Source organism: Kitasatospora sp. NPDC057738 (assembly GCF_042798815.1).
Lineage (GTDB): Bacteria > Actinomycetota > Actinomycetes > Streptomycetales > Streptomycetaceae > Kitasatospora > Kitasatospora lactacystinica.
This window is the reverse complement of record NZ_JBHVJT010000005.1, coordinates 1829-117171: the sequence shown is the minus strand read 5'-3', so window position 1 is coordinate 117171 and position 115343 is coordinate 1829. Positions and strand designations below refer to the sequence as shown.

The 115343-nt window shown below is 74.7% G+C and carries 87 protein-coding genes and 1 riboswitch (1 of these 88 cut by a window edge); of the genes, 59 read left to right on the top strand and 28 right to left on the bottom strand.

What is annotated here, in order from left to right; all coding sequences use genetic code 11:
• Positions 1 to 254, top strand: the 3' end of a protein-coding gene (locus ACFVGO_RS04460; protein ID WP_359898317.1) for an ABC transporter ATP-binding protein. Its footprint begins 598 nt before the window's first position; the window shows 254 of its 852 coding nt (coding positions 599-852); its start codon lies off the left edge, out of view; its stop codon occupies positions 252 to 254.
• Positions 255 to 311: 57 nt separating this feature from the next.
• Here ACFVGO_RS04460 and ACFVGO_RS04455 read toward each other — a convergent pair whose 3' ends face one another.
• Together ACFVGO_RS04455 and ACFVGO_RS04450 are read right to left on the bottom strand one after the other, a co-directional pair.
• Positions 312 to 875 carry a YbaK/EbsC family protein gene (locus ACFVGO_RS04455; RefSeq protein WP_359898316.1) on the bottom strand — a complete coding sequence of 188 codons (564 nt, stop codon included), beginning with the start codon at positions 873 to 875 and terminating at the stop codon, positions 312 to 314.
• A 36-nt stretch (positions 876 to 911) separates the two neighbouring features.
• Positions 912 to 1760, bottom strand: coding sequence for a universal stress protein (locus ACFVGO_RS04450; protein WP_380630835.1), 849 nt, complete (start codon positions 1758 to 1760; stop codon positions 912 to 914).
• A 210-nt stretch (positions 1761 to 1970) separates the two neighbouring features.
• On the opposite strand from ACFVGO_RS04450, the gene ACFVGO_RS04445 reads away from it, so the two are divergent.
• The 9 genes from ACFVGO_RS04445 to ACFVGO_RS04405 all read left to right on the top strand — a co-directional run bounded on the left by ACFVGO_RS04445 (position 1971) and on the right by ACFVGO_RS04405 (position 11526).
• Positions 1971 to 3248 (top strand): ABC transporter substrate-binding protein, encoded by a 1278-nt coding sequence (locus ACFVGO_RS04445; protein WP_380350784.1) that lies wholly within the window; start codon positions 1971 to 1973, stop codon positions 3246 to 3248.
• The gene (locus ACFVGO_RS04440; protein WP_359898313.1) at positions 3245 to 4177 is read left to right on the top strand and encodes a sugar ABC transporter permease; all 933 of its coding nucleotides are present in this window, start codon (positions 3245 to 3247) and stop codon (positions 4175 to 4177) included. Before ACFVGO_RS04445 ends, ACFVGO_RS04440 begins: the two co-directional genes overlap by 4 nt.
• Complete coding sequence (locus tag ACFVGO_RS04435) at positions 4174 to 5007, top strand: carbohydrate ABC transporter permease (RefSeq protein ID WP_359898312.1); 834 nt, start codon at positions 4174 to 4176, stop codon at positions 5005 to 5007. The genes ACFVGO_RS04440 and ACFVGO_RS04435 overlap by 4 nt, the downstream gene beginning before the upstream one ends.
• A 99-nt stretch (positions 5008 to 5106) precedes the next feature.
• Positions 5107 to 6315: a sn-glycerol-3-phosphate ABC transporter ATP-binding protein UgpC gene (locus ACFVGO_RS04430; RefSeq protein WP_359898311.1), complete on the top strand. Its 1209-nt coding sequence runs from the start codon at positions 5107 to 5109 to the stop codon at positions 6313 to 6315.
• Positions 6316 to 6398: 83 nt separating this feature from the next.
• On the top strand, positions 6399 to 8090 hold the full coding sequence (locus tag ACFVGO_RS04425) for a multicopper oxidase family protein (RefSeq protein WP_380630834.1): 1692 nt from the start codon (positions 6399 to 6401) through the stop codon (positions 8088 to 8090).
• 333 nt (positions 8091 to 8423) lie between these two features.
• On the top strand, positions 8424 to 9359 hold the full coding sequence (locus ACFVGO_RS04420; protein ID WP_380630833.1) for a SigB/SigF/SigG family RNA polymerase sigma factor: 936 nt from the start codon (positions 8424 to 8426) through the stop codon (positions 9357 to 9359).
• A 180-nt stretch (positions 9360 to 9539) separates the two neighbouring features.
• A complete protein-coding gene (locus ACFVGO_RS04415) occupies positions 9540 to 9860 on the top strand; it encodes a hypothetical protein (RefSeq protein ID WP_380630832.1) in 321 nt (106 codons plus the stop codon).
• 142 nt (positions 9861 to 10002) lie between these two features.
• Complete coding sequence (locus ACFVGO_RS04410; RefSeq protein ID WP_359898307.1) at positions 10003 to 10914, top strand: DUF5133 domain-containing protein; 912 nt, start codon at positions 10003 to 10005, stop codon at positions 10912 to 10914.
• A 171-nt stretch (positions 10915 to 11085) separates the two neighbouring features.
• Entirely contained in the window at positions 11086 to 11526 is a 441-nt protein-coding gene (locus ACFVGO_RS04405) for an SRPBCC family protein (RefSeq protein WP_359898306.1), read from the top strand.
• A gap of 72 nt (positions 11527 to 11598) precedes the next feature.
• Here ACFVGO_RS04405 and ACFVGO_RS04400 read toward each other — a convergent pair whose 3' ends face one another.
• Positions 11599 to 12009, bottom strand: coding sequence for a hypothetical protein (locus tag ACFVGO_RS04400; protein ID WP_380630831.1), 411 nt, complete (start codon positions 12007 to 12009; stop codon positions 11599 to 11601).
• A 471-nt stretch (positions 12010 to 12480) separates the two neighbouring features.
• Between ACFVGO_RS04400 and ACFVGO_RS04395 the strand changes: the two genes are divergently transcribed.
• The 11 genes from ACFVGO_RS04395 (at position 12481) to ACFVGO_RS04345 (ending at position 23326) form a co-directional block, all read left to right on the top strand.
• A complete protein-coding gene (locus ACFVGO_RS04395; protein ID WP_380630830.1) occupies positions 12481 to 13068 on the top strand; it encodes a restriction endonuclease in 588 nt (195 codons plus the stop codon).
• Positions 13069 to 13188: 120 nt separating this feature from the next.
• Complete coding sequence (locus ACFVGO_RS04390; RefSeq protein ID WP_380350796.1) at positions 13189 to 13728, top strand: hypothetical protein; 540 nt, start codon at positions 13189 to 13191, stop codon at positions 13726 to 13728.
• 516 nt (positions 13729 to 14244) lie between these two features.
• Entirely contained in the window at positions 14245 to 14511 is a 267-nt protein-coding gene (locus tag ACFVGO_RS04385) for a hypothetical protein (protein WP_380630829.1), read from the top strand.
• Positions 14508 to 15920: a sensor histidine kinase gene (locus ACFVGO_RS04380; protein ID WP_359898301.1), complete on the top strand. Its 1413-nt coding sequence runs from the start codon at positions 14508 to 14510 to the stop codon at positions 15918 to 15920. Before ACFVGO_RS04385 ends, ACFVGO_RS04380 begins: the two co-directional genes overlap by 4 nt.
• The gene (locus tag ACFVGO_RS04375; RefSeq protein ID WP_359898300.1) at positions 15884 to 16540 is read left to right on the top strand and encodes a response regulator transcription factor; all 657 of its coding nucleotides are present in this window, start codon (positions 15884 to 15886) and stop codon (positions 16538 to 16540) included. Before ACFVGO_RS04380 ends, ACFVGO_RS04375 begins: the two co-directional genes overlap by 37 nt.
• A gap of 429 nt (positions 16541 to 16969) precedes the next feature.
• On the top strand, positions 16970 to 17239 hold the full coding sequence (locus ACFVGO_RS04370; RefSeq protein ID WP_359898299.1) for a hypothetical protein: 270 nt from the start codon (positions 16970 to 16972) through the stop codon (positions 17237 to 17239).
• Entirely contained in the window at positions 17232 to 17849 is a 618-nt protein-coding gene (locus tag ACFVGO_RS04365; RefSeq protein WP_359898298.1) for a DUF6879 family protein, read from the top strand. Before ACFVGO_RS04370 ends, ACFVGO_RS04365 begins: the two co-directional genes overlap by 8 nt.
• Positions 17850 to 17861: 12 nt before the next feature.
• Positions 17862 to 20297: an ATP-binding protein gene (locus tag ACFVGO_RS04360; protein WP_380630827.1), complete on the top strand. Its 2436-nt coding sequence runs from the start codon at positions 17862 to 17864 to the stop codon at positions 20295 to 20297.
• A 322-nt stretch (positions 20298 to 20619) separates the two neighbouring features.
• Positions 20620 to 21441: a lipase family protein gene (locus ACFVGO_RS04355; protein WP_380630826.1), complete on the top strand. Its 822-nt coding sequence runs from the start codon at positions 20620 to 20622 to the stop codon at positions 21439 to 21441.
• 182 nt (positions 21442 to 21623) lie between these two features.
• Complete coding sequence (locus ACFVGO_RS04350; protein WP_359898295.1) at positions 21624 to 22424, top strand: metal-dependent hydrolase; 801 nt, start codon at positions 21624 to 21626, stop codon at positions 22422 to 22424.
• Positions 22425 to 22552: 128 nt separating this feature from the next.
• Positions 22553 to 23326: an SDR family NAD(P)-dependent oxidoreductase gene (locus ACFVGO_RS04345; RefSeq protein ID WP_380630825.1), complete on the top strand. Its 774-nt coding sequence runs from the start codon at positions 22553 to 22555 to the stop codon at positions 23324 to 23326.
• Between the two features lie 48 nt (positions 23327 to 23374).
• Here the strand turns inward: ACFVGO_RS04345 and ACFVGO_RS04340 are convergent, their stop codons facing one another.
• Complete coding sequence (locus ACFVGO_RS04340; protein ID WP_359898342.1) at positions 23375 to 23995, bottom strand: TetR/AcrR family transcriptional regulator; 621 nt, start codon at positions 23993 to 23995, stop codon at positions 23375 to 23377.
• A 207-nt stretch (positions 23996 to 24202) separates the two neighbouring features.
• Here ACFVGO_RS04340 and ACFVGO_RS04335 point away from each other — a divergent pair, with 207 nt between their 5' ends.
• Together ACFVGO_RS04335 and ACFVGO_RS04330 are read left to right on the top strand one after the other, a co-directional pair.
• Positions 24203 to 25672, top strand: coding sequence for an MFS transporter (locus tag ACFVGO_RS04335; protein ID WP_359898293.1), 1470 nt, complete (start codon positions 24203 to 24205; stop codon positions 25670 to 25672).
• Positions 25669 to 26073, top strand: a complete 405-nt coding sequence (locus ACFVGO_RS04330; RefSeq protein ID WP_380630824.1) for a cupin — start codon at positions 25669 to 25671, stop codon at positions 26071 to 26073. The genes ACFVGO_RS04335 and ACFVGO_RS04330 overlap by 4 nt, the downstream gene beginning before the upstream one ends.
• A gap of 87 nt (positions 26074 to 26160) precedes the next feature.
• On the opposite strand, the gene ACFVGO_RS04325 is transcribed toward ACFVGO_RS04330, so the two are convergent.
• On the bottom strand, positions 26161 to 26928 hold the full coding sequence (locus tag ACFVGO_RS04325) for an alpha/beta fold hydrolase (protein ID WP_380630823.1): 768 nt from the start codon (positions 26926 to 26928) through the stop codon (positions 26161 to 26163).
• Positions 26929 to 27324: 396 nt separating this feature from the next.
• On the opposite strand from ACFVGO_RS04325, the gene ACFVGO_RS04320 reads away from it, so the two are divergent.
• A complete protein-coding gene (locus ACFVGO_RS04320; protein WP_359898341.1) occupies positions 27325 to 27801 on the top strand; it encodes a hypothetical protein in 477 nt (158 codons plus the stop codon).
• Positions 27802 to 27887: 86 nt separating this feature from the next.
• Here the strand turns inward: ACFVGO_RS04320 and ACFVGO_RS04315 are convergent, their stop codons facing one another.
• The 5 genes from ACFVGO_RS04315 to ACFVGO_RS04295 all read right to left on the bottom strand — a co-directional run bounded on the left by ACFVGO_RS04315 (position 27888) and on the right by ACFVGO_RS04295 (position 39058).
• A complete protein-coding gene (locus ACFVGO_RS04315) occupies positions 27888 to 31196 on the bottom strand; it encodes an SdrD B-like domain-containing protein (protein WP_380630822.1) in 3309 nt (1102 codons plus the stop codon).
• A gap of 232 nt (positions 31197 to 31428) precedes the next feature.
• Entirely contained in the window at positions 31429 to 31983 is a 555-nt protein-coding gene (locus ACFVGO_RS04310) for a hypothetical protein (RefSeq protein WP_380630821.1), read from the bottom strand.
• 147 nt (positions 31984 to 32130) lie between these two features.
• Positions 32131 to 38250 (bottom strand): DNRLRE domain-containing protein, encoded by a 6120-nt coding sequence (locus ACFVGO_RS04305; RefSeq protein ID WP_380630820.1) that lies wholly within the window; start codon positions 38248 to 38250, stop codon positions 32131 to 32133.
• 301 nt (positions 38251 to 38551) lie between these two features.
• Positions 38552 to 38806 (bottom strand): hypothetical protein, encoded by a 255-nt coding sequence (locus ACFVGO_RS04300; RefSeq protein WP_359898287.1) that lies wholly within the window; start codon positions 38804 to 38806, stop codon positions 38552 to 38554.
• 15 nt (positions 38807 to 38821) lie between these two features.
• Positions 38822 to 39058 carry a hypothetical protein gene (locus tag ACFVGO_RS04295; protein WP_359898286.1) on the bottom strand — a complete coding sequence of 79 codons (237 nt, stop codon included), beginning with the start codon at positions 39056 to 39058 and terminating at the stop codon, positions 38822 to 38824.
• 334 nt (positions 39059 to 39392) lie between these two features.
• Between ACFVGO_RS04295 and ACFVGO_RS04290 the strand changes: the two genes are divergently transcribed.
• Positions 39393 to 40379, top strand: coding sequence for a LuxR C-terminal-related transcriptional regulator (locus ACFVGO_RS04290; RefSeq protein ID WP_359898285.1), 987 nt, complete (start codon positions 39393 to 39395; stop codon positions 40377 to 40379).
• A gap of 281 nt (positions 40380 to 40660) precedes the next feature.
• Positions 40661 to 41476 (top strand): hypothetical protein, encoded by an 816-nt coding sequence (locus ACFVGO_RS04285; protein WP_380630819.1) that lies wholly within the window; start codon positions 40661 to 40663, stop codon positions 41474 to 41476.
• Positions 41477 to 41595: 119 nt separating this feature from the next.
• On the opposite strand, the gene ACFVGO_RS04280 is transcribed toward ACFVGO_RS04285, so the two are convergent.
• From ACFVGO_RS04280 to ACFVGO_RS04265, 4 genes are all read right to left on the bottom strand, one after another.
• A complete protein-coding gene (locus ACFVGO_RS04280) occupies positions 41596 to 42837 on the bottom strand; it encodes an MFS transporter (RefSeq protein ID WP_380630818.1) in 1242 nt (413 codons plus the stop codon).
• Between the two features lie 64 nt (positions 42838 to 42901).
• Positions 42902 to 43906, bottom strand: a complete 1005-nt coding sequence (locus ACFVGO_RS04275) for a HEAT repeat domain-containing protein (RefSeq protein WP_380630817.1) — start codon at positions 43904 to 43906, stop codon at positions 42902 to 42904.
• A 3-nt stretch (positions 43907 to 43909) separates the two neighbouring features.
• Entirely contained in the window at positions 43910 to 44581 is a 672-nt protein-coding gene (locus tag ACFVGO_RS04270) for a HEAT repeat domain-containing protein (RefSeq protein WP_380350822.1), read from the bottom strand.
• Between the two features lie 89 nt (positions 44582 to 44670).
• Positions 44671 to 45066, bottom strand: a complete 396-nt coding sequence (locus tag ACFVGO_RS04265) for an SHOCT domain-containing protein (RefSeq protein ID WP_359898280.1) — start codon at positions 45064 to 45066, stop codon at positions 44671 to 44673.
• Positions 45067 to 45373: 307 nt separating this feature from the next.
• Between ACFVGO_RS04265 and ACFVGO_RS04260 the strand changes: the two genes are divergently transcribed.
• A complete protein-coding gene (locus tag ACFVGO_RS04260) occupies positions 45374 to 46237 on the top strand; it encodes a hypothetical protein (protein ID WP_359898279.1) in 864 nt (287 codons plus the stop codon).
• 33 nt (positions 46238 to 46270) lie between these two features.
• On the opposite strand, the gene ACFVGO_RS04255 is transcribed toward ACFVGO_RS04260, so the two are convergent.
• Together ACFVGO_RS04255 and ACFVGO_RS04250 are read right to left on the bottom strand one after the other, a co-directional pair.
• Positions 46271 to 48994, bottom strand: a complete 2724-nt coding sequence (locus tag ACFVGO_RS04255; protein WP_380630815.1) for a LuxR C-terminal-related transcriptional regulator — start codon at positions 48992 to 48994, stop codon at positions 46271 to 46273.
• A 147-nt stretch (positions 48995 to 49141) separates the two neighbouring features.
• Positions 49142 to 50032 (bottom strand): YhjD/YihY/BrkB family envelope integrity protein, encoded by an 891-nt coding sequence (locus ACFVGO_RS04250; RefSeq protein WP_359898277.1) that lies wholly within the window; start codon positions 50030 to 50032, stop codon positions 49142 to 49144.
• A 317-nt stretch (positions 50033 to 50349) separates the two neighbouring features.
• On the opposite strand from ACFVGO_RS04250, the gene ACFVGO_RS04245 reads away from it, so the two are divergent.
• A complete protein-coding gene (locus ACFVGO_RS04245) occupies positions 50350 to 51975 on the top strand; it encodes an MFS transporter (RefSeq protein WP_359898276.1) in 1626 nt (541 codons plus the stop codon).
• A gap of 78 nt (positions 51976 to 52053) precedes the next feature.
• Here ACFVGO_RS04245 and ACFVGO_RS04240 read toward each other — a convergent pair whose 3' ends face one another.
• Both ACFVGO_RS04240 and ACFVGO_RS04235 read right to left on the bottom strand, forming a co-directional pair.
• Positions 52054 to 53460 (bottom strand): DUF2252 domain-containing protein, encoded by a 1407-nt coding sequence (locus ACFVGO_RS04240; protein ID WP_380630814.1) that lies wholly within the window; start codon positions 53458 to 53460, stop codon positions 52054 to 52056.
• Positions 53457 to 53810, bottom strand: a complete 354-nt coding sequence (locus ACFVGO_RS04235; protein WP_359898274.1) for a hypothetical protein — start codon at positions 53808 to 53810, stop codon at positions 53457 to 53459. Before ACFVGO_RS04235 ends, ACFVGO_RS04240 begins: the two co-directional genes overlap by 4 nt.
• A 182-nt stretch (positions 53811 to 53992) precedes the next feature.
• Here ACFVGO_RS04235 and ACFVGO_RS04230 point away from each other — a divergent pair, with 182 nt between their 5' ends.
• The gene (locus ACFVGO_RS04230; protein WP_359898273.1) at positions 53993 to 54514 is read left to right on the top strand and encodes a hypothetical protein; all 522 of its coding nucleotides are present in this window, start codon (positions 53993 to 53995) and stop codon (positions 54512 to 54514) included.
• 61 nt (positions 54515 to 54575) lie between these two features.
• On the opposite strand, the gene ACFVGO_RS04225 is transcribed toward ACFVGO_RS04230, so the two are convergent.
• Positions 54576 to 54875: an SHOCT domain-containing protein gene (locus ACFVGO_RS04225; RefSeq protein WP_359898272.1), complete on the bottom strand. Its 300-nt coding sequence runs from the start codon at positions 54873 to 54875 to the stop codon at positions 54576 to 54578.
• Between the two features lie 55 nt (positions 54876 to 54930).
• Positions 54931 to 55422 (bottom strand): DUF6325 family protein, encoded by a 492-nt coding sequence (locus ACFVGO_RS04220; protein WP_380350829.1) that lies wholly within the window; start codon positions 55420 to 55422, stop codon positions 54931 to 54933.
• 396 nt (positions 55423 to 55818) lie between these two features.
• On the opposite strand from ACFVGO_RS04220, the gene ACFVGO_RS04215 reads away from it, so the two are divergent.
• From ACFVGO_RS04215 to ACFVGO_RS04130, 18 genes are all read left to right on the top strand, one after another.
• Complete coding sequence (locus ACFVGO_RS04215; protein WP_380630813.1) at positions 55819 to 57126, top strand: hypothetical protein; 1308 nt, start codon at positions 55819 to 55821, stop codon at positions 57124 to 57126.
• A gap of 153 nt (positions 57127 to 57279) precedes the next feature.
• Positions 57280 to 57714 (top strand): hypothetical protein, encoded by a 435-nt coding sequence (locus ACFVGO_RS04210; protein WP_359898269.1) that lies wholly within the window; start codon positions 57280 to 57282, stop codon positions 57712 to 57714.
• Between the two features lie 398 nt (positions 57715 to 58112).
• Complete coding sequence (locus ACFVGO_RS04205; protein WP_359898268.1) at positions 58113 to 59387, top strand: helix-turn-helix domain-containing protein; 1275 nt, start codon at positions 58113 to 58115, stop codon at positions 59385 to 59387.
• A gap of 164 nt (positions 59388 to 59551) precedes the next feature.
• The gene (locus tag ACFVGO_RS04200; protein ID WP_359898267.1) at positions 59552 to 59995 is read left to right on the top strand and encodes a cobalamin-dependent protein; all 444 of its coding nucleotides are present in this window, start codon (positions 59552 to 59554) and stop codon (positions 59993 to 59995) included.
• 41 nt (positions 59996 to 60036) lie between these two features.
• Positions 60037 to 61368: a methylaspartate mutase gene (locus tag ACFVGO_RS04195; protein WP_380350832.1), complete on the top strand. Its 1332-nt coding sequence runs from the start codon at positions 60037 to 60039 to the stop codon at positions 61366 to 61368.
• A 162-nt stretch (positions 61369 to 61530) separates the two neighbouring features.
• Positions 61531 to 62523 (top strand): asparagine synthetase A, encoded by a 993-nt coding sequence (locus ACFVGO_RS04190; RefSeq protein WP_359898265.1) that lies wholly within the window; start codon positions 61531 to 61533, stop codon positions 62521 to 62523.
• Positions 62524 to 62573: 50 nt separating this feature from the next.
• Entirely contained in the window at positions 62574 to 63818 is a 1245-nt protein-coding gene (locus ACFVGO_RS04185; RefSeq protein WP_359898340.1) for a glutamate synthase-related protein, read from the top strand.
• A 144-nt stretch (positions 63819 to 63962) separates the two neighbouring features.
• Positions 63963 to 68702, top strand: a complete 4740-nt coding sequence (locus ACFVGO_RS04180) for an amino acid adenylation domain-containing protein (protein WP_380630812.1) — start codon at positions 63963 to 63965, stop codon at positions 68700 to 68702.
• 32 nt (positions 68703 to 68734) lie between these two features.
• The gene (locus ACFVGO_RS04175) at positions 68735 to 73186 is read left to right on the top strand and encodes an amino acid adenylation domain-containing protein (protein ID WP_380630811.1); all 4452 of its coding nucleotides are present in this window, start codon (positions 68735 to 68737) and stop codon (positions 73184 to 73186) included.
• Between the two features lie 9 nt (positions 73187 to 73195).
• Positions 73196 to 74950, top strand: coding sequence for a non-ribosomal peptide synthetase (locus tag ACFVGO_RS04170; RefSeq protein ID WP_380630810.1), 1755 nt, complete (start codon positions 73196 to 73198; stop codon positions 74948 to 74950).
• On the top strand, positions 74947 to 75726 hold the full coding sequence (locus ACFVGO_RS04165) for a thioesterase domain-containing protein (protein WP_359898261.1): 780 nt from the start codon (positions 74947 to 74949) through the stop codon (positions 75724 to 75726). The genes ACFVGO_RS04170 and ACFVGO_RS04165 overlap by 4 nt, the downstream gene beginning before the upstream one ends.
• Positions 75726 to 76910, top strand: coding sequence for a cytochrome P450 (locus ACFVGO_RS04160; protein ID WP_359898260.1), 1185 nt, complete (start codon positions 75726 to 75728; stop codon positions 76908 to 76910). Before ACFVGO_RS04165 ends, ACFVGO_RS04160 begins: the two co-directional genes overlap by 1 nt.
• 109 nt (positions 76911 to 77019) lie before the next feature.
• On the top strand, positions 77020 to 77232 hold the full coding sequence (locus tag ACFVGO_RS04155) for an MbtH family protein (RefSeq protein ID WP_189922088.1): 213 nt from the start codon (positions 77020 to 77022) through the stop codon (positions 77230 to 77232).
• Positions 77233 to 77240: 8 nt separating this feature from the next.
• Positions 77241 to 78236, top strand: a complete 996-nt coding sequence (locus ACFVGO_RS04150; RefSeq protein WP_359898259.1) for a TauD/TfdA family dioxygenase — start codon at positions 77241 to 77243, stop codon at positions 78234 to 78236.
• A gap of 66 nt (positions 78237 to 78302) precedes the next feature.
• Positions 78303 to 91643 (top strand): amino acid adenylation domain-containing protein, encoded by a 13341-nt coding sequence (locus ACFVGO_RS04145; protein WP_380630809.1) that lies wholly within the window; start codon positions 78303 to 78305, stop codon positions 91641 to 91643.
• 6 nt (positions 91644 to 91649) lie between these two features.
• Positions 91650 to 92945, top strand: coding sequence for an MFS transporter (locus tag ACFVGO_RS04140; protein ID WP_380356334.1), 1296 nt, complete (start codon positions 91650 to 91652; stop codon positions 92943 to 92945).
• Between the two features lie 69 nt (positions 92946 to 93014).
• Positions 93015 to 93863, top strand: coding sequence for a dimethylargininase (gene ddaH, locus ACFVGO_RS04135; protein WP_380630808.1), 849 nt, complete (start codon positions 93015 to 93017; stop codon positions 93861 to 93863).
• Positions 93864 to 94008: 145 nt separating this feature from the next.
• A complete protein-coding gene (locus ACFVGO_RS04130; RefSeq protein WP_380356328.1) occupies positions 94009 to 94242 on the top strand; it encodes a hypothetical protein in 234 nt (77 codons plus the stop codon).
• 31 nt (positions 94243 to 94273) lie between these two features.
• Here the strand turns inward: ACFVGO_RS04130 and ACFVGO_RS04125 are convergent, their stop codons facing one another.
• Positions 94274 to 97525 (bottom strand): BTAD domain-containing putative transcriptional regulator, encoded by a 3252-nt coding sequence (locus ACFVGO_RS04125; protein ID WP_380630807.1) that lies wholly within the window; start codon positions 97523 to 97525, stop codon positions 94274 to 94276.
• A gap of 260 nt (positions 97526 to 97785) precedes the next feature.
• On the opposite strand from ACFVGO_RS04125, the gene ACFVGO_RS04120 reads away from it, so the two are divergent.
• Together ACFVGO_RS04120 and ACFVGO_RS04115 are read left to right on the top strand one after the other, a co-directional pair.
• Positions 97786 to 98859 carry a hypothetical protein gene (locus tag ACFVGO_RS04120; RefSeq protein WP_359911380.1) on the top strand — a complete coding sequence of 358 codons (1074 nt, stop codon included), beginning with the start codon at positions 97786 to 97788 and terminating at the stop codon, positions 98857 to 98859.
• Positions 98860 to 98958: 99 nt separating this feature from the next.
• A riboswitch (SAM riboswitch) is annotated at positions 98959 to 99101 on the top strand.
• A 200-nt stretch (positions 99102 to 99301) separates the two neighbouring features.
• Complete coding sequence (locus ACFVGO_RS04115) at positions 99302 to 100015, top strand: IclR family transcriptional regulator (protein ID WP_359911426.1); 714 nt, start codon at positions 99302 to 99304, stop codon at positions 100013 to 100015.
• Between the two features lie 42 nt (positions 100016 to 100057).
• On the opposite strand, the gene ACFVGO_RS04110 is transcribed toward ACFVGO_RS04115, so the two are convergent.
• Complete coding sequence (locus ACFVGO_RS04110) at positions 100058 to 101311, bottom strand: threonine/serine exporter family protein (RefSeq protein WP_380630806.1); 1254 nt, start codon at positions 101309 to 101311, stop codon at positions 100058 to 100060.
• 94 nt (positions 101312 to 101405) lie between these two features.
• Positions 101406 to 102356: an NADP-dependent oxidoreductase gene (locus tag ACFVGO_RS04105; RefSeq protein ID WP_380630805.1), complete on the bottom strand. Its 951-nt coding sequence runs from the start codon at positions 102354 to 102356 to the stop codon at positions 101406 to 101408.
• 181 nt (positions 102357 to 102537) lie between these two features.
• Here ACFVGO_RS04105 and ACFVGO_RS04100 point away from each other — a divergent pair, with 181 nt between their 5' ends.
• Positions 102538 to 103488 (top strand): GlxA family transcriptional regulator, encoded by a 951-nt coding sequence (locus ACFVGO_RS04100; protein WP_380630852.1) that lies wholly within the window; start codon positions 102538 to 102540, stop codon positions 103486 to 103488.
• Positions 103489 to 103625: 137 nt separating this feature from the next.
• Positions 103626 to 104096: a DIP1984 family protein gene (locus ACFVGO_RS04095; protein WP_359911388.1), complete on the top strand. Its 471-nt coding sequence runs from the start codon at positions 103626 to 103628 to the stop codon at positions 104094 to 104096.
• Between the two features lie 286 nt (positions 104097 to 104382).
• Here the strand turns inward: ACFVGO_RS04095 and ACFVGO_RS04090 are convergent, their stop codons facing one another.
• Entirely contained in the window at positions 104383 to 104961 is a 579-nt protein-coding gene (locus tag ACFVGO_RS04090; RefSeq protein ID WP_380630804.1) for a hypothetical protein, read from the bottom strand.
• Between the two features lie 66 nt (positions 104962 to 105027).
• Between ACFVGO_RS04090 and ACFVGO_RS04085 the strand changes: the two genes are divergently transcribed.
• Positions 105028 to 105171 carry a hypothetical protein gene (locus ACFVGO_RS04085; RefSeq protein WP_380356310.1) on the top strand — a complete coding sequence of 48 codons (144 nt, stop codon included), beginning with the start codon at positions 105028 to 105030 and terminating at the stop codon, positions 105169 to 105171.
• A gap of 67 nt (positions 105172 to 105238) precedes the next feature.
• Here ACFVGO_RS04085 and ACFVGO_RS04080 read toward each other — a convergent pair whose 3' ends face one another.
• Positions 105239 to 105781 carry an RICIN domain-containing protein gene (locus ACFVGO_RS04080; protein WP_359911393.1) on the bottom strand — a complete coding sequence of 181 codons (543 nt, stop codon included), beginning with the start codon at positions 105779 to 105781 and terminating at the stop codon, positions 105239 to 105241.
• 285 nt (positions 105782 to 106066) lie between these two features.
• Here ACFVGO_RS04080 and ACFVGO_RS04075 point away from each other — a divergent pair, with 285 nt between their 5' ends.
• Both ACFVGO_RS04075 and ACFVGO_RS04070 read left to right on the top strand, forming a co-directional pair.
• Positions 106067 to 107065, top strand: a complete 999-nt coding sequence (locus ACFVGO_RS04075; protein ID WP_359911396.1) for a winged helix-turn-helix domain-containing protein — start codon at positions 106067 to 106069, stop codon at positions 107063 to 107065.
• Positions 107066 to 107163: 98 nt separating this feature from the next.
• The gene (locus ACFVGO_RS04070) at positions 107164 to 107670 is read left to right on the top strand and encodes a hypothetical protein (protein ID WP_380630803.1); all 507 of its coding nucleotides are present in this window, start codon (positions 107164 to 107166) and stop codon (positions 107668 to 107670) included.
• Between the two features lie 80 nt (positions 107671 to 107750).
• Here ACFVGO_RS04070 and ACFVGO_RS04065 read toward each other — a convergent pair whose 3' ends face one another.
• Complete coding sequence (locus tag ACFVGO_RS04065) at positions 107751 to 108782, bottom strand: HEAT repeat domain-containing protein (protein WP_380630802.1); 1032 nt, start codon at positions 108780 to 108782, stop codon at positions 107751 to 107753.
• Positions 108783 to 109034: 252 nt separating this feature from the next.
• Between ACFVGO_RS04065 and ACFVGO_RS04060 the strand changes: the two genes are divergently transcribed.
• The 3 genes from ACFVGO_RS04060 (at position 109035) to ACFVGO_RS04050 (ending at position 111831) form a co-directional block, all read left to right on the top strand.
• Complete coding sequence (locus tag ACFVGO_RS04060) at positions 109035 to 109580, top strand: GNAT family N-acetyltransferase (RefSeq protein ID WP_380630801.1); 546 nt, start codon at positions 109035 to 109037, stop codon at positions 109578 to 109580.
• A 130-nt stretch (positions 109581 to 109710) separates the two neighbouring features.
• Positions 109711 to 110253, top strand: coding sequence for a GNAT family N-acetyltransferase (locus tag ACFVGO_RS04055; RefSeq protein WP_359911408.1), 543 nt, complete (start codon positions 109711 to 109713; stop codon positions 110251 to 110253).
• Between the two features lie 78 nt (positions 110254 to 110331).
• Complete coding sequence (locus ACFVGO_RS04050) at positions 110332 to 111831, top strand: glycoside hydrolase (protein ID WP_380630800.1); 1500 nt, start codon at positions 110332 to 110334, stop codon at positions 111829 to 111831.
• Positions 111832 to 111941: 110 nt separating this feature from the next.
• Here the strand turns inward: ACFVGO_RS04050 and ACFVGO_RS04045 are convergent, their stop codons facing one another.
• Both ACFVGO_RS04045 and ACFVGO_RS04040 read right to left on the bottom strand, forming a co-directional pair.
• Complete coding sequence (locus ACFVGO_RS04045) at positions 111942 to 112283, bottom strand: hypothetical protein (protein ID WP_359911414.1); 342 nt, start codon at positions 112281 to 112283, stop codon at positions 111942 to 111944.
• 148 nt (positions 112284 to 112431) lie between these two features.
• The gene (locus ACFVGO_RS04040) at positions 112432 to 112737 is read right to left on the bottom strand and encodes a hypothetical protein (RefSeq protein ID WP_359911417.1); all 306 of its coding nucleotides are present in this window, start codon (positions 112735 to 112737) and stop codon (positions 112432 to 112434) included.
• A 188-nt stretch (positions 112738 to 112925) separates the two neighbouring features.
• On the opposite strand from ACFVGO_RS04040, the gene ACFVGO_RS04035 reads away from it, so the two are divergent.
• Positions 112926 to 113357, top strand: coding sequence for a hypothetical protein (locus tag ACFVGO_RS04035; protein WP_380356343.1), 432 nt, complete (start codon positions 112926 to 112928; stop codon positions 113355 to 113357).
• 506 nt (positions 113358 to 113863) lie between these two features.
• Positions 113864 to 115093 (top strand): alpha/beta hydrolase family protein, encoded by a 1230-nt coding sequence (locus tag ACFVGO_RS04030; RefSeq protein WP_380630799.1) that lies wholly within the window; start codon positions 113864 to 113866, stop codon positions 115091 to 115093.
• The last annotated feature ends 250 nt before the right edge of the window (positions 115094 to 115343 follow it).

Here is a 115343-nt window from a genome sequence, read left to right as displayed (position 1 = left end):
TGGTGCGCGGCCTGACGACCGGGCGCGGCCGCACCGTCGTCCTCGTCCTGCACGACCTCAGCACCGCCTGCCGCTACGCCGACCACATGGTGGCCATGCGCGACGGCGAGGTGGCCGCCCAGGGCGCGCCGCGCGACATCGTCACCCCGGAGCTGGTGCGCGAGCTGTACGGGGTGGAGAGCGTGATCCTCACCGACCCGGTGCACGGCACCCCGGTGGTCTGCCCGGTCGGTCTCGCCCCCCGGACCCGCTGACCCCGGGCCCGCCGGCTCCGGCCCCGCCGGCCCCGGGCCCGGGCGCTGCCGGGCCGGTCAGCCGGCCAGACCCGGCAGCACCCGGGCGCCCGGCAGCTTCGCCAGCGCCCACCCGGGCAGGATGAGCTTGCCCCGCCGCCGCCCGCTGCCGACCAGCACGTACGGGGCCGCGGCCACCGCCTCGTCGATCAGCAGCGGCCAGTCGCCGGGCAGGCCGACGGGGGTGATCCCGCCGTACTCCATGCCGGTCAGCTCGACCGCGGTGTCCATCGGCGCGAAGGACGCCTTGCGCGCCCCCAGGTGGGTGCGCACCGCCCTGTTCACGTCCACCCGGGTGGTGGCCAGGGCCAGGCACGCGGCCAGGGTCACCTCCCCGGCGCGCTTGGCGGCCACCACCACACAGTTCGCCGAGAGCTCCGGCGGGGTGTCGTAGGCCGCGCAGAACACGGCGGTGTCCGCCTTCAGCGGATCGCTGTCCACGTAGAGCACCGAGGCGGCGGCCTCCTGGTCGTCCCAGTTCTTCAGCGCGTCGGCGACGGGCGCGGCGAGCTCCGCGCCGGCCTCCAGCGCGGCCACGGCGGAGGCGAAGTTCCCGAAGGGCGGGCGTACGGACTCACTCATGGCACCGGACTGTAGCGCGCCCGGGCCGGCTCCCGGTCAGCCGTACGGGACGACCGCGACCGGGCAGTGCACGTGGTGGATCGCGGCGTGCGCCACCGGGCCGAGGTGGTGGTGGCGCAGCGGCATCCGCCGGACGCGGCGGCCGACGACCAGCAGCCGGGCCGTCGCGGCGGCGTCCACCAGGTCGACGGCGGGCTTGCCGCGGATCAGGTCGGTGGTCACCGTCACCTCCGGGTGCCGGGCCCGCCAGGGGTCCAGGGCCCCGTCGAGCCCGCTGCGCTCGACGGCGGAGACCTCGCCCTCCAGGCCACCGATCGCCCCGTAGGACATGTACTCGCTGCCGGCCGGCGGGGACCAGACGTGGAGGACGCGCAGCGGCGCCGAGCGCAGGGCAGCGGCCTCGAAGGCGAAGGCCAGCACCTCGTCCGCCGGGTGCGCCAGGTCCAGGCCGACCGTCACCGGTCCGTCCGGTTCGTCCCCGCCGGCCCGGACCAGCACCACCGGGCAGTCCGCCCGGCGCAGCACCTCCTGGCTCACCGAACCGACCAGGAAGCCGCGCAGGGTGCCCAGCCCGCGCGAGCCGAGCACCAGCAGGGCGGCCCCGTGCGCGGCCGCCTCCAGCGCCTCGACGGGATCGGCGGCCACCGAGGTGGCGGCGACCTCCACCGTCGGCGCGAGGGTGCGCAACTCGCTCTCCCGTTCGGCGAGTTGTGCCAGCGCGGGGTGGTCGCCGGGTCTGCTCCCGGGGGCGATCTGCTTCGGCCGGGGCCAGGCCTGGAGGACGTCCAGGCGCAGGCCGCGGCGCTGCGCCTCGCGGGCGGCCCAGGCGGCGGCGGCCAGGCTCTCGGGTGAGCCGTCGAATCCGACGACGACGGGTCCGGTCACGGCGTGCTCCTCGGTTCCGGTGCGGTCCCAGCCTCCGGAGGTTTCGGTGCGGCCAGTATCCGTGCCGACCCGGACCGGCGCCTCCCGGGAGCCCGGGGCCCGGTTCCGCCGTCCGGCTGGTCGCCCGGCCCGGCGGCCCGGCAGGCCGGGGCGGGCCGGGGGAGCCCGGCTAGGGTCGGCCGGACCGGTCCGTCCCAGCGCGGGAGAACGATGCCGAGGGTCCCCACGTTCCGCTCGCGGTGGGCGAGCGCCGCCGCCGGACTGGCCGTGCTCGCCTCCGCCCTGGTGGGCTGCGGGGGTGGCGGGAGCGGCGGCCCGGTCACCCTGAACTGGTACAACTTCCCGGACGACTCGGGCGCCCTCCAGCAGGCCGCCGACCGCTGCGGGCAGCAGTCCGGCGGCCGCTACACGATCCGCTACAACAAGCTGCCCCGCGGCGCCGACGGCCAGCGCCAGCAGCTGGTGCGCCGGATGGCGGCGCACGACACCGAGGTGGACGTCCTGGGCCTGGACGTCACCTGGCCCGCCGAGTTCGCCGAGGCCGGCTGGATCCGCGAGTGGACCGGGGAGATGCGCGCGCGGGCCACCGCCGACACCCTCGACGCGGCCGTGCGGACCGCGACCTGGCGGGACCGGCTGTACGCCGTGCCGTACAACTCCAACACCCAGCTGCTCTGGTACCGCGACGACCTGGTGCCGACCCCGCCCGGGACCTGGGCGGAGATGCTCTCCCGGGCGCAGCAGCTGGCCGCCGAGGGCAAGCCGCACTTCGTGGAGATCCAGGGCGCCCAGTACGAGGGGCTGACGGTCTGGTTCAACACGCTGGTCACCAGCGCGGGCGGCACGATCCTCACCCCCGACGCGCAGGCGCCCTCGCTCGGGGCGCCCGCCGTCACGGCCGCCGGGGTGATGCACGACCTGGCGACGTCGGTGGCCGCCGACCCCTCGCTGCCGAACCAGATGGAGGACCAGAACCGGCTCGCGATGGAGTCCGGGACGGCCGCCTTCGAACTCAACTACCCCTTCGTCTACCCCTCGATGAAGGCCAACCGGCCGGAGCTGTTCCCGCACTTCCGCTGGGCCCCGTACCCCGCGGTGAGCGCCGACCGCCCCGCCAGCGTGACCATCGGCGGGATCGACCTCGCGGTGGGCGCGTACAGCCGGCACCCCGACCTCGCCGCCGAGGCCACCCTCTGCCTGCGCGACCGGGACAACCAGCTCACCAACGCGCTGAAGGGCGGCCTGCCGCCCTCGCTGCGCAGCCTGTACGAGACGGCCGAGCTCACCGCCAGCTACCCGTTCGCCGCCGACGTGCTGGCCGCCCTCGACTCCGCCAGCGTGCGCCCGCAGACCCCGGCCTACCAGAACGTCTCCATCGCCATCTCGCACACCCTCTCCCCGCCCGCCGGCATCCACCCGGAGAAGGACGTGGCCGACCTCCGCGGGCAGATCCAGGACGCCCTCGGCTCGAAGGGGCTGATCCCGTGACACCGTCCACCGAGACCGCCGCCGCGGCCGCACCGCAACCGGCCGGGCCCTCGCGCGGGGCCCGCCAGGAACGCCGGCTGGGCCTGCTGCTGTGCGCCCCCGCGGTGATCGTGATGCTCGGCGTCACCGCCTACCCGATCGGCTACGCCGTCTACCTGTCCCTGCAGCGCTACGACCTGCGCTTCCCCGAGCAGGCGCACTGGATCGGGCTCGCCAACTACGGCGCGGTGCTGACCTCGCCGTTCTGGTGGCAGGCGCTCGGCGTCACGGTGCTGATCACCGTGGTGTCGGTGGCGGTCGAGCTGGTGCTCGGCCTGGCGCTCGCGCTGGTGATGCACCGGACGCTCTTCGGGCGCGGCACGGTGCGCACCGCGGTGCTGGTGCCGTACGGGATCGTCACCGTGGTGGCGGCCTACTCCTGGCAGTACGCCTGGACCCCGGGCACCGGCTACCTGGCCGCCCTGCTGCCGGAGGGCAGCGCCCCGCTGACGGAGCAGTGGCCGGCCGTCGGTCTGATCATCCTCGCGGAGGTGTGGAAGACCACCCCGTTCATGGCGCTGCTGCTGCTCGCCGGCCTGGCCCTCGTCCCGGACGAGACGGTCCGGGCGGCGATGGTCGACGGCGCGAGCTTCGGGCAGCGGCTGCGACTGGTGATCCTGCCGCTGATGAAGCCGGCGATCCTGGTCGCCCTGCTCTTCCGCACCCTGGACGCCTTCCGGATCTTCGACAACATCTACGTGCTGACCGGCGGTTCCAACGGCACCGGCTCGGTGTCGATCCTCGGTTACGACAACCTCTTCACCGCGCTCAACCTGGGCATCGGCTCGGCGATCTCGGTGCTGATCTTCGTCTGCGTGGCCCTCATCGCGCTGGTCTTCGTCAAGCTGTTCGGCGCGGCCGCGCCCGGCGCGGAACCGGAGCACCGATGAGCGGCCGGCACACCCGGACCCTGACCGGCTGGGGCATCGCCAACCTGGTGGTCGTGCTCTACGCGCTCTTCCCGGTGTGGTGGATCGTGGCGCTCTCCTTCAAGGAGCCGAGCACCCTCTCCGACGGCGCCTTCGTGCCCCGCCAGTGGACCCTGGCCAACTACCGCGGCATCTTCCAGACCTCCGAGTTCACCCGCGCCCTGATCAACTCGATCGGCATCGCGGTGATCGCCACCACCATCGCCGTCGTGCTCGGCACCATGGCCGCGTACGCGGTGGCCCGGCTGCGCTTCCCCGGCAAGCGGCTGCTCATCGGGGTGTCGCTGCTGATCGCGATGTTCCCGCCGATCTCGCTGGTGTCGCCGCTGTTCGACATCGAGCGGGCACTCGGGCTGTTCGACACCTGGGCCGGGCTGATCATCCCGTACATGACCTTCTCGCTGCCGCTGGCGATCTACACGCTCTCGGCGTTCTTCCGGGAGATCCCCTGGGACCTGGAGAAGGCGGCCAAGGTGGACGGCGCCACGCCGTGGCAGGCGTTCCGGCTGGTCATCGCGCCGCTGGCGGCACCCGGCGTGTTCACCACCGGCATCCTGGTCTTCATCTTCTGCTGGAACGACTTCCTGTTCGCGATCTCGCTGACCTCCACCACCTCGGCCCGGACGGTTCCGGCGGCGATCGCCTTCTTCACCGGGAGCTCCCAGTTCGAGCAGCCGACCGGCTCGATCGCGGCCGCCGCCGTGATCATCACGATCCCGATCGTGGTCTTCGTGCTGCTGTTCCAGCGCCGCATCGTCGCCGGGCTCACCGCCGGCGCGGTCAAGGGCTGAGACCCCCATCGAGTTTGCGCATCCAGTTCCCGCATCGAGTCCCTTTGTCGAGTTCCCGAGGTTGAGCCCGCCCCACCCGGCGGACCAGGAAGGCGGATCGTGGCCGAGATCGTCCTCGACGGCATCACCAAGCGCTACCCGGACGGCGCCCTCGCCGTCCGCGACGTCGACCTCACCATCGCCGACGGCGAGTTCGTGATCCTGGTCGGCCCCTCCGGCTGCGGCAAGTCCACCACGCTCAACATGATCGCCGGGCTGGAGGACATCACCGAGGGCACCCTGAGGATCGCCGGGGAGGTGGTCAACGACCGCGCGCCCAAGGACCGGGACATCGCGATGGTCTTCCAGAGCTACGCCCTCTACCCGCACATGAGCGTGCGCGACAACATGGGCTTCGCGCTGCGCCTGGCCAAGGTCGACAAGCCGACCATCGCCGCCAAGGTCGAGGAGGCCGCCCGCATCCTGGACCTCACCCGGCACCTCGACCGCAAGCCCGCCAACCTCTCCGGCGGGCAGCGCCAGCGGGTCGCGATGGGCCGGGCGATCGTCCGCGACCCCAAGGTCTTCCTGATGGACGAGCCGCTGTCCAACCTGGACGCCAAGCTCCGGGTGCAGATGCGCACCCAGATCGCCGCCCTCCAGCGCCGGCTGGGCACCACCACCGTCTACGTCACCCACGACCAGGTCGAGGCGATGACGCTCGGCGACCGGGTGGTGGTGATGCGTTCCGGGGTCGTCCAGCAGGTCGGCTCGCCGCAGCAGCTGTACGACGAGCCGGTGAACCTCTTCGTCGCCGGGTTCATCGGCTCGCCCGGGATGAACTTCCTCGGCGCCGCGCTGGAGCGGGGCGTCCTGCGCACCTCGCTGGGCGACCTGCCGCTGGACGACCGCACCCGGCGCGCCCTGGAGCGCGCGGACGCGCCGCGCGAACTGATCGTCGGCATCCGCCCCGAGGACTTCGAGGACGCCGCCCTGGCCGAGGGGCACACCGGAGGGGTCACCGTCACCGTGACCGTCGAGGTCCGGGAGTCGGTCGGCTCGGACGTCTACGTCCACTTCGCGGAGGCGGGCGGACCGGCGGCGACCGAGGGCCTCGCCGGCCTCGGTGGACTTGCCGAACTGGCCGAACTCGCCGCCGACTCGGGCCGGGCCGACACCGGCATGCAGGAGCACCGCGTGGTGGCCCGGCTGAACCCGGCCACCCGCGCCGCCGAGGGAGGCCCGCTGGAGCTGTGGGTGGACACGTCGCGCATCCACGTCTTCGACCCCCGCGACGGGGCCAACCTGACCCATCCGGAGCGTTCGTAGCGTGGTACGGAAGGCCCAACCCCGGGCAGGCACGCGGTGTGCCTGACCGGGGGCCCGCGGAAGTCGACCTAGATTGCCCGGCTATGAGAGAAATTGTCGGAATCAGTCGACGATCGGTACTCAAGGCCGTTCCCGCAGTCGCCGTCCTCGTGGCGGGCTCCGACGGGATCCTCGTCGGGCCTGCGACGGCCGCGACGGCCGCGACCCCCTTCCCGCAGCCGGCCGTCCGCAGCTCCCGGTCCGCCTCCGACGGGTCGAGGGCGGTGCTCGACCAGGCGCTCGACGTCCGGTTCACGGACACCGCCGTCCCGGGCTACGGGACGGTCACCACGCGCACCTACAACGGCACCATCCCGGGGCCCACCCTGCGGGTGCGCGCCGGGGACACGCTCTGGCTGACCCAGGTCAACGGCCTGCCGCCGAACCCGCCGAACCCGCCGAATCCGCAGCACCACGGCGGGCACAACCGGCCGCACCGCGCGAACAGCTTCAACCTGCACACCCACGGCCTGCACGTCTCGCCCTCCGGGAACGCCGACAACGTCCTGCGCGAATTCCCGCCGCGCAGCGCCGACGAGGCCGCGGCCGGCGCCCCCGAGCCGCGGTACCTGACCACCGTCGAGATCCCGCCCGGCCACCCGGCGGGGACCTACTGGTACCACCCCCACGCGCACGGCGCCACCGCCGAACAGATCGCCGGCGGGATGGCCGGGGTCATCATCGTCGAGGGCGACGTCGACGAGGTGCCGCAGATCAAGGCCGCCGCCGACCTGGTCGTCTGCGTCAACGAACTCCGGCTCAAGGACGGAAAGGTCCCCGAGTTCACCTCCGGCGACGCCCTGGCCGCCGTCCCGCCCACCTTCACCGTCAACGGCGCGGTCAACCCCACCCTCGCGCTGCGCCCCGGCGAGGTCCAGCGCTGGCGCCTGGTCGCGGCGACCGCCTTCACCACCCTCTCGCTCCAGGTCACCTCCGGGGAGCGGAAGCTGACGATGCATCAGATCGCGATGGACGGCGTGACCTTCCCCGCGCCGGTCGCCGCCGAGACGGTGTCCCTGGCCGTGGGCAACCGCGCCGACGTGCTGGTCCGGGGCGGCGAGGCCGGGACGTACGAACTGCGGGCCAAGGGCGTGCCCGTGCCGCTGATGACGATCGAGGTGGCGGGCGAGGCCGTCCGGCCGCCGATGGAACTGCCGACCACGCTGCCGCAGGGCAAACCCTTCCTCGACGAGAAGGACCTCGCCGACCCGGGCGGCGACCGCGAGGTGGTCTTCCACGTCGACGCGAAGGTCTTCGACCCGCCGTTCCCCAACGCCTACCGCGTCCTCGGCAGCCACCCCACCCCCGCGGCCGACCCCGGCGGCGACCTCACCCGCGACCCCGCCTACGGCCTGTTCGACCCCGAGTTCGTCAACCACACCCTGGAACTCGGCACCGTCGAACGCTGGACCCTGCACACCGACGACTCCATGCCGGCCTTCCACCACCCCTTCCACCTGCACACCAACCACGTCCTCGTCACCCACCGCAACGGCCGACGGCTCGACCCGCCGGTCTGGCAGGACACCGTCGACCTGCTCGGCGGCAAGCCGGGCGACACCGTCACCCTCCTGGTCAAGTACGAGGACTTCACCGGCCGCACCGTCCTGCACTGCCACCAGCTCCAGCACGAGGACCTCGGCATGATGCAGCTGGTCGACTACGTCCAGCCGCGGCTGCCCCGGGAGCCGGGCCGGCCCGCCTGGCCGGGACGGCCCCGCCCGCTCGACCACTGAGCGTGCCGCCTCCCGGCCGGGCGGACGGCGGTCGGGAGGCGGCACGCCCGACCACCAGCGCGGGCACCGGTCGGGAGGCGTGCGCGACCGCCCGCGCGGGTCGTGCCGTTGCGTGACCGCCCGGAAGACGGGCGGGAGAACACCCGGAACGTGAGTTCGGAAACGTCTCCCCGGGGTAGGAACACTGGTGCAGCGGCCGTGACCGTTCCGGCCGCTCGGCACCGTGGACGGTGCCGCCGGGACCGCGCTCGAAGAGACCGGGCACGGGTCCTGGGGAAGAGGTCCGCGACGCACGAGGTGCGGATCCGCACGCGTCGCCGGGCGTTCACCCCGATGCCCAGGAGTGATCACGTGTCCATCCACCTGGAAACGACCGACCGGGAGGCCCCGCCCGAGGGCCTGCCCCCCGACCTGCCGCGAAGACCGACGGCGGCCGAACTGCGCCGGATGGGCAAGTCCGAGGCCCGCGAACTGAGCGACGCCCTGTTCGGACGGCTGGCCGGGCTGGCCCGCGAGACCCACGCCTACAGCTACGTGCGCGGCACGATCATCGAGCTCAACATGCCGCTGGTGCGCTTCATCGCGGCCCGCTTCCGCCACCGCGCCGAGGACATGGACGACATCCTCCAGGTCGGCACGATCGGCCTGATCAAGGCCGTCGACGGCTACGACCCGCAGCGCGGCGTCGAATTCCTCACCTACGCGATCCCCACCATCACCGGCGAGATCAAACGGTTCTTCCGCGACACCTCCTGGCCGGTACGGGTCCCGCGCGGCACGCAGGAGCTCTACCTCTGCGTCGCCCGCGGCTCGGACCGCCTCGAACAGGAACTCGGCCGACTGCCCCGCCCCGAGGAGATCGCCGAGGACCTGGACCTCACCGTCGAACAGGCCACCGAGGGACTGATGGCGGGCCGCGTCTACCGCCCCAACTCCCTGGACGCCCTGCGCGACCAGGACACCGACGAGAGCGGCAGCGCCCTGCTCGACCACCTCGGCGGCTGCGACCCCGGCATCGAACTCGCCGACTTCCGCATCGCGGTGCGCCCCCTGCTGGCCCGGCTGCCCGTACGCGAGCAGACCGTCCTCGAACTCCGCTTCTGGAACGGCTGGACCCAGTCCCGGATCGCGGAGCGGATCGGCGTCTCCCAGATGCACGTCTCCCGACTGCTCAGCGCCACCCTGGCCCGGCTGCGCGAGGAACTGGAGGACCGCGACGCCCCCGGCTGGGCCGACGGAACCGGCGGAGCGGCCGAGGGCGTCGGCTGAGACGGCGGGTGGCCGCTGCGGGTCCGCCTCGGGTCTGTCGTCGGGCCGCCGGGCCGCCGGGCCATCGGGCCGCCGGGCGGTCGGGCCGCGGCCGGGGCCGGGGCCGGGGCGTTAGCGATCGCGCATCCGGGGTACCCGGTGCGGGACCACGGGGGACGGCGCGGCGAGGAGGCGGACACCATGGGCGGACACGAGTGGGCGCGACCGCGCGGAACCGGAAGGCCGCCGCGCCGCGACCGCGCCCCGGAACCGTGGCTGCGCGCCGTCCGGCTCGGCCTGCGCGGCCGGGCCTGGAACCTGGTGCGAGGCCTGCGGCCGCGGACCGTCCTCGGGCTCGCCCTGCTGTCGCTGGGACTCCTGGCCGCCGGACTGGGGGCGTCGAAGACCCCCTTCCTCTGGGGCCTCGCGGGCTGCTGGGCCCTGACACTGGCGACCGCCTTCGCGGTGCTCCGCGCCTGTGCCGACGGCCGGACACCCTCGACGGCCCCCGACGTCCGCTGACGGCCCCCGACGTCCGCTGACGGCCTCCGGCGGGTGTCAGCGGCCGTCGGCGGGCCGACCACCGGGGTGAGGCGACCGACAGCGCGGTTTCGCTGCGTGATCGGCGCATACTTTCCGTAAACACACGGAGGTGCTCATGCCCATGGTGGATGTCGCTGCGCTCGGCCGGCTGGTCGCGGAGTACGAGGCCCTGTCCCCGTCGAGCTCGCCGGAGGCCGGGCAGCGGCTGCGCGACGTCTGCTACACGATCGGCATCTACACCGGGGAGGCCGACGCGGTCCGCGCGGTCGCCAGGGCCCGCCTGCTGCTGGCACGCCAAGGCCCGGCCGACGTCGCCACGGCAGCGGCCGGGGCGCCGGCGAACGACCGGGCCCGCGCGGCGCTCCTGGCCGAACTCGGCGAACTCGCGGCCCACGAACGGGTCCGGTCCGGGCCCCTCCAGAGCCTGCACGACGTGGTGCAGCTGACCCGGGTCACGGTCCCGGACTGCGTGGGCGCCGCCGTCAGCACCTGGCACGACGACGGCTCGGTCGAGACCTTCGCGGCGACCCCCTCCTACCTGCTCGCCCTCGAACGCGCGCAGGGCGGCTCGGAAGCGGGCCCGCTGCCCCGGCTCCGCCGCCAGGGCGAAGGACAGGTCGTGGTCCGGCTGGACCCCGGTCGGTCGGACCGGTTCGCCGACCGGGCCCGGCGCTGCGGCGTACGGGCCGTGGCCGGCGCCCACCTGCGCACCCACCCGCACGGCTGCACCGTGTTCAGCGCCTACCTGCGCACCCCGGTCGAGCCGGGCACCCCGGCCCTCGGCCTGGTGGAGGTGCTCGCCCTCCAGGCGTCGGCCGCCCTCGACCGCTTCGCCCTGTCCAGGGCGGTCGCCGACCTGCTGGACCGGCGGCACGCCACCGGCCTCGCCATCGGCATCACCGCCGAACGGTTCGACGTGACCCCGCACACCGCGCTGAGCCTGCTCGTCGGCGCCGCCCAGCGGCTGGGCACGGACCTCGACACCGTGACCCGGCACCTGGCCGAGGGCGACGGGCCGCGCTCCGCGCCCTGAGGCGGGCCGGTCGGGCCGGTCCGGTTGGTCCGGTCCGGTTGGTCCGGGCCGGTCCGGGTCGGACCCGACCGCCGGGACGGTGGCGGGACGCGGGATGGTTGCGCCGGTGCCGGACGGGCAGGTGCACAGACGGGCGGGAAGGCCCCGGCCGCAGCCTACGAGGAGGTCCTCATGAGCACGGTGAAGGAATCCGTGGACGTGGCCGTGCCCCTGCACACCGCCTACAACCAGTGGACGCAGTTCGAGGAGTTCCCACGCTTCATGGAGGGCGTCGACTCGGTGACCCGGCTGGACGACCGCCACATCCACTGGCGCACCAGCATCGACGGCGTCGCCCGCGAATACGACACCGAGATCGTCGACCAGGAGCCCGAGGAACTGATCGCCTGGCGGGCCGTGGACGGCGAGACGGACCGGAAGGAGAAGGTGACCTTCCGGCGGCTCGACCCGGGCCACACCCGGGTCACCCTCGCCGTCGACCTCCGGCCCGAGCGGCCGGGGGAGAAGGCCGGCGAGGCCAGGGCCGCGGTCGACCACCGGGTGAAGGGGGACCTGAGACGCTTCAAGGAGTACGCCGAAGCACGCGGACGGGGGCCGAGCGGCCCGGGCTGAGCCGGCCGCGGCTCGCTGCGCTGCCCGTCCGGACGGTGCCGCCGGCCCGGCGGAAGCCCCGGGCCGGCCCCGTCACCCCGTGGCGGCCCGGCGGGCATCGCTCCGGTACTCGGAGACGGCCATCGCCCCCAGCAACAGCAGCACCGGCGCCGCGAAGATCGCGAACAGGTAGTTGCCCGACAGCGCCGCATACCCCAGCAGCAGCACCTGCACCCCGGCCATCGCCACGACGAGGACCCTGCCGTCACCGGGCCGCAGACGCCAGAGCTCGCGCACCGCCAACCCGTTGATCCCGGCCATCGTGTACCCCCCGAGCGCCAGCAGGTGCGGCACCACCTTCGACCTCGGCGCCACCTCGTCCTCGAACCCGATGCCGTTGTAGAGCAGCGGCACCGCGATGCCGAAGTACAGCACCACCGCCACCGACTCCAGGACGAGCAGCACGGTCGCCGCAGCCCGCGACAGCCAGGAGAGACGGGTCATGGTGTTGAGCCTTCCAGGGGGTTGACGCGGCGACATCCAGTGCGGCGGGCCGAAGCGGAGGTCCGCGGCTGCCCCTCGCCACCGGACGCGTGGCACGACGGGCACGACGGGCACGACGGGCATGACAGGCGCGACGGGCGCGACGGGCATGATGGGCACGCCTCATGGCACCGTCCGACCCGGCAGCCTCGGCACCGCAGCATAGTCAAGAAATGGCAAAGGCTGTACTGCGCCGCAGGTCGGAGAGCGCCCTTGCCCGCACGCGCGGGAGGCCGGGGCGGCGGGGGTTCGGCCGTCGGTTGCCGGGATTCGGTCAACTCGGCCGTCCGGCCACCGGAGTTCGCCCGGATCGCGGGCGTACCGGCACGGCTGCTTCTACGCTCGTCCGCATACCGTGGCGTGAGGGGGAGTGCCGTGGCCCGTAGTCCTGTCCGGCGACGTCGGTCGATGACCGCCCGCCGGGTGCGGTGGATGAAGCGGAACGCGCCGCTGCTGGGGGTGGTCGCGCTGGTCGCGGTCGTTCTGGCCTCGCTGGTGGTCCGCTGGCTTGCCCAGCACCTCGTGCTGGTCGCCGTGCTGCTGGTGGCCGGCGCGGGTGCGGGTGTCGCCGTGCTGCGCTCGCGAGTGCGGGCCCGGCGGCGGGAGTTGGATGCGCGGACCGCCCAACTGCGGCACATCGGGCCGTTCCTGGCGATGACCCCGAAGGCCTTCGAGCACGCGCTGGCGGACCTGTGCCGCCGGGACGGCTGCATGAAGGTGAAGGTGGTCGGCGGGGCCGGCGACCTCGCGGCGGACGTCCTGGCCACCACCCCGGCCGGGCAGCGGATCCTCATCCAGGCCAAGCGGTACGGGCCGCGGACCTCCGTCGGCTCCCAGGACGTCCAGAAGGTCAACGGCACCTACCGCGACGTCCACCACTGCGACCTGGCCGCCGTGGTGACGACCGGCTCGTTCACCAAGGCCGCCGCCGCGTTCTGCACCCAGGTCGGCATCCGCGCCGTCGACCAGCGGGCGCTCGCCCTGTGGGCGGACGGGCGGGGCAGGCCGCCGTGGGCCTGAGCCACGGCTTCCGCGGCCGGCGCCCGTAGGACCGGGCTCCCGGGCGGCGCCCGGTCGTCCACGACGGCGGCTGTCGGAGGGCCCGCCTAACCTGGCGCAGAGAACAGGAAAAGGCGGGGCATGAGCGTGGACTTCTTCTGGCGGCGGGTGGACGGAGCGGTTCTGGACGAACTGTCGCCGAGGGAGCTCCGTGCCCTGGTGCCCGGCTGGTTCGACGACGACTTCGGGCCGCTGGACGAGGCCGGTGCGGTGCTGGGCGTGGAGCGCAACGGGTACCTGATGGACGTCGCGCTGACGAAGGCGTCCGGCAGCTCGGGCCCGGACTCCCCGGCGGCCCGACTGCCGGTGTTCGGTGGTGAGGAACGGGTGGTCGTCGAGGGGGATCCCGACTGTGACGACGAGTTCACCGAGATCAAGGTGTGGGTGCTCCGGCCCGATGAGGTCCGGACGGCATCGGGCTTCCTGGACGCGGTGGGCGTCGACGGGTTGGTGAGGACCGTGGACACCGCGGTGGCGGCCGAGGTCGTGTCCCTCGGGTTCGCCACCCCGTGGTCCCAGGCGTGGGCCGACGCTCTGACCGCCGACCTCCGCAGGCTGAGGGACTTCTTCGCCGCGGCCGCCGCGGCCGGCGACGCGATGGTCAAGGTCGAGGCCGCGTAACACCTGGTGCGCGGCCCGGGCTACCGCGGCGGGTCGGCGGGCGGGGTCGGGGTCGGGCCGTCCGGGGGTGGCTCGCCGAGCCTGCCGGTTCCCTTGCCCGACGGCCGCTGCTCGGATTCCTCCGGAGCCGCGATCCCGTCCGGCAACGGCAACGGCAACGGCAACGGCATCGGCAATGGCATCGGCGGGTGGGCGGGCACCCTGGTGGGACCGCGGGAGCCGAGGCCTCGCTGCCTGCGCCACTGGCCCTGCCGGTCGCGCGGGATCCGGTCGCTCACGACGTCCTCCTGGTGGTGCTGGGGCTCACCATTGTGGCCCGGGGGGAAGGAGTGTGTGGTGGGAAACCCGTCACTGTGCCACCCTCCGCGCGTCCCGGGCGCGCCCCCGCCCGCGGTGGAGGCATCGGGGCGGGGTGGGTCCAGCCCCACCCCCGGCGGGGGTGCCTAGCGTTGATCGCGTGCCGCCCGATGCCCTGGGCGGCCGTGACGACGCGGGGAGGACGAGGTGCGGGAAGCGGTGGGTGCGGGGCAGAGGGCCCCGGCACTGCGGCTGTCGGGGCTGCGCAAGCGGTTCGGCTCGGTGGTGGCCGTCGACGGGGGCGAGCTGCCCGTGCCGCGCGGGTCGTTCCACCGGCTGACCCGCGGTCAGCAGCGTTCGACACCGGGGCGGATGCGGAGCCGGATGCGGGGCCGAGTGCGGGGCCGGGTGCGGGCGCGGCTGCCCGGGCGGACGACTGCGATCATGAACGACCCGCAGCACCGAACCCGACCGGAGGACTCGTGAGCAGCCCGCAGACCCCAGCCGCCCGCGAGCCGGGCGGCGACGCACGCCCGCCCGGCGGCGACGCCCGCGAACGGGCCGACGCCGTCCGCGCCTGGGCCGACGCCGTCCGCGAGCCGGGCGCCGCGGCCCGCGAGCTGCGCGCCGCCGCCCGGGCACTCGGGTGGCTCGCCGTCCTGACACTGCTGATACCCGTCGGGGCGGCGCTGACGACGGTCTTCCTGCTGTCCTTCCTGCTCTGGGGCTGCCTCGGGATCTTCCCGCTCTTCCCGGCCGCCACCCGGATGGTCCGCTCCGCCGCCGAGGCGGCCCGGTGGGCGGCCGGCCACTGGTCAGGAGTGCCCGTGCCGCCGCCGTACCGGCCGCGCCCGGCCCTGGAACGCACGCTCCACGGCTGGTACTGGACCGGCCACGACTACCACAGGAACCGCTGGCTCGCGGGCCTGGCCCTGCGCGTCCGCTGGCTCTGGACCGACCCGGCGACCTGGCGCGACGCCCTGTGGCTGATCGCCGACCCGCTGGTCGGCGGCGCCGTCGCGGCCGCACCCGTGCTGCTGGTCGGCACCGGCCTGTACGGGATCGTCCAGGCGCCGCTGCCGTACGACCTGCCGTTCGGCGGCCTGCCCGCACTGCTCCTCGGCCTCCTCGGGCCCGTACCGATCGTCGCCGGGCTCGCCCTCGCCCGCCCCGCGCTGCGCCTGCACGGCCGGTGGACCGGCACCCTGCTCGGGCCCACCGAACGCTCCCGGCTCGCCCGGCGGGTCGAGCAGCTCACCGAGATCCGGCTGGACGCCACCGAGGCCCAGGCCGCCGAACTGCGCCGGATCGAACGGGATCTGCACGACGGCGCGCAGGCCCGGCTGGTCGCGGTGAGCCTGCGCCTGGGCGCGGCGGCGGCACTGATCGACCGTGATCCGGAGCAGGCCAAGCGGGTGGTGACCGACGCCCAGGAGAACGTCACCCAGGCGCTCCAGGAACTGCGCGACCTGGTGCGCGGCATCCACCCGCCGGTCCTCGCCGAACGCGGACTCGCCGAAGGCGTGCGGGCGCTGGCCCTGGACGTCCCGCTGAAGGTCGAGGTGCGGACCGAACTGCCCGGACGGGCCGAGGCGCCGGTGGAGTCGGCGGTCTACTTCGCGGTCAGCGAGGCGCTCACCAACGCCGTCAAGCACGGCGACGCCCGGCACGCCGCCGTGCACCTCACCCACGCCGCCGGACTGCTCCGCGCCGAGGTCACCGACGACGGCCGCGGCGGCGCCGACCCGGACGGCGGCAGCGGCCTGAAGGGCATCCGGCGCAGGCTCGCCCCGTTCGACGGTACGCTCACGCTGACCAGCCCCCCGGGGGGTCCGACCAGGCTGATCATGGAGCTACCGTGCGTGTTGTCCTCGCCGAGGACCTCGTCCTGCTGAGGGACGGCCTCTCCCTGCTGCTCGGTGCCCACGGGCACGAGATCGTCGCCGCGGTGGAGAGCGGACCCGAACTGGCCGCCGCGATCGCCGACCACCGCCCCGACATCGCGGTGGTCGACGTCCGCCTGCCCCCCACCTACACCGACGAGGGCCTCCAGGTCGCGCTCGCCGCCCGCCGCGAACGGCCAGGCCTGCCGGTCCTCGTCCTCTCCCAGCACGTCGAACAGCTCTACGCCCGGGAACTGATCGCCGACGGCACCGGCGGCGTCGGCTACCTCCTCAAGGACCGGGTCTCCAAGGCCGACCAGTTCGTCGACGCCGTCCACACCGTCGCCGCCGGCGGCACCGTCATGGACCCCCAGGTCATCTCCCGCCTCCTCGCCCGCAACGCCTACGACCAGCCCCTCGCCCTCCTCACCCCGCGCGAACGCGACGTCCTCGCGATGATGGCCGAGGGCCGCTCCAACGCCGCCATCGCCCAACGGCTGCACTTCAGCGAGGGCGCGGTCAGCAAGCACACCTCCAACATCTTCGCGAAGCTCGACCTCGGCGCCTCCGACGACGACAACCGCCGCGTCCTCGCCGTCCTCGCCTACCTCAACGGAACACGCACGCCCTGAGGCCAAGGACAGCGACCAGCTGGTCCTCGTGGGTGCGGGGAACGCGGTGTCCCCGAGATCGACGTCACCCCGGGAGCCGGCCGGCCCCCGTGGGTGTGGGAGGGTTCCTCCCGCGACCTGGCCTGATGGGGTGGGTGGGCATCTCTTGCATGGCTGGGCGTGTTGGTGTGTGAACTTCAGTGCTGCAACGAACTGTTGACTCCCCAAGGAGAATTTGCCGCAGTCCATGAGCCAGTGGCATATGCGCGGCGGACCGCTTCTCCCGCCCCGGGAGGATGAATACCGCCGCAAATGGTGCCGATGTGCTGCGATGGTGATCATTTAGAAGTACATAGCGAATGTACTAAATATTCCCCTGGCTCACCGTCAGGTGTAGGATGACCAAACCCGCGGTTCTGCGCCGAAAGCAATATCGATAGGGGGGCGGGCATGGCTCGTGGATGGGAAGCCGATCCTTCCGCTTTTCTGGCGAAGCGTCTGGGAAAGTCAGCGAAGGAACTCGGGACGTCCGAGGACCGGGACGAATGCCCGGACATCTGGCAGCTCTCGAACGGTGACATCGCCGTGATCGGCCGGGACCTCACCGACAACTACCGTGACCGACTTCCCGAGGACGTTGCCCTGGGGCCGGGTGAGCGGCTCGTCGTCATTCCGGGCGTCATGCTCAGCACGGCAAAAGCGGACATCGCGGATGCCTGATCGGCGGGCTCCCGAGCTGAGGGCCGAGTGGGGAGAGGTTCTCGCCCGGGACGACTACAAGCGCGACTTCCGCGAGCGGGACGCGCTGGTGCGAGGCCGGGACTCCTGGAAGCTGGAGCGGCGCCAGCACTTCGAGGAGCAGGGCAGCCCGAGTTGGGAGGCCGCCCGTCGAGGCGACTGGGGCGAGGCGCTGCACCTCCTGGAAGGCCGACGCGAGGCGCTGCGCGAGATCGGCCGGGAGGACGAGGAGCGCCAGTCCTGCTTTCACCGGGTGCGGGTGGTCGAGATGCCGCTGACGCCGTACCTGCGGTGGGAGCTGCACTCGTTGCGGATCAGGGCCGAATGCGGCGAGCGAATCCATATCGTCGACGCCATGACGCTGGCCGCTTCCGAGGAATCCGGGCAGCTGCCGGAAATCGTCATTCTCGGTGGTCGTACGCTCTATCAGGTCCGGTATTCGGAAACAGGAATTCCCGTCGGGGCGATCAGATACACCGACCCCGATCTCGTCCGCCGGTGGGAGAGCTACATCACGGATCTCCACCGGGCGGGCGAAGACGTCCTGGTGTACTTCGATCGTGAGGTGGCACACCTCCTCCCACCCGCATAGGAACGGAGCGCAGTGGCAGAGCAGCACGGCGGGAGCATCGACGGCCCGGGAAGCACGCGTTCCACCGTGTCCGGGTCCTCGGCCCAGGACGTCGTCCAGGCCAGGGACGTCAGCGGAGGCATCCACTTCCACGGCCGGCCCGACCGGTCGAGTGCCGCCCCGACTCCCCGCCAACTGCCTGCGGACGTACGCGGTTTCGTGAACCGTACGGACGAGCTTCACCAGCTGGACTCCGCCCTGACCGGCGAGGACCGGAACCCGCCCGATGCCGTCGCTTCCGCCGGCACCACGTCCGCCGCGGTCGTCGTGATCGCCGGGACCGCCGGTGCCGGGAAGACCGCACTCGCCCTGCACTGGGCCCACCAGGCCCGGCATCGGTTCCCCGACGGCCAGTTGTACGTCAACCTCCGCGGCTACGATCCGGGCCGGCCCGTCACCGCCCAGGAGGCGCTCCACCGTTTCCTGATCTCCCTCGGCGTCGCTGCCCAGTCCGTTCCGTCCGACCCCGACGCGGCCGCCGCCCTCTACCGCTCGCTCCTCGCCGAGCGCCGTCTCCTGGTCGTCCTCGACAACGCGGCCAGCGCGCACCAGGTCCGGCCGCTCCTGCCCGGCAGCGCCGGAAGCCTCGTGCTGGTCACCAGCCGCAGCCGTCTGTCCGGCCTCGCCGTACGCGACGGTGCCCGTCGGCTCACCCTGGGGACCCTGCCCGAGGCGGAGGCCGTCGCCCTGCTGCGTGCCGTCACCGCCGGGCACAGGCCCGAGGACGACCCCGCGAAGCTCGCCGAACTGGCCCGTCTCTGCGCCCAACTGCCGCTGGCCCTGCGGATTGCGGCCGAACGCGCGGCCAGCCTGCCCCACATGGGTCTGGACGACCTGATCGACGACCTCCGCGACGAATCCGCGCTCTGGGACGCCCTCAGCGTGGGCGACGACGAGGACGTCGACGCCGTCCGTACGGTCTTCGCCTGGTCCTACCGGGCCCTGCCCGACCAGGTCGCCCGCCTGTTCCGGCTCCTCGGGCTCCATCCCGGCCCCGACTTCGGGCTCCACGCCGCGGCCGCCCTCGCCCACCTCACCCCCAATCGCACCCGACAGCTCCTCGACTCCCTCGTCGGCGCCCACCTCGTGGAACAGGGCGCACCCGACCGCTACCAGTTCCACGACCTCCTGCGCGCCTACGCCACCGACCAGGCCCAGCAGGAAGAAGCCCCCGCACAGCGCCGGGCCGCACTGCGGCGGGTACTCGACTGGTACCTGCACACCGCCGACGCCGCCCAGCAGTGGCTGCGGCCGGCCGAAGCCCGGCTGCCGCTCGACCAGGCGGCGGACGGAGTCCGGCCGACGGTCTTCGCCGACTACAACGCCGCCGTGGACTGGGCCGAACGCGAACGCGCCAACCTCCTCCAGGCCGTCCACACCGCCTCCGCGGCAGGCGAGGACCGGCGGACCTGGCAGCTGGCCGCGGTCCTCTGGAACGCCCAGGCCCCCTCGGCCCCCGGCGCGGACTGGCCGGTGGCGGGCCGGCTCGGGCTGGCAGCCGCCGAACGCCTCTCCGACGACACGGCCCGCGCCGTGCTGCTCACCGACCTCGGCATGGCGTACACCCGGGTCAACTCCCTCGGCGACAGCCTGGAGTGCCACCGCAGTGCCCTGGCGCTCTGGCGTGAACTCGGCGACCGGCTCAACGAGGCACACTCGCTCAACCTGCTGGGACTGGTCCACCTGCACAGCCGGCAACTGGACGACGCCGCCCGGCACTTCGAGCAGGCGCTCGCCGCCTTCCGGCAGTTGGGCGAGGCCCACTGGGAGGCCACCGCACTCTCCAACCTCGCCAGCACCCACTGTCGCGCCGGACACCTCCCCGAGGCCGCGGCCGCCGTCGGCCAGGCACTGACCGCCCACCGCGCACTGAAGAACCAGCGCGGCGAGGGAAACGCCCTGCGCCTGCTGAGCGACATCCAACGCGAGGACGGCGACCCGGCCGGTGCACTCGCCTCGGCACACGCGGCACTGGACATCGCCCTGAACCTCCGTGACCACCGCCTGGAGGGTTTCTGGCTCCTCACCCTCGGCGACGCCCAACGGGCCGACGGCCAACCCGCCGACGCCCTCGACTCCTACCAGCGCGCCGCCGTCCTCCATCGCCGCCTCGGTGACCGCAGCCGCGAAGCCCTCGCCTGGCAGGGCACGGGCGAGACCTACCGTCACCTCGACCGTCACACCGAGGCCGCCGCCTTCCTCCGCCGGGCCGCCACCACCCACCACGAACTCGGCGACCCCTGGCACGAGGCACTGGCCCTCGACGCTCTGGCGGCGACCGTGCTCGCCGACGACGGGGAAGCGGCGCGGCGCCACCGGACGCAGGCGCTCGCGCTGCTGGACGGGTACGAGGACGCGCGGGCGGTCGCGGCGCGGGAGCGGATCGCGCGGTCGGTGGAAGCGGACTGACGGCGACTGCGGTGGGCGGCGGGGGGATCGGCGGCAGTGGCCGCTGCCGTGGCCGCTGCCTCGGCGGGTGAGCCGGGCGCGGGAGCGCGGGTTCCCTGTGCCGGTGCTTGGCGGGGCGGGGCGGGCTTGGTCGGGGCGGGTGTCGTGCCGCGGGCGCCCGGCGGATGGGGCGGGGGTGTGGCCCGGTCGCTCACGAACTGTGTGCGGGGTAGCGTCACTCCTGGTCACCAGGGCGCTGCGGTGCGCACTCGGCGGCGGATGCCGGTCGGGGCCTGGGGGCCGATCCGCCGTTCCGTCCGACGACCCGACAGGAGTGCCCCCCATGGCCGTACCCACCGACTTCGACCAGCAGGCCACCGGCTACAGCCTCTCGCACGCCTACTGGCTGGCGAAGGCCGCGGAACTCGCCTACAAGGACGAGGCCGCGATCGAGGAGCAGGCCCACGCCTGGGGCTTCGACGCCGTGCGTCACCACCAGACGCGCTTCACCCCGCCGTTCCCGCTCCAGGACACCCAGGCGTACACCATGGCCGGCGACGACATGATCGTCACCGCGTTCCGCGGTACCGAACCCGCGCAGATCCGTGACTGGCTCACCGACGCCACCACCCCGCCCTGGCCCGGCCCCGCCCGGACGGGCTATGTCCACTACGGCTTCGCCGAGGCCCTCGAATCGATCTACCCGGACGTCGCCAAGGCCGTCTCCGATCTGCGGACCGACGATCAGACGGTCTGGTTCACCGGCCACAGCCTCGGCGGCGCCCTCGCCATGCTCGTCGCGGCCCGGCTCGACCTGGAGGACCCGAGCCTGGCGGCCGACGGCGTCTACACCTTCGGCCAGCCCCGGACCTGCGACCGGCTGCTCGCCGCCGCGTACGACAAGGGCCTGCGGGGGCGCACCTACCGTTTCGTGCACGGCAACGACATCGTCCCGGAGCTGCCGCCGGAGCCCGCCTTCACCCATGTCGAGGCGCTGCGCCACATCGACTCCTCGGGCCGTGTCACGGAGAAGGTCGGGCTGGTCCCCGGGCTGACCGACCGGGCCAAGGGCCTGGGCGCGGCGGCGTTCTCGCCGGACGGCGAGGGCATCCGCGACCACATGATGCGCAGCTACCTCGCCGCGCTGGAGAAGGCCCTGGCCTGATCCGCGGGGCGCCGGAGGGTCCGGCGGGGCGGAGCGGGTGGGGCCCGCCCGGCCGGATCGGGGGGAAGGAAGGGGCGGGCCGGGGGCGAGGGGCGGGGTCGGTGATCTTGGACGGATAGGCTGCCGTGACGTCAGGTCCTCGCGGTGAGGGCCGAGCTGATGAGGATCGGTGGTGTACGGACATGATGGGACCGGCGCATTCGCTGTCGGGTGCGGCCGCATGGCTGGGGGTGGGCGCGGTGGCGGCCGGGATGGGGGAGCCGATGCCCTGGCCGGTCCTGCTCGCGGGGGCGCTGATCTGCGCGGGGGCGGCGCTGGCGCCGGACCTGGACCACAAGGCGGCGACGATATCCCGGGCGTTCGGGCCGGTGTCCCGGGCGCTGTGCGAGGTGATCGACAACCTCTCGTACGCGGTGTACAAGGCCACCCGGGGCAAGGGCGACCCGAGGCGCTCGGGCGGGCACCGGACGCTGACGCACACCTGGCTCTGGGCGGTGCTGTGCGGGGCGGGCGCCGCGGCGGTGGCCGTGTTCGGCGGCCGCTGGGGTGTGCTGGTGGTGCTGTTCGTGCACATGGTGCTGGCGATCGAGGGTCTGCTGTGGCGGCAGGCCCGGGTCTCCAGTGACGTCCTGGTGTGGCTGCTGGGGGCGGCCAGCGCGTGGATGCTCGCGGAGGTCCTCGACAAGCCCGGCAACGGCTCGCAGTGGCTGTTCGAGGAGCCGGGGCAGCAGTACCTGTGGATCGGGCTGCCGATCGCGCTCGGCGCGCTGGTGCACTGCCTGGGTGACGCGCTGACCGTCTCGGGCTGCCCGGTGCTGTGGCCGATCCCGATCGGGCGCCGGCGCTGGTACCCGATCGGGCCGCCGAAGGGCATGCGGTTCCGGGCCGGAAGCTGGGTGGAGCTGAAGGTGCTGACCCCGGTGTTCATGGGGGCCGGCGGGGTCTGCGCGGCGGGGGCGCTCGGCTTCTTCGGCAACGGCTGAGGCCGACGGTCGTCCGGCCGGGTGAGAGTCGGGGCGCCGTCGGCCGGGTAGGCATGGTTGCTCGGGAGGCTCGGCCTCCGGCGCCGAGGGCGCGTCCGGTACTTCTCGCAGCCGTGGGAGCGTGACAGATGGCGTCCGTGCCGGGTGAGGTGGCGATCGTCACCGGTGCCGCCAGCGGGATCGGCCGGGCGGCGGCGCTGCGGCTGGCCCGGGCGGGCTGGGCGGTCGCGGCGGTCGACGTCGACGCGGCCGGTCTGGACGCGTTGTCGGAGCGGGCCCCCGGGGTGCGCTCGTTCGTCTGCGACGTCACGGACTACGCGGCGGTCGCCGCCGTGGTCCGCGACGTCGGCCGCGAGCTGGGCCCGCCCCGGCGGCTGGTGCACTGCGCGGCCGTCGGGGTGATGGGCCGGCTGCTCGATCAGGACCCGGCGGAGACCCTGCGCCTGATGAACGTCGTGTACGGCGGCACGCTCCACATGGTCCGTGCCGTGGTGCCGGCGATGGCGGCACAGGGCGGCGGCCAGGTCGTGCTCTTCGGCTCCATCGGCGGCTGGGTGCCCATCCCGCTGGGCGGCGGCTACGGCGCCGCCAAGGCGGCGGTCCACTTCCTCGCCGAGATCGTCGCGGCCGAACACCGTGGCGACGGCATCCGGGTGCTGTGCGTCTGCCCGCCCGCGGTGGAGACCCCGATGCTGTCGCGCATCCGGGTGGAGACCCCTGAAGTGATCGGTCCACGCCGGGGGTTGAGCCCGGAGAAGGTGCTGGACTCGATGGACCGCGCCCTGGCACGGGGCCGGCTGTGGGCCTTTCCCGGGCGCGGCACCCACGCGATGTGGACCGCCCGGCGGCTGGCGCCCCGCGCGCTCAGCGGCCTCGTCGTCCGGGCTCTGGTCGGGAGGTAGCCGGCTCCGCCCGGCGGGCGGCCGGGGCGCGGAAGGCCGCGCAGCCGCTCAGCGGGCCGCGAGCAGGCCGTCCACCAGGGCGTCGAGGCCGTCCCGGTAGGTGTCCTGGGCGGTGAGCGGCGCCCAGCGGTCCGCGAGCCCGGCCAGGCGGGGGAGTCGCTCCGGGTCGAGATCGGCGAAGACCTGCTGGCGGTGGGTGGGGCGGTCGTCGGCGGGCCGGCCGCGGGTGGCCGTGGCGCGGACCATGATCTCGCCGGCGGTGTAGTACCAGATCGCGCGGTAGCCCTGGACGGCCCGTTCCGGTGAGAGGCCGCAGGTGACCAGGCCGTCGACGATCTGCTCGACGAACCACAGCGAGTGGGCGGACATCACGCTGTCCCCGGTCAGGACCTCGACGATCCACGGGCAGGCGGCGAGCGCCTCGTGGATGGCGGCCGCCGCGGTGACGACCCGTTCGCGCGGGTCGGCCGGCGGTTCGGTCGGTCGCAGTGTCCGCGCGGCGTAGTCGTCCAGCAGCAGGACGAGCAGCTCCTCCTTGTCGCGGACGTGGTGGTAGAGCGCCATCGGCGTGCTGCCGATCTCGGTGGCCAGGCGGCGCATGGTCAGCCGCTCGACGCCCTCCTCGTCCACGATCCGGCGCGCCGTGGTGACGACCTCCTCCCGGGTGATCCGGGGCGGTCGGCCGGTGGCCTTGCGCCGCGCGCCGGGCCGCGGGGCGGCGGGCACCCCGGCGGGCTGCGGTCCGGTCGGCTGCGATCCGGCGGGCGGCTGGGCGGCAGGCTGCGGGGCTGCGGGCGGCTGGGCGGAGGGCTGCTGCATGCCCCCATCATCACCCGGGGCTCGACAGCGGGGGGCGCCCGGGACTACTTTCTATACATGTACAAAAACTTACGAGGGCGCCCCGGCCGGGTGCTGGCGGCGGTGACGGTCGCCCAGTTCGTCTTCGCCCTGGACATGTCGGTGGTCAACGTCGCCCTGCCCGCGATCCGGGCCGACCTGGGATTCGCGCCGCTGGACCTCTCCTGGGTCGTGCACGTCTACGCGCTCACCTTCGGCGGGCTCCTGCTGCTCGGCGGCCGCGCCTGCGACCTGTACGGCCGGCGGCGGCTGCTCCTGCTGGGCCTGGCCGTGTTCGGCCTCTGCTCGCTGGCGGGCGGACTGGCCCAGTCGCCCTGGCAGCTGGTCGCCGCCCGCGCCGGACAGGGCGCGGGCGCGGCGGCGGCGGCCCCGGCCGCGCTCGCGATGCTCACCACCACGTTCACCGAAGGCCCCCGGCGGGTGCGCGCGCTCGGCGTGTGGAGCGCGGCCAACGCCGCGGGCGGGGCCTTGGGCGTGCTGGCGGGCGGACTGCTGACCGAGTACGCGAGCTGGCGCTGGGTCATGCTGGTCAACCTGCCGATCGTGGCGACGGCGCTCGCGCTGCTGCCGGCCGGCGGTCCCGCCGAGGAGACCGGAACGGCCCAGGCACCGCCCGTACGGCGGGAGCGGCCGGACGTGCTCGGCGCCGTCCTCGCGACCGCCGGGGTCGGGCTGCTGGTGTTCGGTGTCGTCCGCACCGATGTCCGGGGGTGGGGCTCCCCGGCCACCCTGGGGACGCTCGCCGCCGCGCTCGCGCTGCTGACCGCCTTCGCCGTCACCGAGGCCAGGACCTCCGCACCGCTGCTCCGCCCGGGCCTGCTGCGCAGCCGCTGGGTGGCCGGTGCCAACGTCCTGGTGTTCCTGGCCGCCGCCGGGCAGTTCACGGCCTTCTACTTCGTCTCGCTCTACCTCCAGCAGGTGCTGGGCCTGGGCGCCGCCGCCACCGGCCTCGCCTTCCTGCCCTTCTCGGCCGGACTGGTCGCGGGCACCGTGCTCGCCACACGCGTCGTCGCGCGCCGCACTCCCCGGGCCGCCCTGGTGCCCGGGGCGGTGCTGGCCACCGCGGGCCTGGCCTGGTTCTCGCTGATCAGCCCGGACGGCGGCTTCCTCACCGACGTCCTCGGCCCGTCCCTGGTCACCAGCATCGGCACCGGGCTGGTCCTGGCCCCGGTCGCCGCCGCCGGGACCACCGGCGTGGCCGCCCACGAGGCCGGGACGGCCTCCGGCCTGCTCAACAGCTCCCGCCAGCTCGGCGGCTGCGTCGGCCTGGCCGCCCTGGCCACCGTCGCCGCCCACCGCTCCGGCGGCGCCACCGACCCGTCGGCCCTCAACTCCGGCTACGCCACCGGACTGGCCGCCACCGCCGGGCTCTTCGCCCTCGCCGCGCTGGTGGCGATCGTTGTGCTGCCCCGGCGCCGGCCGCAGGCGCCAGGGCACCCCGCCCCGCTCACCCCCGCAGAGAACCGACTGGAAGGAACCCGCTCATGACGACCACTCCGCTCGCGGCCGTGGACCTGTTCGCCTCGGCCCTGCACATCCACCCCGACGGCCTCGTCCGGGCGGCCGGGCGCCGGATGGCCGCCGGCGACGCCGGGGTCTGGCAGATCGCGACCTTCCACGTGGAGAGCGACGCAGACGTCCACGCCGACCACTGGGAGATGCACCCCGAGGCGGAGGAGGCGGTCTGCTGCCTGGCCGGCGCCGTGCGCCTCCACCTCCGCCCCGTCGAGCCCGGCGACGCCGAGTCCGTGGTGCGGCTGGCGGCGGGCACCGCCGCGATCGTGCCCCGGGGCCGCTGGCACCGGCTGGAGCTCGACGCCCCCAGCGACCTGATGTCGATCACCCTCCGCAGCGGCACCCGGCTGGAGCCGCGCACGGAAGCCGGCTGACCCGGGTCGAAGACCGTGGGGCGGGGCGGGCGGGGCGGACGGGGCGGACGGGGCGGCCCGGAGCCGGTCGGGTCGTCCCGCCCGCCGTCAGCGCCCCTCGTCACTCCGGACGTCGGCACCCTGCGGAGCGGCCGAGCCGGCGATCCGGCCCAGCAGGGTGGCGAGCTCCCCGGGCATGGACAGGAACGGGGCGTGGCCGCTGGGCAGCCGGTGGACGGTGTCGGCGCGGGTGGCGAGCTCGCGCTGCCGTGACGGTTCGAGGGCCCGGTCGTGCTCGCACACGATGTAGCTGGACGGCACGGTGCGCCAGCCCGCCGTGGTCACCGGCCGGGTGAAGGACCGGACGCTCTGCGGGGTCAGCCGGGCCAGGGCGCGGTCGGCCTCGGCGGCGGGCACGTCGGTGTAGTGCAGGCGGCGGGCGTCGGCGTTCGGCGGGGTGCGGCCCGTGTCGTCCTCCGGAACGGGAGCCCCGAGGAAGGAGAACACGCTTTCGCCGACGTCCAGTTGGAAGGCGGCGAGGTAGACCGCCCGCACCACGTTGGCGGCGCCCGCGATGGCCTCGGTGGTGGGGGCGCCGCCGTAGGAGTGGGCGACCGTCACCACCGGGCCGTCGATCCGCCGCAGGCGGTCGCGGATCGCGTCGGCGTCCTCCAGCAGGCCCGCCGGGCGGGCGGCATCGGGGTGGGCGCCGTCGGGGCGGGCGGCATCGGGGTGGGCGGCGGAGCTGGGCAGGTCCACGGTGTGGGTGCGCCACCCGTCGGCGGCGAGGGCGGTGCGCACCGCGTCCCAGCACCAGGCGCCGTGCCAGGCGCCGTGGACCAGGAGGAAGGCGGGGCGGTCGGGGCCGGCGGTCATCTGCGGTGGTCCTCCGTCGTACGGGGCGCGGGCGGTGGGCCTTCCGAGTATCCAGCGGCAACGTGACGGCCGTGTGACGCCGGGCGTGTCGCCCGCCACCCGTCGTCGTCAACTCGGCCGCCGGAGTGTCACCTTGACGGGTGGGATGCCGCTGCCGGGTGACGGAGGCGGGGGACAGGGCCCGTCCCACCGCCGCCGTGCCGCCCCGGTCCGCCCGGGACGGCACTCGCGCACCGTCACCCGAGGGCGCCCCCGGCCGGATCCGGCGGATCCCGTCCGATCGGTCGCCTACCCTACGAACCGACCGGCCGTCCCGGCCGTGGCCGTTCCAGAAGGAGTCCCGTGTCGTCCTGCGACCCCGAACACGCTCCCGTCGGCGATGTGAGCGCAGCGCTCATGGTGATCGACTCCCGGCTCAGGTCCGTCTACGAAGGCAAGTCCGGGACGGGCCCCGAGCACCGGCGGATGGTCGAGCAGCTCACCGCGTCCTTCGGGCCCGACGAGGCCGAGGCGCTGGTGGAAGGCGCCTGCACGCTCGTCTACATGTACATGAACTGGCTGCGCTCGGCCTTCGAGAAGCACGAGGAGGACGTGCTCGAACACGCGATCCCCAGCCTGGTGGCCACCATGCGCATGATGCCGAGGACCTTCAGCCCGGAGGTGATCCCCACCATGGCCGGCCTGCTCATCGCCGCCGGCACCGGACTGAGCCCCAACCTGTGGCGCGCCCAGTACGGACCGTGGACCAAGGAGGAGATGAACCCCCTGGAGGCGACGGCCGTCCTGCTCGCGGAGTACGTCAACCGGATCTCCGGCAACGGCGAGGACTTCGCCACCAAGCTGGTCACCGACGCGCTGTCCCAACTGGATTAGGACCGCCGGGCCCGCTCCCGAACGCGCCGGTGGCGCCGCCCTCGACGGGGCGGCGCCACTGGCGTTCAGCGGGGTCCGGGTGGGCGTCAGCCGTGCCGGCCCGGTCGGCGGTAGGCGACGAAGCAGAGGGTGCCGCCGCCGAGGAGGGCGATGGCGCCGAGTGCCGCGACGAGGCTGTCGGGGGAGGAGCCGCCGGTGTGCGGCAGTTCGCCGCTCTCCGACGGGCTCGGGACGTGGGTGTGCGTGTGGGTGGCGGTGGCCGTCGGGCTCGGCGAGTGGGACGGCGAGTGCGACGGCGAGGGGGACGGCGACGAACTCGGGCTCGGGCTCGGCGACGGCGTCGGCGAGGAGGTCGGCGAGGGCGAGGAGGTCGGCGACGGGGAGGAGGTCGGCGAGGGCGACGGTGAGGGCGACGGCGACGGGGAGGTGGTCTGGAGGATCACGCCCATGTCGAGGTCGAGGTCGCGCTGTCCGCCGCTGAGGGTGACGGTCTGGGTGAGGCCGGTGGCCGGGTCGGCGTCCGAGTCCTTGGCCGGGTCGGTGCCGGCGTGCTGCTTGGTGACGGTGGCGCCCTTGGGCAGGGTGGCCAGGTCGAAGCGGACCGCGTAGCTGCCGTCCGGCAGGTTGTCGAACAGGTAGTGGCCGGTGGCGTCGGTCACCGCGGTGACCGGCTTGCCGTCCTTGTCCCGCACCGGCTGGCCGTTGCCGTCCAGCAGGTGCACGGTGACCCCGGCGATCCCGGTGTCACCGGGCTTCTGGACGCCGGAGCCGTCCTTGTCCTGCCAGACGAAGTCGCCCAGCGCGTTGTTGGAGGGTGTGACCCGCTTGACCGCGACGCCGACCTTGGCGGGCTCGGCCGGCAGCAGCTGGCGGCCGGCCGCGTCGGTGGCGGTGTACGCGAAGCTGTTCCACGCGTACTCGCCCTCCGGCGCGTCGTAGGAGGCGACCATCGGCCAGGTCAGGGTGAAGGACTCGCCGGAGGCCATCGTGCCGGGGCGTTGGATGCGGAACCAGGTGGCCGTCCCGGGGCCGGGGAAGGTGGCGCTCCAGACCGCCGCGCTGTTGCAGCCGGTGCGGTTGACGACGACGGGCTCCACGCAGGGGTTGGGGTCGGTGGTGTACTCGATCACCACGGTCGGGTCGCTGCTGGTGATCGGCTGGCTGAGCGACGGGGTCCAGGCGCTGCCGCGCGGGGCGTCCTGGGTGAGCACGTAGTTGTCGCCCGGGGTGGGGAGCCTGTCGTAGGCGATGAAGTCGGTGACCGGGTCGGGGGAGTCGTTGCGCACGGTCATCCGGTACGAGATCTGGCCGCCCGGGGTGGCGGTGCCGATGCTCACGTAGTCGGAGTCCAGGTCGCCCTTGACCTCCTTGTACGAGCGCAGCACCGACGGCACGTCCACCCGGATCTGCGAGGAGGCGTGGCAGAGCAGCTCGGTGGTGTTGCCGTTGCCGTTGAGGTCGAGCACGTCCGGGGTGCTGCCGCTGTCGGAGCCGGAGAACATGCAGGCGACGGGGGCGGTGGGCTGGTCCACGGTGACGTAGACGTCGTTGGTGAGGTCACCGGAGCGGATGCTGTTGGCGACCTGGACGTCGAAGAGCATCCGGTAGGCCAGCTGGTCGTGCAGGTAGGTCATGTCCGGCGCGCCGGCCGGCCACTCCATCCGCAGGATCTGCCGGCCGTCCGGGCCGGGGGTCACGGTGATCGACGAAGGGGCCTTGGCGTCCGGGTAGTTGGGGTCGGGCCGGGCCGAGCCGTCGATGTAGACGACGCCGGCCGGCAGCACGTCGTAGAGCACCAGCGGCCGGTCCAGGTCGCGGGCGCTGCGGTTGTACGGGATGACCTGGAAGGTCGCCCGGCCGCCGGGGGCGGACAGCTCGCCGGCGACGGTGGTCTTGGCCGCGCCGAGGTTGGTGGCCTGGGTGATGGTGGTCTGCGCGCAGGCGTTGGCCGAGGCGTTGTTGGTGCCGTCGGTGGCGGTGGTGTCCACGCAGTTGGTCAGCGGCTCGGGGGCCTGGCGTCCGTCGTGGCCGGGGGTGGCGACCTGGGTGACCAGCTGCACCGCGTTGCCCGGGCTCCAGCCGGTGGGGATCGGGCCGTTCCAGGTGAACCGGAGGCCGTCCAGCCAGCGCCCGGCCGGGATGCCGAGCACGTCGTTGGCCGGGTCGCCCGCGCCCGGTTCGAAGGTGATCCGGCGGGTGTCGGAGCCGTTGAACGGGGTGCCCGGGGTGAAGGTCTGCCAGGTGGGCTCGCCGTCGAGGCGGTACTGCAGGGTCAGCAGGATGCTGGTGGGGTTCCACGGCTCCAGCTGGAGGGACTGCGGGAAGATCCAGTTGTAGATGCCGTCGGTGCTGCCGGCCCCGGGGTCGGTGACGGTGAGGCTGGTGGCCGGTCCGGCGGTGTTGGTGGCCGACAGGCTGAAGGAGTTGAGGTCGCCGTTGACGGTGGTGTCGCGCCAGACCTTGCTGGCGGTCACCACCACGCCGCTGGCCGGCGGCTGGAACGGGCTGGTGGTGGCGTTCGCGGTGTCGAGCTGGCGCTCCGGGTCCGGCCCGATCGGGTCGCCGTGCAGGGCCACGACGTTCTCGGAGGTCGTTCCGTCCGGGAAGGAGGCCTCCGGGTAGTTGACGACCAGGACGCCGGGGATGCGGCAGCCGCCGCGCCCGTTGCCGGAGACGAACGGGCCGATGTCGTAGCCCCAGGTGTTCGGGCCGGGTGCCGCCGGCGACCAGCCCGGAGAGCGGCCGGTGTCCACCACCGCGCCGGGCGGCAGGGTGTCCAGCAGCCGGCTGGTGTCCAGGTCGACGTTGGGCACGTTGTCGGTGGCGCAGGCGCTGAACTGGTAGGTGACGGTGCGTCCGTCACTGCTGGAGGTCTGGACGCCCTTGGTCACCGTGTACTGCGGCTGCACCTGGACGGCGGTGTCGGCGGTGGCGGTCTGCGAGGGCTCGCCGTTGGCCGACATGGTGGCCGAGTTGGTGGAGGTGGCGCCGTTCGGGGTGGTGAAGTTCGGGTACTTCATCGTCACCGTGACGGTGGCGGTGGTGCCCGGACTCAGGTCCTTCAGCCGGATGTCCATCGTGCCGCCCATCGCGCCCGCGGCGGGCACGGTGGAGGCGGCCACGTCCACCGAGGACGGGTCCGGCGTCCAGCCGAGGAACTGCATGTTCGAGGGCAGGGTGTCGAGGATGTTCCCGCCCGTGCACTCGGTGATGGAGCAGGTGTAGCGCAGGGTGTAGGTGACGTTCTCCCCCGGGGAGACGGTCGCCTTGTCGACGCTCTTGGTGAAGGAGATCGCGGCCTGGGCCGGTGGGGCCAGCACGCTGCTGCTCAGCAGTGAGCCCGCCACCAGCGCCAGGACCGAGACGATCCGTCCGGTCCGGTGTGGAATACGCATAGCGCGCAGTCCAGCCGATCGCCGTGCCGGGCCGGTCGGCGACACGAGGGGCGGTCGCGGCGATTCACCTGCTCGGCGGTCGCCCGCCCGGCCGCACCGCGGTCGCCGGAACGGGCGGCGGGGCCGATCATGGGGCGGGCCGCGGGCGACCGGTCCGACGGGGAGCCGTCCGGGGAGTGCCCGGACCGGCCCGCCCGACGGAGCGCCCGGCGGGCCCGGCCGTCCGGGCCGGTCAGCCGAACATCACGCCGGTCTCCCGGGCCAGGGTGTCCAGGCCGTAGCGGGTCACGTGCTCGGCGTTGTCCGGGTCGATGGTGCGGACGCCCTCGGCGGCGAGCCGCTCGTTGATCTCGTCCAGGTGCTGCTGGACGACCTGCTTCTCCGCGTCGGTGGTGCGGCCCTTGTGCGGCCGCCCGGCGTGTTCCAGGCTGGCGTAGTTGACCCGCTCCCGGTTGCCGGCGAGGGCCGTCGCGGAGGCGGCGGCCCGGGCGGCGGGCCTGGCGCCGCGCAGCACCTCGGCCATCGGCGCGGCCGAGGCCAGCCGGTTGAAGGTCTCGGCCTCCATCACCACCGTCTGCGGCTCCGCCCGGTCCGGGTGGTGCAGCTCGATCGTGACCAGGTCGAGCGTCAGCTCCCGCACCTCGCCCAACTCCCCGGCGAGCGCGTCGATCTCGACCGGACCGTCCGTCAGGTCGGGGTGCTGGAGCACCACCACCCGCACCAGGTCCCGGTCGTTCTCCGCGTGCCGGCCGGTCAGGTCCGAGAACCGGATGATCTTCTGGCCCATTGTCTCCCTCTCTGCCCCTGTGATCAGCCGAGAGCCTACGCCGGGATGATCATCGATGTGCACAAGCGGCCGGGCCCGGGGGATCACCCCCGGGCCCGGCCTTACCTGTCCCGCATCAGTGGATCGTCGGAGAGGCCTCCTCCCGGCTCAGTACCGCGGGTTCACGCGGTAGATCGGACGGTCCGGCACCCCCCACCAGCTGGAGTCCCAGATCCCGAAGGTGAAGATCACGCCGTGGCTGCCGCGCTTGTTGGCGGCCTTGATGAACTTCTTGCCGATGCTCTTCATCAGGTAGGACAGCGCCCACAGGACGTAGCCGGCGGCCCGGGCGACGATGTGCGGGAGCCTGCGCAGGATCTTCGAGATGCCCTGGGCGATCTTGCCGGAGACGTAGAGCAGGGTGCCGATGGTGTTGCCCTCGGCCCGGCTGAAGTAGGCGGTCCACTTCTTGCGCCAGTTCAGACCGGTCAGGTCGTCCATGGTGATCGGGTCGACCGGGTAGCCGTAGGCGTTCGGCGAGCCCTCCAGGACCGGGTCGGTCTGCAGGAAGCGGCCGGTGGTCGAGTCGTACAGGCGCACGCCCATCAGGGTGAGGCCGGAGAGGCTGTCCGCCTCGCGCTGCGCCCCGCCGAGCCAGCCGTACGCGGTCGAGCCGGTGGAGTCGACGGTGTTGCCGTACTCGTCGTAGTGGTAGACCGCGAGGTCCTCCAGGCCGTCCGGGGACATCTGGACGGAGACGTCGCCGTGCAGGTTGGTCAGCAGCAGGATCGCGCCGCCGTCGGTGCCGGTGGCGGCCGTGAGCTGGCCGGTCAGGTCCAGGACGTTGCGGGTCAGCCTGCCGGCCGCGTCCTTGGACCAGGAGGCGCTGTCGTTGCCGCCGTCGAAGTGCTTGGTCTCCTGCTCGGTGACGGCCCAGGTGCCGTCGGTGCCCTTGGTCTCCGTGGTGCCGACCGCGAGGCGGCCGGAGGCGTCCAGGTCCCAGGTCCTGCGGGTGTCGCCGAGGGTCTCGGTGCGGACCAGGTCGTTGGTGTAGTAGCCGACCTGGGTGCCCTTCGGCAGGGCGGTGGTGCGGCCGAAGGCGTCGTACACGTAGCCGGTGTCGGTGAGGCGGTCGGCGGTGTCGTAGCCGTGGTTCTCGGCCTGGGTGACGGCGTCGGCGGTGGCCGGGTCGCAGTCGTCGGTGACGCTGGTGCGGTTGGTCCGGTTGCTGCTCCTGTCGAACGCGTAGGTCCGGGTGGAGCAGGCCAGGCCGGTGCTGTCGGCGGCCTTGGTGAGGCGGCCGGTGGCGTCGTAGGTGTAGCCGCTGGTGGTGCTGTTGCCGTCGCTCTGGGTGCGGCCCGCCTGCTGTCCGTGGACGGTGTAGTCGGCGGTGTCGGCCAGCAGGACGGTGCCCGCCTGGTTGGTGTAGGTCTTGCCGGTCTGGATGCCCCGGCTGTCGTAGCTGCTGGTGAGGGTGTTGCCGCCGGGCATGGTCTGCGAGACCAGCCGGCCCTCGACGTCGTAGCCGGCGGTGAAGGTACCGGCCACCGAGTCGGTGAGCGAGGTGGGCAGGCCGCGCGGGTCCTTGGCGGTGTCGTAGCCGTAGGTCACGGTGGACGGCACCGAGTCGGACTTCTTCACCGGGCGGTCGAGCCTGTCGTACTCGGTGGTGGTGACGTTGCCGGCGCCGTCGTCGTAGGAGACCTGGCGGCCGAGCCTGTCGTAGCCCAGGGTGATGGTGGCCCTGCCGTTGTTGAGGGAGGCCAGCTCGCCGTTGGCGGGGTCGTAGCCGAGCACGGTGTCGGCGACCGCGGTGCCGGTGCCGCCGGTGACCGAGATCTTCACCCGGCGGCCGGCCGCGTCGTAGCTGCGGGTGGTGGTGCGGGTGACGCCGTTGGCGGTCTCGGTCTGGACCGTGACGTTGCCCCAGCGGTCGTACTGGAAGGACTTCGTCGGCAGCTGCAGCGGGTTGCCGCCGCCGCCGGCGATCTGGGCGGCCGGGGCGATCGAGCAGACCAGGTCGGCCCACTCGGGGTGGCCGGCGCAGGCGCCGGTCCCGGTGCCGGTCCAGTAGGTGGTGACGGTGGTGGCCGCGTCGGAGCCGGTGGAGTTCGGGCGGCTCTGCGAGGTCACCCGGCCGCTGGCGTCGTAGCCGGTGGAGGTGGTGATCTTCAGGCCGGCCGGGTCCTGGACGGACCTGACGGGCAGGCCCTGGGCCCAGTCGTAGCCGGTGGCGGTGGTGCGGGTGTCGGCGTCGGCGGCGTAGCCGTCGATCCGGGCGCCGACCGTCACCGAGGTGGCCATGTCGCTGACCGCGGCGCCCGCCGGGCGGCCCTCGTCGTAGCCGCTGACGGTGTGGGCGCGGGCCGCGACCTCGTCGCCGGCGGCGAGCGCCGGGGAGGTGCCGGAGGCGGCCACGTCGTGCTCCAGGGTGACCAGCTGCAGCGGGTCGTACTGCTCCAGCAGGCGCTTGCCGTCGGCCGAGTGGAGCGAGGTGGAGGAGAGCACCTGGGCGCGGTCGGCCGTCGAGCGGCCGGCGATGCCGAGGGCGCGCAGCTTGTTGAGGTCGTTGCCGGTGGTGGCCAGGGCGAGGATGCGGTTCTCCGCGGAGAGGGTCCGCACCGGGCTGCCGTAGGCGTTGTACTCGGTGGTGGTGATGCCGCCGCCGGGGGTGGCGGTGTTGACCTCGCGGCCGGAGGCGTTGGTGTACGTCACCGAGGCGCGGTTGTAGCCGGCGGTGCCGAGCGCCTTGCCGTCGTGGGTGGCCGGGACGGCGTCGGGCGGCAGCACGGCGGTGGCGTCGGTCGGGGCGTCGGTCTGGCCCCACGCGGCGACGTCGGACGGCGCCAGCGGGTACGGCGCGTTGGCGCCGCTCAGCGGGACGTCGTAGACCACCGAGGTGGTGGCGGTGCCGTCGGTGACGTCCTTGCTGCCCTGCTTGAGGGTGGGACGGGAGGCGGCGAGCAGCATGCCGTCGCCGGCGGTGGCGGCGTTGCCGGCCTTGCCGTACTCCAGGGTCCACGGCAGCTCGCCGGGGTCGGTCACGGTGGTGACCCGGCCGGCCGCGTCGTAGCCGTACGCGGTCTTCAGCGCCGGGCTGGTCCGCGGGTCCCACACCTCGCGCAGCCGGCCCTGGTCGTCGTAGGCGTACTGCGAGACGACGACGGGGGTGGCGGTGGCGGCGCCGGGGTCGGTGGACCACAGGCGGATCTGCTTCACCTGGCCGGCCGTGTCGCCCGGGGCGGATGCGGTGGCGGTGGTGGTGTCGGCGTAGACGTACTCCAGCACCCGGCAGCCGGCCGTGGACGGCACGGCGGCGCAGTTGGCGGAGGCGGTCGCCGAGGAGGGCGCGACGACGTACTTCGGGCGGGCCAGGGTCTTTCCGCCGGAGACGACCTTCTCCGAGACCACCGAGGTGGTGGAGTTGTCGCTGGGCAGCGAGGAGCCGGAGGCCTGCCAGGTGGTGGCGGCCGGGTCGACCTTGGCGAAGGTGACCGTGATGCCCTCGGTGTCCTTCAGGGTGAAGGCAGCGGTGAACGCGCCGGTCAGGGTGAGGTTCTCGGCCCCGGGCTCGGGCTTCCAGCCGCCGGCGCCGGTGGCGGTGAAGCCGACCTCGGAGCCGTCCGCGGAGACCACCGAGAGGGAGGTCGCCGAGGTCTTGCGGACGTAGGAGTAGTCGGCGTCGGTGATCTCGGCGGTGGTGCCGGAGCTCCACTGCGGGCCGAAGATCGCCGCCTGGCCCTCCTGGGCCGAGCCGTTGGCGGGCCGGCGGGAGGAGAAGGAGCGCTCGGCGTGCAGGCCGAAGGCCTCGGCGTCGGTCTCGGACAGGGTGAGGTCACCGGTGAGGGTGTTCACCGAGCCCGGGCCGACCTTGGTCTCCGGCGCGGTGCCCGCGTTGCGGTCCACCGTGACGGTGTTCGGCTCGGTGGCGTCGGTGGCGGTGCCGTCGGTGAACACCGCGCGGACGTCGACCGGGCCGTTCTCGGCCAGGGTGTCGGTGATGTTCCAGGTCAGCGCGGCCGGCTTGCCGCCGGGGGCGGGATGGGGCCAGGCGGTCACCGGCTGGCCGGCGGTGGTGGTGACGTTGGCGACCGGGACGTCCTTCCAGGCGTCCGTCTCGCCGCGGCGGTACTGGTAGCGCACCCCGGTGTAGGTGCTGTTGCCCTCGGCCTGCAGCGAGGTGCGGCGGGCCGGGCGCTCGCCCGCGCCGGGCGCGACCAGGGCGGAGCCCTTGCCGGCGTAGAAGGCGTAGGTCCGGTCGGCGGAGACGTTGCCCGCGGCGTCGCGGCTGTGCGCGGTGACGGTGTGGGCGCCCGCCTTGAAGGTGAGCTTGGCGCTGACCGGCGTGCCGGTGGTGGCCGCGGTGACCCAGGCCCCGCCGTCCAGCTTGTACTGGACGTCCTTCACGTCGCTGCTCGGCGGGGTGAAGGTGAAGGTGCCGCTGTAGTCGCCGTTGGCGTCCGGGGTGCCCGCCCACTGGCCGGCCGGGAAGTCGCCGGAGGAGACGGTGGTCGCGCCGGGCGCGGTGGTGTCCACGGTGAGGGTGCGGAAGGCGGACCAGGCGCTGTTGGCGGTGCCGTCCCAGGAGCGGGAGCGCCACTTGTAGGCGCCGGCCGGCAGCGCGGTGCCCGGGGTCCAGGTGAACGTGGAGCCGGAGGCGGCCATGGCGGTGCGGCCGGACTGCAGCGCGGCCGTGCCGTTGGACGCCCAGAGTTCGAAGTCGAGGGCTATGTTGCCGCCGTCGGGGTCGGTCGCCTTGGCGGACAGCGTCGGGGTGGAGTCGCCGGTGAGCGCGGCGTCGGCCGGGGAGATCAGGGTGGAGACGGCCGGCGGGGTGTTGTAGGTCACCGACAGGTACGGCGTGTTGGACGTCGCGTTGCCGGAGTTGAACTTCTTCCAGCCGTACGGGTCGCTCTCGTCGGTGGCCCGGATGCCCAGGGTGTTGTTGGTGTTCCCGTTGGCGGCCCAGGCCTTGACCAGCGAGGTGATGTCCTGGTTCACCCAGCCGTCGTTGCAGGAGCTGGAGTAGCCCTTGGTCGCGGTGGAGGTCGCCCACTTCTTGTTCCAGCCGGGCTGGGCGGTCCAGCGGGTGGCCGTGGTGGCCGTGCCGGTGTCCCAGACCTCCCAGCTCTTCGCGGTGCAGGACCAGCTGTGGAAGTTCCACAGGTTGAGCTTGCCGCCGGTGATCTGCTTCCCGCTGATCTTCGCCATCGGGAACTGCAGGAACGACCGCGCGACCTGGCCGGAGCCGTTGTTGCCCAGCTTCAGCTCGGTCTGCGAGGAGACGTCGGTGGCGTAGCCCTGCTGCACGAAGGTGTCGAAGCCGACGCCGATGTTGACCGCCGGGTCGATGGTGACCGGGTACTTGGTCTTCGGGTCGGTCAGGAAGGCGGCGTCCGGGGTCAGCGTCAGGTCGATCGCGTTCCCGTTCTGGGTGACCTTCAGCGCGACCGGCGCGGTGCGGGTGTGGTCGCCGCTGCGCTCGTCGACCTGCGCGTCCCACATCACCGGGGCGGGCAGTTGGCCCTTCTCCTCGCCGGTCTTCGGGTCGAGGAAGGAGACCGAGTTGTCCGCGTTGTGGCGGGCCTGCAGGCCGGCCGCGTCCAGGGTGAGCGTCACGCTGCCGTTGGCGGCCACCGCCGAGCGGTCCTTGAGCTCCAGGAACTGCTCGAAGCCGGTCCGGGTGGACTCGACGACCAGGTCGGTGGCGGTGAGCGCGTTCGCGTACCGGGCCCTGGCGCCGTCCACCGAGGGTTCGGGCAGGGCGCCGCGCCAGGACAGCGACATGGCGGTGCCGTTGCCGTTGTCCAGCGAGACCAGCGGGGTGGTCGGGGCCTTCGGGTCCCCGGCCGGGGCGCCGGCAGCCTTGAACGCCGACGCGGCGGCGGGCGGGGTGGCGCCGGCCAGCGAGAGGTTGAGCGGGTGGCCCTTGGCCTTGACGCTGCCGTCCGGCTGCCGGGCGAGGTCGGTGTCGATCGGCTGGAGCCTGCCGGACCCGTCCTTGTAGCGGACCGGCCCGGAGGCGAGGTCCAGGGTGGTGGTGCCGTCCGGGTTGATCCAGGTGGTGGTCGACTCGGTGCGCTCGTCCACGACCTCGATCCGGCGGTTCTCCAGCCGGGCCTTGAGGTGGGCGGTGGCGATGTCCTTGGCCTCGGCCGGGCCCAGGGCCTTGGCGGGCTTCGGGGCCTGCTCCGTGGTGACGGCCACGGCCTGACCGGTCGTCATGATGACGGCGGCGGCCTCGACGGAGAGCACCACGGCCAGCGCGACGGCGGTGTTGCGCAGCACGCCGTTGCGACGGCGCTGCGTGGAGGGGGGCGGCGAGCCGGCTTCGGACCGGTGCCGTGATGATCCGCCCGGGGGGCGTGACATGGAACTCCTCGATTGTTCTCAGTGGGAGGGAAGGGGGGTGGAAGAACGGGGGCACGGCCGGGCCGCCGACGGCCCGTCGGCCATGCCGGGGTAAAGCGATAGCAATGAACCGGCCAATTTCCGGGCCGGGCGGGATCGGTGGAAACCCGTCCGGAACAGCGGAAACCGTTCGGGCGGGACGACGGGTGGCCGACGCGGACCCCGTCGGTCGGCGGGACTACCGGAGGCCGGACGGGTTCCGGCCGGTGAGCGCCAGCGCCCGGTCCAGCAGGCTCCGCGCCCGGGCCAGAGCCGCCGTCTCGTCGGGAGCGCGGACGTAGAGCACCAGGCCGATGCCGTCGGCGACGGCGCGGGCGCGCACGTGCTCCAGACCGTCGTCCGGGCCGGCGCACGCCCACAGCCCGACCTGGACCTCCGCGGCCGCCGCCTCCCCCGAGGGGGCGGCGGCATCGGTCGGCAGGGTCAGATGCACCGCGAACACGGCAGGTCAGACCTGCCCGACGGCGGCGTCGGCCGACGGACCGTCCCAGCCGATCGACCGGGTGGAGGGGGTGTCCCAGCCGATCGAGAGAGCGGCGGGGCCGTCCCAGCCGATCCCCCCGCCCGGGCCCTGGGCGGCGGACGGGGCGGCGTCGGGGGCGGTCGAACCGGCGGCGAAGGCCGGCGCGACGGAGCCGGCGAGGGCGAGGGTCAGGAGGACGGCGGCAACTGGACGGACGGACACGGGAGAGTCCTGTTCTGTGCGGGAACTGCGCTGAGGGAGACCGCAGTTCTGGGTGTCCGGAAAGACGGGGAGTGCGCGCACCGGGAATCCTCCCGTTCCCCGGCCCGTCACGGGAAGCGAATCCGCGGGCAGGATCAGGACAGGCAGCATGCTGCAACACCGTGCCGGGCAGCGGCCCGAATTCCGCCTTTGTGCGGGCCCCGCCGAGGGCGTCGAAGGCCCGGGCGGGGCGTTGACCGGATCATGCCCTTGCGAGGGCGTTCCGGCCGAAGGAATGATCAGCCCCGGGCCGACCGGGCATACGGAACCGTCCACGGGGATCAGGGGTCGATAAGTGCTGGAACTGCTGGGGCTGGATGCCACTGCGGAAGCCGTCTACCGGGAAATGCTCGCCGACCCCGAGGGCGGGGTCGCGGAACTCTGCGAGCGGCTCGGCCTCCCCGAGGCCGCCGTGCGCGCGGCCCTCGACCGGCTCGCCGACCTCACCCTGCTGCGCGCCTCCCGCGAACGGCCCGGCACCCTGCGGCCGGTCAGCCCGGAGCGCGGACTGGAGATCCTGCTGCGCCGTCAGGAGGAGGAACTCGCGCGCCGGCAGCAGGAGGTCGCCGCCTCCAAGGCCGCCGTCGCGCGCGCCCTGGGGGAGTACGCGAAGGTACGGGCCGACAACCCGGTGGGCGACCGCGAGCGGCTGCTCGGCCTGGACGCCATCCAGGACAAGCTGGAGGTGCTGACCTCCCGGCTGACCAGCGAGGTCCTGGCGGTGATGCCCGGCGGCGCCCAGTCCGCGGCCAGCCTGGCCGCGTCCCGGCCGCTGGACGAGGACGCCCTGCGGCGCGGGGTCAGCCTGCGCACCATCTACCAGGACAGCATCCACGACGCCCCGGAGACCCTCGACTACGTCCGCTGGATGGCCGGCCTCGGCGGCGAGGTGCGGACCGCGCCGGTGCTGCCGCCGCGGATGCTGGTCTTCGACCGGAGCACGGCCGTGGTGCCGATCGACCCGGAGAACACCCGGGCCGGCGCGCTGTGCACCAGCGAGCCGGGGATCGTCGCGTCCCTGGTCGCCCTGTTCGAACAGACCTGGGAGACCGCCGTCCCGATCGCCGGCGACCGGGACGGGGTGGCCCCGCTGAGCCTGACCGCCGGGGAGCGCGAGCTGCTGCGGCTGCTGTCCACCGGGCTCACGGACGACGCGGCGGCCAAGCGGCTCGGCGTCTCGGTGCGGACCGTCCGGCGGCAGATGGCCGCCCTGATGGAGCGCCTCGACGCGGCGAGCCGCTTCGAGGCCGGGCTGAAGACCGCCCGGCGCGGCTGGTTGTAGCCGCGGTCCGGCCGGGCGGGACCGCCGCGGGCCGGTCACGGGGGCGGCGGCGCCGTGGTGGCGCGCCGGTCCGTTGCAGCCGCGGGCGTGGGCTCGGGTGCGGGCGGCTCCGGTGCCGGCCAACCCCTGGAACCGACCGGACGGGCACCGCCGGTGCGCCCGCCCTCCCGGCGGGCGCGTCGCGGCGGCCGGTTCCGGGATTCGCCGACGGGCCGTCGGGGTACGCCGTACGCTCGGGGCGCCGGCGGTCGGCCGCCGCCCGGGGCCCGGAGGAGGACGGCGTGGACACGGCTGCGGAACGCACGTCCCCGGGCGGGCCCCGGATCGATCCGGTGCTCGTCGACCGCGTCACCGAGGCGCTCCTGCTGGCCGGCCTGCCCGTCGGGTACGGCGGACACGGGCCCGGCGTCCACCTGCGCCCGGCCCGGCCGCACGACGACTCCGACGACTGCGCCGGACTGATCGCCCTGCACTGGGAGCCCGGCCCCCGGCTGGCGGCCGCCGCGGCCATGGAACAGCCCCAGCAGCCGGCGTTCGCCGCCCGACGGGTCGTCGGCAGCACCATGCGGAACGCCCTCGCCGAGTTCCTGCCGGCCTTCGGCATCGAGGTCGTGGCCGGCCGGCTCGACGGGGAGACCAGGGTCGGACGGGCCGACGGACCCGCTCCGGCCATCGGCCAGGACGCCGCCGCCCCGGCCCCGGCCGGCTCCCGCCCGCAGGACCTCGGCATCGGCGCGGACGTCGTCGCCGCGGTGCGCCGCACCGCCGGGCTCGCCGGCCTGCCGGTCGCCGACCACCTCCACGCGCCCGGCATCACCCTCATGCCGTGCCCGGCCGTCGAGGACGGGGACGACACCACCGGCGTCGCCGACCTCCGCTGGAACCCCTCCCGCCGGCTGTCCGCCGCAGCCGACGGCGACACCCCCGCCGCGGAGCGCGCCGCCCGGGCCCGCACCGCCGTCCAGGACGCGATGCGGCACGCCTTCGGCGCCGTCCTCGGCGCCTGCGGCCTCGACCTCCAGTGGCGCCGCCCGGCCGCGCTCCCGTACCAGCTGCGCGCCTACGGGCTCGTCGACGAGCTGCCGGTACGGCGCTGACGCCTGCCGGGCCCGGGGGTCGGCCTGCCGGTGCGGATCCCCGGGCGGTGTAGGGGAGTCGGCGTGCGGAGACTCCGACCGATCGCTGCGGCAGGACGGTTGAAGGGGCGGGCGCCGCTCTACGGGACTTCGGCCTCCTCCCGCAGATCGCGTGCGGCGTGCGGGAGTTGCGCCGTGGGGCGGCGCAGTGGGGTGCGGAGGCGGTGGGCCAGGGCGGCGGCGGCCACGCAGAGGGCCAGTGCGGTCCAGAGCAGCGGCGGGTTCTGCAGGCCCAGGCCGATGACGGCCGGCCCGACCGCGTAGGACACCGTCCAGGTCAGCTGGAACAGGGACATGTACGGGCCTTCGTCGCCCTTGGGGGCCATGGCGACCGCCGCCGCGGCCGCGGTGGGCTTCGAGGCCAGTTCGGCCAGGGCCAGGACCGCCGCCACCAGGACGGCGAGCGGGCCCTGGAGGGCGTGCGGGGCGGTGGAGACGGTCGCGGTCAGGGCGATGGCGACGGCCACCGCGCCGATCGACAGGCGCAGGACCCGCGAGCGGCTCCAGCCGGAGAGCCGTCGGCTGATCCGCATCTGCAGGGTGGTGGCGGTGGCGTAGCGGACGGCGACCACGACGGTCGGCCACCAGGCGGCCTGATGGAGGCTCGCCACCAGGTACACGGGGAAGGCGACCGTCGGGATCAGCCAGGCCGCCGACAGCAGTGTCTGGGACGCGACCAGCGACATGAAGGGCCGGTCGCGAAGTGCCGCCCGGGTGTTCGACCTGGCTGCCCTGCGCGAGGGCCGCTCGGCGGCCGGCACGGCGACCCCGAGCAGGAGGACGGCCGCGAGCAGGGAACTCGCGCTGTTCAGGGCGAGCGCGACCCGCAGGCCGTCTCCGCCGGCGAGCGCCATCAGGGCGGTCGCCCCCAGCGTGCCGACCCCCAGCGAGGTGGTCTTGAGCACGGTGACCGCGGAGAACCACTCGGTGAGCTCCGCCGGCTTCGCGAACCGCGCCACCAGCGTGGGCCAGGCGGCCCCGTAGAGGCGGTCGGCGGCCGTCACGAGGAAACTCACGGCGGCCACGGCGGGCAGGTTCCCGGCCGCGAAGAACAGGCCGTACCCGAGCGCGGTCAGGACGTTGCTGACGAGCAGACAGGACTTGGGCCCCGCCGCCTGGACGAGCCGTCCGCAGAGCGGAACGACGGCGAAGGACGCGATCGACCCGACCGTCACGGCGGTGCCCGCGGCGGCCGCCGGGAAGTGCTGGACGGTGACGAAGAACAGCAGCGACAGCGGCAGGAAGACGCCGGAGCCGAACGTGTCGATCGCCACCGAGAGGAACAGCCGCCGCTGCCGACGGAACCGCCCGGCCCCTGTCACGCCACCCCCACCCTCGAACCCCCGGTCACCCCTGCCCCGATCGGATCCCCGATCGCGGTCGCGACTACCGCGTGTCGTGCAGCTTGAGAATGTACGTCGCGGTCAGCGCGACCGCACGGTCCTCGTCCCGGGTCAGCTCCGCGAGGGCGCGCGACGTCGTGCTCCCCGGGACGTCCGCGAGCGCCTGGGCCAGCCTCCGGCGGGCGTCCGGTCCGACGCCGTCGAGGGCGAGCCGGTCGACCAGCCCGGTGGCGATCCGGTCCGCCACCGCGGGGTCGTTCGCCAGCGCGCCCAGGGTGTCGGCCGCGTCGGCGTCGTTCGCCGCCTCGACGATCATGTCGATGAGCGTCGGGACCGCGTCGGCGACGCCACGGGCGCCGAGCGCCAGCGCCGCGTACCTGCGGACCACGGCGTCGGGGCCGCCGAGGGCGTCCCGCAGCAGCGCGGTCGCGGTGCCGTCCGGCAGCTCGGCGAGGGACCGCACGGCACGTTCGCGCACCTCGGCCGCGGGCGAGCCCAGACCCTGCGCGAGCAGGGCCGCCCCGGCGCCGCCGGCCTGCGCCAGCGCCCAGCGGAGGGCCCCGGCGACGTTCGGGTCCGACTCGCCCAGCACGGCCTCGACCAGCGCCTCCACCGGCACCGCGACGTCCTCGCCCGCGGACAGCGCGGCGCGCTGCCGCGCCCCCGGGCTCTTCGACTCCAGGGCCTGGAGCAGCGCGACGACCTGGAGCACCTCCTCCCAGCCGGCCGGTTCCGCGGCGTCGATCCGCCGCAGCCGGGTGAGCAACTCGGTCTCCGCCGCGATGCGTTCGCGGGTGCGGCGGATGAGGTCGTCGACGAGTTCGGCGGGCGCGAAACCGGGGTCGTCGAGCGCCCGCCCGACGTCGCGCAGCGACAGGCCCAGCGACCGCAGGCTCTCGATGTGGAAGATCCGCCGGATGTCCTCGTCGGCGTACCGGCGGTAGCCGGAGCCGGTACGGCCCGTCGGCCGCACCAGCCCGAGCGACTCGTAGTGCCTGAGCATGCGGGCGCTGACCCCGGAGCGCCGTGCGACGTCGCCGATCAACACTGCCTACCGTCCCTCCCGGCGGCCCTCGCCGAGGACCGCCGTGCGCTTCGCCTCCTCGATCGCGAACTCGAATCCGGCGTCCGGGTCGCGCCACAGCCGCTCCGTGGCGAGCGCGTGGGCGCGCACCCCGGGGTCGGGGTCCGCCGTCGCGGCGTCCAGCGCCGGCAGCATCGCCTCCCCGAGCGCGATCAGCGCCCGGCTGAGGCTCAACCGCGTCTCGCGTCCGCCGCGTCCGAGCTGAGCGGCCAAGACTACGGCCAACTCGCGCTCCCCACCCTCGGGCACGAGCACGACCGCGGCCCGCCAGGCGCTGCGGGCCACCTCCTCGTCGGCGTCGGCCAGCAGCGCCGGCGTGATCGCCGGCCAGGCCCGCCGGTCCCCGATCTTGGAGAGGGTGTGCAGGGCCTGGCTCCGCGCCTGGGCACCGTCCGCGCGCACCTCGTCGAGCAGCAGCGGGACCGTCACCGCCGCCCCGTGCCGGGTGAGCGCCCAGGTGAGCATCTCGCGCACGGTGAACTCGGGCTCGATCGCGCACCGTTCGACGAGCCCGCCGACGAACCGCGGGTGCGGGTCGCTGCCGACGGCCATCGCCGCCCGCAACCGGACCGACGAGTCCTCGTGCGCCAGCCCCCGCAGGGCCCGCAGGGTGTTCGTGTCCTCTTCCGCCCCGACCATCAGGACCACCTCCTCGGCAGCAGTGAAGACCTTGTCACCGTGTCAAGGTCAAACGGCCGGGAGGGAGGAACCGGGCGGGGCCGGGACGGTCAGGCGAGCACCTTCGCCTTGGCGCGCCGGTACTCGTCCTCGGTGATGGCGCCCTTGTCCTTGAGCTCCGCGAGCCGGGCCAGGTCGTCGACGTGGGAGGCGGGTGCCGGGCTGTCGGCGGCCGTCTGCCGGACGTAGTCGCGGAACTCCCGCTCCGCGTCGCTCGCCCGCAGGACCTCGCGCCGCCCCATGCCCTTGCCCCGCGCGATGAGGTACACGAACACGCCGAGGAAGGGCAGGACGAGCAGGAACACGGACCAGCCGGCCTTGCCCCAGCCGCTCACGCCGTCGTCGCGGAAGAGGTCCCCGAAGACGCGGAACAGCAGGAAGAACCACATGATCCACAGGAAGATCCACATGGTGGTGAAGAAGATGTCGAGCAGTGGGTAGTCCACCGCGAGCCTCCTGACATCGACGGCGTGCCCCGAACGGGCTGCCGCGGGCGCGGTCTGCCGGGCGGGTGCGCCCCGAGCGGCCACCCGGGGTGTCGGGGTCCGGGCGGGAAGCCGTGAGGTGCTCCACCCTCCAGGGACGCGCCGCGGGTCCGTCCCGGCATCACCCGGGCCGGGTGATCCGGCCCCGGGGCGGCCGCCCACCGGCGGGGTTATTCTGCGGCTGATGGGCGGATCGGAGAGTGCGCGGCGACGACGGCCCGGCGTGGTGGGACGACTGCTGAGGACGGTCAGGGCGGATCCCTCCCACATGCCCGAGCGGCTGGCGGCCTTCGTGGTCGACTACCTCGGCCCCCAGGCGGCCGAGACGGCCGCGGCGCTGCGCGGACCCGGGCAGGAGGGGACGGCCCGACAGGATCCCACCGAGCAGATCATCGACCGGGGCGTGCGCCGGACCGTCGTGGAGGGCTCCTTCCTCGGGGGCCCGTTCCTGCTCCTGCTCCCGGTCGCGTTCGTCGCCGCGCTGCTCGCCCAGCTGCGCATGGTGCTGGAGCTCGCCGCCCTGGCCGGACACGACCCCCGCGGCGACGACGCGGCGGCACAGATCCTGGTGGTGCAGGGGGTCCATCCGACGGTGGAGCAGGCGCAGGAGGCCCTGCGGAAGGCGGCGCGGGCCGGAACCGGGGGGCGGGACAAGGCCTCCTGGCCGTCCGTCGTCCGCCGCCAGGCCTATCTGATCGGCCTGTTGACCCCCGAGGACCCGGCGCGCTCGGCCGTGCGCAAGTGGCTCGGCTGGGCCGGCCTGGGCGTGCTGCTCCTGGTCGGAACCGTGGTGCCGTTCGTGTGGGTGCCCGCCTGCGGACAGATGTACTGCCGCGCCACCGGCGAGCTCGCCGACCGGGCCCTCCTCCGGTTCGGGCTGACGGCGTCCACGGCGGCCCAGGCGAGGAGGACCCCGTCGATCCTGCGCCCGGGCATGCTCCTGGTGGCGCTGCGGACCGTGCTGGCGTGCCTGGCGACCGCGGGCGCGGTGCTGTTCGTGCTGCTCACCGGGGCCCGGGTCGCCGGCCACGCGTGGCTCGCGGTGTTCCTCCTGCTGCTCGGGGCGAGCGCGGTGGCCGTCGGCTGGCGCTGGTTCCGTGCCCGGAGGCAGCGGCGCACCCGGGCGGGATAGGCGCGGCCCGGCCGCCGCGGGGGCGGCACGGGGTCAGAGCAGGTCCAGTTCGCGCGCCCGGCGTACGGCCCGGTTGCGCCCGGTGACGGAGAGCTTCCGGTTGATGCTCTTGAGGTGCGTCTTGACGGTGTTCACCGAGAGGAACAGCCCGGCGGCGATCTCCTCCGTGGACAGCATCTGTGCCGCCAGTCTCAGGACGTCCAGTTCGCGGTCGCTCAGCGGTTCGACCAGGGCGTCGGCCGCGGCGGTGTCCCCGGACGCCCCGGCCGGGAGGCCGGGCAGGAGGTCGGCGGGCAGCCAGCCGTGGGAGTCCGCCAGTTCGGGCCGGGTGTGCAGCAGGTGCCGCAGCCACGGCCCGGCGTCCCGGAACGGCCGGCGCAGCCGCTCCGGCCGGGCGACCGCGAGGGCGCGGGCGAGCAGGCGCTGGGCCGCGGCCTCGTCGCCGAGGGCGAAGGCCGCCTGGGACCGGGCCAGCAGGACCCGTACGGTGATCGCGGGCCCGTGGCCGTCGCGCTCCGGGACCGCCTCCAGGATCCGCAGGGCGCCTCGGTTCTCCCCGGCGGCGAGGTGCGCCCGGGCGGTGGCGACGGCGTGTTCCGGACCGTCCGCGCCACTGCGCTCCAGCGCCTCCAGCGCGGCGGCCGGGTCCCCTTCGGCGAGGTGCCCGGCCGAGACGGCCACGGCCACCGCCTCCCGCACCCAGGGCGGCGGGGGGTCGGTGGCGGGACCGCCGTCCGCGAGCCCGCCGAGGAGGTCGAGGGCCGCGCGGGGGCGGCCCTCGGCCAGCAGCGTCCTCGCCCGGCCGGGGCCGATGCCCGTGGGGACGGCCGGGCTGGGTTCGGCCGCGTACGACCGGGCGGCCCCTTCGATCGCCGCCCGCGCGGTGGGCAGGTCGTCGCGGTCCACGGCGAGCGCGGCCAGCACGAGCTGACCGGCCCCCGTGCGGGATTCCGGGGACAGCCCGGAGCGTTCGGCCTCGGCCCCCGCCTTCCGCAGGTGGGCCTCCGCCGGCCCCGGCCTGCCCCGCAGCACGTCGATCAGGGCGAGTCGGGTGAGCGATTCGTGGCGCGGACAGGCCGTGGTGGGGTCGTCGGCCGCCTCGGTGGCGGCGGACAGGGCCGCGACGGCGGCGTCGAGGCTGCCCCTCCAGAGCAGCGCGGATCCGAGGTCGGCCAGCCGGAGCGCGGGAAGTTCCGGGTGCTCGCCGAGCAGCCCCGGCGGGACGTCCTCCTCCAGCCGCGCGGCCTCGACGGCGGCGGCCCGGGCCATGTCGGCCGAGCCGAGCAGCCGGCCCGCCAGCACCCGGAGGTGGGCCGCGCTGAGCAGGGCCGTCGGAACGTCCCCGGCATCGCGTTCGGACAGCAGCGTCTCGGCGCGCCGGAGGTGGTCGAGTCCGCGGTCCACGTCGTGGCGGGCGAGGTCGCGGGCCGCCCGGACCAGTTCCGGGGCGGGCCCCCGGGCGTCGGGCGCCATGTCGGCGAACAGGCGGTCGAGCCGGTCCGCGTCGCGGCCGGTGAACAGCCGTCCGATGGCCAGCCGGTCGACGACCTGCGTCGCGGCGAACTCCCAGTCACCGGCCGCGGCGGCGTGCACCAGCCCGTCGGTCAGGTGCCCGGCCGCGGTGAGCCAGCGGGCCGCCCTGCGGTGGAGCGCCCGGTCCAGCCCCGGGCTGCGTGCCGCCAGCTGGACGCGCAGGATCTCGGCGAACAGCGGGTGGCAGCGGTACCAGGAGTGGCCGACGGGTTCGACGAAGGTGTCGGCGCGCGCGAGGTCGGCGAGGATCCGCGCGCCGTCCGGCCGGCCGGTCAGGGCGTCGGCCAGCTCGGGGTGGATCCGGTCCAGGACGCTCGTGCGCAGGAGGAGGTCCTGGGTCTCGGCGGGCTGGGTGTCGAGGACCTCGGCGAGCAGGAAGTCCGCGACCGTGCTGCGGCAGGCCTCGAACTCCTTCAGGTACGCCTCGGGGTCGGCGGCGCCCTGGGCGGCGAGGGCGGACAGTCGCAGACCGGCGGCCCAGCCGCCGGTCCGCTCGGTCAGCGTCCGGACGGTTCCGGCGGAGAGGGCGAGGCCGTGCCGCCGCATCAGCGCGGCGGTCTCCCGCGGGCGGAAGGCCAGGTCGGCGGCCCGGATCTCGGTGGCGCAGCCGGAGGCGCGGTAGCGGTGGAGCGGCAGGCGCGGCTCCGTGCGGCCGATCAGGACCAGCCGCAGCCCCTGGCCCGCGTGGCCGAGCAGGAAGTGGAGTCCGGACGCCACCTCGGCGGACGACACCTGGTCGAACTCGTCGAGGACGAGGACCACGGGAGCCTCGCGGCGGCTCAGGTGGGCGGCCAGCCGGGCCAGCAGCGCGTGATCGACCTGGTCGGCCCGGGCGGGGGTGCCGATGTCGTCCGGCAGGGCGACGCCGTGGTGCCGGAGGGCTTCCAGCAGGTAGGCCCAGAAGACGCCCGGCGCGTTGTCCTCCCGTTCCGCGGTGAGCCAGACCGCGGAACCGCGCAGCCGCGTCGTGGCCAGCCAGTCGGCGACGAGCAGGGTCTTCCCGGCCCCCGCCGGGGCGTTCACCAGCAGGAGGGACGTCCGGAGACCGTCGCCGAGGCGCTCGGCCAGCCGCGGCCGGTGCACGAAGGTCCCCGGAACCGGGGGGACGGCGAAGCGGGCCGCGAGCACGGGGTTGCCGCCGGGTATCCGGGTCGGCCGGGCGGAGCGGTGTCGAGGTGCGTCCGCCGGAAGGACGGGGGAGTCGACGGCTGGGCTGAGGGGCATGGTGCTCACCTCAGGGTGGGGTACGGCGCATGGTGAGCGCGGATCGCTGACAGATCCCATCCTGGCCGACGCCGTCCGACCTGGCAAAGGGGCCTCCCGGCCCGCCGGCGGGGGCCGGCCGCCGCTTCGGGTCCCGTCCGGCGGCCCTCAGTCCTCGTCCGCCGGGGCCGGCTCCGGAGTCCCCAGGAGCCGGGCCAGCCGTCCCTGGCTCGCCACCACGTACCCGATGCCGATGCCGAGGGTGATGGCCGTGAACACCACGATGAGCCAGCTGAGCAGGGTGAAGACCAGGCCGAGCGGGCCGAACTGGGTCACGCTGCGGTTCAGCGAGCGGGGGACGTAGAGCCGCGACGCCCAGGCGAGCGTGGTCAGCGCGGCCCCGGTCAGCAGCGCCCCGGGCAGCAGCGGGAGCCAGGGGATCCGGCCGCCGAGCAGCAGGTGCTGGGTCCACCACCAGAGCAGCGTGGCGGTGACCAGGTAGAGCAGGACCCCGAGGCCGGTGCCCGCCCCGAACCCGGAGCGCACCTGGCCCTGGAGGATCAGGGCGGTCATCCAGACCAGGAGCCAGGCGAGCCACCGCCAGGCCGCCAGGCGCCCGGCGAGGTGGGGCAGGTACCAGCTCCGCTCGCACAGGCGCTGCAGGATGCGGCTGCAGCTGGTGGCCGAGAGCAGGGTCACCACGATCCCGATGACGCCGAAGGTGTCGGTGGTGGCCTCCTGGCCGCTGGGGTGGAGCGCCCCCTTGATCTCGTCGAGCGATGCCCCCTGGAGCCCCAGCACGGTGCGCAGGGACTCGGAGACGGTGTTGCGCACGTCCTGGGGCATGAAGGCGGCCAGCACGAACAGCACCGGGATGGCGGTGAGGAAGGTCTGGGCCGCGAGGCGGGTGGCCATGTCCAGGACCCGGAGGTGGAGCAGCTGGGCCGCGAGCCGGCGCAGGAACGGGACGTCGCGCAGGGTGGCCGTGTGCCCCCTCAGCCAGGCGGTCCTGGCGCGGAACCATGCGGCGCGGCCGGGCTCACCACGCTGTGCCGCCACCCCGGGCTCCCTCCGGTCGATGCCTGCCCCCGGTCCGTCGCGGCCCGTCGTCGGCCGAGCGCCGAGGACTCCAAGACTGGGCGACGGGACGGCGGGCGGCACCTCGGGCGGTCCGCCGTTCGGCGCAACCCGCGGGCACCGGCGCCCACCTGCCCCGGAGTACCCGGCGATCCGGTGGGACCGGGCCGCACGTCGGCGCGCCGCGGGGGACCACCGGCCGCGGCCGCCGCCCTCGACGGGCGACCCGGTCACGAGGGGGCGAGGGTACGAGGCAGGCGCGTACGAACCGCGTGGGCCGGTGGGCGGGAGGAGTCACGGTGAACCGCTGGAGAGCGCTGATCGTCCTGGGCATGGCGCAGTTCCTGATGGTGCTCGACGCGTCGGTGATGAACGTGTCCATCAGCCAGTTGGTCGAGGACTTCGACACCGAGGTCACGGCGATCCAGGCGGTGATCACGCTCTACACCCTGGTGATGGCGGCGTTCATGATCACCGGCGGCAAGCTCGGCGACATGTTCGGGCGCCGCCGGATGTTCATAGTGGGGCTGGTGGTCTACGCCGTGGGATCGGGGATCACGGCAGTGGCGCCCACCCTGGGGCTGCTGGCGCTCGGCTGGTCGGTGATCGAGGGGCTGGGCGCGGCGCTGGTGCTTCCGGCGCTGGCCGCGCTGGTGGCCGGCGCCTACCGGGGACGGGACCGCGCGACCGCCTACGGTGTCATCGGCGGCCTGTCCGGGGCGGGCATCGCCGTGGGGCCGCTGCTCGGCGGCTGGCTGACCACCTACCTGACGTGGCGGCTGGTCTTCGCCGGCGAGGTCGTCCTGGTGGTGGTCATCCTCTTCCTGATGCGCTGGATCGAGCGGCAACCGCCACCGGAGCACCACGAGCGGATCGACCTGGTCGGTGTGCTGCTGTCGGTGTCCGGGCTGGGGCTGGTGGTGCTGGCCGTGCTGCAGAGCAGCACCTGGGGCTGGCTCCAGCCGCGCGATCCGCCGTTCACCGTCCTCGGGTTCTCGCCGACGCTCTTCGCCGTCGCGCTCGGCGGGGTGCTCCTGGTGCTGTTCCGGTCCTGGGAACTGCGCCGGGAGCATCCGCTGGTCAGGTTCGCGCTGTTCCGCATCCCACCGCTGAGGTCCGGCCTGCTGATGCTCTTCAGCCAGAACCTGATCCTCCTCGGGCTGTTCTTCGTCATCCCGCTCTACCTCCAGGCCGTCCAGGGCCAGAACGCCTTCCAGACCGGTCTGCGGCTGCTGCCGGTGTCGATCACGATGCTCGCCGCCTCCATGTCCGGCCCGCTGCTCACCCGCTTCGCCTCGCCGAGGACGGTGGTGCGGATCGGGCTGCTGGTGCTGTTCGCCTCGTCACTGTGGCTGGTGGGCACCGTGCAGCCGGAGCTCGACGACCTGTCGTTCGCGCTGGCGATGGCCGCCCTGGGGACCGGCATGGGACTGCTCGCCTCGCAACTGGGCAACGTGGTGCAGTCGAGCGTCGGGGAGGAGGACCGCAGCGAGGTCGGCGGGCTGCAGTACACCGCGCAGAACCTCGGCTCGTCCCTGGGCACCGCGCTGATCGGCGCCATCCTGATCGGCGCCCTGACGGTGGCGTTCGGCAACGCCGTGGCCGGGCACCCGGAGATCTCCGGCGCCGTGAAGCAGCAGGCGGGCATCAGGATCGAGGCGGGCGTCACCTTCGTGCCCGCGGACCAGCTCGCCACCGCGCTCGCGCAGACCGCCGTCCCGCCGCAGGAGGCGACCGCCATTGTCGACTCCTACCGCGCGGCCCAGCTCGACGGCCTCAAGGTGTCGCTGCTGGCGGCCGCCGCGATCACGCTCACCGGCTTCGCCTTCACCGGTCACCTGCCCGCCCGGCGGGCGCCGGGCGGGCGCGGGCCGGAGCGCGGGGGCGAGCCGACGGGCGAGAATGAGGGGACGGCCGGGGCGTAGGGCCGCACCGGATCCCCGCTCGGGGCTCGCCCGTGGACGCCGACGCCGACGCCGGCCGCCCCGCCCTCCGGGGGCGGCTCACACCCCGGGCCGGGCGGTGATCCGGCCGCTGTCGATCGCGGCGGTGAGCGCGGCGTGGTCGGCGCCGGTCAGGTCGGCGTAGGTGAGGGCGAAGTCGGCGATGGCACGGTCGAAGACGTCGCCGGAACCGAGGTACGCCGCGATGGCGACGCGGTCCCCGGTGCGGGCGTGTCCGCGGGCGAGGGTGCGGCCGCACAGCTCGGCGTACCCGTCCAGCAGGTCCTTGGGCATGCCCTCGATGACGGCGGAGCCCTTCATGTCGCGCAGCTGGCGCCAGTAGAAGTGGCGGCCGGCGGGGCCGGTGGCCCAGCCGAGGAAGATGTCGCTGACGGCCTGGAGACGGCGCTGGCCGGCGACCACCCGCCGGCCCTGGTGCCGGTGGGCGCTGGGCGCGAGGTGCGGTTCCAGCACGGACCGTTCGGCCTCCTTCACCTGGAGGAACAGCGGTTCGCCGGTGGCGCGGGCGCGGAACAGGCCGATGTGGCAGCGGGTGCCCACGCTGCCCACGCCGACCACCTTGCGGGCCGCGTCGATCAGCTCGAAGCGGTCGAGCAGCGCCGCCCGCTCCTCCGGCAGGGTGTCCCGGTAGTCCAGGAGGATCTGCTGCAGGCGGGGCAGGTCGTCGCGGTCTATCGGCTCCAGCAGCGGCGGGTCGGCGACGATCCGGGGTTCGCCGTCCGGGCCGGGCTCGGTGAGTTTGGCCAGGGCCTGCAGGCTGGTGCGCGAGCGTGCCTTGGCGATCGTGGTCCGCACCCGCTTGCGGTACTTCGACGCCTGGATCAGCGGCAGGAGTTCGGCGGTGTCCACCCGTTCGTACCAGACGTCGAGTTCACCGAGGCCGGCGAGCCGTCGCATGGCGAGCCGGTACGCCCGGGCGGACGAGAGCGCCACGGCGCGGGCGGACCCGTCGGACTCCCCGTTCTCGCGCGCGGCCACGGCGATGCTGGCGGCCAGGCGTTTGACGTCCCACTCGAAGGGGCCGGGCAGCGTCTCGTCGAAGTCGTTGAGGTCGAAGAGCAGGGCGCGCTCCGGCGAGGCGAAGAGCCCGAAGTTGCACAGGTGGGCGTCCCCGCAGAGCTGGACGGTGAGGCCGGTGTTCGGGGCGGCGGCGAGGTCCGCGGCCATGATGGCGGGCGCGCCGCGCAGGAAGGCGAACCGGGAGGCCGCCATCCGGCCGTAGCGGATCGGTACGAGCTCCGGGACGCGGGTGGCGGCCTGGGCCTCCAGGACGTCGACGGGGTCCGCGCGGTCCGGCCCGGGGGTCCAGGCCCCGTGGGCCGAGCGCGGCACGGTCCGGCGGGCCCGCCGCCCCGCCGAGACCGGGTCGGCGGCCGGCGGGTCCACCCGCTCGCCGTCGTCGGCTCCCGGGGGCCGGCCGGGTGCCCCGGTCGGTGCCGACGTCATGCCCGCACCTGCCCGTGCGTCGCGTGGGTGGCCTGTCTGATCGTCTCGACGACGTGCGCGACGGCGTGTGCCATCGTGCCGGTCAGGACGAACAGGAGGCTGATGAGGATCCAGCCGCTCTTCTCCTTGACGTCGAGGTCGGCGGGGTGCACGGGGCGGGCGGGCGTGGGCGCGCGCTGCGGCGCGGGGCGCAGGAGTTCCCTCGCGATCGCGGCGATGCCGGACAGCGCGTGGCCGATCGCGCCGGCCATGAGCATCGAGATGCCGAGCACGATCCATCCGACGCGTCCGAGCTCGTCGGGTGAGGTCGTGGTGGTGGGACGTGACGCCTGGTGGTGGCTACCGAGCACGGGGCTCGCCTCCTTGCGGGGGGAGGGGAGGGAAACATCCTTCCCTCACGCTAGGGGCGGTGGCCGGAGCCCGGGTCACCCGGGGTGGGTGACCGCGGCCGTGCCGGAACCCGCGGTGCGGGTGATGATGGCCGCGACGGACCCCATCGGCCGTCTCCGCGGCGATGACGGGAGCAGGCTTCGTGACAACGGCCCGCGGTCGTACCCCCGCCCCGCGCGACCCGGCCCGGGGCGGAATCCGGAAGCGGACCGACTACGCCGGAGCGGTGTACGGCTCGATGCTCGCCGCCTCCGTGATCGCGGCCTCCAGCCTCACCGAACCGCACCCCCGGCTGTCGCTCATCCTGCTGCTGGTGATCACCGGGATCGTGTTCTGGATCGCGCACGTCTACGCGCTGGTGGCCGGGGAGCGAGAGGCCGGCCGCCAGGTCGCCTGGAGCCAGGTGCGCGAGGTCGGCCGGCACGAGTGGCCGCTGGTGGAGGCGTCGGCGCTGCCCGCCCTGGCGGTGCTGGTCAGCCCGTGGCTGGGGGCGGGGGAGAACGCCTGGCTCGCCCTCGGCGTCGCCGTGGCGCAGCAGGTGGCCTGGGCGACGCTGGGCGCCCGCCGGGCGGGCGCCTCGCCGGGCCAGATCGCCGCCGAGGGGGTGGTCAACCTGCTCCTCGGCCTGGTCATCGTGGCGGCCAAGGTCGCCGTCGGGCACTGAACCACCCGCGGCGGGTGAGGCCGCCGCCGTGCCGACGGTGCTCAGTGCCGTGCCGACGGTGTCAGCCGGCCAGCAGCCGCTGCTTCTGCGTGGCGAACTCCTCCTCGGTGAGGACTCCCTGGTCCTTCAGCTGCGCCAGCTGCTGCAGCTGGGAGATCTTCGCGTCCATCCCCGTCGGGGCGGGCGCGGCGGGTGCGGCGGGTGCGGCGGGAGCCGGCGGCGGGGGCGGCGGCGCGGGTTCGGCCACCACCTCCTGTTGCGCCCAACGGCCCGCCTGGCGGCGGGACACCCGGTTGGACACGGCGGTCGCCGTTCCGGCGACGACGGCGGTGCGCGCGACACCGCGCAGCAGTCCAGGCATGACGCGTACTCCTCTCGGTGGCTTCAGGTCACAGTGGCTTCGTGTCTCGGCGAGTTCACGTCCCGGAGGCGGAGCCGCCCGGCGCGTCCGTCAGGTCGCTCCCGCCGGCACCGTCCAGCTCGTCCAGCGAGTGCAGCAGCTCCGGCATCGGCACCCGGCCACTGGCGACCACCCGGGCACCGCCCCGGCGCAGGGCCGTGGCGAACGGGGCGGCCCAGGTGTTCTCGTAGATGAGCACACCGGCCGAGTTGCCGGGCTCGATGACCCCGGCGGCCTCGCTCAGGTCGCCGGCGTCGAGCAGTCCCGACCCGGCGCCCTCGAAGACGGCCAGGTCCAGTCGGCCGTCGCCGTCGAAATCGGCGATCTCCATGCCGGTGACGGTGCCGTCGGCGTCCTTGCGCACGAACGCGAAGTCCAGGATGCGGATCACATTCCGGTCCACCAGGTCGACCAGCAGCGGGAGCGCTTCCCCGGTCATCCGGTTGCCGGGGAACTCGACCACCACGTAGTCGATGGGCCCGGTCTCGGCGAGGACGTCCTCGGCCATGGCGGTGCTCCTTTCGGGGGAGTCCCTCGCCCGTCCCGGCGGGCCGGGCGCTGGTACCGACCGTACGGGCCGCCGACGCGCCGGCGGATCACCTGCCCGGGGTGAGGCGGCGGCCCGGTGCCGGGCACGCCCCGGACCCCGGCCGGAGGGCGGGCGGCCGCGTCGCGCTCCTCGTCCGGGTGGCCCAGCCCGGGGTGCCGGGCGGGGGCCCCTGCGGCGTGAATGGTGTCCAGCGGCGCCGTGGCCGCGCAGCGAATGCCGGGAGGGCCGTTGAACGGGCCGAGTGAACCCCAGCCGTCCGAGCCCCCGACGGGCGGGCCGGTGAACGGAGGCGCCACCGCGGGGCCCCGGCACCCCTCCCGGGCGGGCCGGATCGTCAGGAGCACCGTCTCGGCCGTGCTGATCACGCTGACCTGCATCCTGGTTCCGGTCTCGCTGCTCACCGTCTGGGTGCACGACATCGCGCTGGACACCGACCGGTACGTCAGCACGGTCGCGCCGCTGGCCACGAACCCCGCGGTCCAGGACGCCGCGGTCAAGCGGATCACCCAGGCGGTGGACGTGAAGGTGGACGGCCCGCAGGTCGCCTCCGACCTGGCCTCCTGGCTGCAGTCGCAGGGCCTGCCGCCCCGGGCCGCGTCCGCCGTCAAGTCGCTGGGGCCCAAGATCGACGACGCGGTGGACCAGGTGGTCTCCAAGGCGGCGACCAAGGTCGTGCGGAGCGACGCCTTCGACACCGTCTGGACCCAGGCGAACCGCGCCGCCCACACGGCCGTGGTCCAGGCCCTGACCGGACACGGCCGCGGCGCGGTCGGAGTCAGCGACGGCACGGTCACCCTCGACGTCGGGAAGGCCGTGGACCAGCTGAAGGACCAGCTGGTGGCCGCGGGTCTGACACCGGCCGAGAAGATCCCGGACGTGAACAAGCAACTGGTGCTGTTCCAGTCCGACAAGCTGGCCAAGGTCCGCGGGGCCGCGCACGCGCTGGACGTGCTGGGCAACTGGCTGCCGGTGATCACCGTGGTGATCGGTCTGGTCGGCGTCCTGCTGGCCCGGCGCCGGCGCCGGGCCCTGGTGTCCACGGCGCTCGGCGCGGCGGGGGCCGGCCTGGTGGTGGCGATCGCCCTGGTGATCGCCCGGCACTACTACCTCGACCACCTGCCGCCCGCCGTGCAGTCCCGGGATGCCGCGGCCGCGGTCTTCGACACGCTGCTGAGGTTCCTGAAGGTCAGCCTGCGCACCCTCATCGTCCTGGGCGTGGTGGTCGCGCTCGGCGCCTACCTCTCCGGGGCGGGACGGCTGCCGCGGGCCGTGCGCGGCGGGGCCGACCACGCCGCGGACTCGGTCGCCGGCTGGAGCGGCGCGCACGGCGTGCACACCGGACGGGCCGGAACCTGGACCGACGCCCACCGCCGCTGGCTCGCCCTCGCGGCGCTGCTGATCGTGGCCCTGGTGTTCGCCCTCTGGAACCACCCGACGGTGCTGACCGTGCTGCTGCTCGTCCTGGTGCTCCTCGTGGTCCTCGCCGTCCTGGCCCTGCTCGCCGCCTCCGGACGGGTCGCCGGCCCGGGACGGGGCGGTGCGCCCGGCGGGTTCGACGCGCCCGGAGGGGGCGGGGTCGGTGCGCCCGGAGGCGGCGGGGCGTCCGGAGGGGGTGGCGCTTCCGGAGGCGGCGGCGCCGAGAACCCCCGGGAGGAGGGCTGACGGGGCTCCACCAGGGCCGTCCGGGCCGCGGCCGCGGCCGGTACGACGCCACGACAGGACGGGGATCCGGTTCTACCGTGAACGTAGGACTTCTGTTCCACCCTCCCGCCTACCGCGGTCCGCGAGGCGGTTGCCATCGAAGGAGTCACCGTCATGACGAGCAGCGTCAGTGGAGTCGGCAGCAGCCAGATCCCCCAGCCCCAGCACCACCCATACGCGTCCGGGTGGACCATCTTCGCGGGGGTCATGCTGATCACCGGCGGTCTCATGGCGGTCTTCGAGGGGATCTCCGCCATCGCCAAGGACGACCTGGTCGTCGTCACCCGCAACTACGCGTACTCGCTGAACAGCGCGGGCTGGGGGTGGATCCACCTCATCATCGGCGTCCTGATCGTCGTGGCGGGCGTGGCGGTCTTCAGCGGCGCCCTCTGGGCCCGGATCTTCGGTGTCGCCCTCGCCGGCCTGGGAATGATCGCCAACTTCCTGTGGCTGCCCTACTACCCGGCGTGGGCGATCGTCCTGATCGCGATCGACGCCCTCGTGATCTGGGGGCTGTGCCACGGCGGCCTCAAGGCGGCGGCCGAGTGACCTCCGAGCAGGCCCGTCCCTGACCGCGCCACCGGCCCGGATCCCGGCATCCGCCGAGGTCCGGGCCTTCGCGTGCGCACCGGGAGGATCGGTGCCGCCCCGCCGCGGCCGTCCCGGCCGGGGCCCTGGTCCGGCCCGGACGGGCGGCGGGACGGCCTGTGAGGCCCGGGTGAAGGTCGTGGGTGGGGCCGGTGATCGGCCGTTGATCGGGCGTAGACGGCGAGCCAGGAGCATCGGGAACCGGAGGGAGCCGGTCGGAGGCCACAGCCTGATCGCCGGGTCCCGTACGGCCGGACCACGGGCCGTGCGGGCGCCCGGAGCTGAGGCCGCCACCGGTCCCGACGCCAGGAGGAGTCCGGACCACGAAGGGCAGACGAGGCATGGACGGCGGGCAGTCGGTGCAAGCGGTGAGAACGGCGGCGGGCTTCGGCGAGCTGCTGCGGCTACGGCGCGAGCGGGTCGGGCTGACCCAGCAGTGCCTGGCCGATCACGCGACCCTGAGCGTGCGGGCGATCCGGGACATGGAGAGCGGCCGGGTGCGCCGGCCCCGCAACGAGACCGTCCGGCTGCTGGCGGACGCGCTGCGGCTGGAGGGCCGCAGCCGGACGGACTTCGAGGAGACCGCCCGCCGGCACCCGCTCGCGGACGAGCCGGTGGCCGAGCCGGCCGCCCCGCCGGTGGCCCGCGGGGCGATCGTCGGCCGGGACATGGAGGCCGAGGTGCTGGCCGACGCCTTCGCCGTGCACGGGGACCGGCTGGTCTCGCTGGTGGGCCTGGGCGGGGTCGGCAAGACCCGGCTCGCCCTGGAGGTGGCCCGCCGGCTGCACCTGGCCGTCCGCTGGTCGGTGCGCTGGGTGGACTGCGGCGGCGGCCCGCACCCCTGGCGCGCGCCGCTGGACGACCTCGCCCGGAACATCGGCGAGCGGCCCGCCCTGCTGGTGCTGGACGGCGCCGACGGCGGGGTGGACGCCGGGCAGCTGGACGGGCTGTTCCACCGCTGCCCCGGGCTGCGGGTGCTGATCACCGCCCGGGAGGCCCGGCCGCTGCCCGGGGGACAGGTCATCCCGCTCGCGCCGCTGCCCGTCCCGGCCCCCGAGCTCGACGCCGAACCGGAGGCGCTGGCGCAGGTCGGGGCCGTCCGGCTGCTGCTCTCGCACCTGTGCCGGCTGCGCCCCGGCTACACCCTGGAGCGCTCCGAGGCGCCCGCCGTCGCGGAGCTCTGCCGCCGCCTGGACGGCCTGCCGGGCGCGCTGGAGCGCGCGGCGGGGTGGGCGCTGGTGCAGTCCACCTCCCAGCTGGTGGCCGGGCTGGCGGTCGTCCCGTTCACGCTGGCGGCGCCGCCCGTGGTGTTCGGGGCGCGCGGTGACCTGCGGGACGAGGTGGAGCCGGCGATCCGGCGCCTGACGGAACGCCAGCGCGCCCTGCTGGAGGTGCTCGTGGACGAGCCGGGGGACTGGTCGGGGGAGGACGCGGTGGTCCGCAGCGGCTGGACGCTGCAGGCCTGCCTGGCCACGGTGCACGAGCTGCTGTCGCGCGGGCTGATCCGCAGCGTGCCCGCCCGGGACGGCGTGCGCTTCACGGTGCTCAACCTGTGCCGGCGCCTCGTCCGGGAGGAGCCCGGGATCCGGCTGGGGCCGGCGGGGGACGGCCCGCTGCTGGCCGTCGCGGGCTGACCGCGAGGCGTCGAACGGCTGCCGATTCTGCCGATTCTGCCGCTTAATGCCGCAGGAGCTGCCGCTTGCCGGGCCCGATCGTTCCTAGCGTTCTCCGTGGGGCCGGACCGCCGCGGGAACGCGCCGGAACGCCATCGAGGATCTCTACCGATGAGGGCTGAGTCGTGGAGCACGGAAACGCCGAACAGAACGGTCTGGACGTCGTCGTGACGACGACGGCCTCGGATTCGCACACCTGGAACCTGGTCTTCCTCCAGTTCCTGCTGGAGGAGACGGGCCACCGGGTGACGAATCTGGGCGCGTGCGTCCCGGACGCGCTGCTGATCTCCGAATGCCGCCGGATCGAACCGGACCTGATCGTGATCAGCAGCGTCAACGGGCACGGCTTCCAGGAGGGCCTGCGGGTGATCGAGGCCCTCCGCGCCTGCCCGGAACTGCGGCGCACCCCGACCGTCATCGGCGGCAAGCTCGGCATCGCCGGGGCCGACGACCCCGACCGCGAGCGGACGCTGCTGGCGGCCGGCTTCGACGCGGTCTTCGAGGAGGGCGCCGCGGTGGCCGGGTTCCGCGAGTTCGTCGGCGGGCTGCGCTCCGGGGTCCTGCTGTGACGGATCCTGTGGTGACGGGCCCCGCCGCGACGGATGCCGCGGTGACGGGCCCCGCTGCGGCGGGTCCCGCCCGGGCGGGCTTCGGCGCGTTCGTGGCGCAGGCCGCCGAGGCCGGCGCCCTGGTGGTCCAGCCCCGGATGGGCATGGCGCGGGCGGCCGTGATGCGGGAGGGCCTGCTCGCCACCCGGGGGGCGGCCGCCGTCACCGTCGGCACCATCACCCTGGACAGCTACACCCGCACCGGCGACCTCGACGCCGCGCGGCGCGCCCTGGCCGCCGGCGCGGGCCTCAACGGCTACCCGATCGTCACCCACCCGGTCGAGGTCACCCGGGAGGTGCTGCGCGGGGTGGCGGACGCGGGCTTCCCGGTGCAGGTCCGGCACGGCTCGGCCGCGCCGGAGCGGATCGTCGAGGCGCTGCTGGCGGCCGGCCTGGACGCCACCGAGGGCGGACCGGTCTCCTACTGCCTGCCGTACGGCCGCACCCCGCTGCACGAGGCGGTGGCGCGCTGGCGGCGCAGCTGCGAAATCCTCGCCTCCGCCCGGGAGTTCGGCGCCGAGCCGCACCTGGAGACGTTCGGCGGCTGCATGATGGGACAGCTCTGCCCGCCCTCGCTGCTGATCGCCATCAGTGTGCTGGAGGCGCTGTTCTTCCGTCAGAACGGGCTGCGCAGCATCTCGCTCAGCTACGCCCAGCAGGCCAACGCCCGCCAGGACGAGGAGGCGCTGGCCGCGCTCGGCCGGATCGCGGGGGAGCTGCTCGCGGACGTCGACCGGCACCTCGTGGTGTACGCGTACATGGGCGTGTACCCGCTCTCGCCCGGCGGCGCGCGGCTGCTGCTGGAGGACGCGGCGCGGCTCGCGGTGCGCGGCGGCGCGGCCCGGCTGATCGTCAAGACCACGGCCGAGGCGCACCGCATCCCGACCGTCGCCGAGAACGTCCGGGCGCTGGAGACCGCGGCCGCGGCCGCCGCGGCGGAGCGGGGCCGGCCACGACCCGCCGCCGTGCCGGACACCGGGATCGAGGCCGAGGCCAGGGCGCTGATCGGCGCGGTGCTCGACCTGGACGCCGACGTCGGGCGGGCTCTGGTGCGGGCGTTCGCGGCCGGCTACCTGGACGTGCCGTACTGCCTGCACCCCGACAACGCCGGGCGAACGGGCAGTTCGCTGGGCCCGGACGGCCGGCTGCACTGGTCCGGCGTCGGCTCGATGCCGATCGCGGGGCTCGTCGAGCGCGGCCGGGCGCCGATCCTCGGCTCGGCCGGGCTGCTGGCCGCCCTCTCCCACGTCCGGCGCGGCTACGACGGCCGGGCCGAGTACGCGGCCGCCGCCGCGGCTGCGTCCGCCGCCCGGGGCCTGCCCGTGGCGCGCTGAGCCGCCCGCCGGGTCGCGAAGCCCGGCCCGCCCGCCCGCCGCTCCAGCACCCCCGCCCGCCCGTCGTTCAAGCACCCCCGCCCGCCCGCCGCTCCACCACCGACGACCGCCCGCGCCTTTGACGGCGGGCCACGGACCACCCGAGAGAACAGGACCCCGACCATGCCCGACACCACGCCCCGGCCCCCGGTCGATCCGGGCCGGCACCTGACCGCCCCGACCACCCGCAGCGCCCTGCGGATCCAGCAGCAACTGCTCGCCGCCGCCCGCGAGTTCCTGCGCGGCCGGGGCTTCACCGAGCTGCTGCCGCCGATCATCGGCCCGGTCACCGACCCCGGTGCGCGCGGCTCCAAGCAGGTGGACATCGACTTCTACGGCCACCGCTACAAGCTGATGACCAGCGCGATCCTGTACAAGCAGGCCTCGCTGCTCGCCTTCGACAAGATCTTCTGCATCGCCCCGAACGTCCGGCTGGAGCCGCTGGAGACCGCCGGGACGAGCCGGCACCTGGCCGAGTTCCACCAGCTGGACGTGGAGGTCGCCGGCGCGAGCCGGGACGACGCCGTCCAGCTGGCCGAGGAGCTGGTGGTGCACATGGTCGACAGCACGGTGCGCGAGCTGCCCAAGGAGTTCGCCGAACTCGGCCGGGACCCGCAGGCCTTCGCCGAGCTCCTGAAGGGCTCGTTCGGCCGCGTCCGGCACGCCGAGGCGGTCGCCGAACTGCGCGGCATCGGCCACCCGCAGAGCCTGGACGCCGAACTCGACTGGGAGGGCGAGGCACTGCTGTCGGACCGGCGCGACCGGCCGTTCTTCGTCACCGACTACCCGAAGGGCTCGCGCGGCTTCTACGACCGCGAGCACCCGGAGGACCCGGGCCTGCTGCGGAACTTCGACCTGCTCGCGCCCGAGGGCTACGGCGAGCTGTGCAGCGGAAGCCAGCGCACCAACGACTACGCGGAGATCGTCACCCGGATGCGGGAGACCGGCGAGAACCCGCAGAAGTACCGCTGGTACCTGGACCTGGTGCGCGAGGGCGTGCCGGCCAGCGCGGGCTTCGGCATCGGGGTGGAGCGGCTCACCCGGTACGTCGCCGGGCTGGACGCCGTCTGGCAGGCCAGCGCGTTCCCCAAGGTCGCCGGGGTGGTGTCACCGTGAGGGAGCACAGCGAGCTCACCGTCGAGCGGAGCGGGGCGGGCGCCGCCGCCGTGAAGGACCTGACCGCGCCCGGCTTTCCGGAGGAGGAGGTCCGGCGGCGGGCCCGCGTCGGGGCGGCCGCGGCGTTCCCGCCCGCCGAGGAGTACGGGCGGGTGCTGTTCGGCGCCGGCCGGCCCGGGGAGCCCGCGCCGAACGACGCGCTCGACGCCCTGCGGATCGTCCCGCCGCTGTTCCTGCCGCAGCGGCTCGCCAAGCTGATCGACCTCGGCCGCGAACCCGACTACCGGGATGTCGAACTCGCCACCGCCATCGGCGGGTTCGCCTCGGCGCTGCCGGTCTACGTGTCCGCGACCGGCTCCACCCGGGCGGCCGGCGGCGACCTCGGGCTGGCCCTGAGCCGGCAGGCCGGGGCGCTCGGGATCCCGATGGTGATCGGCGAGAACGTGGTGCCGGTCAACGGCTACGGCCGGCTCGGCGAGGCGGCCGACCGCACCCTGCTCGGCCGGCTGCGCGCCTACGGCGAGCAACTCCCGGACGGGCTGGGCGGCGTGGCCGTGCAGCAGAGCACCGAGGACGCCGACGCCGAGGTGTGGAACCTCGTCCACAGCGATCCGGCCGCCCTGCCGCTGCTCGAATCCGGGCGGCTGGCCTTCGAGTTGAAGGTCGGCCAGGGGGCCAAGCCGGGTCTGGGCGGGATGACCGTGCTGGACGCGGAAGCCGCCGCCGCGCTCGGCGACCGCTTCGGGCTGGACCCGCTGTTCGGCGACGGCCGGGTGCTGCGCGCCGCCACCCCGGGCACCTTCACCGCGGAGATCCTGCGCCAGCAGATCCGGCTGATGCGCAACAACTACCCGCGGGTGCGGATCTGGGTGAAGCTCTACCCCGGCCGGGACGTGGCCGAGGCCGCCCGGGTGGCGCACGAGGCCGGGGCGGACGCCGTCGTGGTGGACGGCGCCGAGGGCGGCACCGGCTGGGCGCCGGGGGTGTTCCTGCCGCACGTCGGCCTGCCGCTCGCGGAGTGCCTGCGCCGGCTGGCGGCCGCGCCGCCGCCCTCCCTGCTGGTCTCCGGGCGGATCTGGGAAGGCGCCCGGGCGGTCAAGAGCCTGGCGCTGGGGGCCCGTGCGGTGGGCCTCGGACGGGCGGCGCTGCTCGCCGTCGCGGAGGACCGGGAATCCGGTCTGCGCCGTTTCGCGGAATGCCTGGCGCTGGAACTCCGGCTGCTGATCAGTTCGCTCGGGAAATATTCCCCCGAGGCCCTGGACGGGGCGGACGTCTGGTCCCCCGAGAATTCCTGAAACACCCTCGGCCGGTAGCCCTGGCCTGCCTGGAAAGCGGCATGATGAAACTGCCGATTTCCTTCCGCTCATTCTGCCGATAGGGCCGTCGAATTCCCCCTATCGTCGCTTTCGTCGCCGATTTCTCTCACGATCTGGGGTTGGATGATGTCCTCGCGCGGTTTCCCCACCGAATTCACGGCGCCCGGTTTCGCGCCGTTCGCCTCCGCCGTCGCCCGCTTCCCGGAGCGGCCGGCCGTCCGGGCCGGCGGCCGGACGGTCGGCTACCGGGAGCTGGACGGCCTGACCGCCGCCCTGGCCGCCCGGCTCGCCCCCGGCCGGACGGTCGCCGTGACCGGCCGCGACCGGCTGGACCACGTGGTCGCGCTGCTCGCGGCGCTGCGGGCCGGCGCCACCTACCTGCCGCTGGACGGGGAGGCCCCCGAGGAGCGCAACCGCTGGATCGCCGAGGACGCCGGGGCCCATCTCGCCCTGAACGGCGAGGAGCTCACCGAGATCGGCGCAGGGGCGGGCGGGAACGCCGGCGCCGGCTACGTCATCTACACCTCCGGCACCACCGGCCGCCCCAAGGGCGTGCACGTTCCGCTCGCCGCCCTGGCCGGCCACCTGGCCGGTGTCGTCGAGACCTTCGGCCTGACCGAGCGGGACGTGGTGCTGCAGTTCGCCCGTCCGACCGTGGACGTGGCCGTCGAGCAGGTGCTCGGCGCGCTGTCCGCCGGGGCCTGCCTGGTCCTGCCGGAGCAGCGGCTCCTGGCCCCGGCCGCGCTGCTGGACCTGCTGGACGCCGAGGGCGTCACCGTCGCCAACCTGGCCGCGGGCTACTTCCAGGACGTGGTGGCGGCCCTGGGCGACCGGGTGCCGCGCACCCTGCGGCTGATGATCTCCGGCAGTGACAAGCTGGAGCCCGCCACCGCCGCCGCCTGGTGGTCGGCGACCGGGGTGCCGCTGCTGAACGCCTACGGCCCGACCGAGACCGTGGTCACCGCCACCACCCACCGGCTCGACGGCACGCCGGAGCAGCCAGCCGCCCGGGTGCCGATCGGCACCGGGGTCGGCGCGCGCCGCCTCCACGTGCTGGACGGGCGGCTGCGGCCGGTGCCGCCCGGCGAGGCGGGCGAACTGTACGTCGGGGGGCCGCTGCTGGCCTCCGGCTACCTCGGTCGTCCCGGCCTCACCGCCGGCCGCTTCGTCGCCGACCCGTTCGCGGCGGCCGACGGGGCCCGCGGGGCCCGGATGTACCGCACCGGCGACCTGGTGCGCCGCACCGCCGAGGACGGCCCGCTGGAGTTCCTCGGCCGCGGCGACCACCAGGTGAAGATCCGCGGCTTCCGGGTCGAGCCGGGCGAGATCGAGCAGGTGCTGGCCGGTCACCCCGGTGTCACCGGCTGCGTCGTGGTGGCGCACGAGGGCCGGCTCGCCGCGTACGTCACCGGCGCCGCGCCGGGGTACGCCGAGGCCCGGGCCTGGCTGGCCGAGCGGCTGCCCGAGCACATGGTCCCGGCGACGCTCACCGCGCTGGACGCCTTCCCGCTGACGGCCGGCGGCAAGGTGGACCGCGGGGCGCTGCCCGAGCCGCGGACCGTGCCGCAGGGCAAGCCGGCCGGCCGCCCGCCGCGCACCCCCGCCGAGCAGCTGATCGCGGCGGTCTGGGCGGACGTGCTCGGGGTGCCGGAGGTCGGCGCCGACGACAACTTCTTCCACCTGGGCGGCGATTCGCTGACGGCCGTGCGGGTGGTGGGCCGGGTCTTCGACGTCTTCGGCATGGTGTCGCCGTACACCATCTTCGACGCGCCGACGCTGGCCGAGTTCGCCGCCGCGGTGACCTCCGCGTCCGGCGGCGCGCGCCCGGGCCCGGTCCGCTCCGGCGCCGCCCACGCCCCGCTGTCCAAGTTCCAGCGCGGGCTGTGGTTCCTCGACCAGTGGAACCCGGACGCGCCGACCTACGTGGTGCCCTGGGTGTTCCGCTTCTCCGGGCCGGTCGACCCCGAGCTGCTGCGGCGGGCACTGGCCGGGGTGGTCGAGCGGCACGAGAGCCTGCGGACGACCTTCGAGCTCGCCGAGGACGGTCCGCGCCAGGTCGTCCACCCCTTCGTGGAGCTGCCGTTCACGCTCACCGAGACCACCGCCGAGCAGGTGGACGCCCTGGTCGCCGAGGCCGCGCTGGAGCCCTTCGACCTGGAGCGGGGGCCGCTGGTGCGGGCCCGGGTCTTCCGGGCCGACGGGGCGACCACGCTGCTGCTGCTCCTGCACCACATCGTCTGGGACGAGGGCTCGCTGGCCGTGCTGGAGGCCGAACTCCAGGAGCTGTACGCCGCCTCGGCCGAGGGCCGGCCCGCCGAGCTGCCGGAGCTCGCCGTCCAGTACGGCGACTACGCCGCCTGGCAGTACCAGGACGACACCGCCGAGCGGCAACTGGACTACTGGCGCGAGCAGTTGCGCGACGCGCCGACCGCCGGCGCGCTGGTGCCGGACCGGCCCCGGCCCGAGGAGCAGGCCTTCCGCGGCGCCTTCCACCGCTTCGCGATGCCCGGCCCGGTGGCCGAGGCCGTCCGGGCGCTCGCCCGCAGCGAGGACGCCACCCCGTTCATGGTGCTGCTGGCCGGGCTGGCCCTCACCCTGCACCGCCGGTCCGGGCAGCGCGACCTGGTGCTCGGCTCGCCGGTGAACGTCCGCGGCCGGGCCGAACTCGACGGCCTGATCGGCTACTTCGTCAACCTGCTGCCGCTGCGGCTGAAGCTGGAGGAGGGCGCCTCCTTCCGCGACCTGGTCCGGCACGTGCGCGAGGTGTCGATCGGCGGCTACCGCCACCAGGAGGTGTCCTTCGACGACATCGCGGGCGCCGTGCTCGACGAGCGCCCCGAGGACCGCAACCCGCTCTGCCAGGTGCTGCTGGAGCTGCACCCGCTGGACCCCCGGCCGTTCACGGTCGGCGGGCACGAGGTCACCCGGGCCCTGCACTCCAACCCGGTCTCCCGCTTCGACCTGTCCGTCTCGGTGGACGACCTGGGCACCGGCTTCACCGGCCGCTTCGAGTACGACAGCGACCTCTTCGCCCCGGACACCATGGCCGGCCTGTGCGAGGAGTGGCTGGGCACCCTGGCCGCCGCCGTCGAGGTGCCGGTGCACGCCCTGTTCGAGGCGCGGGCCGCCCGCGACCCGCGGGCCGTCGCCCTGATCTCCGGCGAACGGACCGTCGGCTACGGCGAGTTGAACACCGCCGCGAACCGGCTCGCCCGGCACCTGACGGGCCTCGGCATCGGACGCGGCGACACCGTCGCGGTGCTGGCCGAGCGCGGGCCCGAGCTGGTCGTCGCCCTGCTGGCGGCCCTCAAGGCCGGCGCCGCCTACACCCTGCTCGACCCGGACTTCCCGGCCGAGCGGCTGGCCGGGGCGGTCGCCGACACCGGCGCCGCCACGGTGGTCACCCACCGGCACGCCGCCGTGCCCTTCCCGGTCGGGCGGCAGGTGGACCTGGACGCCTCGGCCGCCGAACTCGCCCGGTACGCGGGGCACGACCTCGGCCTGCCGGTCGGGGGCGCCGACCTCGCCTGCGTGATGTTCACCTCCGGCTCCACCGGCCGCCCCAAGGGCGTCGCCGTCCCGCACCGCGCGCTCACCACCACCTACCTCGGCCAGGACTACGCCCGCTTCGGCCCCGAGGAGGTCTGGCTGCAGTGCTCGCCGGTCTCCTGGGACGCCTTCGCCCTGGAGCTGTACGGCGCGCTCTGCTTCGGCGGTGCCTGCGTCCTCCAGCCCGGCCGGCGCCCGGACCCGCAGACCATCGCCGAGCTGACCCGCCGCCACGGCGTCACCCAGCTCCAGCTCTCCGCCAGCCTGTTCAACTTCCTGCTGGAGGAGTTCCCGGAGACCTACGACGGCCTCAAGCTGGCCTTCACCGCCGGCGAGCGGGCCTCCGTCACCCATGTGGCCAAGGCCCTGGAGGCCTACCCGGGCCTGGCGGTGGCCAACGGCTACGGCCCGGTGGAGAGCCTCGGCCTGACCACCTGCCACCGGGTCGGCCCCGCCGACACCGCCGGTGCCTCCGTCCCGATCGGCGTCCCGCTGAACGGCAAGGGCGTCCTCGTCCTGGACGAGCGGCTGCGCCCCGTCGAGCCCGGCACGACCGGCGAGCTGTACGCCACCGGCGGCGGTCTCGCCCACGGCTACCTCGGCCGGCCAGGCCTCACCGCAGAACGCTTCGTCGCCTCCCCGTACGGCGCCCCCGGCGAGCGCCTCTACCGCACCGGGGACCTCGGCCACCTCAACGCCGAGGGCCTGCTGGAGGTCACCGGCCGGATCGACGACCAGGTGAAGATCCGCGGCTTCCGGGTCGAGCCCGGCGAGATCGAGGACGCGCTCACCCGCCACCCGGCCGTCCGGGAGGCCGCCGTCGCCGTCCACGAGCCCGCCCCGGGCGACCGCAGGCTCGCCGCCTACGTGACCGTCGCCGCCGGCGCCCCCGCCCCGGACGCGCTGCTCGACCACCTGGCCGCCCTGCTGCCCGAGCACATGGTGCCCGCGACCCTCGACGTCCTGGACGCCCTGCCGCTCAACCACAACGGCAAGGTGGACCGCAAGGCGCTGCCCGCCCCGGCCGGCCGCCGGGCCGCCGACGCCACGGGGGCCGTCGACGGCTCCGGGACGACCGGGGCCGCCGACCCGCTGACCGAGGCCGAACGCCTGGTCGCCGAGGCGATGCGCGAGGTCCTCGACCTCGCCGAGGTCGGCCGCGAGGACAACTTCTTCCGGATCGGCGGCAACTCGCTGGCCGCCGTCCGGGTCGCGATGCGGCTGTCCCGGGAGACCGGCAGCCGCGTCCCCCCGCAACTGGTGTTCCGGGCCCGGACCGTGAGCGCCATCGCCGAACGGCTGGCCGCCCGATGACGGGCCGCACCGCACACGAAGGGAACGAGGCCGTGAGCCCGTCCGACCGCCCGGCGCGCACCGCGCCCGTCTCGGGGCTGCAGCGCGGCCTCTGGTTCCTCGACCGCCTCGACCCGCGGGCCGTCACCTACTGCACCCCCTGGACCCTCGACGTCACCGGCCCGCTCGACCTCGCCCTGCTCCAGCGCGCGCTGGACGCCGTCACGGCCCGGCACGAGACGCTGCGCACCACCTTCGCGCTGCACCCCGACGGCCCCCGCCAGCAGGTGCACCACCGCCTCGCCGTGCCGCTCGCGGTGACCGACCTGCGCCCGCTGAGCGGCCCCGGGCAGGAGGAGCGCCTGGAGGACCTGCTCACCGCCCGCTGCGCCGAGCCCTTCGACCTGGCCGCCGGCCCGCTGCTGCGCGCCGAGGCCTTCCGGCTCGCCGACGAGCGCACCACGGTGCTGTTCACCGTCCACCACATCGTCTGGGACGGCTGGTCCGCCGAAGTCTTCGAACGCGAGCTCGCCGAGCTGTACGGCGCGGCGGTGCGGGGCGGGCAGGCCCGGCTGCCGGAGCTGACCGTGCAGTACGCCGACTGCGCCGAGGAGGAGCTCGGCACCTCCTACGAGGAGCACCTGACCTACTGGAAGCAGCAGCTGGACGGCGCCCCCGCCCTGCTGGAGCTGCCCACCGACCGGCCCCGGCCCGCCGAGCGCGGAGCGGCCGGCCGGACCGAGGAGTTCGGCCTCGCGCCCGGGACGGCGGCGCGGGTCCGCGCGCTGGCCGAGGCGGAGGGCGTCACCCCGTTCACCGTCCAGCTGGCCGCCTTCGCCCTGCTGCTGAACCGCTGGACCGGCGCCGACGACCTGGTGGTCGGCACCCCCGTCACCACCCGGGACCGCCCCGAACTGGAGCACCTGCTCGGCTACTTCGTGAACCTGCTGCCGCTGCGCCTGCGGCTCGCGCCGGCGCTGGGCTTCCGGGACCTGCTGGAGCACGTCCAGGACGTCGCCTTCGAGGCGTACGGCTACCTCGACCTGCCCTTCGACCAGATCGTCGACCGGCTCGGCGCCGCCCGCAGCGCCCAGCACCCGCCGCTGGTCCAGGTGGTGTTCGGCGCCCACGGCGAGGACCGCAGCCCGCTGGCGCTCGGCCCGGCGGCCACCGCCCGCAGCCGGGTGCGCTCCAACGGCACCAGCAAGTTCGACCTCACCTGGTCCGTGTTCGACGGCGGGGACGCCGGGGGCGAGCTGCGCGGCGAGGCCGAGTACCGCAGCGAGCTGTTCGACCCGCAGACCGTCCGCCGGCTGGCCGCCGAGTACGACGCCCTGCTCACCGCGGCCCTGGACGACCCCGACGCCACCGTGCTGCGGCTGACCACCCGCCCCGTGGACGCGGGCACGGCCACCGACACCCCCGGCCACTGCCTGCACCACCTGTTCGAGCGGGCCGCCGACGCCCACCCCGACCGGCCCGCCGTCAGCGACCCCGACCGCACCCTGAGCTACGCCGAACTGGACCGCCGGGCCAACCGCCTCGCGCACGCCCTGCGCGCCCGCGGCGCCGGCCCCGGCGACCGGATCGGCATGCTGCTGGAGCGCACCGCCGACGTCCTGGTCACCGTCCTCGGCGTGCTCAAGACCGGCGCCGCCTACGTGCCCGTCGACCTGGCCGCCCCCGCCGACCGGGCCGCCCTGGTCTTCGGCGACACCGGCGTCGCCCTGGTGGTCACCGACCGCCCGGACCTGGTGCCCGACGGCCCCTGGCAGGCCTACGACCTGAGCGCCGGGGCCGCCGACCTGGCCGCCCGGCCGGACACCCGCCCGCCGGCCGCCGGCCGCCCCGGCGACGTCGCCTACGTCATCTTCACCTCCGGCTCCACCGGCCGCCCCAAGGGCGTCGCCGTCGCCCACGAGCACGTCAGCCGGCTGATGGCGGACGGCGAGCGGCACTTCGGCTTCGGCCCGCAGGAGACCTGGACGCTCTTCCACAGCTACGCCTTCGACTGGACGGTGTGGGAGATGTGGGGCGCCCTGCTGCACGGCGCCCGCCTGGTCGTCGTCCCGTACGTGACCAGCCGCTCGCCCGAGGAGTTCGCCCAGCTGCTGGAGGAGGAGGGCGTCACCCGCCTCTGCCTCACCCCCTCGGCGCTGCGCCAGCTGGAGCCGGTGCTGCGCCGCAGCCCGCGCGCCCTGCCCGCGCTGAAGTGGATCATGCTCGGCGGGGAGGCGCTGGACCCGGCCGTCGTCCAGCGCTGGTTCGAACTCGACCCGCCGCCCCCGGCCCGGCTCTGCAACCTGTACGGCATCACCGAGACCACCGTCCACGTCACCACCCACGACCTGGCCGGCAGCGCGGGCTTCGAACGCAGCCTGATCGGCACGCCCATGCCGCACCTGAGCGCCCAGGTCCTGGACGACTGGCTGCGGCCGGTGCCGCCCGGCGCGGCCGGCGAGCTGTACATCGGCGGCGGCAGCCTCGCCCACGGCTACTGGGGCCGCCCCGGCCTCACCGCCGGGCGCTTCGTCGCCGACCCGTACGGCCCGCCCGGGGCCCGGCTCTACCGCACCGGCGACGTCGCCCGGCGGCTGCCCGGCGGCGGACTGGAGTACATCGGGCGCGCCGACTTCCAGGTCAAACTGCGCGGCTTCCGGATCGAGCTCGGCGAGATCGAGAACGCCCTCGCCGCCCACCCGGACGTCGACGCCTGCGTCGTCACCGTGCACGAGGACCGCCTCGCCGCGTACGTCACCGGACGCGAGCCCGCCGACGTCCGCGCCTTCCTCGGCCGCTCGCTGCCCCCGTACATGGTCCCGGCGACCTTCACCGTGCTGGAGTCGCTGCCGCTCACCGTCAACGGCAAGGTGGACCGCGCCGCCCTGCCCGCCCCCGGACAGCGCAGCGCCGCCGCCGCGGGCCGCCACGTCGAGCCGCGCACCCCGGAGGAGGAGGCCTTCGCCGCCGTCTGGACGGAGGTCCTCGGGGTGGACGGCATCGGCGTCCACGACGACTTCTTCCACCTCGGCGGCGACTCCATCCGGGCCGTCCAGCTGGCCGGCGCGCTGCACGAGCGCGGCTGGGGGCTGAGCCTGCGCGACGTCTTCAACGCCCCCACCGTCGCCGCCCTGCTGCCGCTGGCGAAGCCCGTCACCGAGGACCCGGACGCCCACGAGCCGTTCGCCCTGATCACCCCGGAGGACCGCGCCGACCTGCCGCCCGGCGTCGTCGACGCCTACCCGATGGTGTCCATGCAGCTCTCCATGGTCTTCCACATGGAGATCGCCGGCGGCACCGACAGCTACCACAACGTCAACTCCTACCGGATCTCCGGCGACCTCGACGAACAGGCCTTCCGCCGCTCCGTCGCCGAGGCCCTGGACCGCCACGCCGTGCTGCGCACCGGCCTGGACCTGTCCGGCTACGGCGAACCGCTGCAGCTCGTCCACGGCCGGCTGCCCGCCCCCGTCGAGTTCGCCGACCTGCGCGGCGCGGCCGAAGCGGACCAGGACACCGCGATCCGCGAGGTGTTCGACACCCACCGGTGGACGCCCTTCGACCTCACCGCCCCGCCGCTGTTCCGGATCACCGTGCAGCGCCTGGCCGAGGACGCCTTCCAGCTCACCGTCTCCGAGCACCACGCGATCCTCGACGGCTGGAGCTTCACCTCGCTGCTCACCGAGATCCTGGAGCGCCACGGCGCCCTCGCCGCCGATCCGCTCGGCGCGCCCACCCCGCCGCCGCGCACCGCCTTCCGCGACTTCGTGGCCGTCGAACGGCAGGCCGCCCGGGACGAGCGCTCGCTCGGCTACTGGCGCGAGCGGCTGTCCGGCGTCAGCGGCCAGCTGTTCCCCGGCAGCGAGTCCGTGCACGAGGCGCCGCGCACCGTCGAACGGGTGCTGCCCGAGGCGCCCGACCAGCTGCGGACCGTCGCCGACGCGCTCGGCGTGCCGGTCAAGTCGGTCGCGCTCGCCGCCCACCTGCACGCCCTCGCCGCCGTCACCGGGAAGCCGCGCGTCACCACCGGCCTGGCCGTCAACGGCCGGCTGGAACGGCTCGGCGGCACCGAGGTGTACGGGCTGTTCCTCAACACCGTCCCGCTGAGCTGCGAGCCCACCGGCGACCTGCTCGCCCTGGTCCGCGAGGTCCACCGGGAGGAGCTGGACATGATGCCGCACCGCCGGGTGCCCTTCGCCCGGCTCGCCCGGCTGATGACCGACACCGCGCTGGACAGCCAGTTCGGCTACCTGCGCTTCCACGCCCTCGGCCGGCTCAGCTCGGCCCGCATCGTGGACGGCCGGATCGGCACCGAGCCGACCCTGCGCCACGAACCCAACAGCTTCGCCTTCGGCGCCTCGGTGATCCAGGACCCGGTCACCCAGCGGGTGCTGCTCGCGGTGGACCACCAGCGCTCGCTGGTCACCGACAGCACCGCCGAGCAGTTCATCGACACCTACGCCACCGCCCTGCACACCATGGCCGCCGCCGCCCGAGACCTCTGAGGACCCGTCATGACCGATCTGCTGGACCGCCTGCGCGCCACCGTCGCCGCCCACCCCGGGCGCACCGCCGTGCTGGCCGGCGCCGACCGCCTGGACTTCGCCGAACTCGACCGCCGCACCGCCGCCCTGGCCCGCGCCCTGCGCGCCCTCGGCGTCGGCCGCGGCGACCGGGTCGGCGTCCACCTCGGCCGCACCGCCGACCTGCCGGTCGCCCTGCTCGCCGTCTGGCGGGCCGGCGCCGCCTACGTCCCGCTCGACCCGGCCTACCCCGCCGAGCGGCTCGCCTTCATGGCCACCGACGCCGGGCTCGCCGCCCTGATCAGCGCCGACGGCCTCCCGGCCGCCGAGGGCGTGCCGGTGCTGCGCCCGGACGCCGCCGCCGACGGGCCCGACCTGCCGGCCGGGGCGCACCCGCTCGACCCGGCCTACGTCATCCACACCTCCGGCTCCACCGGCCGCCCCAAGGGCGTCGAGGTGCCGCGCGGCGCCGTCGCCGCCCTGGTCGAGGCCCTGGAGGCCACCGGCGCCTACCGCGCCGAGCCCGGCGTGGTCGGCTGGAACGCCAGCGTCTCCTTCGACGCCTCCGTCCAGCAGTGGGCCCGGATCTGCCGCGGCGACACCGTCCTGGTCATCGGCGAGGAGCACCGCGCCGACCCGGCCCGGGTCGCCGCCCTGCTGGCCGAGCACGCCGTCACCGACCTCGACCTGACCCCCTCGCACTGGGAACTGCTGCGCGAGCCGCTCGCCGGCGCCCGGGTGCCGCGGCTGTTCATGGGCGGCGAGCCCGTCCCCGAGCGCACCTGGCGGGAGCTGGCCGACGGCGGCATCGACGCGCTCAACCTGTACGGGCCCACCGAGTGCACCGTCGACGCCGTCACCGCGCCGATCAGCGGCCCCGGGCCGCACCTGGGCGAACCGCTGCCCGGGGTGCGCCTGCACCTGCTGGACGAGAAGCTCGCCGCCGTCCCCGACGGCGTCGTCGGCGAGCTGTACCTGGCCGGGCCCGGACTCGCCCACGGCTACGTCGGCCGGTCCGCACTGACCGCCGAGCGCTTCGTCGCCGACCCGTCCGGCGGGCCGGGAGCCCGGATGTACCGCACCGGCGACCAGGCCCGGCGCGGCGAGGGCGGCCGGCTGGAGTACGTCGGCCGGGTGGACCGCCAGGTCAAGCTGCGCGGCTACCGGATCGAGCTCGGCGAGGTCGAGCACGCCCTGGCCCGGCTGACGGGCGTCCAGGCCGCCGCCGTCACCGTCCACGAGCCCGCCCCCGGCGACCGGCGCCTGGCCGGCTACGTCACCGGCGCCGTCACCGCCGCCGAGCTGACCGAGCGGCTGCGGGCCACCGTGCCCGCCCACCTGGTGCCCTCGGTGATCACCGTGCTGGACGCCCTGCCGCTCACCCCCAACGGCAAGGTCGACCTGGCGGCGCTGCCCGTCCCCGTCGCCCCCGCCGCCCCCGCACAGGAGGCGGCGGCCGGCACCGGCGGACTGGCGGAGCAGGTCGCCGAGGTCTGGAGCACCGTGCTCGGCGTCACCGGCGTCCGGCCCACCGACGACTTCTTCTCGCTCGGCGGCCACTCGATCGCCGCGCTGCGGGTCGTCCACCTGCTGCGCCGCCGGCTCGGCATCGAACTCCAGCTGCGCCACCTGCTCGACTCGGCCGACCTGGCCGCCTTCACCGCCACCGTCGGGCAGGCCGCCGCGGCCGGCGCCGCCGCCCCCCGGCCCGCCCTGACCGCCCGCGCCCGGGCGGCCGGCGCATGACCACCGCGCTGCGGGTGCGGCCCCGCGTCGAGGGGGACTGGCTGTTCGTCCCAGTGCCCCAACCCCACCGCCCCTACCGGCTGTTCTGCTTCCCGCACGCCGGGGGCGACGCCACCGCCTACACCCCGCTGGCCCGCGCCCTCGCCCCGGCCGCCGAGGTCTGGGCACTGCGACCGCCGGCCCGCGGCGGCAGGCTCGGCCACCCGATGCCCGCGAGCTTCGACCTGCTGGTCGACGCCGTCCTGGAGGCCCTCACCCCGCACCTGACCGGCCGGTTCGGCTTCTACGGGCAGAGCTTCGGCGCCCTGCTCGGCTACGAGGTCGCCCGGGCGCTGCCCGCCGAGCGGCGCCCCGAGCTGGTCGTCGCCGCCGCCGCCTCGCCGCCCGCCGCCTGGGCCGGGGCGGACCGCCCCCGGTACACCGCCGACGAACTGCTGCGGCTGGCCGGGATGGGCGAACTCGTCGAGGGCGACGCCGACCTGAAGGAGAACGCGCTGCGCGGCATCCGCACCGACCTGGCCGTGGTCGACACCTACCGGCCCCGGCCCCACCCGCCGATCGGCTCCGCCCTGCACACCGTCGTCGGCGTCGAGGACCCCCTCCTCGCCGTGGGCGGCCTCGAAGGCTGGGCCGCCCACACCCGCGGCGGCTCCGGCCACCACGTCGTCCCCGGCGGCCACCTGCTCGCCACCGTCGACCGGCCCGGCCCGGTCGACCTGCTCTCCTCCCTCATCGCGCGGCCCGGCGCCGCCCACCAGTCCACGACGGAGCACTGATGCCAACCACCACCGCGGTCGACCTCACCGACCCCGACCTGTGGGCCCGCCCCGACACCCCCGCGCTGGTCGCGGAGCTGCGCCGGGAGTCCGCCGTCCACCGCACCGACACCGTCGACGACGGGCAGGTCTGGTCGGTGCTCTCCTACCGGCACTCCGCCGAGGTGCTGCGCAACGCCGCCCTCTACAGCTCCGAACAGGGCTCGCTGCTCGGCGCCGGCGAGGGCAACGTCCCGGTCGGCTCCGGCCGGATGATGGCCCTCACCGACCCGCCCCGGCACCGCGAACTGCGCGCCCCCGCCAACCCGTTCTTCGCCCCCGGCCCGGTGCGCGGCGCCGCCCGCGGCATCACCGACCTCGCCGCCTCGATCGTCGAGAAGGCCGTCGAACTGGGCGAGGTCGACCTCGTCGACGCCGTCTCCGCCCTCCCGCTGTCCGTCATGTGCGACCTCCTGGACGTCCCCGAGCAGGACCGCGAGATGGTCGAACGGGTCTGCGACGTCGCGTTCCTCGGCAACACCCCCGAGGAGCGCCGGGCCGGCCACCAGCAGCTCATCCCGTACCTGCTGCACCAGGTGATGCTGCGCCGGACGAACCCGAAGGACGACCTGATCAGCAAGATGGCGACCTACCGGGTCGGCGGCAAGCTGCTGCCGGTCGAGGACGTCGTGCTCAACCTGGACAACATCGTGGTCGGCGGCGTCCAGACGGTCCGTCACACCGCCGCCATGGGCCTGCACACCCTCACCCGGAACCCGGAACTGTGGCGGAAGCTGCAGCGCGGCGAGGTCGGCATGGACTCGGCCCTGGACGAACTCCTGCGCTGGACCTCGGTCGGGCTGCACACCCTGCGCACCGCGAGCCGGGACACCGAACTCGACGGCCACACCATCCGGCGCGGCGACCGGGTCGCCGTCTGGGTGTGGTCCGCCAACCGGGACCCGGAGGCCTTCGACCGGCCCGAGGAGATCCTGCTCGACCGCAGCCCCAACAAGCACCTCGCCCTCGGCCTCGGCGCCCACTACTGCATCGGCGCACCGCTGGCCAAGGCCGAACTCGGCGCCCTGTTCACGGCGATGCTGGAACGCGTCGCCGTCATCGAACCGACCGGGCCGGTCACCCACAACCGCTCGATCATCAACTTCGGCCTGGACCGCTTCCCGGTCCGCCTCCTCCCGCGCTGACGTCCGGCGCCGGCAGCCACCCGCACCGAACTGCCGCGTACCTGCCTCGCCTCCTGCCGTTGCGGGCCCCGGGCCGCCCGTACCTTCGAATCAACCCAAGGAGGACACCATGAGCAACCCGTTCGAGGACGACAACGCCGGCTACCTGGTCCTGGCCAACGACGAGAACCAGCACTCCCTCTGGCCGGTCTGGATCGACGTGCCCGCCGGCTGGACCACCGTCCACGGCGAGGACACCCGCCAGGGCTGCCTCGACTACATCGAGGCCAACTGGACCGACATCAGGCCCGCCAGCCTGGTCGCCTCCCTCGCCCACCAGTGAGCGCGACCATGCCGACCTGGGAACTGAACCCCGGCCGCCCGGCCCTCGCCCACGCCCCGCGCACCGCCGACCTCGGCGAGGCCTGCGACTGGCTGCGGGAGAACGAGACCGAGCTCACCGACGCCCTGCACCGCCACGGCACGATCTTCCTGCGCGGCCTGCCGGTCGCGAGCACCGAGGACGTCGCGGCCGTGCGCGACGTGCTCATCCCCGAGCGCACCCCCTACCGCGAGAAGGCCACCCCGCGCAGCGACTACGGCAACGGGGTCTTCTCCTCGACCGACCTGCCGCCGGCCCAGCCGATCCGGATGCACAACGAGAACAGCTACACCCTCACGTTCCCCGGCCGGCTGCTCTTCGCCTGCCTGATCGCCCCCGAGGAGGGCGGGGCCACCCCGACCGCCGACTGCCGCAAGGTGCTCGACCACCTGCCGGCACACCTGGTCGAGCGGGGGCGGACCTCCGGCTGGACGCTCACCCGCGCCTACTCGGACTACGTCTCCCTCGGCTGGCGCACCGCCTTCGCCACCGAGGACCCCGCCGAGGTCGAGGCCTACTGCCGGGAGAACGGCATCACCTGCGAGTGGCGCCCGGACGGCAACCTGCGCACCAGCCAGCTGCGCCCCGCCACCATCCACCACCCGCGCACGGGTGAGGAGGTCTGGTTCAACCACCTCGCGTTCTGGAACGAGTGGTCGCTCGACCCGGACATCCACGAGGCGATGACCGAGGAGTTCGGCCCGGACGGCCTGCCGTTCAACACCGGATTCGGTGACGCCGAACCGCTCGGGAGCGCCGACGTCGACGCCCTCAACGAGGCGTACCACGCCGCGACCGTTCGCGAGCGGTGGCAGGTCGGCGACGTGATGCTGGTCGACAACGTGCTCTGCGCACACGGCCGGGACCCGTACCGCGGCGACCGCAGGATCGCCGTCTCGATGGGACAGCCGGTCGACGTCCTGGACTGCCGGCCCAGCGTCCGCCCGGACCTGGCCGCCGTCTGACCGCCGACCGACCGCCCCCATCCCGAACACCCCGTGCCGTGCCGTGACGTGAGTAGAGGAAGCACCGTGATCCCGGTTTCGTACGCCCAACAGCGTCTCTGGCTGATCGACCAGATCGAGGGGCCGACCGCGCTGTACAACCTGCCGTTCGCCCTGCGCCTGCGCGGCGAGCTCGACACCGCCGCGCTGCGCGCCGCGACGGCGGACGTGGTCGCCCGGCACGAGGCCCTCCGCACGGTGTTCCCGGTGGTCGGGGGAGTCCCGGTGCAGCGGATCCTGCCCGCCGAGGAGGCGCGGCCGCGCTTCCTGGTGCTGGACCGCGCACCGGCCGACTACCCCGCCCACCGGGACGCGGCCGCCGCCGAGACCTTCGACCTGAGCCGCGAACTGCCCATCCGGGTCACGGTGTTCACCCTCTCCCCGACCGAGCACGTGCTGCTCGTCGTGCTCCACCACATCGCCGGCGACGGCTGGTCGCTCGGCCCCCTGCTGCGCGACCTCGCCGAGGCCTACCGGGCCCGCCTCGCCGGCGGCGCCCCGTCGTGGGAGCCGCTGCCGATCCAGTACGCCGACTACGCGCTCTGGCAGCGCGACCTGCTCGGCGACGAGCACGACCCCGAGAGCCTGCTCGCCCGTCAACTCGACTACTGGCGGACCGCGTTGGCGGGCCTGCCGGAGGAACTGGAGCTGCCGACCGACCGCCCCCGACCGCCCGCCCCCACCGGCGCCGCCGACTCCGTCGACCTCGCCTGGGACGCCGGCCTGCACACCGCCCTGCTCACCCTCGCCCGCACCCACCGCACCACCCTGTTCACCGTCCTCCAGGCCGGCCTGGCCGCCCTGTTCACCCGGCTCGGCGCCGGCACCGACATCCCGCTCGGCACCGGCGTCGCCGGGCGCGCCGACGAGGCCCTGGACGACCTGGTCGGCTTCTTCGTCAACTCCCTGGTGCTGAGGGCCGACACATCCGGCGACCCGAGCTTCGCCGAACTGCTCGGCCGGGTCCGGGAGGCCCAGCTCGACGCCTTCGCCCACCAGGACCTCCCCTTCGAGCGCCTCGTCGAGGAGCTCAACCCGCCCCGCGCGCTCGGCCGCCACCCGCTGTTCCAGACCCTGCTGGTGCTGCAGAACCACGGGCAGGACGCCGCACCCGACCTGCCCGGGCTGGAGAGCGCACCGGAACCGATCGGCCTGCGCGTCGCCAAGTTCGACCTCAACATCGGCATCGCCGAACAGCACGGCCCGGACGGCGCCCCCGCCGGGCTCACCGGCTCGATCGAGTACGCCGCCGACCTCTACGACCGCGCCACCGTCACCGCCCTCGCCGACCGGCTCGGCCGGCTGCTGGCCGGCGCCGCCGCCGACCCGCAGGCGCCCATCGCCACCCTGGACGTGCTCGCCCCCGAGGAGCGCACCCGCATCCTCGTCGAATGGAACGCCACCGACGCCCCCCGGTGGAGCGGCACCCTCGTCGAGTCCTTCGAGCGCCGGGCCGACCGCACCCCGCACGCCACCGCCCTCGTCCACGACGGCGGCACCCTGACCTACGCCGAACTCGACACCCGCGCCAACCGCCTCGCCCACCACCTCACCGCCCTCGGCGTCGGCCCCGAGACCCCCGTCGCGATGCTGATGGAGCGCTCCGCCGACGTCGTCGTCGCCACCCTGGCCGTCCTCAAGGCCGGCGGCTGCTACGTCCCCATGCACCCCGGCCTGCCGCCCGAGCGGATGACCGGCGTGCTCGCCGACACCGGCGCCCCCGTGCTGCTCACCGACCGCGCCGACCCGGGCTTCCCGCACGGCGCCGCCGTGGTCCGCCCCGGCGACGAGGCCGGCGCCCCGGCCCACCGCCCCGGCGTGCCCGTCCACCCGGACCAGCTCGCCTACGCGATGTACACCTCCGGCTCCACCGGCCGCCCCAAGGGCGTCGCCGTGCGCCACCGCGACGTGCTCGACCTCGCCGCCGACCGGCGCTGGCAGGACGGCCGCCACCAGCGCGTCCTGCTGCACTCCCCGCACGCCTTCGACGCCGCCACCTACGAGATCTGGACGCCGCTGCTGGCCGGCGGCACCGTCGTGGTCGCCCCGCCCGGCGCCCTCGACGCCACCGCCCTGCACGCCGTCACCACCCGCCACGACGTCACCGCCGTCTTCCTCACCAAGGCCCTGTTCGACCTCGTCGCCGAGCAGGCCCCGGAGACCTTCGCCGCCCTGCGCGTCGTCTGCACCGGCGGCGAGGCCGCCTCCGGGGTGCTGCTGCGCCGGGTCCTGGAGGCCTGCCCCGGGCTGCTGCTCGCCCACGTCTACGGCCCCACCGAGACCACCACCTTCGCCACCCACCACCCGCTCGCCCCCGCCGACCTCGACGGCCCCCGGGTGCCGATCGGCGGCCCGCTCGACAACATGCGCAGCTACGTCCTCGACGCCCGGCTGCGCCCCGTCCCGCCCGGCGTCCCCGGCGAGCTGTACCTCGCCGGCGCCGGCCTGGCCCGCGGCTACCTGGGCCGTCCCGGCCTGACCGCCGAACGCTTCGTCGCCTGCCCGTACCTGCCCGGCGGCCGTATGTACCGCACCGGGGACCTGGTGCGGCTGCGCGCCGACGGCGCCGTGGAGTTCCTCGGCCGGATCGACGGGCAGGTCAAACTGCGCGGCTTCCGGATCGAACTCGGCGAGATCGAGGCGGCGCTGTCCCGCCACCCCGCCGTCCGCCAGGTCATCGTGATCGCCCGCGAGGACCGCCCCGGCGACACCCGGCTGGTCGCCTACTGCACCGCCGAGGACTCGCTCGCCCCGGCCGAGCTGCGCGCCTTCGCCGGCACCGTGCTGCCCGGCTACATGGTCCCCGCCGTGGTCGTCCTGCTGGACGCGCTGCCGCTCAACGCCAACGGCAAGGTCGACCGCCGCGCCCTGCCCGCCCCCGACCTCGCCGCCGACGACACCGGGCGCGCCCCCCGCGACGAGCGCGAACGGGTGCTCTGCGAGCTCTACGGCGAACTCCTCGGCATCGACGACATCACCATCGACGACGACTTCTTCGCCCTCGGCGGCCACTCCCTGCTCGCCACCCGCCTGGTCGGCCGGGCCCGCACCGAGCTCGGCGTCGAACTCGCCATCGGCGACCTCTTCCAGGCCCCGACCGTCGCCGGGCTCGCCGACCGGCTCGCCGACCGCGCGACCGGCACCCCCGCCCCGGCCCGCCCGGCGCTGCGGCCCGTCGTCCGGCCCGAGCGGGTGCCGCTCTCCTTCGCCCAGCGCCGGCTCTGGTTCCTGGCCCGGGCCGACGGCCCCTCGGCCACCTACAACGTCACCCTCGCCCTGCGGCTGCGCGGCCCGCTCGACCCCGCCGCCCTGGAGGCCGCCCTCGGCGACGTCGTGCACCGGCACGAGGCCCTGCGCACCGTCTTCGGCGAGCACGACGGCACCCCGTACCAGCGGGTCCTCGACGCCCCCGCGACCGGCCTGCTCACCGTCACCGACCGCCCGAGCGACGAACTCGCCGGCCACACCTTCGACCTCGCCACCGACCTCCCGGTCCACGCCTACCTGCGGCCCGAGGGGGCCGAGGAGCACGTGCTGGTCCTGGTCGTCCACCACATCGCCGGGGACGGCGCCTCGCTGGGCCCGCTCTACCGCGACCTCACCGACGCCTACCGGGCCCGCCTCGCCGGCGACGCCCCGCCGTGGGAGCCGCTGCCCGTCCAGTACGCCGACTACGCGCTCTGGCAGCACGAACTGCTCGGCGACGAGGACGACCCCGAGAGCCCGCTCTCCCGCCAGCTCGCCCACTGGCGCGAGGCGCTGGCCGGCGCGCCCGAGGAACTCCCGCTGCCGCTGGACCGCCCCCGCCCGCCGGTCGCCACCCACCGCGGCGCGGTCGTCCCGCTGGAGTTCGACGCCGACCTGCACGCCCGGCTCGCCGAGCTCGCCGCCGAGCACGGCGTGACCCTCTTCATGGTCCTGCGGGCCGCGTACGCCACCCTGCTGCACCGCTTCGGCGCGGGCACCGACCTGCCCATCGGCACCCCGCTGGCCGGCCGCCTCGACGAGGCCGTGCAGGAGCTGGTCGGCTTCTTCGCCAACACCCTGGTGCTGCGCACCGACCTGTCCGGCCGCCCGAGCTTCGCCGAGCTGCTGGCGAGGGTCCGGGAGAGCGACCTGGCCGCCCACGCGCACCAGGACGTGCCCTTCGAGCGCCTGGTGGAGGAGCTGAACCCGACCCGCTCGACCGCCTGCCACCCGCTGTTCCAGGTGATGCTGGCCTTCGCGGGCGCCGCCGAGGACGGCCCGGACCTGCCCGGCGTGACGGTGACGGAGGAGCCGGTCGACTTCGGGACGGCCACCTTCGACCTCACCCTGCGCCTGGTCGAGCGGCAGGGCGCCGAGGGCGCCGCCGCGGGGCTGGCCGGCGTCCTGGAGTACGCCACCGACCTGTTCGACCGCGAGAGCGCCGAACAGCTGGCCGCCGCCCTGGAGTCGGTCCTCCGCCAGGTCGCCGCCGACCCCCGGCGGTCCGTCGCCGAGCTGGACGTCCTGCCCGCCGGGCGGCGCGCCGCGGAGGCGGCCGACCACACCCCGCCGCCCGCGACGGTGCCCCTGGTGCCGGCCGTCTTCGAGGCACAGGCCGCGGCCACCCCGGACGCGGTGGCCCTGGTCTGCGGCGAGCTCTCGCTGACCTTCGCCGAGCTGAACGCCCGCGCCAACCGGCTCGCCCACGCGCTGATCGCCCGGGGCATCGGCCCCGAGCGCGTGGTGGCGCTGGCCCTGCCGCGCTCGGCCGAGACGGTGGTGGCCGTCCTCGCGGTGCTCAAGGCCGGCGGCGCCCACCTGCCGCTGGACGCCGAGTACCCGGCCGAGCGGACGGCGCACATGCTGGCCGAGGCCCGCCCGGCGCTGGTGCTCACCGACGACCGCTGGCCGCTGCCCGAGGTGCTCGACGGGCACCCCGCGCTCGACCTCGCCGAGGGCGCGGAAGGCCCGCAGACCGACCCGGCCCCGCGGGCCACGGCGGCCGACGCCGCCTACGTCATCTTCACCTCCGGCTCCACCGGCCGCCCCAAGGGCGTCGTGGTGCCGCACGGCGGCATCGCCGCCCTGCTGGCCGCCCACCGCGCGGGCGTGATGGCCGGGGTCGCCCGGCAGCGCGTCGCGCTCACCGCCTCGCTCTGCTTCGACGCCTCCTGGGACGGCCTGCTGTGGCTGGTCGCCGGCCACGAGCTGCACCTGATCGGCGGCGACGTGCGGCGCGACGCCCGGGCCCTGGTCCGCCACACGCGCCGGCAGGGCATCGGCGTCCTGGAGGTGACGCCCTCCTACGCCGAGCAGCTGATCGAGGAGGGCCTGCTGGAGGAGCCCGCGCCGGCCCTGGTGCTGCTCGGCGGCGAGGCCGTCGGCCAGGCGCTCTGGACGCGGCTGCGCGAGGCCCCGGGCACCGCCGCCCACAACCTCTACGGCCCGACCGAGTGCACCGTCGACGCCCTGACCCACCCGCTGGAGGCCACCGGGCGGCCCGTCCTCGGACGCACCGTCGCCGGCACCCGCTGCCACGTCCTCGACGAGTACCTCAACCCCGTCCCGGCGGGGGTGCCGGGGGAGCTGTACCTCGCGGGCGCCGGCCTGGCCCGCGGCTACCTGGCGCGGCCGGGCCTGACGGCGGAGCGCTTCGTGGCCTGCCCGTTCGAGCCGGGCGCGCGCATGTACCGCACCGGGGACCTGGTGCGCCGCACCCGTGACGGGGAGCTGGAGTACCTCGGCCGCACCGACCACCAGGTGAAGATCCGCGGCTTCCGGATCGAACTGGGCGAGATCGAGCGCGCCCTGACCGCCCACCCGCGGGTGCTCCAGGCCGCCGTCCTGCCCGACGGGGACGGGCTGCGCCTGGTCGCGTACGTGGTCGCCGACGGCCCGCTCGACCCGGCCGAGCTGCGCGCCACCGCCGCCCGGACGCTGCCCGGCTACATGCTGCCGGCCGCGATCGTGCCGCTGGACGCGCTGCCGCTGAACGCCAACGGCAAGCTGGACCGGTCCGCCCTCCCGGCACCGGACTTCGGGGCGCTGTCGGCCGGCCGGGCGGCGCGCACCCCGCAGGAGGAGATCCTGTGCGGGCTGTTCGCGGAGGTGCTCGGCCTGGAGGGCGTCGGTATCGACGACGACTTCTTCGACCTCGGCGGCCACTCGCTGCTGGCCACCAAGCTGCTCAGCCGGGTGCGGGCGGCGCTGGGTGCCGAGTTGGGGATCCGGGACGTCTTCGAGGCGCCGAGCGCGGCCGGGCTGGCCGCCCGCCTGGGCGCCGGCTCCGAGCGGGCGGCGCTCGGTACGGGCCGTGAGCGCCCCGACCGCGTCCCGCTGTCCTTCGCCCAGCAGCGCCTGTGGCTGATCGACCGGATGGAAGGCCCGAGCGCCCTCTACAACGCGCCGCTGGCGCTGCGCCTGACGGGGGAGCTGGACGCCGCCGCGCTGGAGCTCGCCCTCGGCGACGTGGTCGCCCGGCACGAGAGCCTGCGCACCCTGATCGAGGAGTTCGACGGCACCCCCTACCAGCGCGTCCTTCCGGCCGGGGAGGCCGTGGTCCCGCTCGACACCCGGGACTGCCCCGCCGACGAGGTGGCCGCCACGGTGGCCGGGCTGTGCCGCCACGCCTTCGACCTGCGCACCGAACTCCCCGTCCGCGCCGCCCTGCTGCGGGTCGCGGCCGAGGAGCACGTGCTGGTCCTGGCGCTGCACCACATCGCCAGCGACGGCTGGTCCCTCGGCCCGCTGGTCCGCGACCTCACCGGCGCCTACGCGGCCCGCACCGAGGGCACCGCCCCCGGCCGGGCGCCGCTGCCCGTCCAGTACGCCGACTACGCGCTCTGGCAGCGCGAGCTGCTCGGCGAGGAGAGCGACCCCGAGAGCCTGGCGGCCCGCCAGCTCGCCCACTGGCGCGAGACCCTGGCGGACCTCCCGGACGAGGCGACGCTGCCGCTGGACCGCCCCCGCCCGCCCGTCGCCTCCCACCGCGGCGACCGGGTGGCGCTCACCCTGGACGCCGAGTGCCACCGCGAACTGGTCGCCCTCTCCCGGGCCCACCGGGTCACCCTGTTCATGACCGTGCAGGCGGCCCTCGCCGCGCTGCTCACCCGCCTCGGCGCGGGCACCGACGTCCCGATCGGCTCGGTGGTGGCCGGGCGCTCCGACGAGGCGCTGGACGAGCTGGTCGGCTTCTTCGTCAACACCCTGGTGCTGCGCACCGACACGTCCGGGAACCCGAGCTTCGCCGAACTGCTCGGCCGCGCCCGGGAGACCGCCCTCGGCGCCTACGCCCACCAGGACGTGCCGTTCGAGCGCCTGGTGGAGGAGCTCAGGCCGGCCCGCTCGCTGGCCCGCCACCCGCTGTTCCAGATCATGCTGGTGCTCCAGAGCAACGAGCGGGCCGAGCCGGCCACGGCGGGCCTGCACGTCGAGCCGCTCGCGGCGGGCAACGGCTCCGCCAAGTTCGACCTCAGCCTGATCGCCGAGGAGTCCTTCGGCCCCGACGGCGAGCCCGCCGGGATCGACTGCGCCCTCGACTACGCCACCGACCTCTTCGACCGGGAGACCGTCGAGGCCGTCGCCGTGCGCCTCGGCCGGCTGCTGGCGGCGGTGGCCGCCCGGCCCGAGCTGCCGATCGGCCGGATCGAGCTGCTGTCGGCCGAGGAGCGCGCCGCGCTCCCGACCGCCGGCGCCGCCCTGCCGGACGAACTCCCGCTGCTGCCCGCCGCTTTCGCGGCCCAGGCCGCCCGCACCCCGGAGGCCGTCGCGCTGGTCTGCGGCGAGGTCCGGCTGACCTTCGCCGAACTGGACACCCGGGCCGAACGGCTCGCCCACCGCCTGCGGGCCGCGGGCGCCGGGCGGGAGTCGGTGGTCGCCCTCGCCCTTCCGCGCTCGGCGGAGACGGTGGTCGCCATGCTCGCCGTGCACAAGGCCGGCGGCGCCTACCTGCCGCTGGACGCCGAGTACCCGGCCGAGCGCACCGCCCACATGCTCGCCGACGCCCGACCGGCGCTCGTCCTCACCGACGACCGCTGGCCGCTGCCCGAGGTGCTGGCCGGCCAGGCCGTCCTGGACGCCGCCCCGCCGACCGACGTCGCCCCGCCGGCCGAGGCCGCCGAGGGCGCCGCGCCCGACCCGGGGCGGTGCGCCCTCGACCCGGGCGACGCCGCCTACGTCATCTACACCTCCGGCTCCACCGGCCGCCCCAAGGGCGTCGTGGTGCCGCACGGCGCCGTCGCCGCCCTGCTCGCCGCCCACCGCGCCGGCCTGATCCGGGGCACCGAGGAGGCCCACGGCCGGCAGCGGATCGCGCTCACCGCCTCGCTCTGCTTCGACGCCTCCCTGGAGCCCCTGCTCTGGATGTTCGCCGGGCACGAGCTGCACCTGATCGGCGACGAGCTGCGCCGCGACCCGGCCGCGCTGGTCCGCCACACGGCCGCCGCCGGGATCGACGCCCTGCACCTCACCCCGTCCTACACCGAGCAGCTGATCGAGGAGGGGCTGCTGGACGCACCCGCGCCGCGCCTCCTGCTGCTCGGCGGCGAGGCCGTCGGCCAGGCACTGTGGCAGCGGCTGCGGGAGCACCCCGACACCGCCGGCCACAACTTCTACGGTCCGACCGAGGCCACCGTCTACGCGCTGACCCAGCCGTTCGACGCGGCGCGGCGCCCCGGTCTCGGCGGCCCGGTCGCCGGGGTGCGGGCGTACCTCCTGGACGAGTACCTCAACCCCGTCCCGGTGGGGGTGCCGGGGGAGCTGTACCTCGCGGGCACCGGCCTGGCCCGCGGCTACCTGGCGCGGCCGGGAATGACGGCGGAGCGCTTCGTCGCCTGCCCGTTCGAGCCGGGCGCGCGCCTCTACCGCACCGGGGACCTGGCCCGCCGCACCCGCGACGGCGGCTTCGAGTACCTCGGCCGCACCGACCACCAGGTGAAGATCCGCGGCTTCCGGATCGAACCCGGCGAGATCGAGCAGGTGCTGGCCCGCCACCCCGCCGTCCGCCAGGCCGTGGTCACCGTCCGGGAGAGCGGCACCGGCGACCGGCGCCTGGTCGCCCACTGCGCGGTGGGCCACCGCGCGGCGGGCCGGGAGACGCCCGAACTCGCCGTCGAACTGCGGCGCTTCGCCGCCGGGGCGCTGCCCGGCTACATGGTGCCGGCCGCCGTCGTCCTGCTCGACACCCTGCCCCTGACGGGCAGCGGCAAGGTCGACCACCGGGCGCTGCCCGAACCGGACTTCGGGGCGCTGTCGGCCGGCCGGGCGGCGCGCACCCCGCAGGAGGAGATCCTGTGCGGGCTGTTCGCTGAGGTGCTCGGCCTGGAGGGCGTCGGCATCGACGACGACTTCTTCGACCTGGGCGGCCACTCGCTGCTCGCCACCAAGCTGCTCAGCCGGGTGCGGGCGGCGCTGGGTGCCGAGTTGGGCATCCGGGACGTCTTCGAGGCGCCGAGCGCGGCCGGGCTGGCCGCCCGCCTGGGCACCGGCTCGCGGCGACCGGCACTGAGCGCGGCGGGCGAACGCCCGGAGCGCGTCCCGCTGTCCTTCGCCCAGCAGCGCCTGTGGCTGATCGACCGGATGGAAGGCCCGAGCGCCCTCTACAACCTGCCGCTCGTCCTGCGCGTGGCGGGCGAGCTGGACGCCGCCGCGCTGGAGCTCGCCCTCGGCGACGTGGTCGCCCGGCACGAGAGCCTGCGCACCCTGATCGAGGAGTTCGACGGCACCCCCTACCAGCGGATCCTGCCCGTCGAGCAGGCCCGCGTCCGGGTCGAGCTGCTGCCGCCCGGCACCGAGCCGGCGAGCTGCACGGACCGTCCCTTCGACCTGGCCGCCGACCTGCCCGTCCGCGCCCACGTCATCCCGGCCGGGCCCGGGGAGCACCTGCTCGCCCTCGTCCTGCACCACATCGCCGGGGACGGCTGGTCGATGGGCCCGCTGCTGCGCGACCTCGCCACGGCCTACGCGGCCCGCACCGGCGGCGCGGCCCCGCAGTGGGCGCCGCTGCCCGTCCAGTACGCCGACTACGCGCTCTGGCAGCGCGAACTGCTCGGCCGGGAGGAGGACGGGGAGAGCCTGCTCGCCCGCCAGCTCGGCCACTGGCGCGAGGCGCTGGCCGGCCTGCCCGAGGAGCTGTCGCTGCCCGTCGACCGGCCGCGCCGCGCGGCCGCCTCGCACCGCGGCGAGCGGGTCGTCGTCCCGTACGGCGCGGAACTCCACCGCGCTCTCGGCGAGTTGTCGCGCCGGCACCGGGTGACGATGTTCATGACGGTGCAGGCGGCCCTCGCCGCGCTGCTCACCCGCCTCGGCGCGGGCACCGACATCCCGATCGGCTCGGTGGTGGCCGGGCGCGGCGACGAGGCGCTGGACGAGCTGGTCGGCTTCTTCGTCAACACCCTGGTCCTGCGCACCGACACGTCCGACGATCCGAGCTTCACCGAGCTGCTGGCCCGCGTCCGGGAGACCCAACTCGACGCCCACGCCCACCAGGACGTGCCCTTCGAACGCCTGGTGGAGGAGCTGAACCCGGCCCGCTCGCTGGCCCGCCACCCGCTCTTCCAGGTGATGCTGCTGCTGGAGGGCCGGGGCGACTCGGCGCCGCTCGCCGCGGCCGGCCTGGACGCCTCGGCGGTGTCCTCCGCCGGGACGGTCGCCAAGTTCGACCTGAGCGTGGGCCTCGGCGAGTCCTTCGACGCGGACGGCGCACCCGTCGGCCTGGAGTGCGCGATCGACTTCGCCACCGACCTCTTCGACCGGGAGACGGTCGAGGCGATCGCCGTGCGCCTCGGCCGGCTGCTGGCGGCGGTGGCCGCCCGGCCCGAGCTGCCGATCGGCCGGATCGAGCTGCTGTCGGCCGAGGAGCGCGCCGCGCTCCCGACCGCCGGCGCCGCCCTGCCGGCCGAACTCCCGCTGGTCCCGGCCGCCTTCGCGGCCCAGGCCGCCCGCACCCCGGAGGCGGTCGCGCTGGTCTGCGGCGAGGTCCGGCTGACCTTCGCCGAGCTGAACGCCCGCGCCAACCGGCTCGCCCACCACCTGATCGGGCGGGGCATCGGACCCGAGTCCGTGGTCGCCCTCGCCCTGCCGCGCTCGGCGGAGACGGTGGTCGCCATGCTCGCCGTGCACAAGGCCGGTGGCGCCTACCTGCCGCTGGACGCCGACCACCCGGCCGACCGCACCGCCCGCACCCTCGCCGACGCGGCCCCCGCCCTCGTCCTCACCGACGACGGCTGGCCCCGGCCCGAGGCGCTGGCCGGCACCCCCGTGCTGGCCCTCGCCGAGGCCACCGGGTCGGACACCGATCCGGCCCCGCGCGCCTCGGCCGGCCACGCCGCCTACCTGATCTACACCTCCGGCTCCACCGGCCGCCCCAAGGGCGTCGTCGTCCAGCACGGCAGCCTCGCCGCCCTGCTGGCCGTCCACCGGGCCGGGCCGATCGCCGCCGCCGAGGCCGCGCACGGCCGACTGCGCGTCGCGCTCACCGCCTCGCTCTGCTTCGACGGGTCGCTGGAGAGCCTGCTCTGGCTGTTCGCCGGGCACGAGCTGCACCTGATCGGCGACGAACTGCGCCGCGACCCGGCCGCGCTGGTGCGGTACGTGCGCGCGGAGGGCATCGGCGCCATGGACGTCACCCCGTCCTACGCCGAGCAGCTCCTCGCCGAGGGCCTGCTGGAGGGCGCCGCCCCGGCCGTCCTGGTGCTGGGCGGCGAGGCCGTCGGCCAGCAGCTCTGGACGAGCCTGCGCGCGGCGCCGGGCACCACCGCCTACAACCTGTACGGCCCGACCGAGGCCACCGTCTACGCCCTCGGCCGGCCGCTCGGCGGGGCGGAGCGCCCCGGTCTCGGCGGCCCGGTCGCCGGGGTGCGGGCGTACCTCCTGGACGAGTACCTCAACCCCGTCCCGGCGGGCGTGCCCGGGGAGCTGTACCTGGCCGGCCCGGGCCTGGCCCGCGGCTACCTGGGCCGCCCCGGCCTGACGGCGGAACGCTTCGTCGCCTGCCCGTTCGAACCGGGCGTGCGCATGTACCGCACCGGGGACCTGGCCCGCCGCACCCGCGACGGGGAGCTGGAGTACCTCGGCCGCACCGACCACCAGGTGAAGATCCGCGGCTTCCGGATCGAACTCGGCGAGATCGAGCACGTGCTGACGCTCCACCCGCGGGTCGGCGCCGCCGCCGTGCTGCCCGCCGCGGACGGACTGCGCCTGGTCGCCTACGTGGTGGCCGACGGCCCGCTCGACCCCGCCGAACTGCGCGCCTTCGCCGCCGGCCACCTGCCCGGCTACATGCTGCCCGCCGCCGTCGTCCCGCTGGCCGCGCTGCCGCTCACCGGCAGCGGCAAGCTCGACCGGACGGCGCTGCCCGCACCGGACTTCGGGCAGCTCGCCGGCGGCCGCGCCGCCCGGACGCCGCAGGAGTCGATCCTGTGCGGGCTGTTCGCGGAGGTGCTCGGCCTGGAGGCCGTCGGCATCGACGACGACTTCTTCGACCTCGGCGGCCACTCCCTGCTCGCCATGAAGCTGCTCGCCGAGGTCCGCGGCGCCCTCGGCACGGACCCCGGCATGCGGGCGCTGTTCGAGACACCCACCGTGGCCGGGCTCGCCCGACGGCTCGGCCACGGCCCGGCGCCCGACGCGCTGGACGTCCTGCTGCCGCTGCGCGCCGGCGGCGACCGGCCCCCGCTGTTCTGCGTCCACCCGGCGGCCGGCATCAGCTGGGTCTACTCCGGGCTGTTGCGCCACCTCGGCCCCGAGCAGCCGGTGTACGGCCTCCAGGCCCGGGGCCTGCGCGGCGACGCGCCGGCGAGCGTCGCCGAGATCGCCGAGGACTACGTGCGGCAGATCCGCGCGGTGCGTCCCGACGGCCCGTACCACCTGCTGGGCTGGTCCTTCGGCGCGGTGGTCGCGCAGGAGATGGCCGTGCGGCTGCGGGCCGAGGGCGCCGAGGTCGGCCTGCTGGCCCTGCTCGACGGCGCCCCGGCGGTCCGCACCGCCGACGCCCCGCCCGTCGAAACCGCCGACACCCTCGCGGAGTTGCTGCACTCGCTCGGCCACGACCCGGCGGACGGCCGGGGACTCGCCGATCTGCGGGCCGTGCTCGGGGAGGCCGTGGCCGTGCTGCCGGAGGTCTTCGACCGGCACCGCAAGCTGATGGCCGAGCACGTGCCGGCCCGCTACCGGGGGGACGCCGTCTTCTTCGGGGCGACCACCGGCAAGCCCGCCGACTGGCCGTACGAGCAGAGCTGGCGGCCGTACCTGGACGGCCGGATCGAGAGCCACCGCCTGGCCTGCGCCCACGGCGAGCTGACCCGGCCGCAACCCCTCGCACGGATCGCCGCCGTGCTGACCGAGAAGCTGCACACCGAGAAGCCGCACACCGAGAAGCGGCACACCCAGAAGCCGGGAGCGTGACCCGCGATGACCACCACCGTCCCGATCGAATCACCGGCGCCGCCGGAGCGGCCGCGCGGCCGGTGGGGCCTGTGGGCCCAGGGGGACTTCCGCCGGCTCTGGATCGGTGAGACCACCAGCACCCTCGGCACGGCCGTCGGAAGCGTGGCACTGTCCCTGGTGGCCGTGGTCACCCTGGGCGCCGGCCCCTTCGCGGTGGGCGTGATCAACGCCGCCGCCTGGCTGCCCTGGCTGTTCCTCGGCCTGCCGGCCGGAGCCTGGGTGGACCGCTGGCCCCGGCTGCGGGTGATGCTGGTCTGCGACCTGCTGCTGCTCGTCCTCTTCGCCAGCGTCCCGGTGTCCGCGTGGCTGGGGGCGCTCTCCCTCGCCCAGCTGGTGGTGGTGGCCCTGCTGACCGGGGCGGTGAAGGTGTTCTTCTCCACCGCCTACGGGGCGGTGCTGCCCACCCTGGTGGCGAAGGCCGACCTGCTGGAGGCCAACGTCAAACTGCGCTCCGGGGCCTCGGCGGCGGAGATCGCCGGCCCGGGCGCGGCCGGTCTGCTCGCGCAGGCCTTCGGCGCCGCCAGCGGGATGCTCGCCGACTCGCTCACCTACCTGGTGTCGGCGTTCTGCCTGCGGCGGATCAGGACGGAGGAGCGCCCCCCGCCGGTGTCCGAACGGCGCGGCATCCCGCGCGAGATCGGCGAGGGCGTCCGGTTCCTGCTGCGCGATCCCTACCTGCGCACGTTCGCCTGCTTCGCGGCGGTCGGCAACCTGGGACTGAACGGCATCCAGGCCGTGCAGACGGTCTTCCTGGTGCGCAGCGTGGGGATCGAACCGGGCGCGGTGGGCGCGGTGTTCGCGCTGGTGAGCGTCGGCGGGCTGGCCGGTGCGATGCTGGCCGGGCGGATCGCCCGCAGGCTGGGCACCGCGCGCGGGCTGCTGGTCTGCGAGCTGGTGGTCGCGCCCTTCATCCTGCTGCTGCCGCTGGCGGGCGAGCGGCTGCCGCTCGTGGTCAGCGCGCTCGCCTGGGCCGTCGCGGTCTGCGGCGTGGTGGCGGGCAACGTCCTGGCCGGCAGCTTCTCCCAGGCCTACTGCCCGCCCGAGATGATCGGCCGGATCAGGGCCAGCTCCGCGACCCTCAACTACGGCGCGATCCCGGTGGGAGCCCTGCTCGGCGGCTGGCTCGGCGAGGTGATCGGCGCCCGCGGCACCATCTGGCTGATGGCGGGCGTGCTGCTCTCGGCCGGCGGGGTGCTGCTGGCCAGCCCGCTGCGCGGCCTGCGCGACTTCCCGACCCGGCCGTCGGACCCCGCCGCCTGACCGCGCCGCCCCGCCCCATCCCGCGCCACCTCGCGCCACCTCCCGATCCGCCCTCACCCGGAGGCCCCGATGACCCGCACCGCCCGCCCGCGCCACTACCTGATGTGCCGTCCGACCCACTTCGAGGTCAGCTACGCGATCAACCCGTGGATGGACCCCGCCAAGCCGGTGGACACCGACCTCGCCGTCGCCCAGTGGGAGCGGCTGTACGCCCTCTACGGCGAGCTCGGCCACCGGGTCGACCTGATCGACCCGCTGCCCGGCCTGCCCGACATGGTCTACGCGGCCAACGGCGCCACCGTGGTGGACGGCAAGGTGCTCGGCGCGCGCTTCCGCAACGCCGAGCGGGCCGCCGAGGGCCCGGCCTACCTGGAGTGGTTCCGCGCCCGGGGCTTCGAGACGCGCGATCCGGAGCACGTCAACGAGGGCGAGGGGGACCTGCTGCTGACCGCGGGCTCCGTGCTGGCCGGGCGGGGCTTTCGCAGCGTGGCCGACGGGCACGCGGAGGCCCAGGAGTTCTTCGGCCGGCCGGTGATCGGGCTGGAGCTGGTCGACCCGCGCTACTACCACCTGGACACCGCGCTCGCCGTGCTCGACGGCGACGAGATCATGTACAACCCGGAGGCCTTCTCGGCCGGCAGCCGTGCCGTCCTGCGGCGGCTGTTCCCGGACGCGCTGCTGGTGGGCGGCGAGGACGCGGCGGTGTTCGGCCTCAACGCGGTGAGCGACGGCCTGCACGTGGTGCTGCCGGAGGCGGCCGTCGGCCTGGCCGCGCGGCTGCGCGAGCGCGGCTTCCGGCCGATCGGGATGGACCTCAGCGAGCTGCTCAAGGGCGGCGGCAGCGTGAAGTGCTGCACCCTGGAGATTCGTTCGGAGTTCCGTTCGGAGATTCGTTCGGAGAACCGTTCGGAGGTCTGAGAAGCGGCTCGGCCGGGCACCGGTGATCAGTGGTGACCACCGGTGCTCGGCTGTAGATCGGCCGTTGACCGCCCCCGGCCAGACTGGTGCCACACCACGACGGAACCCCTTCCCCCCGGGGAAGCGACCCAAGGGAGCACCAGAGATGACGCAGCGTCCGGCCACCGCCCGTACCCGCCTGCGGCTGTTCACGGTCGGCCTCGGGGTGGTCGTCGCCCTGGGCGCGGGCCTCTCCGCCACGGCCGCCGTGGCGGAGTCGGCCGGCACCGGGACGGCGACGGTGGTGAGCGGCGACGCGACGCCGACGGCCGTCCCCACCCCGACCCCGACCAGCACCGGGCACGGCAGCACCGGCGACTGGAACAGCACCGGCTCCTGAGCGTGCCGAAGCCGGGCGCAGGATCGTTTCTTCAGCAGCCCGACGAGAGCCGGTCGGCGGCCCGCCGCCCCTTCGGGACCGAGGGAGCCGACGGGACCGACGGAGCCGATACGGCCGGCGGAGCCGATACGGCCGACGGAGCCGGCGCGGCCGATGCGGCAGAACCCTCCCGCGCGGACAGCAGCCCCGCCACCTCCGCCGCCTCCGGCAGCCCCAGCCGGACGAAGATCCGGTGCGCCTCCCGCAGCCGGCCGCCCGCCTCGGCCTCCCGCCCGAGGTCGGCCAGGGTCCGGCCCAGCACCACCAGCGCGTGGCCCTGGTCCCGTTCGGCACCCAGCTCCTCGCACAGCTCCAGCGACTGCCCGGCGTGCTCCAGCGCCTCGTCCGTCCGGCCCAGCGACCGCAGACTGTCCGCCATCCGGTAGCGGGCGTGCGCCGCCCGGGCCCGCAGACCGGCCGCCGAGGCCACCGCCAGGCACTCGCCGAACCAGGTGACCGCCTCCTCGTGCCGCCCCAGCCCGTGCAGCGCCAGCCCCAGCACGTACAGCGTGTACGCCCGGCCCGGATCGTCGTGCCGGGTCCGCAGTTCGGCCAGCGCCTCGTGGCAGATCGGCACCGCCTCGGCGGCCCGCCCGCTGCGCACCCGGGCCAGCGCCGCGTTCACCGTCGTCACCAGCGCCCCGGAGCGGTGGCCGAGTTCGCGGGCCAGCAGCAGCGCCTCGTCGTAGTGCCCGACGGCCTCGTCGTAGCGGCTGAGGAACTGGCAGACCAGGCCGAGGTCGTTCAGCGCCTGGCGCAGGATCACCGTGTCGCCCGCCGAGCGGGAGGCGGCCACCGCCAGCCGGGAGGCCGCCTCCGCCTCCTCCAGCCGGGTGGCGGCCAGGGCGACGTTGCCGCGGAGGAAGTGCGCCCGGCCAGCTGCCCGGTGGTCGGCGCGGTGGACCGCGGCGGCGGCCAGGGCCTCTGCGGTGGTGGCCAGCTGACGGCTGGGCGGGGCGAGGACGAACGGCGTGAGCGCGATCAGCAGATCGATCGCGGCGCGCAGCGGCTCGGGCCCCGGGCCCTGCCCCGGCCCGTGTGTCGGGCCATGCGTCGGCGCGGGGCCGTCGGCAGCGGCGGGCGGGGCGGCCGCGGCGTCGTCCGCGACGGTCCAGCCCGCCACCTGGGCGGCCAGCGCGATCGCCCCGGAACCCTCCGCCTCGGCCCAGGCCCGCGCCCCGTCCGGGCCGTCCAGCGGAACGCCCGCGCTGCGGGCGGGCCCCAGCGCGCCGGCCGCCGGATCCCCGGGAACGGCGTGCTGGAAGGCCGTGCACGCGGTGGCCAGCAGGTGGTCGAGCATCCGGTCGCGGGCCGCCACCGCCGCGCCGGGATCGTCCGGACGGCGCCGGGCGAACGCGCGCAGCAGGTCGTGGAAGCGGTAGCGGCCGGGGAAGGGCGACTCCATCATCGCCACGTCCACCAGGGCCTCCAGCAGGTCCTCGGCGTCGTACTCGTCGAGGTCCAGCAGGGCGGCCGCGGCCTGCAGTCCGAGGTCCGGACCGTCCACCGAGGCGGCCAGCCGGAACGCCCGGGCCTGGGCGGGCGTCAACTGGCGGTAGCTCAGCTCGAAGGCGGCCGCCACCTCCAGGTCGCCGATGCGCAGCTCGTCGATCCGGCGGCGCTCGACCGCCAGCCGGCGGCCCAGCGTCTGCACCGTCCAGCTCGGCCGGGCGGCCAGCCTGGCCGCCACGATCCGCACCGCGAGCGGGAGGTGGCCGCAGACGAGCAGCAGCTCCCGGGCGGCCTCGGCCTCGGCGGACAGCCGTTCGGCGCCGATGGTGCGGCCCAGCAGTTCGAGCGCCTCCTCGGGTTCGAAGACGCCCAGGTCGGCCTGGACGGTCGCGGGCAGTCCGGACAGCCGGGTGCGGCTGGTGGTGAGCACGGCGCAGCCGACCGCGCCCGGCAGCAGCGGTCTGATCTGCGCCGTGTCGTGGACGTTGTCGAGCACCAGCAGCAGCCGCCGGCCGTCCACCACCGAGCGGAACAGCGCCGAGCGGGCGTCCAGTCCGTCCGGCACCGCGTCGGCCTGCACGCCGAGCGCCACCAGGAAGCCGCTGAGCACCGCCTCCGGGTCGGCCGGGGTGGCGTCGGCGCCCCGCAGGTCGACGTAGAGCTGCCCGTCCGGGTAGGCCTCGCGCACCCGGTGGGCGACGTGCAGGGCCAGCGCGGTCTTGCCGACCCCGCCCATGCCGACCACGGTCGCGATCGCCAGCGCCTGCTGGCCGGGCGCGCCGAGGGCCCCGCCCAGCCGCTCCACCAGCACCGTACGGCCGGTGAAGTCGGCCGCGTCGGGCGGGAGCTGGGCCGGTCTGGGGGCCGGCACGCCGTTCCCGGCCGGGGCGGCGGCGGGTGCGTCCGGCGCCGCGGGTCCGCCGGCCGGCTCCGGCGATCCGGCCCCGGGCGCGGTCCGCTCCGCCGGGCCGGGCACGGGCGCGGCCGGCCCGGGCAGGGCGGACACCGGCCGCAGGACCGGCGCCGGGGCGGCCAGCGCCGGGTCGCCCTCCAGGATCCGCTGGTGCAGCAGGTCCAGCTCCGCTCCGGGCGCCACGCCCAGCTCGGCCAGGAACAGCTGACGCGCGCCGCGGAACACCGCCAGCGCGTCCGCCTGCCGCCCGGCCTGGTACAGCGCGCGCATCAGCAGCCCGTACGCCCGCTCGTGCAGCGGGTGTTCGGTGGTCAGCGAGGTCAGCTCCGGGATGCACCGGGAGTAGCGGCCGAGCGCCAGGTCCAGGGCGATCCGCTCCTCCAGCAGGGTCAGCCGCAGCTCCTGGAGCCGCTGGCGCTGGCGCTGCGCGAACGGGCCGGGGATGCCGGCCAGCGGCTCGCCCTGCCACAACTCCAGTGCCTGGTTCAGCAGATCACGTGCCTGCTGCGGCTGCCCGGCGGCCGCCGTGCGCTCGGCCTGCGCCGCCAGCTCCTCCGCCTGCGCGGCGTCCACCGCGTGCTTGGGCAGCACCAGCCGGTAGCCGTCCCCGACCGAGGTCAGTACGGTCGGCGCGTCCGGTTCCTCGCCGTGCAGCACCTTGCGCCACCGCCAGGCGTACGTGCGCACCGTCGTCATCGCGGTGCCCGGCGGCTCCTCGCCCCACAGGGCGTCGATCAGGTCGGTGGCGCTCGCGCCGTGGCCCGGCCGCAGCAGCAGCACCGCCAGCATCGCCTGCTGCTGGGGGCTGCCCACCTTCAGCGCGGTCGCGCCGCGCTGCGCTCTCATCAGTCCCAGCACCGAGAACCGGAAATCATCCATCCCTGCACCTGCCCGCCTCATGTGCTCGCCCCCGTCCGCGCACGTGCCGCCCCCCGATTCGATGAGCCCCTATCAACCCACGGCACCCCGCGGATGTCGAGGGATCATCGACCCGGTGGTGATCCGGCGTTGATCGGCCGTGACCACAATCGACGGTGTGGCGCCCGCAGTCGGCCCGGCCCCGACCGCCGGACCCGCCACGTCCCCGGTCGCCCGGCCGCCGTCCGGCCGACCACCACGGCTCTCGGAGGCGGACCCCCATGAACACCGACCTGCTCCACCGGCTGCTCGACGTCGACCCGGCCGCCGGACCGGTCGACCTGCTCCACCGCGCCCGGGGCGAGCGCCACCTCCCGTACCTGGTGCTCGCCGCGCTCGCCCGGGACGGCGTCCGGATGGGCCGGCACGCCCGCGCCGAGCTGCAGCGCGCCCGCGACCGGGCCGAGTGCTACGCGGGCGTCGCGCGCGACCTCGCCGACGCCACCGGGGTCCGTCCGATCCGCGACCTGCCACTGGCCGGCTACTACCCGCCCGACCTGCCCCGGCCGCTGGCCGAGCTCGGCCTCGTCAGCCCCACCGAGGCCACGCTCTGGCAGGCCGTCAACCGGCTGGTCACCGATCACCCGGTGGAGTCCGTGGAGGTCACCCTGTTCGGCGAGCGGCCCCGGCACACCGCCGTCACCCTGCGCTGGCCGGGCGAGGACCCGCTGCTGGACCCGTGGTACCAGGTACGGGTCGCCACCGCCGCGCTCACCGGCGACCTCGCCACCGTCCCGGTCCGCCCCTACCTGGCCGCCGACGACCACGTGGAATGCCTGATCGCCCTCGCCGAGGAGGGACTCGGGCGGGCCTTCCTCGCGGGCGACGTGATCGACGTGGCCCAGCTCGCCGGGCAGCCCTTCGACCCCGTCGAGACCGCCGCGGTGGTCGCCGCCTACCGGCTCGCCCCGGAGGCCGCCGCCCTCCTCGACCTCGCCGCCGAACACGTGCCGCTCGGCTCCCTGCGGGACGTGCGCACCGTCCTGGAGACCGAGGTCGCCCCCGAACGGCGCCGCCGCCGCGGCCGCCACCGCCCGCTCCGGCCGCGCCACGGCACCCTGCTGCGCCGCACCGTCATCCGGCACCGGTGGGACGAGGCCCTGCTGCTCCCGGCCGGCGACGCGACCCTGCTGCTCACCCCGGTCGCCGACTACCTGCTCGGCCCCGAGGGCACCCGGCCGACGGCCTCCGAACGCGCCGCCGCCCTCGACGCCCTGAATGCCTGGGACGCCACCGCCCCCGGCGGCCCGGACCGGGCCCCGTGCACCGGCCTGTCGGAGCCGCGCCACCGCTGAGCGGGCCCGCGGGCGGCGGCCGGGGGTGGGAGTCGGAGGTGGGGGTCGGGGGTGGGGGGGCTTGCCGAGCGGCCCGGGAAGTCTTGTATCGTTCCTGGCGAATCATCCAGAGGGGTGGAGGGACCGGCCCTACGAAGCCCCGGCAACTCCCCGTTCGACCCGGCGTCCGAAGTACGCGCCGTGCCGTCCGGGGGCAGTGCCAACTCCGGCCTGTCGCCACTGTGGCGCGGGAAAGATGAGGAGACACGGTGCTCTCTGTGCTGTCCTTCGCCCGGGCGCTTCCCGCCCCGGCGCTTTCGCGTACCCGTCTCGTGCCCGGCGCAGGCATTCGGCCGTTTCCCCCGGCCCGTCCTCGCTGACCACACCCCCCGGCTCCCCGCCAGGAGCCGCCGTGAGCAGCGACCGTCCGCTGCTCCGGGCCCCGAGACTGGAGTACCCCCACATGGAGAACACGAGCGGCGTCGGCGTGCTCGACAAGGTCACCTCGATCCTCGGCACCCTGGAGGCCGGCCCCGTCACGCTGGGCGGCCTGGTCGCCGCCACCGGCATGGCGCGGCCCACCGCCCACCGGCTGGCCGTCGCACTCGAACACCACCGCCTGGTCAGCCGGGACACCCAGGGCCGGTTCATGCTCGGCCCGCGGCTCGGCGAGCTCGCGACGGCGGCCGGGGAGGACCGGCTGCTGGCCGCGGCCGGCTCGGTCCTCACCCAGCTGCGCGACATCACCGGCGAGAGCGCCCAGCTCTACCGCCGGCAGGGCGAGGTGCGGATCTGCGTGGCCGCGGCCGAGCGCCTCACCGGCCTGCGCGACACCGTTCCGGTGGGCGTCACCCTCCCCATGAAGGTCGGCGCCGCCGCCCAGATCCTGCTCGCCTGGGAGGAGCCCGAACGGCTCCACCGCGGACTGCAGGGCGCCCGCTTCACCGCCACCGCGCTGAGCGGGGTGCGGCGCCGGGGCTGGGCCCAGTCGGTCGGCGAGCGCGAACTCGGGGTCGCCTCCGTTTCCGCGCCGGTCCGCGGCCAGTCCAACCGGGTGGTCGCCGCCGTCACGGTCTCCGGCCCGATCGAACGCCTCACCCGGCACCCCGGCGCCCACCTCTCCCAGGCCGTCGTCGAGGCCGCCCACCGGCTCACCGAGGCCCTGCGCCACCCCTGAGCGGGGGCTTCGCCCGCGTCGGGGGCCCCGCCTGCCCCGGGCTCAGGCCCGGGGCAGCAGCACGGCGCGGGAGGGACGCGGGATCCGGCTGATCACCGAGCCGATCAGGGTGCCGATCGACACCCCGAAGACCGCCGACACGGCCGTCAGCACCGACTGCGCGCCGTTCCCGACCTCGATCTGCGCGGTGTGCAGCAGGCCGAAGGAGCCCGGTACCACGATCCAGAACGCCGGGAGGTAGAGCACCTGCCAGAGCGGACCGCCCGGCAGCCAGTGCACCAGGGTGGCCGCGGCCGCGGCGGTGACCGCGCCGGCCAGGCCGCCGACCGCCGCGCCGTGCGCCGACCCCACCACCACCTGGACCGTGACGCTGACCGCGATCACCACGACGATCCACGGGACGGCCGAGGGCGGGGTGTTCACGCTGACCACCACACCCGCCACCGCGAGCGCCAGCCCCAGCGCGATCACCCACCAGCTCGGCCTGGCGACCTGTACGTCGGCCAGCGCGGCGGCCGGCACGCCGGCCGCCGTCGCGGCCGCGGCCACCCCGGCGAGGAACAGCGCCAGCTGCACCGCACCGGACACCAGCCGGGCCGTACCCGCGCTGGACGCACCCGCGGCGATCTCCGACAGCCCGGTGACGAGCAGTCCGCCCGGCAGCAGGATCGCCAGCGTGGCCACGATGGTCCGCAGCGGGCCCTCCAGCAGCCCGGCCCGGGCGAGCGAGAGGACCAGCAGCGCGACCAGGAAACCGGCGGTGACGGGCAGCAGCGGCCGCAGGTACGGCAGCCGCCGGGCGAGCACGGTCAGCCCCACGACGATCAGCGAGCCGAGCCCGGCCGCCAGCACGTTCGCCGCCACCGGCTGCAGGAAGAGACAGACCCCCACCCCGACCGGCAGCGCCCCGAGGTCCGACACCCACGCGGGCCGGCGGGCCGGCGCCCGCCGGATCCCGTCCAGCTCGGCGAGCGCCCGGGACCCGTCGAGCTCGCCCGCCCGCAGCCGGTGCACCAGGTGGAGGACGTCGGCCGTCTGCTCGAACCGCAGCGCGGTGCCGACCGGCTGGAACCGGGTGGCGTCGTCCGGCCCCAGCGCGACGAAGAGCCCGTTGGTCAGGGCGGCGACCCGTACGTCCGGCGCCCCCAGCGCCCGCCCCAGCCAGTGGAGTTCCTCTTCGACGTCATGGACGGGCAGGCCGCCGCCCAGCAGGGCTTCGCCCAGTTCGAGCAGCAGACGGCGGAGCGGGTCGGGCGGGGCGTCGATGCCCCGGACCGGGGGAGACTTGCTTGGCATGGCAGGTATCGTCCCATCCCGCCCGAATCGGTCCGACTCTGCCCCGGTCTGATCGGTTCTGCTCACCGTCCGCCCGTGACACCGCCGGGCGCTGTCACGGGCGGACGGTGAGCACCAGCTTCCCCGTGACCCGGCCCGTCTCGCCCTCGGCGTGGGCCTCGGCGGCCTCGGCGAGCGGGTAGGTGCCGGAGACGTGCACGCGCAGCTGTCCGGACTCGGCGAGGGCGGCGATCGCGGCCATCCCGGCCCGGTCGTGCTCGACCAGCAGGGTCTTCGCCGTCACGCCCAACTCGGCGGCACGCTCGGCCAGCCCGTCGAGGTCGTGGGGCAGGATCGACACCAGGACGCCGCCGGGCCGCAGCGTCTCCAGGGAGCGCAGCCGGTCCTCCCCGCCGAGCGGGTCGAGGACCACGTCGACGTCCCGGGCCTCCTGCGTGAAGTCGGCGGTGCGGTAGTCGATCACCTCGTCCGCGCCCAGGTCCCGGACGAAGTCGTGCTTGGCGGCGGACGCGGTGCCGATGACGTACGCGCCGCGCGCCTTGGCGATCTGCACGGCGACGTGCCCCACGCCGCCGGCCGCCGCGTGCACCAGGACCCGCTGCCCGGGCCGGACCCCGGCGGTGTCGACGAGGGCCTGCCAGGCGGTGAGCGCCACCAGCGGGAGCGCGCCCGCCTCGACGTGGGTCAGTGCGGCGGGCTTGGGCGCGAAGGCCCGGGCGGGGCCGGTGACGTACTCGGCGTGCGAGCCGGCGCCGTACGGGTAGGGCAGCATGCCGAAGACCTCGTCGCCCGGGGCGAAGAGCGAGACGCCGAGGCCCACCGCCTCGACGGTCCCGGAGACGTCCCAGCCGAGGGTGAACGGGGGCTGCCCGAGGAAGATGCCGCGCTCGCGGTGCTTCCAGTCGGTGGGGTTGACCCCGGCGGCGTGGACGGCGACGAGGATCTGGCCGACGCCGGGCGTGGGCCGTTCGACCTCGGCCTCGTGGAGGACGCCCGGGGCGCCGAGGGTGGTCTGGGTGACGGCTCGCATCGTGTTCGTGGTCATGGACCAAGCCTGCGACCGGGGCCCTGACCTGCGAAATGGCAAGATTGCCAAAGACCGATAGGATCGTGCCATGTCTGCGATCGCACCCCGCGGCCACCGCGGCTCCGGCACCCCTGGTCTCCGCGGCACCTCTGGTCTCCGCGGCGCCCGCGGTCTCCCCGGCGACCGGCCGCCGCACCGCGTGGTCGTCCTCGCCCTCGACGGCGTGTACCCCTTCGAACTGGGCATCCCCAACCGGGTCTTCCCCGGCGTGCCGGGAGCGTACGAGGTGGTGACGTGCGCCGCGACCGACGACCGGACGGTCGCCACCGACGCCGACTTCACGATCACCGTCGGGCACGGGCCCGAGGCGCTGGAGAGCGCCGACACGGTCGTCATCCCGCCCTACGCCCTGCACCGCGTCACCGCCGACCTGCCGGAGGCCGAGCGCGCGGCCCTCGCCCGGATCCGCCCCGGCACCCGCATCGTCTCCATCTGCACCGGCGCGTTCGCCCTGGCCGCCGCCGGCCTGCTCGACGGACGCCCCGCCACCACCCACTGGGCGCTGGCGCCGGCCTTCCGCCGGATGTTCCCCCGCGTCGCCCTGGACGCCGACGTGCTGTTCGTCGACGACGGCGACATCCTCACCTCGGCGGGCGCCGCCTCCGGCCTCGACGTGTGCCTGCACGTGGTGCGCTCCGACCACGGCAGCGCCGTCGCCAACCAGGTCGCCCGGCACTGCGTGGTGCCGCCCTGGCGCGAGGGCGGCCAGGCCCAGTACATCGAACAACCGGTGCCGCCGGAGGGCGCCAACGGCACCGCCGCGACCCAGGCCTGGGCCCTGGAACGCCTCGACCGCCCGCTCGCCCTGCGGGAGCTGGCCGCGCACGCGCGGATGAGCCCGCGCACCTTCGCCCGCCGCTTCCAGGAGGAGACCGGCACCAGCCCCGGCCGCTGGCTGATCCAGCAACGGCTGCACCGCGCCCGCCACCTGCTGGAGACCAGCGACCTCCCGGTCGACCGGATCGCCACCGAGATCGGCTTCGCCACCGGCGCCTCGCTGCGCCAGCACCTGCACGCGGCGATCGGGGTGTCGCCCCAGGCCTACCGCGCCACCTTCCGCGGCCGGGCCGCCGCCCCGGGCGAGGCCTGAGCAGCCATCGGCCCGGCTGCCCGCTCCGGCTCCGGCTCTGCCGCTGGTCAGGGCCCCGATGGAGCGGAAAACCAGGTGCGGACGGGCCGGTTCGCACTCGTATACTCGTGCGAGCTCAGAGAGGGGGAGGTGCGGAAATGAAGCTTGCCGAGGCACTGGCAGAACGCGCGGAGGCGACGCGCCGCACGGAACAGCTGCGGGCGCGCATCGTCAGCAGTGCGCGCCACCAGGAGGGGGAGACGCCCGCCGAGGACGCGGCCCAGCTGTTGGCCGAGGTCGGCGAGGTGCTGGACGCCCTGGAGACGTTGATCCGGCGGATCAACCGGACCAACGCCACCGTGGAGATGGGTCCGGACGGCACGCTCACCGATGCCCTCGCGCGCCGGGACGTCCTGCGGTTGCGTCACTCCGTGGTCACCGCGGCGGCGGACGCGGCGGCGGGGACGGGTGACCGGGGATACGGCCGGCAGCTCCGGTCCGAGCTGATGATGCTCTCCGCGCTCCCGGTCGCCGAACTGCGCGGCCAGGCGGACGCGCTCGCGCGGGAGATCCGCGAGGTCGATGTGCGGATCCAGCGCACGAACTGGGAGGTCGATCTGCTGGACTGACGGTCCGGCATGTTCGGACGATGTGGAGCAGGTAGCAGCTTCGGAGGCGTGCACACACCGAGGGCCGGCGGTATTCCGGCCCACTCCTGGCGCGTGAAGAGCAACGCGGGGTTCGACTCCCCATCAACAGTGCAGCTCAGCACCGCGTACAGGTAACCGTGCACAGCACACAGCACATCACCACGTGCAGGTCCGAGGCGGCGAGGGCGGGTTCGGGGCATTCCACATCGCAGCTCCGCGCAGGAAGTCGGCGGGGCCTCGGCCTGAGCGGGTGAAGCGCGCCGGCTCAGGCGTGGAGCGTGACGTGGGGCAGCGGGCGGCCTTCGGTGTCGAACAAGGCGGCGCCGCAGTCGCAGTGCTCGTCGGCGAGGGTCTCGGTCGGCGGCAGCTCCCACACCAGCATCTGCGAGCAGTCCGGGCAGTTCAGGCTGACCAGGGTCTCCTCGGGCTCCGAGCCCCAGGCCCGCACCGGGAGGCCCTCGTGCAGCAGCCCGGTCGGCTCGCGCCCACCGGTCAGCGCGACCAGCAGTTCGTAGGTGTCGGTGCCGTTCTCCCGCACCAGGAGCGTGCGGCCGAGGTCCGCCAGCACGCCGGCGAGGTGGTCGAGCTGGCGGACCGGGAGGTCACCGCGGCGCAGTGTCGGGTCGGCCTCGGCCGCCCGGTGGACCACCTCGGTGTCGATGCCCGCCGGTTCTGCCCCGAAGGCCCGTACCCGGCCGGCCACGAATGCCGCCAGCTGGCCCGGGTGGTCCTCGCCGGTCCAGTCCATCGTGAACATCACCCGGTCGACCCGGACTCCCCGTGCCCGCTCGTCGGGGGTCAGGACCAGCGCTTCCAGTTCTTCCGACTCTTCCAGCTCCGTCATGGCGATCACGCTATCAACGGGCCGGGCGGGCGTAGGTTCGAAGCAGTCGTGAACCGGGGGGAAGCGATGAGGCTTGTCCCGCGGCGCCGTGATGCCGCCGCTCCAGGGGTCGTCGGGCTCGCGCCGGCCTCCTGCACCGCGGCCGATCAGGTGGGCTTCGGGAGCGTCGTCGGCAGGAAGCTCGTCTCCTACGAGCACGTCTGCGCCTGAACCGCCGTCCCGGCCGGGGACGTCCGGACGTCCGAACGCCCCCGGCCGGGGTCGTGGTCGACCGGACTCAGCGCACCACCCAGAGCTGCGTGGTGGTGCCGTCGCACGGCTGCTGACGCACCTCGCGCCGGCTGCCCGACGGCGCGCCCGCGTCCGCGAGGCACAGGCCGGTCGCCCGGTTCTTGATGGCGATCACCCCGCTGGCCTGGGCGACGTGCTCCCAGCGCTGGCCCTGGCTGTAGTTGCAGCGGCGCTGGATGATGGTGGCGCCGGCGTCCATGCCGGTCGGTTCGAGGCAGAGGCCGGAGTTCGCGGCCTTCATGTCGGTGGACGGGTCGCCGAGGTAGGTGTCCGTCCAGAACGACTGGTTCGAGGCGAGCTTGCAGTCGAACTGCTGGAGCAGCGCGCCCTCGGAGGTGGAGCCGCCGCGGATGTCGAGGCACTTGTTGTAGGCGGAGACGTTGGCGTAGCGGTGCTGCACCGGGTCGGCCTGGGCGGGGGTGGCCAGCGTGGTGGCGGCGGCGAGCACCGTGCCGGTGGCGACGAGGGAGCGGACGACGAGGGAGCGGACGACGAGGGAACGGGCGACGGACTGACGGGTGAATCGCATGACGGTTTCACTCCTCACCAGAGTCGGGGCGCCACCTCGGGGCGCCCTCGGCGGCCAGTCTCACGAAGCGCTGTGCTCGCTCCCAAGACCCTTCGGGTTCCATCGAATCCGGGCGCCCGTCGTCCGCCGAAACGCCAAGATCCGGTCAGAGCCGGGCAACGCCACCGCGAGCCGGAGCCGTCCGTCTACGGTGGGCGGAAGGCCGCAGGGGGCGGAGGCCCGGCGGGGGGCCGGTGCCGGGACGCGGCCGCACCCTCGGGAGCCCCCGTGACGCGAGGAGCAGGATTGCTGCGCATCCACTTCACCCCCGACGACCTGACCAGGGTTCGGATCACGCGGGCACCCGACCCGCTCACCGAGACGGTCCTGAGCCTGTCCCTGGTGCAGGCCCGCGGCGTGGGCGGGGTGGCGTTGGAGGGCTGGCGCAGCCGGACCCGCACGCTCCTGGGCCCCGAGTCGCGGCTCCTGTTCGAGCTGGCGACCGCCGCCGGCGCGGCGCAGGCCCCGGAGGCCTTCCTGCACGCCGACGCCACCACCCTGGCGGACAGCCTGGACCACACCTGGTCGCTGCCCGGCCGGCTGTGGGCGGCGGACCTGCGGATCCTGGAACGCATCCGGCCGAGGGTGCCCCGCTGGATCCGCGAGCTGCACCGGGGCGACCGCGAATGGCGCGCCTTCGTCGGCCGCGGCCTGCGCGGGTACCACTCCGTCGCGATCGCCCCGTACTGGTCCCAACTGCTCGCCGCCGCGCACACCGAGCGCACCGCGCGGGCGCTGCTCGCGGCGGACTCCGGGCTGGACGGCCTGCTCGGCTCGCTGCACCCCGACATCCGGTGGGAGTCGCCGGTGCTGGAACTGCCCTGTCCCGTCGACGCGGACCTGCGGTTGCGGGGCACCGGCATCGTGCTCGCGCCCACCTTCTTCTGGCCCGAGCCGATGGCGATGACCGACAACCGCGGCCCCGAGCACCCTCCCGTGCTCCACTACCCGCTGGCCCGCGACCTCGGCACCTACCGGTCGGTCTGGGCCCCGGCCGCCGCGGCGGAACCGGGCGGCGCGCTCGTCGCCCTGCTCGGCGCCACCCGCGCCCGCACCCTGCGGGCGGCGGCCGACCCGGCGGGCACGGCCGAACTCGCCCGCCGCACCGGCACCTCGCCCGCCACCGCGAGCCACCACGCCACCGTCCTGCGGGCCGCGGGCCTGCTCACCACCGAACGCACCGGCCCCGGCGTCCGCCACGCCCTGACCCCACTCGGCGAGGCGCTCCTCCAGGACCGCCCCTGAACCCCGCCCGGACGGGGCCGCGACCGGCCGCGTCCTCCCGCGGTGAGCTGTGACGACCCGCGAGGACGCACCGGCGATCATGCCGCTACGGTTCCTCCGTGACTTCTCCCGCCTGGACCGATGACGAGATCGTCGCCGGCCTCCACGAGTTCGCCGAGGCCCGCGGTCTTCCCCTGCCCGCACCGACGAAGGCCGCCGACGAGTTCGAGGCCCTCACCGGATTTCCGATGGCGCCGCTGCTGCGGAGGATCTACTGCGAGGTCGCCGACGGCGGCTTCGGACCGTACGGCGGCGTCGTCTCGCTCACCGAGTCGAAGCGGCGGTTCAGCCACGAAGGGTCCCTGGCGCGCGTCTACCGGAAATGGGCCACCGAGCCGGGCTTTCCGCCCGGCGTGGTGCCGTTGGTGACCCTCGGCGGTGTCATCTGGTGGTGCCTCGACCTCAGTACCCCGGAGGGCGCCATGTGGGGCATGGACGAGAACGCCTGCGACCACCACTACGCCTCCCCGCAGGACGTCACCCTGGCGGAATGGCTCACGGACTGGCTCCTCGGGAACGACACCTTCCCGACGATTCCCCCCGTTCCCGACTGCTCCGCCTGCTGACGGGCGGCCGGCCCGGCTCCTCGGGCCGCAGCTGGACCGGCCTCCACTTGATCGCCAACTGCCTTCACCCTAGGGGGAGTTCAATCCTTCCGGTGGCCGGTGGCCGTGCGGTCCGACCGCGTCACCGGGTGGTCGCCGCAGACCAGTTCGGCCGCCCGCAGCGGATCGTGGCCCGCGCGTGCGAGCAGTGCCCCGACGTCGTAGCCGGGTGCGTCGGGGCCGCTGCCGAGGCCGAGCGTCAGACCGGGTTCGCAGCGGGTCGCCCAGACCGCGGCCGACAGCTCGGGCCGCAGCCGCTCCAGGGCGCGCACCAGCGCCCAGGCGGCCTCGTCGAGCCGGGCCGTCCGTGCCGGATCGCAGGCGGCGAGGGCCTCGGCCACCCCGTGGTCGTCCGGGTCGTAGTCCTCCAGCAGCGGCAGCAGTTCGGGGGCGCCGAGGATCTCCGCCGCCCGGAAGGTGAGGACCTCCGCGCCGTCCGGATCCGCCAGCAGTTCGCTCAGGGGCGCGGTGGCGCGCGGGTCGCGCCGCCGCGCCAGACCGCGGACGCCCTCCGCGCGGACGTCCGGGTCCGCGTCCCGGGTTCGTTCCCAGAGGGCCGCCCGGACCGCCGGGGTGTCGGCCCCGGACTGGAAGCCGAGCGAGAACGTGGCCCAGTTGCGCACCTCCGGGTCCGGGTCCCGGGCGAGGGCGATCAGCGCGCGGACGTCCGGCCCGTCGGGCAGCCCGCTGTCGAAGCCCCCGAGGGCGATGGCCGTCCGCTGCCGCACCTCGGGGTCCCGGTGCCCGGCCAGGGCCACCAGGACGGGCACGGCCCGCCGGTCCTGGGTCCGATCCAGGGCCCGGGCCAGCGAGCGGAGGACTTCGGGCTCGGACTCCCGCGCGGCCAGGGCGACCAGGGCGTCGGCCGCCCCGGCCCGGACGTCCTCGTGCGCGTCGCTCGCGAACCCCAACAGGTCGCAGCCCAGGGCCCGTTCCACCGGCCGAGGCGAACCGAGCAGGTCCAGCGCGCGCGCCACCGCCCCGCGCCCGTCGGCCTCGGCGGCCCGCCGCAGCAGTCCCTCGCACGCGTGCCGGTCCTGCGCGCCGAGGGCCTGCCCGACCAGCTCTGTCACCGGTTCCGCCGTATCCCCGTCCCTGTTCATCCCGGCAGTCTCGCGTACGGCGCCCGCCCCGCGCACGGCGGCTTCCGCCCCCGTACCTCGGCCCCGCACGCGGCCCGGCCCGGCGGCCGGGCGTTCCGCTCCGGTGGGCCGGGGCCGGGGCCGGGGTCGGATCCGGGGTCGGGGCGAGGGCCGGGTGGCGGGGGCCGCACCCGTCGCCGTAGCGTGCGGGTTCGGGACGACGCCGGACGGCGGGGAGGTGACATGGCAGGGCAGGACGCGCGGTTCGCCGCCTACGCTCCGGACCCGGCCGAGCGGCCTGCTCCGGTGACCGCGGTGGTGGCGGAGGCAACCGGGGACGATGTGCCGGGGCTGGCCGCGATCCAGGCCCGGGCGCGCGGTGGTTCGGCGGGCGCATGGGCGGACCGCATCCGGCGGGCGCTGTGTGCTGAGCGCAGCCTGGTGATCACCGCGAAGGTGTCCGGTGAGGCCGTCGGGTACGCGAGCGCGGCGTTCCTGCCCGAGCACGTCGGGGACGGTGCCCCGGCCGGCCACTACCTGACCGGTGTCACGGTGGATCCCGACTGGCGGCGTCGTGGAATCGCGAGGCTGCTGACCCGGCGCCGGATGGAATGGGCGTGGGGAGGAGGGTCGGCCGTCTGGTGCTTCATCTCCGCCAGGAACCGCGCCTCGCTCGACCTGCACCGGGAACTCGGCTTCGAGCAGGTGGGGTTCGGCGCCTCCTTCCAGGGCATCAATTTCGCCGGTGGCGAGGGCCGGCTCCTACGAGCGGACCCGCCGCGACCGTGACGGCGTGCCACCTCGTGCGAGCCGGGCTCACCCGTGCCGGCGGCGGCCGCCGCCTGACGCGGCACCAGGCATGGATCGAAAGTGTCCGATGAGGATGGCGGAGAGCCACTTGCTGATCCAGAATGACGGAATGGTCACGCTTGAGACTCCCCGGTTGATCCTGCGTCGCTGGCGCGAGGCGGACGTCGCGCCCATGGCTGCCGTCAATGCCGATCCCGAGGTGATGCGGTGGATCCGGGACGGCAGCGTCCGTGACGAGCAGCAGACCCGCGCCGGGATCCAGGCGTGGGAGGGCGAGTGGGAGTCGCGGGGCTTCGGCCTGTTCGCGGTGGAGATCCGTTCCACCGGCGAGCTGGCCGGGTTCACCGGCCTTTCGGTGCCCGCATTCCTGCCGGAGGTCCTGCCGGCGGTCGAGGTCGGCTGGCGGCTGGGACGTTCCCACTGGGGGCAGGGCTTGGCCACCGAGGCGGCTGTGGCCGCTGTCCGGTTCGGGTTCGAGGAGCGAGGGCTGGAGCGGATCGTCAGCATCGCCCAGGTGGGCAACGACGCCTCCGAACGGATCATGACCAAACTGGGGATGCATCCGGCCCGTGAGACCGTCAATCCCACCAGCGGTAGGCGGGTCCGGGTGTTCGAGCTGTCGTCGGCCCAGTACGCCGCAGCCACGCGCTGAGCCCATCGCGATTTCGACGGTGCGCGATACAACTGGCACCCCCGCGACCGCGGGGGATGACGACTTGTGGGGGAACCGATGGAACGACGTACGCTGCTGCGCGGACTCGTGGGAGTGCCGCTCGGCGCGATGACGCTGATCTCCGGAACCGGGCGTTCCTGGGCGGGCCAGCCGATCGGAACGATCGAGGTCAAGCCGCCGGCGCCGAACGTGGAGTGGACCCGCCGCTGGGAGGGGTGGGGCACCACGCTGGGCTGGTGGGCGAACCGGATCGGGCCCCGGGACGACCTGTCCGACCTGCTGTTCACCCGCAACACCGTCCCGTTCCTCGGGCACCAGCTGCCGGGCCTGGGCATGAACATCGTCCGGTACTGCGCCGGCGGGTCCGGGAGCAACACCATCGGCTCCCGGAAGATGGCGTCCCCGCTGGACGGGTTCAAGAAGATCGAGGGCTTCCAGCTCGACTGGAACTCCGACGACCCGTCCTCGTCGAGCTTCGACTGGACCCTGGACGCCAAGCAGCGGGGCGTGCTCCAGCAGGCGAAGGCCCGGGGCGTGGACACGTTCGAGCTCTTCGCCAACTCGCCGATGTGGTGGATGCTCAAGAACGACAACCCGGAGGGCGCCGCCGACGGCCTCTGCAACCTCCAGGACGGCAACTTCGACCGCCACGCGGCCTACCTGGCGACGGTGGCACGGTATGCGCACGACCACTGGGGCATCGACTTCGCCTCGGTCCAGCCGTTCAACGAGCCGGGCCTGAACTGGGGCAACAAGGCGGTGATGGACACCACCCAGGAAGGCTGCTACTACACCCACGCCCAGCAGGCCGACCTCATCCGGCGGACCCGCGCCCAGCTGGACGTCCGGGGCCTGACGGGGACGCTGGTGGCGGGCCTCGACGAGAACGGCACCGCGCTGGCCCGCAACACCTGGACCAGCCCGGAGTTCGACGACGTGACCAAGGCTGCCGTCGGCCGGGTCAACGTGCACGGCTACGACGAACTCGGCGGCGACCGGGTCGGGTTGTACGACGCGGTGTCCGCCGACGGCAAGCGGATCTGGAACTCCGAGTACGGCGACGGGTGGGCGCACGGCCTGGCCCTCGCCGAGAACCTGCACGCCGACCTGCACCTGCTCCACCCTTCGGCCTGGGTGGCCTGGCAGATCCTCGACTGGCACGGCTTCGGTGCGATCAACTTCGACAGCGGGGAACTGGTCGAGGTCAACCCCAAGTACTGGGTGCTCGCCCAGTACATGCGGCACATCCGCCCGGGGATGACGATCATGGACACCGGCCACAACAACGCGGTCGCGGCCTACGATGCCGTCAACCACAAGCTGGTCGTGGTCGCCTACCTCCTTGAGGACGCGCAGTGGCTCACCTTCGACCTGTCGGCGTTCTCGCAGCCGGGCGTGCACGGTGCCGCGGTCAAGCGCTGGGTCACCGGCGTCGGCGCCGGTGACGGCCAGCGCTACCAGTACTACGCGGACACCGTGATGAACGGCGGGCGGTTCTGGTCCGACTGCGGTGCCTACAGCGTCCAGACCTTCGAGGTCTCCGACGTCCACCTGTAGCCGTTCGCGTCCCCGGCCGGGCCCGCCCCGGCCGGGGACCTCCGTCGGCCCGGTCGAACTCCCGGACCGGATCGAGGAAGTGCCCCGCATCCGGGCTTCCGGAACACCCTTCAGCGGTCGCTGAGCTCCTCGGCGAGGATCTCCACCTCCTCGCCCGGGCCGGTGATCGTCAGCCAGTGCAGCACGCGGCGGTTGGCGTGGTGATGCAGGAGATGACGGGCCTCGGGCGGCCACGGGCCGTGCTGAGGCAGTTCCCGCACGAGGACCTCGTCCACGAAGCCGCCGTCCGGGTCGCCCAGGTCGGCTCTCGCATGCACGATGCCGACCAGGCGCAAGGTCGCACTGGCGCTCTCCGAACTCAGCACGAGGACAGCTTCGCTGGGTTGCAGGTCGGTCCGCAGGACGAGTGACGTCAACCAGCAGAACTGGCCGCGCAGCTCTTCGAGGCTCACGGTCGAACACTATCCGAGCAGTCCCAACAAGGCCGAACTTCATGAGCGGGGTTCGGGCTTCCCGGACTGCTCGGGGTCCAGCTGTTTCGGAGCGTTGACGTGCGCGGGAAGTCGACGGGCTCGACTTCCCGCGCGGAGTGGGTGGGGGTTATGCCGGGTGCTCGTGGGCGATGGCCCGGAGGACGTCGGCGAGCCACGTCAGGTGGTGGCTCAGTGCGCGGTCCGGGTCGGCGACTACGTCCCGCAGGTGCTGCCAGGATTCCGAGAGCTGTCCGATGGTGAGTTCGTCCGGCTCCCGGGTGACGTCGTAGAGGTCGTTCGGGGGGATGGACCAGAAGTAGTCGTTGTCCAGGGCGACGGCATCGCCCGCCGCAGCGGCTTCCATATGACGGAGTACGACGTCGAACGAGCTGCGCAACTCGGCGAAGGACACGGACAGATGTTCATCAGTCATGATCACCATCATGCGGGACCGGTGGGGGTGAGCAGGAAGTCGGCGGGGCCGACTTCCTGTGCGAGGTGGTCGGGTGTCAGGCCTCGGGCGCTCGTGCACCGGGGTCGAGGGGGGCACTGCCGGCTCCGAACCCGCCGGATACGGTGAACACCGGGCGGCAGCAGTGGTGTTCGGAGGGGGAGATCGACATGGCGGCAGTCAGCGTTCCGGGACCTGAACCGGAGTGGGAGGAAGCTCCCGCGTACCAGGGCGGGAAGCGCAACCCTGCGTTCCAGCCGAGCGTGTGGGAGTACGCGGCAAGCTCGTTTCGAGTGGTGGCGGGGCTGCAACCGCCCCTGGCGGCGCTCGCGGCCCGGTTGCGACTGACCATCGAACGAGGCTGGGAAGACCTCGGCTACGTGGACGTTGCCATGTTCCGCATCGGGACGACGGACTTCGCGTTGAGCGAGCTCGAAGGAGCGACCGTCCCGTACACGTTCGTCTGGGTGAGCCGCTCGGTGGACGATGTGGACGCGGCGCTCGGTGTCCTGCTCAACGCCCTTGGCATCGGCCGCGAGGCGCTGGCCTTCCGCGGCACCGTGGAGACCGGCTTCGAGAACTGCAACGGCTGGCCCGGGTAGGGCCGACGGCCGGGCCCACCGCTCGCACGGCTTCGGACCCGAGTGTTCGGCCTCGAAGATGCTCCCGTCGCCGAACGTCGGCTCCATCAGGTGCACCAGAAAGGGCCGGTGACCGTCCATCTCCTGGGCAGCAGCCGCCGTCGGCGCCTCAAAGCCCAGCCGCTCCGAAGGCACGTTGACGTCGAAGTATCCGTGGCGCCGCTGCTCGAAGCGGGTGGAGAGCCTCGCATCAACGCGCTGAACTCGGCCGGCGCAGCCGAGGGGACAGGCTCCGCCAGTTCGATCACAAGGGTCGGACCAGCCATGCCGGGGCCTGGTGCAGCGCCGCGTTGATCCTTCGGGGGTTCATGCGGCTTCGCGTGGGCTGCCGTCGAAGGGAACCCGCGCGCCGCACGACATACTCCCGGCGGATTACTCCGGTACCTCGCGGGGGCTACGAACGACACCGGAGTGTTTACATCCACGGGCCGATTCGACACGGAGCCGCGGAACCTAGCGTCGATCCCATGAAACGCAATCGCCGTATCAGCGCTGTCGCGGTGCTGGCGCTCGCCGCCCTCGTCACCGGAACCGGCGCCGGGTTCGCCGCCACGACCACACCGTCGGCCACACCGTCGGCCACACCGGTGGCCACGCACGCGTTCGACACCGCACCGGCCACGGCCACGGCCACGGCCACCGCGCCCACGCGGTCCTTCCAAGGCACGCTCCCCGCGCCGACCGGCCCCTACGCCGCCGGCGAGGACGTCATCCACCTCACCGACGCGAGCCGTCCCGACCCGTGGGTGCCGTCATCCGGCCCCCGCCAACTGGCCGTCACGATGGTCTACCCGGCAGTCCCCGGGACCGGGACGCCGGCCCCTTACATGACCCTCGCCGAGGCAGCCGGAGCCATCCAGTTCCGGGGGATGCCGGCGAGCTCCGGCGTCACCCCACAGAACCTTTCCGGCGTCACCACTCACGCCTTCGACGGCGCGCGGCCGCAGCGCGGCAAGTATCCGCTGGTGGTCCTCTCACCCGGGTTCGAGGACCAGCGCATGACGCTCACCTCGCTCGCGACCGACCTGGCCAGTCACGGCTACGTCGTCGCGCTCGTCGGCCACACCTACGAGGACAGCGGCGAGACGCTGGCGAACGGCCGGACGCCGACGTGCGCGATCTGCAACAACCCGGCGCTGGACTTCGACTCCGTCGCCGCCAGCCGCGCGCTGGACGTGTCCTTCGTGATCGACCGGTTGACGCACGGCAGTACCGCGTGGCGCCTGGCACACCTCATCGACAAGCACGAGATCGGCATGGCCGGACACTCCATCGGCGGAGCGGCGGCCGCCGCCACGATGATCGCCGACCCGCGAGTACGGGCCGGAGTGAACATGGACGGCTCCTTCCACCCGGCCCCGATGCCCGGCCGGATCAACCGGCCGTTCCTCATGCTGGGCGCGGCCGCCAACCACTTGCCCAGCAGCCACGACACCACGTGGGGGCAGGCCTGGGCCGCCCTCGGCGGCTACAAGAAGTGGCTGACGGTCGCCGGCGCCGACCACACCAGCTTCACCGACCTGGACGTGCTTCTGGAGGAGGCCGGGTTCCCGACGCCGCCCCTCTCCCCGGAACGCGGGGTGGTGATCACCCGCGAGTACGTGACAGCGTTCTTCGACCAGACGCTGAAGGGCATCCACAGCCCGCTGCTGGACGGCCCCTCGCCGAACAACCCGGAAGTGGCCTTCCAGGACTAGGGCAGTGCCGCGTTGATCCTTCGGGGGTCCATGCGGCTTTGAGTGGGCTGCCGTCGTAGGTCCAAGCGGCAGGGCTTGGCGTCGTGTTCGTCGCAGGCCAGGACGAAGGTGTCGATGGCCGCGGGCGGGTCGTTGCGGGAGGCGGGACGGACGCGGGAAAATGGGCAGCGGGGGGGGGGGGGGGAGAGACGCCCTGCTCCCCGGGAGGGGTTGAGAAAACAACCCTCCCACAGGCCTGCCCTCTCGAAGG

Coding starts and splice junctions, on each gene's coding strand:
- ACFVGO_RS04435 (WP_359898312.1), top strand. CDS start 4,174: ATGAGCGGCCGGCACACCCGGACCCTGACCGGCTGGGGCATCGCCAAC.
- ACFVGO_RS04355 (WP_380630826.1), top strand. CDS start 20,620: ATGGCCGTACCCACCGACTTCGACCAGCAGGCCACCGGCTACAGCCTC.
- ACFVGO_RS04080 (WP_359911393.1), bottom strand. CDS start 105,781: ATGCGATTCACCCGTCAGTCCGTCGCCCGTTCCCTCGTCGTCCGCTCC.
- ACFVGO_RS04315 (WP_380630822.1), bottom strand. CDS start 31,196: ATGCGTATTCCACACCGGACCGGACGGATCGTCTCGGTCCTGGCGCTG.
- ACFVGO_RS04445 (WP_380350784.1), top strand. CDS start 1,971: ATGCCGAGGGTCCCCACGTTCCGCTCGCGGTGGGCGAGCGCCGCCGCC.
- ACFVGO_RS04090 (WP_380630804.1), bottom strand. CDS start 104,961: ATGACGGAGCTGGAAGAGTCGGAAGAACTGGAAGCGCTGGTCCTGACC.
- ACFVGO_RS04165 (WP_359898261.1), top strand. CDS start 74,947: ATGACCACCGCGCTGCGGGTGCGGCCCCGCGTCGAGGGGGACTGGCTG.
- ACFVGO_RS04035 (WP_380356343.1), top strand. CDS start 112,926: ATGGCGGCAGTCAGCGTTCCGGGACCTGAACCGGAGTGGGAGGAAGCT.
- ACFVGO_RS04455 (WP_359898316.1), bottom strand. CDS start 875: ATGAGTGAGTCCGTACGCCCGCCCTTCGGGAACTTCGCCTCCGCCGTG.
- ACFVGO_RS04085 (WP_380356310.1), top strand. CDS start 105,028: ATGAGGCTTGTCCCGCGGCGCCGTGATGCCGCCGCTCCAGGGGTCGTC.
- ACFVGO_RS04370 (WP_359898299.1), top strand. CDS start 16,970: ATGGCTCGTGGATGGGAAGCCGATCCTTCCGCTTTTCTGGCGAAGCGT.
- ACFVGO_RS04055 (WP_359911408.1), top strand. CDS start 109,711: ATGGTCACGCTTGAGACTCCCCGGTTGATCCTGCGTCGCTGGCGCGAG.
- ACFVGO_RS04320 (WP_359898341.1), top strand. CDS start 27,325: ATGGTGATCGACTCCCGGCTCAGGTCCGTCTACGAAGGCAAGTCCGGG.
- ACFVGO_RS04425 (WP_380630834.1), top strand. CDS start 6,399: ATGAGAGAAATTGTCGGAATCAGTCGACGATCGGTACTCAAGGCCGTT.
- ACFVGO_RS04125 (WP_380630807.1), bottom strand. CDS start 97,525: ATGGATGATTTCCGGTTCTCGGTGCTGGGACTGATGAGAGCGCAGCGC.
- ACFVGO_RS04415 (WP_380630832.1), top strand. CDS start 9,540: ATGGGCGGACACGAGTGGGCGCGACCGCGCGGAACCGGAAGGCCGCCG.
- ACFVGO_RS04365 (WP_359898298.1), top strand. CDS start 17,232: ATGCCTGATCGGCGGGCTCCCGAGCTGAGGGCCGAGTGGGGAGAGGTT.
- ACFVGO_RS04170 (WP_380630810.1), top strand. CDS start 73,196: ATGACCGATCTGCTGGACCGCCTGCGCGCCACCGTCGCCGCCCACCCC.
- ddaH (WP_380630808.1), top strand. CDS start 93,015: ATGACCCGCACCGCCCGCCCGCGCCACTACCTGATGTGCCGTCCGACC.
- ACFVGO_RS04060 (WP_380630801.1), top strand. CDS start 109,035: ATGGCAGGGCAGGACGCGCGGTTCGCCGCCTACGCTCCGGACCCGGCC.
- ACFVGO_RS04140 (WP_380356334.1), top strand. CDS start 91,650: ATGACCACCACCGTCCCGATCGAATCACCGGCGCCGCCGGAGCGGCCG.
- ACFVGO_RS04180 (WP_380630812.1), top strand. CDS start 63,963: ATGATGTCCTCGCGCGGTTTCCCCACCGAATTCACGGCGCCCGGTTTC.
- ACFVGO_RS04350 (WP_359898295.1), top strand. CDS start 21,624: ATGATGGGACCGGCGCATTCGCTGTCGGGTGCGGCCGCATGGCTGGGG.
- ACFVGO_RS04150 (WP_359898259.1), top strand. CDS start 77,241: ATGCCGACCTGGGAACTGAACCCCGGCCGCCCGGCCCTCGCCCACGCC.
- ACFVGO_RS04240 (WP_380630814.1), bottom strand. CDS start 53,460: ATGACGTCGGCACCGACCGGGGCACCCGGCCGGCCCCCGGGAGCCGAC.
- ACFVGO_RS04220 (WP_380350829.1), bottom strand. CDS start 55,422: ATGGCCGAGGACGTCCTCGCCGAGACCGGGCCCATCGACTACGTGGTG.
- ACFVGO_RS04130 (WP_380356328.1), top strand. CDS start 94,009: ATGACGCAGCGTCCGGCCACCGCCCGTACCCGCCTGCGGCTGTTCACG.
- ACFVGO_RS04335 (WP_359898293.1), top strand. CDS start 24,203: ATGTACAAAAACTTACGAGGGCGCCCCGGCCGGGTGCTGGCGGCGGTG.
- ACFVGO_RS04105 (WP_380630805.1), bottom strand. CDS start 102,356: ATGACCACGAACACGATGCGAGCCGTCACCCAGACCACCCTCGGCGCC.
- ACFVGO_RS04255 (WP_380630815.1), bottom strand. CDS start 48,994: ATGCCCCTCAGCCCAGCCGTCGACTCCCCCGTCCTTCCGGCGGACGCA.
- ACFVGO_RS04095 (WP_359911388.1), top strand. CDS start 103,626: ATGAAGCTTGCCGAGGCACTGGCAGAACGCGCGGAGGCGACGCGCCGC.
- ACFVGO_RS04160 (WP_359898260.1), top strand. CDS start 75,726: ATGCCAACCACCACCGCGGTCGACCTCACCGACCCCGACCTGTGGGCC.
- ACFVGO_RS04410 (WP_359898307.1), top strand. CDS start 10,003: ATGGTGGATGTCGCTGCGCTCGGCCGGCTGGTCGCGGAGTACGAGGCC.
- ACFVGO_RS04120 (WP_359911380.1), top strand. CDS start 97,786: ATGAACACCGACCTGCTCCACCGGCTGCTCGACGTCGACCCGGCCGCC.
- ACFVGO_RS04115 (WP_359911426.1), top strand. CDS start 99,302: ATGGAGAACACGAGCGGCGTCGGCGTGCTCGACAAGGTCACCTCGATC.
- ACFVGO_RS04405 (WP_359898306.1), top strand. CDS start 11,086: ATGAGCACGGTGAAGGAATCCGTGGACGTGGCCGTGCCCCTGCACACC.
- ACFVGO_RS04050 (WP_380630800.1), top strand. CDS start 110,332: ATGGAACGACGTACGCTGCTGCGCGGACTCGTGGGAGTGCCGCTCGGC.
- ACFVGO_RS04395 (WP_380630830.1), top strand. CDS start 12,481: ATGAAGCGGAACGCGCCGCTGCTGGGGGTGGTCGCGCTGGTCGCGGTC.
- ACFVGO_RS04390 (WP_380350796.1), top strand. CDS start 13,189: ATGAGCGTGGACTTCTTCTGGCGGCGGGTGGACGGAGCGGTTCTGGAC.
- ACFVGO_RS04190 (WP_359898265.1), top strand. CDS start 61,531: ATGCCCGACACCACGCCCCGGCCCCCGGTCGATCCGGGCCGGCACCTG.
- ACFVGO_RS04270 (WP_380350822.1), bottom strand. CDS start 44,581: ATGGTCGGGGCGGAAGAGGACACGAACACCCTGCGGGCCCTGCGGGGG.
- ACFVGO_RS04225 (WP_359898272.1), bottom strand. CDS start 54,875: ATGCCTGGACTGCTGCGCGGTGTCGCGCGCACCGCCGTCGTCGCCGGA.
- ACFVGO_RS04345 (WP_380630825.1), top strand. CDS start 22,553: ATGGCGTCCGTGCCGGGTGAGGTGGCGATCGTCACCGGTGCCGCCAGC.
- ACFVGO_RS04325 (WP_380630823.1), bottom strand. CDS start 26,928: ATGACCGCCGGCCCCGACCGCCCCGCCTTCCTCCTGGTCCACGGCGCC.
- ACFVGO_RS04310 (WP_380630821.1), bottom strand. CDS start 31,983: ATGGGCCAGAAGATCATCCGGTTCTCGGACCTGACCGGCCGGCACGCG.
- ACFVGO_RS04110 (WP_380630806.1), bottom strand. CDS start 101,311: ATGCCAAGCAAGTCTCCCCCGGTCCGGGGCATCGACGCCCCGCCCGAC.
- ACFVGO_RS04400 (WP_380630831.1), bottom strand. CDS start 12,009: ATGACCCGTCTCTCCTGGCTGTCGCGGGCTGCGGCGACCGTGCTGCTC.
- ACFVGO_RS04030 (WP_380630799.1), top strand. CDS start 113,864: ATGAAACGCAATCGCCGTATCAGCGCTGTCGCGGTGCTGGCGCTCGCC.
- ACFVGO_RS04155 (WP_189922088.1), top strand. CDS start 77,020: ATGAGCAACCCGTTCGAGGACGACAACGCCGGCTACCTGGTCCTGGCC.
- ACFVGO_RS04210 (WP_359898269.1), top strand. CDS start 57,280: ATGACGAGCAGCGTCAGTGGAGTCGGCAGCAGCCAGATCCCCCAGCCC.
- ACFVGO_RS04420 (WP_380630833.1), top strand. CDS start 8,424: ATGCCCAGGAGTGATCACGTGTCCATCCACCTGGAAACGACCGACCGG.
- ACFVGO_RS04330 (WP_380630824.1), top strand. CDS start 25,669: ATGACGACCACTCCGCTCGCGGCCGTGGACCTGTTCGCCTCGGCCCTG.
- ACFVGO_RS04260 (WP_359898279.1), top strand. CDS start 45,374: ATGCCCGAGCGGCTGGCGGCCTTCGTGGTCGACTACCTCGGCCCCCAG.
- ACFVGO_RS04040 (WP_359911417.1), bottom strand. CDS start 112,737: ATGACTGATGAACATCTGTCCGTGTCCTTCGCCGAGTTGCGCAGCTCG.